Raw genomic sequence first — 112,622 nt, 5'->3', positions numbered from 1 at the left:
ACGGCTGCGCCACCGGCCGAGGAGGTTCGTTGCGCGGCGGGGGTGTCGTTCATCCCGCGAACGGGCGCGCAGTACGAGATCCGGTACACGAGGGATGAGACCGCGCAGCATTGCTCGGCGCGGGTGCTCCGACTGGAGCCAAGGGGGGATGGGGGTGCAAACGTTGCGCCCGAGCCAACGCAACTCGGATTCCGGGCGTTGCGTAGCGAATATCTTTGCGAGGCGCGCTGAGCGGCGCGCCTCGTGCGGCAGCCCGGCGTTTGCCGGACTGCCCGCTGAACTCTCTTACGCCTGTTCGATCAGGAAGCGCTCGGGGCGCTTGCCGAGCCATGCCGGCGCGCGGCCACGGCCTGACCAGGTTTTGCCGGTTTTCGGGTCAAGGTACTTCGGCGGCAGGGACGACGTCTTGCGTGCCACGGTGGCGCCGCTGGCCGGACGACCGCGACGGCGCTTGGGTGCGATGTCCTCGACGGTCAAATCATAATCGGCCATCAATTGGCGAATTTGCTCGATCACGCCAGCCACTTCATTGGCACGAACTTCATTGAGCTTGGCTTCGAGTGCTTCTTTTTCCGCTAGCAACTGCTTGTAGGTCGGCATTTTTGGATCCCCGATAGATTTGTGGCGGAATGTTACAGGACATCGCAACGCACCCGCACAACAAAAATATTACAAAAAATATCTGAAAAAGCACGGGTCAAACGCTAATTTGCGAACGAAAAATTCGCTTTGCATCGCGTCTATTAGACATATGGCGCAGGCAAGTCCGCCCATTATTGTGATTGGGTTGCGCGCTGCGGCGGAGGCGGATAGCCATCGGCGCCGACCGGCATCCTAACCAAAACGCGGCAAGATAGCCACCCGGGATTTTATGGCGCTGTATCCGGGCAATCTGGATAAGCGGCTGAGGGAGGTTGAGTCACCCGGATTTCAATCCACGATTGACGAGTCATCGTGGTCGGCGAATGGCGCCGATGATATTTCTGTCGGGTTTTTGAATGACGCTGCATCGATTCTTCGGAGCTTGCCGATACAGTGCCGACAATAACTAACCGGAGAACGAGAGGAAGAAAAAAGCCTCCGGGGGGAAAGTCCCCGGAGGCTGGCAAATCCACCGGTCATCCCAGGTGGAGGAGACAAGATTCTCGGTGATGGGTGCGATCAGATCGCCCAGCCACCTGCATAGAACGCGGCCAGCGCGACGGCAATCGCGACCGTGCCGATATTGAGCTTGCGCCATTCGCCCGAGACGATGCGGCCGATCACCAGCGTGCAGAAGCCGAGCATGATGCCGGTGACGATGTTGCAGGTCAGCACGATGAACACGGCGCAGACCAGGCCCGAGAGCGCGTCGACCAGGTCATCCATGTGCAGGCGCGACACGCTCGACAGCATCAGCAGACCCACGTACATCAGCGCGGGAGCGGTGGCGTACGACGGCACCAGCCCAGCCAGCGGCGAGAAGAACATCACGGCCAGGAACAGCGCGCCGACGGTCACGGCAGCCAGGCCGGTGCGGGCGCCCGCGGCCACGCCGACGGTCGATTCGATATAGGCCGCAGCCGGGGCGCCGCCGAAGAAGGCCGAGAAGATCGAGCTCACGGAGTCGGCGGTCAGGGCGCGGCCACCGTTGTGGATGCGGCCCGTGGCGTCGAGCTGGTTGGCCTGACCGGCCACCGCGCGGATCGTGCCGGTGGCGTCGAAGACGGCGGTCATCACCAGTGCCAGCACACTCGGCAGCACCGCGGCGGACAGCGCGCCGCGAATATCCATGGCGCCAATCAGCGAGGTGTGACCCGGCGCGGAGAGCGTCGGCAGCGCGAAGATGCCGGTGAACTTGACCGATGGATCGAAAACAAGGCCGAGCGCCGAGATCGCCACGATCACCAGCAGGATGCCACCCGGCACGCGGCGACGCTCAAGGCCGAAGATCGCGGCCAGTCCGAGGATCGACATCATCACCGGGAAGGCGGTGATATTGCCGAGCGAGACGGGCAGTCCGGGTCCGGGGTTCTTGATGACGAGGCCGACTTCGTTTGAAGCGATCAGCAGCAGGAACAGGCCGATACCGATGCCGGCGCCGTGTGCCACGCCTGCGGGCAGGTTGCGCAGGATCCAGGTGCGCACGCCGGTCACCGAGATCGCGGTGAAGACCACGCCCATCAGGAACACGGCGCCCAGCGCCACGGCGGGGGACAGGTGCTGGCCCAGCACCAGGCCAAAGGCCATGAATGCGGTCAGCGAGATCGCGCAACCAATGGCAATCGGCAGCTTGGCCCAGAGGCCCATCAGTAGCGAGCCGAAGGCGGTGGTAAGGCAGACGGCGACAAATACCGCGCTGGTATCGAAGCCGGCCTTGCCGAGCATCCCAGGCACGACGAAAACGGCATACACCATCGCCATGAAGGTGGTGATGCCGGCGACGACCTCGCGGCGCTGCGTGCTGCCGCGCGCGCTGATCTGGAAGTACTGGTCGATTTTGCCTTGGGCAGTGGGGGGCGCGGCATCCGTGTCCGCGACGGACGGATAGGGCTGTTCGATCATGATGTTGTGTCTCCTTGCAGGGGGCGCTGCGCGCGTCCGCGTACGGATCGGGCGTCAGCCTCGTCTCACATGGTTCCGGGTGTGAGGGCGGAGGTCCCGTGGGCATCGGGCAAGGGGTGCGGTCGCTCTTTCCTCGGTGTCCGGCCCTAGGGCCGGGGCCGGTCAGCCACCTCTGATGGGCGGGATCCGGCGAGGCTCAAAGGTAGGCGAGCGTGACGTTGTCTTCATCATCGAGGGAACATGCGGAACATGCCGGGGGCTGAATAACCCCGGGTTTGCAGTGCATTGCGAGGCTCAGGGATTTCCCTTGGTGCGCGTGCGACGGCGTTCGGGGAGCGGTATGCGTCACAAGTGCGCCATGGACGCGTCACTGGTACGTCATTCGAGCGCGGGCACTGCGTCGCGGGTCGTGCCGGAGGCTAAAGGTTGAAGCCTCCCGGCCGTTAGTTCCTCGGCAATACCCGTATTCACCCCATCCAGCGGAGCTAGAGCATGACCAGCGCGATGAGAGACATCGACGAGCGCACCAACCTGACCAACAACAACCAGTTTGAGTTGCTGTTGTTCCGACTGGGTGATGCGGCACACACCGGGCAGTCCGAACTGTTCGGCATCAATGTGTTCAAGGTCCGTGAAATTCTGGTGATGCCGCCGGTGACCAGCGTGGTCGGCGCGGAACCGTCGATCCTGGGCATGGCCGATATCCGTGGGCAGGTGATTCCGGTCATCGACCTGCCGCGCCTGCTGGAATGCAATCCGAAGTCGGGCCTGAACATCATGCTCGTGACCGAATACGCGCGGTCCACGCAGGGCTTCGCGGTGGAAGCGGTCGAGGAAATCGTCCGCCTGGACTGGAACCAGGTGATCTCCGCCGAGACCAGCGTGAAGGGTGGGCTGGTGACCAGCATCGCCAAGCTCGATGCGGGTGGCGAGAATCCGCGGCTGGTGCAGGTGCTGGATGTCGAGCAGATCCTGCGCGACGTGTTGCCTTCGCGCCAGCCGGACGTGGATCCGTCGACCGTCGGCCCAGCGTTGTCGATCCGCCCCGGCAGCAAGATTCTCTGCGCGGACGACTCCGCGCTGGCGCGTGGTCTGATCGAAAACGGCCTCAAGGCAATGGGCGTGCAAGTCGTGATGACCAAGTCCGGTCAGGAAGCCTGGGACATGCTCGGCGAGATCGCCGACCTGACCGCCAGCAAGGGCGCCACGGTCCGCGACGAGATCGCGCTGGTGCTGACCGATCTGGAAATGCCGGAGATGGATGGCTTCACCCTGACGCGCAAGATCAAGGCCGACGCCCGGCTGAAGTCGCTGCCGGTGGTGATCCACTCATCGCTCTCGGGCGAGGCCAGCGAGGAGCACGTGCGCAAGGTTGGCGCCGATGCGTACGTGTCGAAGTTCCTGGCGAAAGATTTGGCCGATACGATTCGGGGTGTACTCGCACGGCATCCGTGATGCCGTGCTGAGTGGCGTTGTTGCCGGTTGATGCGCCACGGGCTGGCGCATCAAGCCCTCGCGCCGGCTTACAGCCCCAGCACGATCTTTCCGCCCTTCGCCGCTCGCGAGCAGCAGGCCATCATCCGGTTGTTCGCATCACGCTCGCCGCGCGTCAGCACGACGTCGCGGTGGTCGATCTCGCCGGCCAGCACGCGCACTTCACACGATCCACACAGGCCTTCCTCGCAATCGCTTTGCACGTCGATGTTCGCGGCGCGCAGGGTGGCGAGCAGCGTCTGGTCCGGAGGAACTTCAAGCGTCAGCCCCGAGTCCTTCAGTTCGACCGCAAACGGCTGTTCCCTGGAGGGATCGAGCGTTCCAAGTTTCGAACTGAAGTGTTCGACGCGCAGCGAATCCTCGGGCCATGTCGCGCACAGGGCTTCCAGCGCCTCGATCATCCGGGCCGGTCCACAAGCGTAGATCTGCGTGTTCGCATCGGGTGCGCCGAGCACTTGCGCGAGATCGGCGCGCTGGCCTTCATCCGCGGCATGAATCCGCACGCGATCACCATGCAGGGCGCGCAGTTCATCGATCATCGCCATGGAGGCACGGCTGCGGCCGCAATAGTGGAAGGTGTAGTCGACGCCCAGTTCTTTCGCACGCCTTGCCATGGCGCTGACCGGAGTCACGCCAATGCCACCGGCGATGAAGATCGCGCGACGGCAGGTCTCGTCGAGCCGGAAGTGATTGCGCGGGCCGCGCACCTTGAGCTTGTCGCCTGCGCGCAGGCTGGCATGAATCCACGCCGATCCACCACGGCTTTCGGGCTCGCGCAGCACCGCGATCTCGAAGGCGCTGGTATCGGCGGGGTCGCCGCACAGCGAATACTGGCGCGAGATGCCGGTGTGGCCGCATTCGATGTCGATATGCGAGCCCGGCGACCAGCGCGGTAGTGCGCGACCATCGGGCGAAACCAGGCGGATCCGCGACACACCCTGCGCGGCCGTCTCGACGCGCTCGACAATGAGCGTGCGGCCGGTGGTGCCGCCAGTCGGTTCGCCGATGCGGACCGCGTCACGTGGCGCCAGCACCGTCGGATCGGTCCGTTCGGGGTTGCGTGCCGGGTCCCATTCGACCCAGAGATGCTCCGGGCCACGGAACGAGGTGTTCGGCACGTAGGTGAAGCGCTGCCCGGCCAGACGCATATGGGGCAGCCGGCTGGTCAGTTCCTCCAGGAAGATCTGCATCTCCATGCGCGCGAGGTTTTTTCCCATGCACTGGTGCGAGCCGTAGCCGAACGTAAGCTGGTCGCTGGCATTGTCACGATGGATGTCGAACAGATCGGCATCGGCGAAATGATGTTCGTCGTGGTTGGCCGACGACGTGACGATCAGCAATTTGCTGCCAGCCGCGAGCGACATGCCGCCCACTTCGGTGTCGCGCGTGACAAGGCGCCGCCAGGCGGCCACCGAGCCGTTGTGCCGCAGGCATTCTTCCACCGCGTTTGGAATCAATGCCGGGTCTTCGCAGATCTCCCGCCAGACATCGGGATGTTGCAGCAGCAGCTTGATCGCGTTGGCCGATGCATTGGCCGTGGTCTCGTGCGCGGCCACGATGCCGGCCATCATCATCGAGTGCAGGTACGAATCGGTGACCACCTCGGGCAACTCGCGCTGCTTGCGCAGGCCGTACTGCATCCAGCCCGGGCCGGACGGATCTTCGCGCATCTTGTCGAGAATGCGGCCGGCCAGTTGCCAGAAGTTGCCCACAGCGTGGGCCACGGCCACCTGCTCCTCGGGCTTCGGGCGGCCCCATGTATTGACCGTATGGGCGATCGAGTACTGGCGTAACAGGTCCATGTCTTCCTCGGGCACGCCGAGGAAATGCAGCGCCACCGTCAGCGGTACCTCCCAGAGCATCTCGTCCACCAGATCCGCGCGGCCGGTGTCGATGAAACGGTCGACGTATTCGCGTGTGAGCTTGCGCACCATCGGTTCGTGATGGGCCAGTTCGGCGGGCGTGAACGGCTCCATCAACGCGCGGCGGCGCGGCATGTGCGCGGGCTCGTCTTCGTTGACGAGCGTGCGATTCATCGCGTAGCCGTACGAGGCCAGCACCGCATTGGCCGCCTCACCCGTGGGCGTGATCTTCTCGAGCGCAATTGACGGGCTGAAGGTGATGTTGTCGCGAAAGATCGCCTTGATGTCGTCGTAGCGCGTCACCACCCAGTAGCCGAGCTTCGGACTGTAGAACACCGGCTCCTGCGCGCGCGACCAACGCACGTACTCGGGCGGGTCCTGCTGATAGCCGTCCTCGAAGGGATCGAACGCCGCCGCCTGGTGGCTGATCGGGCAACCGTTGGGCGCGCGCAAGGCGCTGTGGTCGATCGGGCAGCTTCCACTGCTGGCGGGTGCGTTCGTCTGCGGCATGGTTCAGTCCAGCGAGATTAGTCCAACGAGATTAGTCCAACGTGATCTTCAGATCGTGAATCAGCTTGGTCCAGCGCGTGCTCTCGGCACGCAGCAGGTCGCTGTATTGCGTGGGGGAATTGCCTACCGGCTCCACGCCGAAATCCACCAGCTTCTTGTTGATGGCGGGGTCCTTGATCGATGCCACCACCTGCTTGTTCAGCGTGGCAATCACATCGGGCGGCGTGCCGGCTGGCACGACCATCCCGACCAGCGCGGCGGCCTCCACATTCTTGTAGCCAAGTTCCGCGAACGTCGGCACGTCAGGCAGTTGCGCCAGACGGGTGGGATTCGCCACGGCCAGCGGGCGTACCTTGCCACCCTTGATGAAGCCCGCGCCGGCGGCGAAGTCGACCATCATCGCGGGAATCTGGCCCGCGGCCACGTCGGAGAGAGCGGGGCCGGCGCCGCGATAGGGCGCGTGTGTCATCGTCAGGTGCGCTTCCACCTTGAGCAGTTCCATCGCCAGATGGTGAGGGCTGCCCGCGCCGGCGGAACCATAGTTGATGCCACCGGGCGCGGCCTTGACCTGTGCGATGAATTCCTGCGCTGTCTTCGCGGTGCTACCCGGTCCCACCACCAGGATCATCGGGAAGCGGCCAATCAGCGTCACCGGCGCGAGGTCGCGGGTAGGGTTATAGGACAGCGTCTTGTACAGCACGGGGTTGAATACCAGCGTGCCGTTGTCGGCGGAGAGCACCGTGTAGCCGTCAGCGGGCGAACGTGCGGTTTCCGATGCGCCGATCGCCGTGTTGCCGCCGGGCTTGTTGTCCACCACCACCGGCTGGCCGATCTTTGCCGACAACCCCTGTCCGATCGTGCGTGCCAGGAAATCCGAACCCCCACCGGCTGCATACGGCACGATCCAGCGGATCGGCTTGGTCGGATAGCTATCGGCGGCATGTGCCGCGCTGGCGGCAAATGCCATGGACGTCACAGACACAATGGATGCAGCGAACAGCGCTGCAGGCTGAGAGGGGCGCATCAGGTTGTCTCCTTGGTATTTGGCCGGATGGTATTTGGCCTGTTTTGCGTAAATCATATACGCATTGCGTAATCATTGAATGAGGGTTAACCGCAGACGCCATGCCAAGGACACCCGCCATGCCCGCCATACCTGCCGAATCCACCCCCGCACCGCGCCCGCGAGCGCGACGCCAGCGCGTGCAGGCTGCCGAGACCGGCATGGCCGTGCTCAAGGGGTTGGCCCGTCTGGGCGGCCGCGCCAGCCTGACGGCCATCGCCGCGCAGCTCGACGAAAGTCCGGCCAAAGTGCACCGATATCTGGTGAGCCTGATGGAGGAAGGGTTTGTGGCGCAGGAGGCAGGCACGCAGCAGTACCACCTCGGGATCGAAGCGCTGCAGATCGGGCTGGCCGCGATGCGGCAGGCCGATCCGCTGCGGCTGTCGGAAGCCGCCCTGATCCGCCTGCGCGAGCGGCTGGAAGTGACCTGCTTCGTCGCGGTGATGGGAACCCGCGGGGCGACCATCGTACGCATTGAGGAACCGGGTTTGCCGGTCACGGTGAACGCGCGCGTCGGTTCGGTGATGCCATTGCTGTCTTCGGCCACCGGACGCGTGTTTCTGGGACTGCTCGATGAATCCAGCGTGGAGGCACTGGCGCAGGAGGAACTGGAGATGCTGCCGCCTGACCGAAGGGCGCTGCTCGATGCTGTCGATCCGCTCGGCAAGTTGCGCGAGCCCGTTCGCGCACAAGACTGCGCATCGGTGCGTGATACGAACCTGAAGGGCATCAGCGCCGTGGCGGCGCCGGTGCGCGACTACACGGGCCGTGTATGCGCGGTGCTGACGGCGCTGGGCGCGACCGGTGGGTTCGATCCTTCGATCGACGGACCAGTCGGCCGCGCCGTGCGCGAAGAAGCCGCGGCGATCAGCGCGTTGCTGGGCTACGCCGCGTAATACGCCACGTAATTCGCCTTATCCGGCATGAGTCCGGATCATTCAGGGCGCTTCGGGATATTGACCGCGCGTTGCACGGCCGGGCGGGCCACGAACGCACCGAGCACGCGCGTGACTTCGGGGAAGTCCTGAATGCCGACCAGATCGCCGGCTTCGTAGAAGCCCAGCAGGTTGCGGATCCACGGGAAGGTGGCCATGTCGGCGATCGTGTAGTCGTCGCCCATGATCCATTGGCGCCCCTTCAGGCGTTCGTTCAGCACGTTCAGCAGGCGGCGCGATTCGCTGACATAGCGGTCACGCGGACGCTTGTCCTCGAAGTCCTTGCCGGCGAACCGGTTGAAGAAGCCAACCTGTCCGAACATCGGGCCAATGCCGCCCATCTGGAACATGACCCACTGGATCGTCTCGTAGCGCAGGGCCGGATCGGCGGACATGAACTTGCCGGTCTTTTCGGCCAGGTAGAGCAGGATCGCGCCCGATTCCCACAGTGCCAGCGGCTTGCCACCGGGGCCATTGGGGTCGAGGATGGCCGGAATCTTGTTGTTCGGATTCAGTGACAGGAATTCCGGCGTCATCTGGTCGTTCTTGTCGAAGCGGACCAAATGCGGTTCGTAGGGGAGGCCGGTTTCCTCGAGCATCAACGATACCTTGATGCCGTTGGGGGTATTCAGCGAGTACAACTGCAGGCGATCCGGATGTTGCGCCGGCCATCGCTTGGTAATGGGGAAGGCGGACAGGTCTGCCATGAGATCCTCGTAACGTTGAAGGCTAGACGAGGATGGTAAACGCTTCGGCGGAAGGTTGCCGAAGCGCCCGGTCACTCGGGCGCTTCGGTATGCCGTGCTATTCGGCCGATGCCGGGGCCAGAGGCCGCGTCACGGGTGAATCGTCCTTTTCGATCTCAGGCAGGGCCGGGAATTTCATTTCGGCATACGGCACGAAGCGCGACTTGCGCACGAGCCGGTAGCCGAGCCAGATCAGCAGGAAGATCGGAATGCCCACATAGGTGGCCGTCACGGCCACCCAGTCGATCTTGCCTTCGCTGAAGGCCTGGTAGTTCTGGCCGAGTGTGACGATCATGCACAGCACGAACGCGAAGATCGGCCCGTAAGGAAAGAACGGTGAGCGATAGGGCAGGCGGTTCAGGTCGAGGCTCTGCGCCATGAAGCCCCGGCGAAACCGGTAGTGGCTCACCGCGATGCCCAGCCACGCAATGAAGCCGGTCATGCCCGACAGGTTCAGCAGCCACAGGTAGACCGACTTGCTTTCGAACAGCGACGTCAGGAAGCACAGGCCGCCGACGGCGGTGGTGGCCAGCAGCGCGACCAGGGGCACGCCGTTGCGGGTGAGTTGCGCGAAGATACGCGGCGCGCGGCCCTCGGTGGCCAGGTTGTAGAGCATCCGCGTGGACGCGTACATGCCGGAATTGCCGGCCGAGAGCACGGCAGTCAGGATCACGGCGTTCATCACGCCCGCGGCAAACGCAAGACCCGCATGGCGGAACACCAGCGTGAACGGGCTTACGCCTACGGTTTCCACGTCGGTCTTGAGCAGGCTGGGGTCGGTGTACGGAATCAGGATGCCGATGATCAGGATCGCCAGCACGTAGAACAGCAGGATGCGCCAGAACACCTGACGCACCGCGCGCGGGATGTTCTTGGCCGGCTCGTCGGATTCCCCGGCGGCCACGCCGATCAGTTCGGTGCCCTGGAACGAGAAGCCCGCGATCATCGCCACCCCGATCATGGCGGGCAGGCCGCCGACGAACGGCGCATCGCCGGTGGTGAGGTTGGCCAGTCCGCCTGCGTGGGAGAAATCACCGCGCATGATGCCGAAGATCATCAAGGTACCGATGACGATGAAGGCGATCACCGTGAGGACCTTGATCAGCGCGCACCAGTATTCCGCTTCGCCGAAACCGCGCACGGAGATCGCGTTGAGCGCGAACATGAGGCCAAGGAACAGGGCGCTCCATAGCACGCCTGGCGTGTCGGGGAACCAGTACTGCATGACGAGCTGCGCCGCGGCCAGCTCCACGGCGATCGTGACGGCCCAGTTGTACCAGTAGTTCCAGCCAAGCGCGAAACCGAAGCCCTCGTCGACGTACAGCGCGCCATAGGTGGCAAAGGACCCGGACACGGGCATGTACGCGGCCAGTTCGCCCAGGCTGGTCATCAGGAAGTAGACCATCGCGCCGATCAGGATGTAGGCGGCCAGCGCGCCGCCGGGGCCGGCCTGGGCGATCGTGGCGCCTGAGGCGACGAAGAGTCCGGTGCCAATCGACCCGCCGATGGCGATCATGGTCAGATGGCGCGCGCGCAGTTCGCGGCGCAGGCCGGGAACGGGGACGGCTGGTGTTGTATTGGTATTGGACATAGGCTGCCGGCCATGGAGGTGGGCGGCATCATAAGACAAAAACGCCGGACGGGAAAAGAACAAGGCCACCCGAGGGTGGCCTTGTGACTGCAAAGGCGTGCTTCAGGCGTTTCAGGCCTTCAGCACCTGCCCGATGGCGTTGGCGACGACGCCCACGTTGCGCTCGTTCAGACCGGCCACGCACATGCGGCCCGAGCGCAGCACGTACACGCCGTGCTCGTTCTTCAGGCGGTCGACCTGATCGGCCGACAGACCGGTGTACGTGAACATGCCGCGCTGGGTGATGTAGCGCGAGAGCTTTTCGCCGCTCACATGCTCGCGCAGGTGGTCGTGGATGGCCTGGCGCATACGGGTGATGCGCTGGCACATCGCGGCCAGTTCCTGCTCCCAGTTCGCGCGCAGCGCCGGCGTGGTCAGCACACGGGCCACCACGCGCGCGCCGTGGGTCGGCGGGTTGCTGTAGTTGGCGCGCACGGCGCCGGTAAGCTGGCCCAGCACACGGCTGGCTTCGTCGGCGCTTTGGCAGACCACCGAAAGGCCGCCGCAACGCTCGCCGTACAGCGAGAAGTTCTTCGAGAACGAATTGGCCACCAGGCAGGGCACATTCTGGCGGGCCAGTTCGCGCACGGCGAAGGCGTCATCGTCCAGGCCCGAGCCGAAACCCTGGTAGGCCATGTCGACGAACGGCAGCAGCTTGCGCGCCTTGAGCACGCCGATCACCTGGCGCCACTGGTCCTGGTTCAGGTCGACGCCGGTCGGGTTGTGGCAGCACGCGTGCAGCAGCACGATGTCGCCTTGCGGGATCGCTTCGATCGCGGCAAGCATCGCGTCGAATTTCAGGCCGCCGGTGGCCGGATCGTAGTACGGGTAAGTGTTGACCTTGAAGCCGGCACGCTCGAAGACCACGCGGTGATTCTCCCAGCTCGGATCGCTGATCCACATCTCCGCCTTCGGGAAGTAGCGCTTCAGGAAATCGGCGCCGACGCGCAGCGCGCCCGAGCCGCCCAGCGTCTGCAGCGTGGCGACGCGGCCTTCGGCGCGGGCGGCGCAATCCTCGCCGAACACCAGCGCCTGCACGGCCTGACGATACGCGGCCATGCCGGACATCGGCAGGTACGGGCGCGGACCCATGTCCGACAGCAGCGCGGCCTCGGCTTCCGCCACGGCCTTCATCACCGGCAGGCGGCCTTCGTCGTCGAAGTAGATGCCGATGCTCAGATTGACCTTGTTGGTACGCGGGTCCTGCTGGAAGTCCTCGTTGAGCGAGAGGATCGGGTCACCCGGAAAGGCTTCTATATGTTCGAACATGGGATGCGTCTGGCTGTTTGGTTCAGGAGGGCGGCGGCCCGGAGGCCGCACCGGCAATTACTGGATCTGGGCGCTGGCGGCGGGCATGGCCGAACCGGCCTTTTTCTGCCGGAGGCGATAGCTTACGCCAAGTACGCCAAGCCATACCGGAATCAGGTAGACCGAGATGCGCAGGCCAGGCGTCAGGAACATCACCACGAGGATGCCTGCCAGGAAGGCCAGCGTCACGTAGTTGGTCAGCGGGTAGCCCAGGCTCTGGAAGCGCGTGGTCTTGCCGGCGGCTGCCTTGGCGCGACGGAACATCAGGTGGATGATGCTGATCATCGCCCAGTTGATGATCAGGGCCGAGACCACCAGGCCCATCAGCAGTTCGAAGGCCTCGCCGGGCATGAAGTAGTTGATCACCACGCAGATGCCGGTGGCGATGGCCGAGACGGCCAGCGCGGTCAGCGGAATGCCGCGGCGGTTCACGCGCATCAGCGAGCGCGGGGCGTTGCCTTGCTGCGCCAGGCCCAGCAGCATGCGGCTGTTGCAATAGACGCCGCTGTTGTAGACCGACAGGGCGGCGGTCAGCACCACGATATTGAGCACGGTGGCTACCACGTTGCTGTTCATTGCGTGGAAGATCAGCACGAACGGGCTGCCACCGGTCACGACCTTTTCCCACGGATACAGCGACAGCAGCACGGCCAGCGCGCCGACGTAGAAGATCAGGATGCGGTAGATGACCTGGTTGGTCGCCTTCGGGATGCTCTTCTCGGGGCTGTCTGCTTCCGCAGCGGTGATGCCCACGAGTTCGAGGCCGCCAAACGAGAACATGATCACAGCCATGGCCATCACCAGGCCGCTGAAGCCGTTCGGGAAGAAGCCGCCGTGTTGCCACAGGTTGGCGATGCTGGCGTCGGGGCCCGCGGTGCCGGTGGCCAGCAGGTAGCCGCCGAAACCGATCATGCCGACGATGGCCGCCACCTTGATGATCGAGAACCAGAATTCCATCTCGCCGAACGACTTCACGCTGGCAAGGTTGATCGCGTTGATGATCAGGAAGAAGGCCAGCGCGGAAATCCAGGTCGGAATGCCGGGCCACCAGTACTGGACGTAGATGCCGACGGCCGATAGCTCGGCCATGCTGACGAGGATGTAGAGCACCCAGTAGTTCCAGCCGGACATGAAGCCGGCGAAGTGTCCGCAGTACTTGTTGGCGAAGTAGCTGAACGAGCCGGCGACGGGCTCGTCCACGACCATTTCGCCGAGCTGGCGCATGATGAAGAAGGCGACCACGCCGGCCAGCGCGTAGCCCAGCAGCACCGAGGGGCCGGCCAGCTTGATGGTCTGGGCGATGCCCAGGAACAGGCCGGTGCCGATGGCGCCGCCCAGCGCGATGAGCTGGATGTGACGATTCTTCAGGCCACGCTTGAGCGTGCCTTGATTGTCGGGAGCGTGCATGAGTTGTTTCCTCTACCCATTCTTGTGGAATGTCGGGCGCGTCTCTCTTGAGGCGGACGCTTGTCAATAAAGCGCGCCGGCGTGGGTGACGCCGGGCGCAGGGTGCGCGCCGCCATCCGGGGGGATGCCGGCGCAAATCTGTATCAAGCGGGGAGGCGGGGGCGAAAGCCCCCGGAAGATCAGACCTTCAGCGTGCCGCGTTCGATCTGGTCGCGTTCGAGCGATTCGAAGAGCGCCTTGAAGTTGCCTTCGCCGAAGCCATCGTCGCCGGAGCGCTGGATGTATTCGAAGAACACCGGGCCGAGCACAGTCTTCGAGAAGATCTGCAGCAGCAGGCGCGGCTTGCCGCCTTCTGTCGTGCCGTCCAGCAGGATGCCGCGGGCCTTGAGCTGGTCCACCGGCTGGCCATGGCCCGGCAGACGAGTGTCCAGGGCCTGGTAGTAATAGTCGTTCGGTGCCGTCATCAGTTCGACGCCGGCCATCTGCAGGCTGTCGATGACTTCGATCAGGTTGTCGACGGAGAAGGCGATGTGCTGGATGCCTTCGCCATTGAACGCCATCAGGAATTCCTCGATCTGGCCGGCGCCCTTCGACGACTCTTCATTCAGCGGGATGCGGATCTTGCCGTCCGGCGCGGTCATCGCCTTCGAGGTCAGGCCCGTGTATTCGCCCTGGATGTCGAAGTAACGGATTTCGCGGAAGTTGAACAGGCGCTCGTAGAAGCTCGCCCAGTACGCCATGCGGCCACGGTAGACGTTGTGCGTCAGGTGGTCGATCAGCTTCAGGCCGTGGCCCTTCGGGTGGCGGTCCACGCCCTCGATGAATTCGAAGTCGATGTCATAGATCGACTTGCCGTCTTCGAAACGGTCGATCAGGTAGAGCGGCGCGCCGCCGATGCCCTTGATCGCGGGCAGGCGCAGTTCCATCGGGCCGGTAGCGATTTCCACCGGCTGGGCGCCCAGCATCAGCGCGCGGTTGTAGGCCTGGTGGGAATCCTTGACGCGGAATGCCATGCCACAGGCGCTCGGGCCGTGTTCGGCGGCGAAATAGGCGGCGGGGCTATGCGGCTCGTTGTTGACGATGAAATTGATGTCGCCCTGGCGGTACAGCACGACGTCCTTCGAGCGGTGACGGGCCACCAGGGTGAAGCCCATTTTCTCGAACAGCGGTTCAAGGACGTTGGGCGTGGGCGAGGCGAATTCAACGAACTCGAAGCCCATCAGCTTCATCGGGTTTTCAAAGAGGTCGGCCATGGTCAGTGCTCGGGGGCGGATGCGGGGGTGGAAATAATATTGCGGCGGGGAAACGGATTGGGGGCACCCGGAGGCGCTTCCCACGCTGCTCGACATGCGAAAAGTTTATATGCCGGCCAGCTAAATAGGATTTCCTTAGAGGCGCAGGAAAACCCTCGGATATGAGATAAGATTTCGTCAAACGGCTAGTTTGGGAAACGAAAATGCAACATCCGGAACTTGATCGCACGGATCGCCGCTTGCTGGGCGTGCTGCAGGAAAACGGCCGCGCGTCGAATCTGGAACTGGCGGAGGCCATCAGCCTGTCGCCCGCGCAGACTTTGCGGCGTCACCGCCGCCTGGAGGAGGGCGGCATCATCAAGCGCTACGAGGCGCGGCTGGATAGTTCGGCACTTGGCTTCGGCGTCACGGCGTTTATCCATGTGACGATGGAGCGCGGGCATATCCGCGACCTGTCCAAGTTCAAGGGACTGGTGGCGGAACTGGCGCAAATCCAGGAGTGCTTCTCCGTCACCGGAGACATCGACTATGTGCTGAAGGTGGTGGCCAAGGACCTGAAGTCCTTGTCTGACTTCCTGCTCGACACCTTGATGCGCATCCCGGGTGTGAGCGGGGTGAAGTCGAGCGTGTGCCTTGACGAGATCAAGTGCACGAGTGCAATGCCGCTGGAGATCTAGGCAGGTTTCAGTCCCCAGTCTTCAGCGGCGGGTGTATCTGGGTCCTGCTGCCTTACGGGAGGATGCGCCGCATCGCCGCGGCGATGTCCTTGGCACTTTCCGGCCTTACCAGCCGCGCTACTTCCCTGCCATCCCGAAGGAAAACCAAGGTCGGCCAGAGCTTGACACGGAACGAGCGACCCAGCGGCCGACCGCTCCCATCCTCGACCTTCACGTGATGGATGGCCGGGTAGCCGCCGAACGCTTCCTCGATCAACGGCTGGGCGCGCATGCAGTAGCCGCACCACGGGGCGCCGAACTCCAGCAGCGTGGCGCCCGGCAGGGCATCGATCTCGTCGCGGGTCGGTTCGGTGGCGGCAAAGCTCCTGGTCATGCTCATCGCGGTTTGGCTCCTCGTGTGCTTGCAGATGTGCGTGCAGATGTGCGCCCGGATGCGCACCCCGATGAGTGCGACTGGCGTGGTCATCATTTTGCCAGCACAGGGGCGTCGGTGTGCGGCATCGTTTTTGTGGCTGTTCAGGCATGTCAACGGCTTTGATGGGCTCGTCGGGGTGCTGGTCTGATCTGCATCAAGCGGCCTCGGATTGCGCTCACTACTATTGATGCAATTTAAATGCATCTTTACGGATGCCATACCCAGCCGAAAGGAATTCCATGTCTCAGTCCACTTCCAACCCGCAACTCGACCTCCGCACGATCCCGCCGCGTGACCGCCATCCGCTGATTTTCTCGACGTTTACCGGGCTTGAGGTCGGCCAGGCGCTGGAATTGGTCAATGACCATGATCCGCGTCCGCTTCAGATGCAATTCCAGATCGAGCGTCCTGGCCAGTTTGCCTGGGACTACCTGGAACAAGGCCCCGCCACTTGGCGCGTGGCCATCAAGAAGGTTGCATCGGCCGCCAAGGTTGGTCAGTGCTGCGGCGGTTGCGGCGGCGCCTGATTACGACGGCCGAACCGTTCCCACTCCCCATGTCAGGCGCCCGACCCGGCGCCTGTTTTCCTTTGTTCTGCCGAGTTCATGATGTCTACGTCCGATCGCTCCAGACTCCCTTTGGTCTACGCCTGCTCAGGGTGTTCAAGTGTCGCCCAACTGGCCAATGCCTTTGCCGTCCGGCTGGATCGCAGCGGCCAAGCCGAGATGTCCTGTATCAGTGGGGTAGGAGGCCGCGTGCCCGCGCTGACGCGGATCGCGCAGTCGGGGCGTCCGATTCTGGCGATCGATGGCTGTCAGCTTGCTTGCGTGAAGGCTTGTCTTGAGGGTGTCGGGGTGGTTGCCTCGCGTCACCTGGTGCTGAACAGGATCGGGGCAACCAAGCGCCAGCACGGAGAATGCACCGAGGCCGAAGAGGCGGCGACCTGGCAGAGCATCAAGCTCGCGCTTTCGGAGATCTTGCCGGTCTCCGAGAGCGTGGTGAGCAATTAAAGCTGTTTCAGATTGAAGCGAAGCGGTTCTGGCAAGGCCCCGCACGACGCCAGAATCTTTTTGAAACGGCCTTCTAGGGCCGAGCGGCCTGGGCGAGCATGGTGGCAATCTGCTCGTCCTTTTCTTCCCAGACCTGCCCCAGCCAGCGGTGAAATTCACCGCGGAAGGTTGCATCGCTGTTGTAGTCGCTGGTGCAGAAGTCCGGCGGGATCGGCAGTTCCCGGATATGCACCATTACCCTGCCAGCCTGACCGCTGGCAAGTTGCCAGAATGTGGGTGTGCCATCCGGGTAGGCAATGCTGACATCCAGCAGCGCGTGGAACTGTTCTCCCATCGCGTTGAGCGCCATGGCGAGCGAGCCAGCCTTGGGTTTGAGCAGATGGCGATACGGGGACGATTGCGCCCGATGCTTGACCGGGGTGTAGCGCGTGCCTTCCGCAAAGGTCATCACGCTGGTCGGAATCCGGGCGAACTTGGCGCACGCGCGTCGCGTGGTCTCGCGGTCCTGGTTGCGCAATTCAGGATTCTTGCGCAGCGCGGCTTTCGAATGCCGCCGCATGAACGGGAAATCCAGCGCCCACCAGGCCAGGCCAATAACCGGCACGTAGATGAGCTGCTGCTTCAGGAAGAACTTCAGCAGTGGAATCCGCCGGTTCAATACGCGCTGAAGCACGAAGATGTCGACCCAGGAGCGGTGGTTGCAGTTAACCAGATACCAGCTGTCCGGGCGCAACGAACCGAGACCTTCCACGGCCCAGGGCTCACGCTGGAGCAGGCCGATCCAGACGCCGTTGCAGCTGATCCAGCTTGTCGCGATGCGGTTGAGAATGGGGTCGATCAGCCGTCGCACACCGGCGAACGGCAACAGCAATTTGATCACGGCGAGCACGAACAGCGGTGTGCACCAGAAAATCGTATTCAGGGCGAGCAAGGTCAGACTGAGCGTACCCAGGAGGAAAGCAAGCAAGCGTTTCAACAGCAACTCCGGTGAGTCTCTGCACCTGTTTAGGGCGGAGGGGGCGTTTAGAGACAGGTAGAGACACCATCAAAATGATCCCGGCGTCGTTGCGCGGCCTTGATCGGTCCTGGCGGACTGTCTGCGGCCGCACCCCGAACCGGGGCCGCTCTGCTTCATTCTGCTAGTGTCTCTGCGTCAGGAGTGGGAGGGTAGCGCGGCTCCCCACGTGAAGCCATGCGCTAAATCATAGTTTCACGACCGCATACGGGTCGCCATGCCTTCGGACATCCATGGATGAGACCCGGGCCCGACAATCAGAGCATCCACGTTAGCCATGGGCCCCAGCAGGCTCCGTCCTGCCGCTGTACCAGCCACCATGATAGCGGCCCCGAGGCCGTTGACGTCACTTGTTTTGCGCGCGACCAGCGTGACCCCGTGCGGCCCCCGGGTTGGCAGGCCGGTTCGAGGGTCAAGGATGTGGTGATAGCGCTGGCCATCACGGGCAAAGCAGCGCTCATAGTCGCCCGACGACGCCACGACGCCATCGGTGATCGCCACTACTCCCAGCAATCGCTCCGGCGCAAGCGGGTCGCGCAGGCCGATACGCCAGTCGCGGCCCTGAAGCCTGCCGCTGACCAGCACGTCGCCTCCGCCATTGAGCATCGCATTCGAGATGCCTTGCTGCCGCAGCACGTCCATGCCGGCTTGCAGGATCGGGAGCTTGGCGATGCCGCCCAGATCCAGCTTCATGCCGGGACGCCGTAGATAGGCGCTACCGCGCGTTGAGTCCAGAACGACATCACGGTAGTTCACTAGTGGTCGCTCTTGCGTCAGTTCGGCTTGCCCGGGCACTTGCTCATGGCCCGGATCGAAGTTCCAGCCTTCAAACGCGCCGACCGTAATGTCGAAGGCGCCCTGGCTGCGCGCGGAGACCTCGCTAGCCAACCTGAGCGCCGACATCAACTCGGGCGCGATGGGTACCGGGTGCTTGCCGGCAGCACGTGCCAGGGCACTGACCTGACTGTCCGGACGATAGCGGCTCATGATCCGTTCGAGCCTGCCCATCTCGGCGAACGCCGCGTCGATGGCCTGCGCGGCCGCATCCGCTGGCACGCCGTCGGTCACGATGTCCACCCGCGTGCCGAGCAGCCGGCGTGAGGCGTGCCGGACCGATGAATCGGCCAATGCCGGCAGGACGAACATGCCGAGGGCAAGCAGCGGTGCCGCCGTCAGGTAGCGCCGCCGGGCAAGGCCGGAAGGAGAGAGCGCGTGCATGGCGTCAGCGGGATTGTGCCGTCATGTAGTCCACCGCTGCCTTGACGGCGTCATCCTGCAGCGTTGTCGAGCCACCGCGCGCGGGCATCGATCCCTTGCTGCCGGTGAAGCCTTCCAGTGCGTGCTTGTAAAGCGTGTCGTTGCCCTGGGCAATGCGCGGACCCCAGTCGGCCTTGTCGCCTGGCTTGGGTGCGCCGGCCACGCCTGCCGCGTGGCACATCGAGCAAACCGAGCCATACGTGCGCTTGCCCAGCGCGTTCTCGGGTTCACTGGTGGTGGCCGCAGTAGCCGCGGGCGCAGCGGCCGGTGCTGGTGCCGCGGTGGCCTCGGCCGGCGCAGGTGCGGCGCTTTCCTTTTGTCCGCAGGCCGCCAGAGCAGCGCCGCAAATCAGTGTCAGCAACAGGGTCTTGATACGCATCGTTTTCTCCTTTTAGCGGGGCATCAAAGCTTCGTGAATCAACACGCTCCGCATTGTGGATGTTTTGCTCCTGCAAACATGCATTGCAAATGCCTATTTTGTGATGCACATGACTTATGTCAAGCGCCTACCCCAATCGCAAGCGGAAGATCGCTCTGCCAAGAGAAGCTGAAGAACCGCAGAGGGATCGAGATGTTGAAGAGAGACCGAGAAGGAAAAGACGGCTGGCGCGCTCGCGTCCGGCCATGTGAGATTCGATTCAAGGACCGATGATGACCAAGCAAGATTCGCTAACGACATCGCAGGACAATGCGCCCAGCGTGCTGGGGCGACGTCGCTTCATGAACACGGCGGCACTGGCCGGGCTGGCGACGGTGGTGGCCTGCACGGATAAGGGAACGCCAGCCGCGGGAGCCGCTGCACCGGCTTCGGGTGCTGCGGCGCCGGCTGCATCCGGACACGAAATCGCGGGCCTGCACCCGAAGCCCGGTGAACTGGACACGTACTACGGTCTTTGGAGCGGCGGCCATACCGGCGATATGCGCGTGTTCGGCATGCCGTCAGGTCGCGAAATTCATCGCATCCCGTGCTTCGTGCCGGATGCGCTGGTGGGCTGGGGCATTACCAACGAGTCCAGGAAGGTGATGGGCACCAAGCCGGACGGCACGCTGAAGTACACGGTGGGCGATACCCACCACGTTCACGCCTCCTACAAGGACGGCAACTACGACGGCCGTTACGCGTGGATCAACGACAAGATCAATGCGCGTCTGGCTCGCGTGCGGCTGGACTACTTCATCTGCGACAAGATCACGGAACTGCCGAACGTCCAGGGCTTCCACGGCATCTTTCCGGACAAGCGCGACCCGGTCGACCCGAAGATCAACTACACGACACGTGTGTTCTGCGGCGGTGAGTTCTCGATCCCGCTGCCCAATGTGCCGACGGAAGACGGCAGCAAGTACCACTCGCTTTTCACCTGTGTCGATGCCGAGACCATGGAGGTACGCTGGCAGGTGCTGATCGACGGCAACTGCGATCTGGTAGCGACGTCGTATGACGGCAAGCTCGCCGCCACCAACCAGTACAACACCGAGATGGGCGTGCACTACGAGGACATGATGTCCGCCGAACGCGATGCCTGCCTGTTCTTCAACGTCGCCCGCATCGAGGAGGCCGTCAAGGCCGGCAAGTTCAAGACCATCGGTGATTCCAAGGTTCCGGTCGTGGATGGCACCCGCGCCAGCAACCAGGAGGCGACGAAGGCGCTGACCGCCTACGTGTCGGTGCCGAAGAACCCGCACGGCGTGAATGCAAGCCCGGATCAGAAGTACTTCATCTGCTCCGGCAAGCTCTCGCCTACCGCCACTGTGATCGACGTTTCGCGCGTGCTGGAGTGGTTCGACGGCAAGCTTGCCAAGATCGACGACGCCATCGTGGCCGAGGTCGAACTGGGCCTGGGGCCGCTCCACACGGCATTCGACGGACGCGGCAACGCCTTCACCACGCTGTTCCTCGACAGCCAGATCGTGAAGTGGAACGTCGAAGCGGCCATCAAGTTCCACAATGGCGACAAGAACGCCAAGTACGTGGTGGACAGGCTCGATGTTCAGTATCAACCGGGCCACCTGAATGCGTCGCAATCGGAGACGGTTGCCGCCGACGGCAAGTTCCTGGCGGTTGGCTGCAAATTCTCCAAGGATCGCTTCCTGCCGGTTGGGCCGTTGCACCCCGAGAACGAGCAGTTCATCGACATCTCCGGCGAGAAGATGGTGCTGCTGCAGGATCATCCGGTTCGTCCGGAGCCGCACGACTTCATCATTTTCAAGCGCGAGCTGCTGCACCCGAAGCAGGTCTACGCGCTGGACGATTTCTCGCTGGCCATCAAGGATCCGAAAGAGTCTGGCGTGTTCCGCAACGGCAAGAAGGTGACGGTGAAGATCACGTCTCAGGCGCCTGCGTTCAGTCTGCGCGAGTTCAAGCTCAAGAAGGGCGACGAGGTGACGCTGATCCTTACCAATCTCGACAAGATCGAGGATCTGACGCACGGCTTCGCCATACCGAAGTACAACGTCAACTTCATCGTCAATCCGCAGGAAACCGCGTCGGTAACGTTCGTTGCCGACAAGCCAGGCGTGTTCTGGTGCTACTGCACGCATTTCTGCCATGCACTGCATCTCGAAATGCGCAGTCGCATGATTGTTGAAGCCTGACTCTGACAGGAGGCGCGCGTGTGCCGGATTTCGGCACACGCGACGATGAAGCACGATGCAGTCCGGTAATCAGGAGTTCGCGGCCAAGTTGGCCGCATTTTTTCTGCTGCTGTTCCTGTGCATGCAGACCGCGTTGGCGGATCACGCCGCCTATGAGGCCGCGTTGCCGCCTAATCTGGGCGAGGCCAGGGATATGTGCGCCCTTGTGCCATGCGCCGACGTGTTTCCCGGCGCCGCGCGCTTTTCCGAGCGCAAGGGGCAGCCGCCGTATGTGGAAGCCTACGGTCCCGAGCAGGATGGCAAGGCGCCGTTGCTGGGGTATGTGATGCTGTCCACCGATATCACCGACATCCCGGCGTACTCGGGCAAGCCGGTGGTGACGCTGATCGGCATGGATACGCAGGGGCACTATGTCGGTATCAAGGTACTGAAGCACTCGGAGCCGATCCTGCTGCTGGGGATTCCGGAATCCGCGTTGCTGAATTTCAACAAGCAGTACATCGGGAAGTCGGTCAAGGACAAGATCGAAGTGGGGCAGTCGCGGCCCGACGAGGGCGTGCTTGGGGTTGATGCGATTTCCGGGGCGACCGTGACCGTGATCGCCCAGAACCAGGTGCTGACCACCGCCACGGCAGCCGTGGCGCGCGAGGTCGGCATCCTTGAGCAGACACGACGCGAACCGGCGCGGTACGCCGTGACCGGCAAGCCCATGAGCTGGGCCGATGCCGTCAAGCAAGGCAGCGTGCAGCGGTTGCTGATCCGGCCTGAACAGCTTGGACTGGAACGCGCTTCGGAGCCGTTTATCGAACTCTGGTTTGGCGATCTCAACCATCCTGACCTGGGCGCGAGCCTGCTTGGCCAGTTGGCATGGAACAACCTGCATTCGCAACTCAAGCCTGACGAGCACGCGATCTTCGTGATCCGGACGGCGGGCGCGGCGTCGTTCAAGGGATCGGGGTTCGTGCGCGGCGGCATCTACGATCGCATCCAGATCAAGCAGGGAGCCGACTCGTTCACGTTCCGCGATTCGGACTACCTGAACCTGTATGGACTGGAGGCCCAAGGCGCGCCTGCCTATACCGAATCAGCAATCTTCATCATCCGTTCGCCGGCATTCTCTCCGGCGTATCCGTGGAAGCTGTCGTTCCTGGGCAACAGGGTCGATCGCGCGTCAGGCGTGCGCAGTTTCGTCACGTTCGATGCGCCGTACTGGATGCCCGACAAGCTGCTTCAGGATGGTCGTCCGCGCATCGAGGAACCGGAGGCGCCCTGGCGTCGCATCTGGCGCGCGCGTGCAATCGAGATCGCACTGTTCGTGGCCCTGCTGCTGGTGGTCGGGGTGGTGTATGCCATGCGTGAGCGGTTGACACGCCGTTCGACCCACAAGAACAAATGGCCGGTTAACCTCTTCAAGTACAGCGCGTGGGCCTTGAGCATCGGGTTTGTTGGCTTCGGCGCGATGGCGCAGCCCTCGATCACGCAGGTGCTGACGTGGTTCCACGCGTTGTTGTTCCAGTGGACCTGGTCGTTGTTCCTGACCGACCCGTTCATCTTCTGCTTCTGGATCTTCATCATCCTGACCGTGTTCCTGTTCGGACGGGGCCTGTTCTGCGGCTGGCTGTGCCCATTCGGATCGTTGTCAGAGGCCATCCACAAGATTGGCGGCCGGATCGGCTTCAAACGCTGGCAGCGGCCGTTGCCGCGGGCCTGGCACGACCGGCTGAAGTGGTTGAAGTACGTCATCTTCTTTGGTTTGCTGACGGTGTCGGTGTTCTCCATGGGGCTGGCAGAGAAGCTCGCGGAGGTGGAGCCGTTCAAGACGACGTTCCTTGTGGGTATCAGCAACCGGGCCTGGCCGTACGGGCTGTTCGTCTGCACGTTGCTCGGGCTGTCGCTGTTCATCGAGCGGCCGTACTGCAAGTACATCTGCCCGCTTGGCGCGGCGCTGGCCATGCCGAGTACCTTCCGCTGGTTCGGCCTGCGTCGCAAGCAGGACTGCAATAGCTGCAAGGCATGCGCGGTCGGTTGCGGCTCGCAGGCGATCGACGCGAATGGCCGTATCGATCACCGCGAATGCCTGCATTGCCTGGATTGCATGGTGCTGTACACCGACGTCAAGGGCTGCCCGCCGCTGGCCAAGGAGCGCAAGCGGCGCGAGCGGGACGGCCTGGAAATCACGCCAATCGGCCTGGATGGCTACTACATTCCGATCCAGCCAGTGCCCATGAACCCGCGCGTTGCGCAAGGGCCGGACCCGCGCATGCAGACCGACCGCGTGTCCCCGCAGGGGCGCGATGGGGCTCGTGGTGCGTATTGGCTCCTGCTGGAACTGCGCGACCACCTCTGGCCATGGAGCAGCGACGGCTGGGCATCGGCCCGTGCCTTGCAGATTGCCGGGATCTCGCTCGCGCTGGCGGCCAGTGTGGCGTGGGTGCTGGCCGCCATGGGGCAGTTGTCGTCGGGCGCCATCATCGCATGGTGGTTCGGCTGGAGCGTCTACGAGGTGCTGATTCGCTTGTCCGGCAAGCGGTACGTCAAGGATGGCCCGTGGTGGCGTTCCAACTACCGGCGCGCGACCGTGATGGACATGCTCAGCTACGTCGGATTCAAGAACCTGCTGATTGGCGCCGCGTTGTTCCTGATGCTGAAGGCGCTTGGGTTGCTCCAGGTATGAAGTGGGTCCCGATTCTGATTCTTCTTGCAGGATGGCTGACGGGCGCGCAGGGCGCGACCGTGCGGGTTGCGCCCGGGCGGCCGCTCCAGGCTGCGATCGATGCGGCCCGGCCCGGCGACGTGCTGGAGATCGAACGCGCCACGTACACGGGCAACTTCGTGATCGGCAAGGCCCTGACGCTGCGCGGGGTGGATCGTCCGACGATCAGCGGCGGCCAGCACGGGGACACCTTGCGCGTCACCGCGTCGGACGTCGTTATCGAGGGATTGATCGTGCGCGATTCCGGAGACAGCCTGAAGGACCAGAACGCCGGCATCAATATCCTGCCGGGGGCGCACCGCGCCGTGGTGCGGCATTGCGACCTGACCTACAACCTGTTCGGCCTGTGGATCGAAAAGGCGGATGACGTGCGCGTCGAAGGCAATACCATCACCGGCAAGCGCGACTACAACTCCGCGCAGCGCGGCAATGGCGTACAGCTCTACAACACCAAAGGCGCCCGCATTATCGACAACAACATCAGCTTTGTGCGCGATGCGCTCTACGTCGATGTGTCGCACCACGCGATCTTCAAGGGAAACCGGCTGCACCATAGCCGCTACGGCACGCACTACATGAACTCCTACTACAACCTGTGGGAGGACAATGACAGCTACAACAATCGCGGCGGGCTGGCGTTGATGGAGGTGCGCGACCAGGTCGTGCGCAATAACCGGACCTGGGGCAATGCCGACCACGGCATCATGCTGCGCACGCTGCAGGACTCGCGCGTGGAGAACAACGTCGTCGCCGACAATGACCGTGGGTTCTTTATCTACGACGTCGAATACACGGAGTTGCGCGGCAACCTGGTCATCGGCAATCAGGTCGGCGTCCACCTTTCGGCCGGATCAACGCGCAACGTGGTGCAGGGCAACGACTTCATCGGCAACCGGGAACAGGTGCGCTATCTGGGCGCGCGCGATGAACCCTGGGGCGGGCGCAAACCGTCGGAACGCGATCAGGGCAACTTCTGGAGCGACTACCTCGGCTGGGACCGCGATGGCGATGGCATTGGCGATCTGCCCTATGAGGCCAGCGATGTCCTCGACCGCCTGATCTGGCGTCATCCGGGCGTCCAGTTGCTACTGGCCAGCCCTGCCGTGCAGGCACTGCGCTTCGTGAGCCGGCAGTTCCCCGTTCTGCGCGTGCCGACCGTCGTCGACGCCTACCCGCGGGCGCAGCCCGTCAACAAGAATTGGAGTACCTGGCGTGACAGAGCACATTCACGTTGAAGGGCAGGCCGCCATCGCGCTGCGTGGCGTTTGCAAGGACTATGGCGCTGTCCGGGCCGTCGACGACGTCGATCTGGAAATCGGTTACGGCGAACTGTTCGGGTTGATCGGCCACAACGGCGCGGGCAAGAGCACCTTGTTCAGGATGATGCTGGGCCTGATCGCTGCCAGCGAAGGCGATATTCGCGTCGCCGGGGCATCCGTGGGTGGGGCCGCGTTCAGGGCCGCGCGCCGCCAGATCGGCTATCTGCCGGAGAATCTGGTGCTCTACGACAACCTGAGCGGACTCGAGACGCTGCGTTTCTTCGGCCGGATGAAAGGGGCGCCATTGGCGGATTGCGAGCTGCTGCTCGCGCGCGTAGGGCTGGCTGGCGCGGCGGAGAAGCCGGTGCGGGCCTATTCGAAGGGCATGCGGCAGCGGCTCGGCTTCGCGCAGGCGCTGCTGGGGTCGCCGCGCGTCGTTTTTCTCGACGAGCCCACCAATGGGCTGGATCCGGCGGCCATTCACGACTTCTACGCCATGCTCCAGGCGCTGCGCGAGCAGGGCGTCACCATCGTGATCACTTCCCACATTCTGGCGGAGTTGCAGCAACGGATCGATCGCCTTGCCATCATGGGCAACGGACGCATCCTGGCCGTGGGCAGCGTGGCCGAGTTGCGCCGGCAGCTTGATCTGCCGGTGACGCTGGCATTGCGCGTCGAGCGCGGCGCGCGTGCCGCGTTGTGGCAGCACTTTGCGCCACTGCGCGCGCAGGGCATCGAACTCGAGAACGGGCGCGCCGAGTATGAGCTGATCCTGCGTTGCAGGCGGTCTCTCAAGATGCAGGTCCTGGGGGCGCTGCATCCCATGGGCGGGCGTCTGCTCGATCTGCAGATTCAGGAGCCGACGCTGGAAGACGTGTTCTTCGGATTGAAGGAGGCGGCGTGATGGCTATCGAGTGCAGACAGGTGGTCACCCTCGCGGCCAAGGAGTTGCGCGATCGCCTGCGTAATCGCTGGGTACTGGCGGTGGCCACGGTGTTCGCGGTGTTCTCGCTGGTGATCTGCTACTTCGGCGGCGCCGAGCAAGGGACGCTCGGGCCGCGCTCGCTGGAGTTCGTCATCACCAGCCTGGTCAGCCTGGTCATCTATCTGATCCCGATGATTGCGCTACTACTTGGGTTCGACGCCGTGGTGGGCGAGCGCGAGCGCGGCTCGCTGGACCTGTTGCTGGCCCTGCCGGTGACGCGGTTCGAAGTGTTGCTCGGCAAATACCTTGGGCTGGCGGTGGCGCTTACGCTTTCCACGCTGGCCGGATTCGCGCTGATGGTCGTATTGCTCTGGCAACAGTTTGGTTGGGTCGGGCTGTTCCACGCATTTGGCTTCGTGGTCAGTTCGATACTGCTGGGGCTGGTGTTTCTCAGCCTGTCGCTGCTGATCTCGGTCATCAGCCGAGACCGTGCGCGTGCGTCCGGAGCCGCCATCGGCCTGTGGTTCGGCTTTGTACTGGTGTTCGACCTGCTGATGCTCGGCTTGCTCGTAGCCAGCGGTGGCAGCTTCGGCGGCGAGGCGCTGGCGTACGTGCTGCTCCTCAATCCGACCGATATTTTCCGCATTCTCAACGTGTTCTCGCTGGAGCAATTGCGCGGCCTGCAGGGTCTGGTCAGCATCGTTCCGCCCGCCTTGGACAACCCCTGGGCCATGGGCGGCGCGATGCTGGGGTGGATCGCGGCCCCGCTAGCGCTGGCTGCCTGGAGATTTCGACTATGAACCATGATCGTCGCCGCCTTCTGGCGGTTGCCCTGGCCGGGTCGGCCGGCCTGCTCGCCATGGCTGCGTGCAGCAAGCAAACCGACACCACCATCGCCCCGGTGGAGATCGACGCCGCCGCATCCTGCGACCTCGATGGCATGTTGCTGGGCGACTACCCAGGTCCGAAGGCCCAGCTTTATTACACTGGGGACGCGCGACCACACTGGTGTTGCGACACGGTTGAGATGTTCAACACCTTGCTGCGGCCGGAGCAGGCAAGGCCGATTCGCGCCGTGTTCGTGCAGGATATGGCGAATGCCGACTGGGAGCGCCCCCGCGGCAACTGGTTCGATGCCCGGACGGGCTTCTACGTCCAGGGCAGCAAGCGCCATGGCTCGATGGGCCCGACGCTTGCCAGTTTCCAGCAGGAGGCTGATGCGCGCACCTTCGTGGCGCAATATGGCGGCAAGATGCTGCGGTTCGCGGAAGTCACGCCCGAGATGGTTGACCTCAGCGGCGGGGCACTGCACGACAAGCGGATGTAGCCGTGCGCGTTCTCCGTCTTGCGCTATTGCTGACGTTGGTGCTGGGAGCCATGGGTTGGTACGCCTTCCACGCAAGGGTTCGCGCCAGTTCGCAGGTACCCACGGATATCTGCTTTGTTGCTCCGGCCACGCCCTATGACCCAGCGTCCGGCATCGCACCTGACGCCCCGCGCGTCGTGCCAACCAATGCGCGGTGCCCGGTGTGCGGCGCATTCCCGTCGCGGGTGCCGGAATGGGCCGCGCAGGTGATCTTTTCCGACGGCGATGCCTATTTCTTCGATTCGCCGCTAAGCCTTTTCATCTACCTGCGCAACCTGCCACGATATGCGCCCAGCCGAACCGCCAGCGAGATAGCCGCGAGCTATGTGCGCGCGACCGAGGGTGGTCAATGGATCGCCACCAACGAGGCCGTTTACGTGCAGGGTTCGTCGGTTCCGGGGCCGATGCGTCAGGGCAACTTGCCGGCGTTCGAGGACGTGATGGCAGCCCGGCACTTCATTTCACGCCACGGCGGCACCGTCCTGCATTCGCCTGATATCACCGTGCAACTGTTGCAGGACCTGGCGCCGACCATGCATCGGGCCGACCATGCTTAGCGCGGTCGGTGCCCGGCGAACGCCAAGGTTCATTGGGTTGACCCGGTTGTGGCCGCGAAATTGACGGGCGGAGCGTGAACCAGGCACCTAAGATGAATAGCTATCCGACCTGGAGCGGTGCCGATGGGCCATCTCAAGATCGCGACGTTCAATATCAACGGCATCCACGCGCGGCTGCCGTCGCTGCTGGCATGGCTGGAGCGCGAGCAGCCCGACGTAGCCTGTCTGCAGGAACTCAAGGCCGTGGACGAATCATTTCCGGTGGCAGAGCTCCACGCGGCAGGCTACGGCGCAGTCTGGCAGGGGCAGAAATCATGGAATGGTGTGGCGATCCTCGCAAAAGGGTCGGATCCGGTCGAAGTGCGGCGCGGTCTGCCAGGCGATGCTGCTGATACGCAGAGCCGCTATATCGAGGCGGCCGTTGCAGGCGTGCTGGTGGCGTGCCTCTACCTGCCGAACGGCAATCCCCAGCCAGGGCCGAAGTTCGAATACAAGCTGGCTTGGTTCGAACGGTTGATTCGACACGCAAGCACGCTCTACGCCAGCGGCCACCCGGTGGTACTGGCCGGCGATTTCAACGTGGTGCCGACCGACGACGACATCTACAATCCGCGCTCGTGGCTCAAGGACGCACTGTTGCAGCCGGCGTCTCGCGAATGCTATCGACAGTTGCTTGAGCAGGGATGGACCGATGCGCTACGCACACGCTATCCCGACACCCGGATCTATACGTTCTGGGACTACTTTCGTCAGCACTGGCAGAAGGACTCGGGTTTGCGCATCGATCATCTGCTGCTGAGCCGAAGTCTGGCGCAGCACATGCGTGACGCTGGCGTCGACAAATGGGTGCGTGGCGAGCCGCACGCGAGCGATCATGCGCCGGCGTGGGTGGAAATAGAAATGGGGGCGGAAGCGGAAGCGAGAACGAAAACAACGCCCGCCGCGAGAGCAAGACGGCGGGCGTCGGGCGCGTGATGCGCCGAAAACGGTAATGCCAGGCCTAGGCGGCTACGGCTTCGTGTTCCTCGATGGCGCACATCGAGCCGCCAACGGCGCCAATCAGCATATTCGCTGCGGCGTCGATTCGATCATTCGAGCCGGACATCCGCGCGGTGATCAGTCCGTTCTGGATCGCGCCATAAAGCACCTTGGCCAGTAGCTGGGGCGGCACCGGGTACTGCTGGCCGCGTTCTGCCTCGGCGCGGCGCAGCATGTCGGCGATGAAGTTCTCGTTCGCCTGGAAATGCTCCTGCAGCAGCGCGCGAACCGCTTGCGGCAGGACCATCACCTCTGCGGCCAACATGCCGATCAGACAGATCTGCCCGAGGTCGATGCCATTGCTCAGCGGCAGTACATACTTCCGCGCCTGTTCGATCAGTGGAAGCGAGGTGTCGATCGCCGCGAGGCGGGCCACCGACGTTTGGCGGTACTGACGTACCACTTCCAGCACCAGGTCGTCCTTGGACGGGAAGTAGTAATGAATGCTCGAGGTCTTCACGCCCACCAGCTCCGCGAGGTCGCGATAGCTGAAGCCGTTATAGCCACGCCGTCGCATCAGCACCGAAGCGTGTTCAAGCAGTTGTTCGCGTACGGACGACGTTTTCATGGCGACTGTCCCCAGCTTTCGCTTTCGCGGGGGACCCTCCGATTTTCGCTGTCTCAGATCGACAGCGACTTTGCAACGAGCGAGACAAGGGCGCCGCTGCCAAGGGCCAGCATCACCCATCCACCCAGAATCAGGGCACTGTCACGCAGACTCATGATGACACTCCAGATGTTGGTGTCGGCCACCGGCCCGGCATGTGTATCGCGTCGGTGGCCTGATCTGTATTAGGCGTTTGCGCCTTCGGTGTACGGGTCGAACTTGCCGGTACGGGCACCGTCGTAGTACGGATCAACCTTGCGGGCCGGTTCGCTCGATACGCCGGTGCGATCCAGGCCGGCGACCATGCGTGCGCCATCGGTGTACGGGTCGAACTTGCCGACCTTGGCGCCGTCGAGGTACGGATCAACCTTGCGGGCGGGTTCGCTCGAGACACCGGTGCGGTCCAGGCCGGCGACGATGCGGGCACCGTCGGTGTACGGGTCGAACTTGCCGACCTTGGCGCCGTCGGTGAACGGGTCAGCCTTGCCGACCTTTGCGCCATCGGTGTACGGGTCGGTCTTGCCGACGCGTGCGCCGTCGGTGAAGGCGCTGCGCTGGTCGTTCACGCGATAGCTGTAGCCGTAGACTTCGCCGGCCTTCTGGGCGGCGGGGGCGGCTTGGGCGGCGCCAGTGACGAAAGCGGCGGCGAGTGCGGCGGCGGTCAGGATGGTCTTGGCGTTCATGATTGCTCTCCTTGCGAAGGGCCGGGCGATCTTGGTGTGTGGGTCGCGGGGCCGGTGTTCTGTGCTGCGAATCTCAGGGGTCTTGGTTTGGGCGCTGTTGCTATCTACTGATAGATAGGTAACCAGGGCTAAAAAAAAGACCGCCTCCCGGTACTGACAAACGACTTGGTGTTGCGTGGATCGGCTTGGTGCTGCGGACTGCTTTGCTGCATCGCGTCGTCCATGAGCCAAATATTATCTACTACTAGATAGATAGGCAAGGAGAATTTGGAGAAATTGCTATGCTCGAACTCGAGCAACCGCTCTAGAGTGTTCGTAATTGCATGAATAAAAAGGAAAAACGGCGTTGCTCACGAGAAATGAGCAACGCCGTCTGGCACTACGCGAATGTGATGTCTTAGCGCTTGCCGATGGTGAAAGTGATTTCACCAATACCTTCGACACCGCCGCTGACGACGTCGCCGGGGTTCAGGGCGCCGACACCTGCCGGCGTGCCGGTGAAGATCAGGTCACCCGGTTCCAGTGCAACGGCTTCCGAGATATAGGCAATCACATCGGCAACAGGCCAGATCAGTTCGGTCAGGTCGCCTTCCTGGCGCGTTTCGCCATTGACCTTGAGCCAGATCGCGCCCTTGGACGGATGGCCGATGCTGGATGCCGCATGCAGCGGACCGCACGGGCCTGACGCATCGAAGGCCTTCGACCAGTCCCACGGGCGGCTCATCTTCTTGGCGACGTCCTGCAGGTCACGGCGCGTCATGTCCACGCCCACGGCGTAGCCCCACACCAGGTCGAGTGCCTGCGCCGGGCTGACGTTCGTGCCGCCCTTGCCGATCGCGACAACAAGCTCGATCTCGTGGTGGAGGTTCTCCGTCAACGGCGGATGCGGCACCGTGCCTTCAGCGGCCACGACGGCATCGGCTGGCTTGGTGAAGAAGAACGGCGGTTCGCGATCGGGGTCCTTGCCCATTTCGCGTGCGTGGGCGGCGTAGTTGCGCCCCACGCAGAACACGCGGCGGATAGGGAAACGGGCCTGGCTGCCCGCTACGGCTACGCTGGCCTGCGGGGCAGGCTGGATGACGAATTCGGTCATGTCTCGCTGGATTGTCTTGGGATGGGTGAATCGTGTGGGGTGTTACTTCGCGAATACCTGGCTCATGTCGCCGAACGCCTTGAACTCCAGCGCGTTGCCCGACGGGTCCAGGAAAAACATCGTGGCCTGTTCGCCGACCTGACCCTTGAAGCGCACGTGCGGCTCGATCACGAACCGGGTGCCGGCGGCACGTAGCTTGTCGGCCAGGGCTTCCCATTCGGTCATCGGCAGGATCGCCCCGAAGTGGCGTACGGGCACGTCATCGCCATCCACGGCGCTGGTAGCGCGGTGGCCGCACTCGTCGGGGGACAGGTGCGCCACCACTTGATGGCCGTAGAAGTTGAAATCGATCCAGGCGTCGGAACTGCGGCCTTCCGGGCAGCCAAGCAGTTCGCCATAGAAGTGGCGGGCAGCGGCAAGATCGTGCACGGGAAAGGCCAGGTGGAACAGGGGAATGGCGTTCATGGTGGGGCGTTATCTCCATGGATGCGTGAAGGCGTCGTTGATTGTAATCAGCAGAACTCGTAATATGAAACGAATCATTTTTTGACTGAGCATCGAAAATTTCGATGCTTGAATCCCGCCTTGCTCCGCTATTTCAAGACCTTTCTCGTGGCCGCCGAAACCGGTTCGTTCTCGTCGGCCGGCGCGCGGCTCGGGCTGACGCAGTCGGCGGTCAGCACCCAGATTCGCCGGTTGGAAGAAGATCTCGGCTGCACGTTGTTCGATCGATCGGGCAAATCGGTGACCCTGAGCGAGGAGGGCCGGCAGATGCTGGCGGACGCCTCGCGCATCGTTGCGCTCTACGAGTCGATGAAGGGCGCGCGACTGCAGCGCGATACGGCGCCGCTGGATCTGGGGGCGGTATCGACCGTGCAGGCCAGTCTGTTGCCGCGTGCCATGCAACGTTTTCGCGTCGCGTTTCCTGACACCCACGTCAATATCGTGCCGGGCATGTCGACGCAGTTGCTGACGCAGGTCGATGCCCGCGAGCTGGATATTGCGGTGCTGGTCAAGCCGCGGCTCGGCATTCCACCCGAACTGAAGTGGGTGCCGCTGGTGAAGGAGCGCTTCGTGGCGGTGGCGCCGAAGGGGGCGCCGGCCGACCTGAAGACGCTGCTGTCGACAGTCCCGTTTATCCGATACAACCGCCACTCGACCGGCGGGCAACTCGTGGACCGCTATCTCAAACGGCACCGCCTTTGGGTACGCGAGGGCATGGAGTTGGACGAGCCTGCAGTCATCCTGCAGATGGTTGGCGAGGGGCTCGGTTGCGCGATCATTCCTTGCGAGCTTGTGCCGCTGGCGCAGACCCCGAATGTCGAGCAGGTGCCGATGCCGGGTATGCCGATGTATCGGGAGATCGGCGTGCTGGTCCGGCAATCGGCGTTGAAGCGTGCCAGCGCGGCGGCGCTCATCGACGCGTTCGTGGCGGCCTGCCACGAACGCTAGTGTTGCCTTCCGGCGCGCTCAGGAGCGTTCAGGCGCCAGCCGCTTGCGGCGTGACGCCATCTGCCCGAGGGGCCGGGCGCCGTACCATCAATGCGAGCAGTCCGGCGACGATACATGCGGCACCGGCCACGTAGAGCGCCGGGGAGTAGGTCAGCCAGGCCGTGCGCGACAATCCCGCACCGAATGCCGCCGTTGCCGCGCCGATCTGATGCGCGGCGAAGATCCAGCCGAATACCATCGCAGCGCGCTCTCTCCCAAACGTGGTGCCGGCAAGCTTGATCGTCGGCGGCACCGTGGCCACCCAGTCGAGTCCATAGAACATCGCGAACACCGACAGGCCGTACAGCGTGAACTCCGAGTGCGGCAGCCAGAACAGCGACAGCCCGCGCAGCACGTAGTACCAGAACAGCAGCTTGCGGTTGTCATAGCGGTCCGACAGCCAGCCCGAGAGGATCGTCCCGACGAAGTCGAACGCGCCCATCATGGCCAGTGCCGATGCGGCAGGTACCGGCGACATCCCGAAATCCGCGCATAGCGCGATGAAGTGCGTCTGGATCAGGCCGTTGGTCGACAGCCCGCAGATAAAGAAGGTGCCGGCCAGGATCCAGAACGTTTGTGTGCGCGCCGCGTCGCGCAACACCACGAACGGCCCGCGCCATGTCAGCGGCATGGCCGGTGCCGTGGTGGCGGGCGCCGTGCCGGGCAATTCGCCGAACGGCACCAGGCCGACGTCGGCGGGGCGATTGCGCATGAAGGCGAACACGAGGAGCGCCAGCGTGCCGCAGGCAAACAGCACCGGCAGCACGGCAAAGCGCCAGCCCATGTGTTCGATCAGCCAGGCAGCCGCCGGCAGGAATGCAAGCTGGCCGGTTGCGGAGCTTGCGGTCAACATGCCGATCACCAGCCCGCGCCGCGCCGTGAACCAGCGGTTGGCGACGAGCGCGGCAAGCACCATCGCCGTCATGCCCGACCCGATACCGAGCATCAGCCCCCACGCGATGAACAAATGCCAAAGCTGCGTCGATACCGTGGCCAGTGCCATGGCCCCGGCGATCAACGCCAGCGCCACGCAGACTACGTTGCGGACGCCGAAGCGATCCATCAGTAGCGCCGAGAACGGCGCCATCAAACCAAACAGCGCAAACCGCACCGCTAGGATCGACGAGACCTGATCCGTGCTCCAGCCCATCTCGCTGGTCAGCGGCTTGAGAAAGGCGCCGGGCAGGCCGAGCGCGGCGGCGGTAGTGAGCATCACGCTGAACGTGATGGCCGCGACGATCCACGCATAGTGGATTCCACGCCGGTCGAGCCGGTTCGATAGGGCTTGTGCAAACATGGGTCTCCCCTGGGGGCAATGAGAATGGGTGCGGCCTGCGGTCAGGCGTCCGTGGGTTTGTGGCTGGCCAGCAGGCGGTCTCGGGCTGCGGCGAGGATGTCGTCGGAAAGGGCGTCGCCACGCGTTGCACGCGCGATGGTGATGGCGCCGACCAGTGTGGCGAGATCGACCAGTGCCGAGTCGCCGGCGGCATCGTCGCCATCCGGCGCGGTGGACTGCCAGATGTCGATCAGTGACTTGAGGCCGTGCAGATACGCATCGTGTACAGGCTTGTCGCTGGCCTCGCGTGCCACGTCGCCGGCAAGCGCCGAGGCGGCGCATCCCCGGCCTGCTGCATCCCGATGGGTTGTGCTCAGGTATTGCACGACCAGATTCCGGCGTGCCGCTTTCCGGTCACCTTGCGCCTGATCGATGCGTTGCCGCCAGCGTGTGGCCGACTCCTCGAACGCCAAGGCGCAGGCCCGGGCGACCAGTGCGTCCCGTGAAGGGAAGTGGCCGTAGAACCCGCCATGGGTGAGCCCGGCATCTGCCATGACCTGCGCGACCGACACCCCATGCAGCCCATGTTCCCGGAACAGCCGAGCCGATGCCGCCTCAATGGCTGCCTTGTGCTGCTCTGCAACCGCCCGTGATGCGCGCGCCATATGACGATCTCCTTCATTCCCGATCGTGAATCCTTGCTTGACGCGAGTTTAGATGATGAACATACTTTATTCAATAGATGTCGAGCATCATCCAAATTGCAGGACCGACATCTACCTAACCTGATCAGTTACAGGAGTTCCACTCATGTACAAGCTCTTCGATATGTCCGGCCGCGTCGCGGTCGTCACGGGGTCCACCAAGGGAATGGGTCTGGAAATGGCGCGAGCGCTCGGCGCATCCGGGGCCCGGGTGGTGGTGTCTGGGCGCAACGCGGCGATCAGCGAAAAAGTTGCCGCCGCACTGAAGTCGGAGGGCATCGACGCCACTGGCCTCGCCTGCGACATCGCCGATACCGCCAGCGTGCGGGCCTTTGCCGACCGGGTGCTGGAGACGTTCGGCCGCGTGGACGCATTAGTCCTGAATGCCGCGGGCAGTGGTGTGGCCGGTTCAATCCTGGAGCAGGGGCCTGAGGACTTCGACGCGGTGATGGCGGGCAACGTGCGCGGCAATCTCGTGCTCGTCAACGCACTGGCGCCGCAGATGATTTCCCGCAACGACGGCTCGATCATCTTCATGTCGAGCATCGCGGCACGTCGGGGATCCGCGCTGTTGCCGCTGTACAGCATCTCGAAGGGGGCCGTCGATCTGGCGATGCGCAGCCTCGCTCATACGCTCGGACCGCACAACATCAATGTGAACAGCATCAATCCGGGGCCGGTCCGCACCGATTTCTCGCGTGATGCGCTATGGGGCAACCCCGACCGCGAGAAGGCGTTGTCTGCCTCCATCCCGATGCGGCGCATTGCCGAGGCGCGCGACGTGGCGGGGTTGGCCGTGCTGCTGGCATCGCCCGCTGGACGCTATATCTCCGGGCAGACGATCGGGCTCGACGGCGGCGCTACGGCTTGATCCAGGTACGGCGCACTGTATCGGCGTTTGGCGCACTTGGCGCACTTGGCGTCAGGTTCGGGTCAGTGCCACACCACCGGCGAGACGCTCCGACACGGCTCGGCGGACACCTTCGGGCGCATCCTCCAGAATGCGTGGCCAATCGGCTTGAGCCTGACGCACCGTCTCCCTCGCGATCGACAGCAAACGCGCGCGCCTGAGCAGGCCGGCGGAGCGCACCATGGCGTCGAGGTCGTCGAACGTATAGGCGCGCAAGGTCTTGTCGATCGCGCGATTGATGCCGTAGTCCGTCACGGGAACGTCGTCGAAAAACGCCGTCACGCATACGGGGTCGTAGAGCGGCGAGAGGACAGGCGCCCGGCCATCCGGATAGCGAACTGCCCAATTTTTCAAATGGGCATCGGTGTTGCCCATCAGCAGGAATGCAACGAAACGCTTGATGAACTCCTGGACGTCGGGCGCGGGGCGCGCCGAAAGTCGATCGAGTACGCGAAGCATATTGCCGTAGTCGAGCGCGAGCGCGCGACCGTACTTGTTTCGCGGTGCGTACCCGAGTATCTGCGCGAACTCCTCCATGTGCACGCGATGCCCGCCAGGGGCGCGATCGAAGCGTTTGACGGCCAGAATGCGCTGGAAGGGCACCTGCTCGGGTAGCTCGGCTTCCTCGCGCGAGATGACTGTTGCCTCTGCGCAATCGAGCCCTAGGGCCCTGCATAGCTGGTAACCCGTGAATTCGTTCTCGACCAGATCGGGATGGCGCGTCGATGGCAGTTTGAGGATGAAGTCGCCAGCCTCGCCGTGGCGCTTGACCACGTAACGCCGTCCCTGCTGGATGGCCGAGAATTTCGTGACCACGCCGGGGATGGCCGCGGCGTCTTCCACCGGGTCTTCGACGAAGCCGGGCTCCAGCACATCGAGCCCTAGCGCGGTGTGCCAATTGCGCACGATCTGGGGCACGCCTTCGGCGGGCGGAACGGGTTCGACTTCCACCGCGCCCGGCAAGTCGTGACCGGCCGCCGCCAGCAGTTCGAACTCGTCTTCCGTGCTGCAGCCGCGCTCGCTGGCCAGGCGCTCGCGATTGTGGCCCTCCGGCAGGAGGTTCTGGAAGAACACCGGCCAGTGACCGTCCGTGCGGACCACTCGTACGTCCCGTAGCGCCGTGAGGATCGCCCGCGTAGCCGCCTCTGTCTCGCCGACGTATCCGAGCGACAACGTGGGGCGATTCTCGTCCTCGATGTAATCACGGTCGAAAGAGATCCGGAGGATGTCGCCATACTGGGACAGGTAGCCGATGCCACGGCGCCCGGTAGCCGTATAGAGAAACAGGCGCAGGTAGCGGATCGACGTGGTCATTTCGCGATCAAGGTGTCGACGACCGACGGTGGGGCATCGCCGCCCGGAGGTTGGGCGAGATACTTGCCTCCGGCGCGAACGAAATTCTCGAGATCTGGCCGCAGCACCGTTGGCACAAGCATCACGTCCATGCCCAGGGCGCGCGCCATTTCGATGACGGTGGACAGCCTGGGATCGATTTCGTGGCTTTCCGTGCGCTGGACGGTCATCCGCGACAGGCCTGCGCGTGACGCGAGTTCCTGTTGGCTGACGCCGGCGGCACGACGGGCTGATTCTAGTTCGCTCTGTAAGGCTGTGCTCATTATGCTACTCATTTATGCATGAATGCATAGAAAGAGTAGCAAGTTGCCGCGTGTTCTTCAAGGTGAGATGAGTATCTTAATCATCATTTTGGTCAAAATGATCATTAACTGATCATACGCGCCCAAAATCCTGGACAGGATCAGAGCTGACCTTGCGGGGTGACGGCCGCAGGCGGCTGCTTATCGCGGGTCGCACTGTACGAGAAGTACTTGGCCTTCGCGCCCTTGGCCCAGTAGGCCACGACGAGCGCCTTGCCATCGCGGGCGTAGAGCATTTCGATGCCGCCGTTTGCCGCCGCCCATTCCGCATAGCCATTCTCGGCATTGGCATCGGTCTTGCGTTTCGACTCATACCGCGCATCGAGTTGCCGGACGACATCGTCCATTGCCGACCGGTCGAAGTTCAGGGTGACGAGCGCCACGGTGTCATGCTGGTCGCAGTTGACCGTCGCCTTGGTCAGGCCTGGCAGCTTGAATCGTTCCAGATTCCGGATTTCGATGGTGTCGCCGCCAGCCCAGGGCGAGGTGCCGGTCTTGGTGCGATCAGGGCCCGACGGCATACGCGTGCACGTCGTTTTTCCCAGTTCGACGCCGAGCGGCGCGGCAGCATTGAGGGTTTCAGCGTGGGCCACCGCGCTGGTTAGCAGGGCGGCGCAAAACAAGGCAAGCGTCTTCATCGAGTAGCTGTGGCTTCTGAATTTGAATGGTCAGCCACGATTTTACGGCCAGCTGCTGCGTGCGCTTGAGATATCAGTGTGGATGGCCGTGCCCATGCTGCTTGGCATGGGCGTGTCCACTGGTGGGGCCAAGCAGATCTGTGCTGCAGCTTGGCGACGCTTCGTCGTGCGTATGCGGCTCCAGCGCGCCCGGCACGCGTCGGCTGGACAGGCCGTCGGCACGCAGCCAGGCCACCGTTGCCTCGGCTGCACGCTCGATCAGTTCGCCGCAGCGAGTGTAGTCATAAGGCGAGATATCTAGCGGGCAAAGCGGTGGCACCACTGCGATCTGGGCCTGCTCCGACCAGCGTTCCAGGTCATACACGAGCTGCCGCGCCACTAGCAGCGACAGGGCATTGAAGGCGTGCTCGACGGCCCCGCGTGGCGGCCTGCGTTCGGCGCAGGCAAAGCCGGCTGGCAGCACGATGATGCGGGTCGCGCCCAGCCGGATGGCGGTGGATACAGGAGTATTGTTGGCGACGCCACCATCGATCAGCTTGCGGCCACCGACTTCCACCGGCGGAAAGACACCGGGAATGGCGGCGCTGGCCAACACTGCATCGACGATGTTGCCCGCGGAGAGCACGACTTCGGCACCTGTCTGCATGTCCGTGGCGACCACATAAAGCGGTACGGCGGACTCTTCGAGCCTGGCCGCGCCAAAGTTGCGATTGAGCAGGCGCCGCAAACCGAAGGATTCCACAAGGTGTCCCCGGTTGCCAGCGATCATCCCGAACATGCTGCGCCACGACCATGGCAAGACTTCCGCCCTGGTGATGCTCCGCCACAGTGATTCCAGCCTGGCGGTACCTTCGGCATGGGGGTTGCATGCAAAGTAGGCCCCGTTGATCGCCCCCGCAGATGCGCCGATGACAAGGTCCGGTGCCACACCCCATTTCACCAGTTCCCGCAGCATGCCGACCTCGATGGCGCCCAGGCTGCCACCGCCGGCGAATACGAATGCAGTCTTTTCCATGGATATCGGTATGAAGGGCAGGGCGCCCGTCAATGTTGTCGCGTGATGGTCGTGAGGACAGCATAGGCCACTTCCGGCCAGCTCCAAAGAGAAGGGATGGCACCGGCAATTATGCGACTAGTTCGGTCAATTGCGCGGACGGGGCGATTCGCCGAACGTCGGCCAGGGCGCTCAGAATGGCATCGCGTGCGCAGGGCGCTTCCCGCGTGAACAGCAAGGCAAGTCGGCCCGGCAGGCAGATACCCGTGAGCGCATCGTCGCACCCGTCTGCGCCCAGGCGTTCAACCAGCTCATCCAGATTGAAATGTGCAATTAACGGCCAAGAGGCAGTTCCATCAGCCTATGAATTGGCCAGCAGATAAGGGGGCGGGGCAAGATGTGCAAACATTGCGGTCGTCTGAATGACTTCGTCGCCAAGCACATGCTGTCCAGCCAATTCGTCAGCCGCGTAACCCTGCTTCGGGACAAGGTTCCGGGCTTCGATCGCTATCCCTTCTCGTTGCCAGCCGTGCGCGAGCTGGAGACGCTCGATTTGCACCCTCGCGTGACTTTCCTGGTTGGCGAAAACGGTTCCGGAAAGTCGACGCTGCTGGAAGGGATTGCGGTGGCGCTCGGCTTCAATGCCGAAGGTGGCAGTCGCAACTTCAGTTTCGCCACACGCGCGTCGCATTCGGATCTTCACGAATACCTGCGCATCGCCAAAGGCGTCCGCCGGCCGAGCACGGGCTATTTCCTGCGCGCGGAGAGCTTCTACAACGTTGCGACGGAGATTGAACGGCTTGATGCGGAACCCGGGCTAGGCGCGCCGGTGATCAACTCGTATGGTGGCCACTCATTGCACGAGCAGTCACATGGGGAGGCTTTCCTGACGCTGCTGACCGAGCGTTTCCAGGGGAAGGGGCTCTATATCCTCGACGAGCCCGAGGCTGCGCTATCGCCGGCAAGGCAGTTGGCGGTGATTTCGCGGCTGCACGACTTGGTGCGGGAGGGATCGCAGTTTGTGATCGCCACGCACTCGCCCATCCTGATGGCTTATCCCGACGCATGCATCTACCAGTGCTCGGCGCGCGGCATCGAGCCGATCGCCTATCAGGACACGGAGCACTACCAGATCACGCGTGACTTTCTGGTCGACCCGGAGCGGATGCTCCGGGTGTTGATGGAAGACTGAAGGAAGGGCCCCAGCTTACTTGGCTTAGGCTGCCAGCGCTTCGATGGCGGCCTTGCCAACGTGGCCCTGCGGCTGCATCGTGCCTTGTTCGCGGTAGTTGATATGCCAGGCGAACGCTTCCTCGAGCAGATGAGGCGTCTGGCCTCCACGGAGGCAGGCGCGGCGGAAGTAGTCGAGCAGCCCGTCGCGGTAGGCGGGGTCGGCGCAGTTGTTGATGACCTGCAGCGCTCGCTCGCGCGGTGCCAGTCCGCGCAGGTCGGCCAGCCCGTGTTCCGTGACGAGGATATCGACGTCGTGCTCGCTGTTGTCGACGTGCGAGACCATCGGCACGATGCTGGAGATCTTGCCGTCCTTGGCCACCGATTTGGTGACGAACACCGACAGGTACGCATTGCGCGCGAAATCGCCCGAGCCGCCGATACCGTTCATCATGTGCGTGCCGCCAACGTGCGTCGAGTTCACGTTGCCATAGATGTCGCACTCGAGCGCGGTATTGATCGTGATCAGGCCCAGGCGGCGCAGCACTTCGGGGTGATTGCTGATCTCTTGCGGGCGCAGGATCAGACGCGATTTGTAGCGCTCGATATCATCGAGCACGCGACGATACACGGGTGCCGACAGCGTCATCGACGATGCCGAGGCGAAGCGCAGCTTGCCCGCGTCGATCAGCGCAATGGTGCTGTCCTGCAGGACTTCCGAATACATGGTCAGGTCGTGGAACGGCGAGTCGGCCAGCCCGTGCAGCACGGCGTTGGCGATCGTGCCAATACCGGCCTGCAGCGGCTGCAGCGACGTCGAGAGCCGTCCGGCGCGCACTTCACGATCGAGCAGCGCATTCAGGTGTCCGGCGATCTGGCGCGTTTCGCCATCGGGCGGCAGCGCGTTCGATGGGCTGTCGTCGCGCTGGGTGATCACGATCGCGGCGATGCGCGACGGATCGACGGGGATGTACGGCAGGCCGATGCGTTGCTCGACGGCGATCAATGGAATCGGCTGGCGATATGGGCGTTGTACCGGGAACGCGATGTCATGCAGTCCCTCCAGCCCGGTCGGCATGTTCAGGTTCAGTTCGACGATCACCTTCTTCGCCATCATCGCGAAGCTGGCGGAGTTGCCGACCGACGTGGTGGGCACGATGCCACCCGTCTCGGTGATAGCCGTGGCTTCGATAACCGCGATATCGACGGGTGCGATCTGGCCGCTGCGCAGTTGCTCGACGGTTTCACCCAGATGCTGGTCGATAAACATCACCTCGCCGTCGTTGATCTTGCGGCGCAGCGTGGAGTCGGACTGGAAAGGCAGGCGGCGGGCAAGCACATTGCTCTCCGCCAGGATCTTGTCGGTGTCGTTACCGAGAGATGCGCCCGTGATCAGCGTGATCTGCAGCGGATCGGTGGCAGCGCGGCGCGCCAGCGCCACCGGTACGGCCTTGCAGTCGCCTGCGCGGGTGAACCCGCTCATCCCTACCGTCATGCCATCCTGAATCAGTGCTGCAGCTTGATCGGCCGACATGATCCTGTTCTGCAGGTCTGCCAGGCGAATGCGATCGCGGTACATCTCGTCTCCTTGCTTGCTTGGGGGCTGTCTGGTTCTCCGCCAGCGGACCTTGTGAATCGCGGCGGACGTTGCGTGTCAACAGGCGCGCAGCACAGTGTAGCTACCGCTTAATATTCTCACCATGATTTAAATCACTGGTATCAAGTCGGTTTTTTCATGAAACGGCGGGTTCGACATTTCAACCGCAGGGCAGGTGATCCGTCGGGTCTTTCCTGCCGCCGCTGCCTAAAATCTTCATGTGTACTTGGTGCGAGGCGTGAGGCATGACTACCATCAATCCTTGCGCGGCCGGAGCATCCGGCCACCACACGATTGCAAGGGGGAAGCATGGAGATGACGCGGGCGACATCGGAGACCGATGCCAATCCTGATACCTCGGGTGGCGACGGTGGTCACGAGCCGGTTTCCGGGCTGGAGGCGCCGTATTCGCTACTGGAATCCCGCAGCCACCAGATGTTTCCAACGCTGACGGCGGCCGAAATCGAGCGCATTCACCGTTTCGGCGAAGTTAGATCGTGGCGCGCTGGCGAGATGCTTTTCTCGACGGGCGACGTGGGGCGCGGGATGTACGTCGTCCTGTCCGGCCACACGCGCATCATCCAGCGGGACGGGCTGGGCAACCGCAGCACCATTACCGAGGAAGGGCCCGGCCAGTTTCTGGCGGAAGTCGGGCAACTGACCGGCAAGCCGGCGCTGGTGGACGCCCTGGCCATCGAGGATACCGTCGCACTGGTGATTGCCCCCGAGCGCCTGCGTGCGCTGCTGGTGGCAGAGGCCGATTTGGGCGAGCGCATCATGCGGGCGTTGATTCTGCGCCGGGTCGGCCTGATCGAGCGCGGCAGTGGCCCGGTCCTGGTGGGACGTGGCACGCAGCCCTTGTTGCTGGCGCTGCAGGCGTTCCTGCGTCGCAACGGGCACCCGCACAAGGTGATCGATATCGAGACGGATCACGACTCCACCTGTCTACTCGATCTCAGCAATGCCCCGCAAAGCGATTTCCCGATGGTGATCTGCCCGGATGGCAGCATCCTGCGCGCGCCGGATGAGGGCCAGCTTGCCAGTTGCCTTGGCCTGGTTCCCGAGTTCGACCCCGAGCATGTCTATGACGTGATCGTCGTCGGCGCTGGTCCGGCGGGTCTGGCTACGGCTGTCTATGCGGCGTCCGAAGGGTTGTCCGTGGCCGTGATCGATTGCCGCTCGCCGGGCGGGCAAGCTGGCGCGAGCGCCCGGATCGAGAACTACCTGGGTTTTCCCACCGGCATTTCCGGGCAGGCGCTGGCGGGGCGGGCCTTCGTCCAGGCGCTCAAGTTCGGTGCGCATCTGGCGATTCCACTGGAAGCAAAGGCGTTGCATTGTGGTGAGAATCCGATCCGGATCGAACTGTCGGACGGTCGTCAGATTCCCACGCGTACCGTTGTGATCGCCACCGGCGCGCAGTACCGTCGCGCGGAGATCGACTCGCTCGATCGCTATGAAGGCCGTGGCGTCTACTACTGGGCTTCGCCGGTAGAAGCCAAGCTGTGCAAGGACGAACACGCGATGCTCGTCGGCGGCGGTAACTCGGCCGGCCAGGCAGCGGTGTTCCTGGCGTCCCACGCTAGGGAGGTGCACATCCTCGTGCGCGGCGAAGGGCTAGAGGCAACGATGTCGCGCTACCTGATCGACCGCATCCGCAGCCTCCCCAACGTCACGTTGCACACGCACGCCCAGATCACCGCGCTGGAGGGCGAGGAGTGGCTGTCGATCGTGCGCTATCGGGAGCAAACACAGGGTGCCGACTGCATTTCTGTGCCGATGCGCCACGTATTCCTGTTCATCGGCGCGGCGCCCAACACCGAATGGTTGCGCGCCTGCAATGTGGAGACCGATGCCAAGGGTTTCGTGCTGACCGGATACGAGGCCCATCGCTCCTGCACCGAACGCGCCGACTTCACGCTTGAGACGAGCGTGCCGGGCGTGTTCGCGATCGGAGACGTGCGATCCGGCTCGACCAAGCGCGTGGCCGCCGCCGTGGGTGAGGGCGCGGCGGTCGTTGCGCAGATCCACCGGTATCTGGCGGACCTGCAACCCGTCGCCTTGGCGGTTCGCATGTGATCGGCTGACTCGCCGTATCCCGGAGTCGGGGTATTCCTGCTTGACATACAGATCTGTCTACATACACTGTGTAGACAGATCTGTATCACCACCATCTGATCACACGCAGGAAGGAGTCCCTCGATGTCGAACGTCCCCGAAGTCCGGCCGCCGCTGCCGCCGTTTACCCGTGAAAGCGCCATCGCCAAGGTGCGTGCAGCCGAAGACGGCTGGAATACGCGCGATCCGGCCCGTGTGGCCTTGGCCTATACGATCGACAGCGCCTGGCGCAATCGTGCCGAGTTCGTGCATGGCCGCGAGCAGATTCAGGCCTTTCTTGCCCGCAAGTGGCAGAAGGAACTGGACTACCGGCTGATCAAGGAGCTTTGGGCGTACGAGGGCAATCGCATCGCGGTTCGGTTTGCCTACGAGTGGCACGATGATTCGGGCAACTGGTTCCGCTCGTATGGCAACGAGAATTGGGAATTCGACGAGAACGGCCTGATGCGGCAGCGTCATGCATCCATCAATGACGCACCGATCCGCGAGAGCGATCGCAAGTACCACTGGCCGCTCGGTCGCCGGCCCGATGACCATCCGGGCCTGAGCGACCTGGGCTTCTGAACGCAGTCCTTTAGCGCCCGAGTACCCAGCCAGCCAGTTCGCGCAGGTCGGCGTCGCTGACATCCGCGAACGGCGGCATCGGCACGCTTCCCCATTTGCCGCTGCCTCCGGCGCGGATGCTACGCATCACGGTGCTGACGGCATCGGCCTGGCCGGCGTATTTCGCGGCAACATCGTGGAATGCGGGGCCCACCACCTTCTTGTCCACGGCGTGGCAGGCGAGGCAGTTGTTGGCCGCGAGGAGGCTGCTGGCGTCGTGTGCCTTGGCTGGCGCTGGCTTTGCCGATGCGGCGGGAGCAGGCGATACGGCCGCGGCAGCGGTCGTCTGGCGTTCCGCACCATAGGTCCGGACCAGATAGTCGGCCATCACCGGGATGTCTTCGTCGCGCAGTGGCGCGCCGAAGGCAGTCTTCATCTTCTTGACGGTGGCATCCCAGTAAGCGCGGCCCAGCGACTGCGGCTGAGTCGACACGTACTGCGCCGAATGGCAGGTCATGCAGTTCTGCTGCACCAGCCGATAGCCGGGCAGTTCGCTGGGTTGATAGCTTGCGGTTTCGGGTGGAAGCTGGATTTCCAGCGCGTGCGCGGCGGGCAGGGCGGAGAGCATCAGCGCCAGGCTGATGGCAAGGCGTCGCGCCGGGAAGCGGCTGCAAGGGGTCTTTTGCATGGTGGGCTCCTCAGACTGCCTTGACGCGCGTGGTTTCCACCACGTTGCGCATGTAGCCGGCCGGATTCCACAACGCCGTCATCGGCTGGCTCTGGCCGATACGATTGACCGCGCGCACCCGGAGGTCATAGGCACCCTTGCGTGGCGGGCGGAATGCGGCGCGCCATTCGCGGAACGAGTACTTGCCGAGATCCTGGCCGAGCGTGGCTTCCGTCCAGCTTCGGCCGCCGTCTGCCGAGAATGCGACTTCGGCGATACCGTAGCCGCCGTCGAACGCAATGCCTCTTACCACGGTCTCTCGTCCGGACGGGACCGTCGCGCCTTCGGTCAGGCTGGTGATGAACGAGCGCACGTTGAAGCGCCCGATCGGGCGTGTGCGTGCCGGTGCCGAGCCGGGTTCGACATTGGCCCCGGCGTTGTCGGGAATGCGATAGGCGCTCTGTACCCAGAAACCGTCGAACGGTTTGTCGAGAACGGTGATATCGGACAGGTGTTTCACCCAGTACGTACCGTAGTGGCCCGGCACCACCAGCCGCAGCGGGTAGCCATTGAGCATCGGCAAGTCTTCGCCATTCATGGACCACGCCAGCATGACCTCGCCATCGAGCGCGTGGTCGATATCGAGCGATTTGACGAAGTCGGGGCTGTTGTCGAGTGGTGGCCGGTCGAGGCCATTGAAGCTGACCTGGACAGCGCCGGGTTGCACGCCGGCTCGTTCGAGCACGGCCTTCAGCGGCACGCCGGTCCAGCGCGCGTTGCCCATGGCGCCGTTGGCGAGCTGGCCGCCATTGACGCGCGGAGCAAGAAAGCCACGGCTGTTGCCCGAGCACTGGTTGACGGCGACGACTTCCATCGGCTGCGCGATGGCCTTGATGTCGGCCAGTGATAGCTCGAGCGGCGTTTTCACCTTGCCGCCAATGCGGAGCCGATAGGTCTGTGGGTCGACCGAGGTCGGAATGCCGCTCCAGTGATAACGCACGAAAAACGCGTCGTTAGGCGTCAGAATCCCCTCGTTGAACACGCTAAAGGGGGTTTCCAACTGCGGCGGCCGGCTGGTCAGCAGGATCAGCGGCCGCTTCTGCGGAAACGCCACAAGCTCGCGCGCGCCGTTGTCGAAGGGGAGCTGGACCTGCTTGTCGCCGCTGGCGGCGAGGGCGTTCAGGGCGGTGGTGCCGACGACCGCATTGGCCGTCAACGCGCCAGCCTGCTTGAGAAACCGGCGTCGCCGGACTCGATTCTCCATGGCTTGTCTCCGTCGTTCTTATCTTGGGCCGTGGCCGCGGGGGCGCACACACGGGGGTGAGGACGGGGATAAAGCCTATTCAGTGCTGCAAGCCATGTAAAACAGATTAAATCGATAACAACAAGAGGAATTCCCGCTAAACGACCCGCTACGACTCCGCTAAGCGGACCCTTTGCGGACCCGTTAGCGGACCCGTTTAGCGGGTCGCACCGCTTTGATGTATCCCGGCACGGGCCAGCCGAGCGGCCTTAGAAGCCGTTTCAAAAAGATTCTGGCGTCGTTGCGGGGCCTTGCCGTACGACTTGTACTGTCTGCGGCCCCGCCCTTGCAGGGCGCGCATGTGCTCGCAGGCACATGCCGTTCCGCAGGCGGCTCGCATGCGAGCCGAAACCCCTGCTTCACCCTAGCCAGAACCGCTTCGCTTCAGTTTGAAACGGCCTCTTACTGCATCGATTTCAGATTGCCAACGCGCACGAGCATCTCCGTGAACATCTGCATGTCCAGGTTCAGGTCCGGCACTTCCTTGTACTCCTTCGCGTTGTGCGCGGTGTACTTCTTGCCCGGCATCGCTGGCCCGAAGTTGATCGCGTTCGGCATCAGCTTGGCCGTGGTGCTGCCGGCGGTCGGCACGGGCTTGGCTTCGAGCCCGGTGGTATCACCGTAGATGTTCAGCAATGTGGTTAGCCAGGCGCCCTTGGGGTCCCGGGCCATCCAGTCGCCCTGTTCGTGCTGGATTTCCAGCGCGGTGTGCGTGGTTGCTGCCCAGCCCTGGATGCGCTCGGCGATCTTCGCGCGCAAGGCATCGGGCGTTGCACCGCGCGGCATCCGCACGTTGGCGGTGACTTCGAGCTTGCCGCCGCGCTCGCGGATCAGCGTCGGCGAGATCGTCAACGGACCCATGAAGTCATCGCGATAGGCCACGCCGAGCTTTTCCCCGAGATAGTCGGTGCCATAGAGGTCGGTCAGGTAGCGGATCGCATGGGCGTACTGGTTGTCTGCAAAGGCGACGCCCGACGACTGCAGGAACATCGCGAGACGCGGCACGGGGTTCACGCCTTCCTCGGGGCGGGAGCCATGGGCGGACGTGCCAGTCACCTTCACGACGATGACGTCGCCGTCACGCGCGATGTCGATCGAGAACTTGCCCTGGGCCTCATGCTGGGCGATGAAACCGGCGCGCGCCTTTTCCAGGCCGGCGGCCACGGCTGCCAGGTCACCGCCGCTGATGCGTGCCGTCGCCGTCTGAGGAATCGCGTTGGCCGAGGCGGCGCCGCTCATGGCCACGATGGCCGGCTGCTTGCCGTCCACCGCCTGATCCGCGAAGCGCGCGGTCAGCGCGCCCGAGCCTTTCTCGGCGACCACGGCGGGGTACTTGCTGTCGAGCACGATGTTGTACTCGGGCAGGGCGGTTTTCTCGCGGTAGTACTTCATGCCGTCGCCACCGGTTTCCTCGGTGGTCTCGATCATCAGCCGGATCGAACGCGCCAGCGGCACGCCGCTTTCGCGCACGGTTTTCATCGCGTAGAGGGCGGCGGCAATCGAGCCCTTGTCGTCGATCGTGCCACGTCCATAGAGGTAGTCGCCTACGCGCGTGACCTTGAACGGGTCGAGCTTCGTGCCATCGTCGAGTACCCATTCGTCGGCCACCACGGGCACCACGTCGGCATGGGTAAGGATGCCGAAGGTGTCCTTGCCGGTGCCAGGCAGCGTGACTTCGAACACGCGGTTGTCGATGTTGCGATAGTGCAGGCCGAAGTCCTTGGCCATCCGCTCCACGAGCTTGCCGAACTCGATGATTGCGGGGTTCTCGTGCTGCGGCACCTTGTCGTCGCGCACCGTGCGCAGCGCCACCATCTCGCTGATGCTGTCGAGCACGGCATGCCCGTTATGCACGCGGTTGTAGACACCGAGCAGGCGTCCGATGTTGACGAGGTCGTCGCCCGTGAGCGGGCGCTTTGCCCGATAGGCTCGCACCGAAGGCGCAAGTTTCGGGTCGGCCTTGACCGCGGCGTCGAGGAAGGCATTGAAACTGGCTGGTGGCGTTGTCGTAGCACCGGCCACGAGTTGGTCGAGCTCCGGCTTGGCGATGGTCGCCGCGTTCGCCATGGGTGTCAGCGGGCAGGCGAGCAGGGCGGCGGCCAGCAGGGTTGCTGCTGGCAGTCGTGCAGTCAGACGATTCATCGGGTTTGTCCCTTCGGTTGTCTTGGTTGTCTTTGTTGGGTGGCCGAATGATAGCGGCGCCCGGTGCGGCAAGAAAGCAGGGAGATCACTCGTCGATAGAGAAGATCAATCGCTTCTCTACGATTGATAATAGTAATTATCAATCGGATTGGTTGAAACGATGAATTGTACAAATCACATTGGGATCTTCAGAATCCACTCCATCGCTGCAACACGCGGCGCCAACCTGACCCAGAGGAGTGATCCAGATGCTGCAATCCCGTGAAGGCCAACGCGTTCCCAACGTCACGTTCCGTGTGCGTGCAAACAATGAGTGGAAGGACGTGACCACGGCCGAACTGTTCGACGGCAAGACCGTAGTGTTGTTCTCGCTGCCGGGCGCCTTCACCCCGACGTGCTCGTCCACACACCTGCCGCGCTACAACGAACTGGCGCCGGTGTTCGCCAAGCAAGGCGTCGACGCGATCCTGTGCGTGTCGGTCAACGACACCTTTGTCATGAACGAGTGGGCCAAGGACCAGGAGTCCGAGAACATCGTCATGATCCCTGACGGCAACGGCGAATTCACCGACGGCATGGGCATGCTCGTCGACAAGGCCGACCTCGGTTTCGGCAAGCGTAGCTGGCGCTATTCGATGTTGGTCAAGGACGGTGTGGTGGACAAGATGTTCATCGAGCCGGAAGAGCCGGGCGACCCGTTCAAGGTGTCGGATGCCGACACGATGCTGAACTACATCGCGCCGACCGCCAAGCAGCCGGACCAGGTGGTGGTGTTCTCGAAGATTGGCTGCTCGCACTGCGCCAAGGCCAAGCAACTGCTGTCGGACAACGGCTTCGAGTACATCGACGTGCCGCTCGAGAACAAGATTCGCGGCAAGGTGCTGGGCGCCGTGTCGGGCGAAATGACCGCGCCGCAGGTGTTCATCAACGGCAAGCTGGTCGGTGGCGCAGAAGCGCTCGAACAGTACCTGGCTCGCTGATCTCCCTCGCCCGGGCCCGGTTCCCCCGACCGGTGTCCTGGGCACCCTCTCCCCCCTAGCAAGTCGTCGTATCCGATGGCGCCGCGTATGTGGCGGCGCCATCCCGTACGCCGATTGACGATCGATACAGGAAACGCACATGAACACGAACCAGAATGCCCAGACCGCTCAAACTGTCCAGACCGTCCAGACTGATGTGGCCATCATCGGCGCGGGCACTGCCGGCCTGGCCGCCTACCGCGCGGCCATTGCCGCCGGCAAGCGCGCCGTGATCATCGAGGGCGGGGCGTATGGCACGACCTGCGCCCGCGTGGGCTGCATGCCGTCGAAGCTGCTGATTGCCGCGGCGGAAGCCGCGCACGAAGCGCGTCACACTGCTGCATTTGGCGTGCACGTGGATGGCCCGGTCCGTATCGACGGCAGGGAAGTCATGCAGCGCGTGCGGAGCGAACGCGACCGCTTTGTCGGCTTCGTGGTGCGCGGCGTGGAGAGCATTCCCCAGGACGACCGCCTGATCGGCCGGGCGCGGTTCATCGACAACACGATCCTCCAGGTTGACGACCACACCGTCGTGCGCGCAAGCCGCGTGGTAATCGCCACGGGCTCGCGCCCCGCCGTACCGCCGTCCTTTGGCGTGTTCGGCGATCGCCTGATCGTCAATGACGATGTGTTCTCGTGGGAAGACCTGCCCCAAAGCGTGGCCGTGTTCGGCCCGGGCGTGATTGGTTTGGAACTGGGGCAAGCACTGTCGCGGCTTGGCGTGCGGGTGCGCGTGTTTGGTGTCGGTGGCGGCGTCGGTCCGTTGTCGGACCCCGAGATTCGTGCTTACGCTGCCAAGTCCTTCAACCAGGAATTCTCGCTGTTGGCGGATGCGCGCGTGCTTGAGATGCGCCGCGAGGGCGACGACGCCGTTATCACGTTCGAAGACGCCGACGGCCAGACCGTGACGGAGCGCTTTGCCTACGTGCTGGCCGCCACGGGTCGCCGGCCCAATGTCGATACGCTTGCGCTGGGCAACACCGCGCTGGAACTCGATGGGCGGGGCGTACCGACGTTCGACCCGGTGACGCTCCAGTGCGGTGAATCGCCGATCTTCATCGCTGGCGATGCCAATAACGTCCTGCCGCTGCTGCATGAGGCGGCCGACGAAGGCAAGATTGCTGGCGAAAACGCTGCGCTCTGGCCGAAGGTCGGGCCGCTGACGCGGCGCGCGCCGATCGCGGTGGTGTTCTCCGATCCGCAGATCGCGATGGTCGGCAAGCGTTTTGCCGAACTGACACCGGGCAGCTTCGTGACTGGCGAGGTCAGCTTCGAGGATCAGGGCCGCAGCCGTGTGATGCTCAAGAACCGTGGGCTGATGCACGTCTACGCGGATCGCGCCACAGGCCGCTTTATTGGCGCTGAGTGGATTGGCCCGCGCGCCGAGAATATCGCGCATCTGCTGGCGTGGTCGTACCAACAGGGGCTGACGATCGCCGCGATGCTGGCCATGCCTTTCTACCATCCCGTTGTGGAAGAGGGCTTGCGCACGGCGCTGCGTGATGCGCAAGCCAAGCTGGCGCAATTGCAGGAAGCCGCCTGATCGGACGGCAGCGTGAGCCTGGCTTGATCGGGAGGGCCGGAAGCGAAGTCTCGCTTCCGGCCCTTGTTCATTTGGCGGGATGCATATATAGAGATCGAGACAGATCAAGACAGATCTGTCTCCTATAATGGCGCCTATCCACGCCAACGCCTTACGCTGTCATCCGTCATGCCTACCCCATCCGCGCGCGACCGCATCCTCGATACCGCAGCACGCCTGTTCTACCGCGATGGCTATCGCGGTACTGGGATCGACCGGATCATCGCCGAGTCGGGCGTGGCCAAGATGTCGCTTTACAGGCATTTCCCTTCCAAGAACGACCTGATCGTCGCGTATCTCGAGAGCCGGCATGACTACTGGATGGGCTGGTTCCGCGATGCGGTGACCCGACGACTGGCCGCACGCGGCAACCTGGATATCATGGCCGATGCGCTAGGCGAGTGGTTCGCTACCGAGGATTTTCGTGGCTGCTCCTTCATCAACATGATCGCGGAGGCGGGCGGCGGTGCCGGTGACGACCCACGGCTGCTGGCGCAGGCAGTGGCGCACAAGGCGTCGCTGGAGGACTTCGTCACCGGGATCGCCCACGATCTTGGGCTGTCCAGCCCACGTGAAGTGGCGGAAGAGGCCATGCTCTGCATCGAGGGCATGATCATCCGCTACCAGACCACGCATGCCAGCAGCGTGATCGATGCTGGGCGACGGACGCTTGGCAGGCTGCATGCAGCACATTCGGCAGCGTAATCTACTGAAACACAGTGCGTACACGTTAACCCTGATGCCACGGTAAAATCCGTGGCATAAGACATGGGCCGGAAGCAATTTCGGCCCGTTTGCATTGGGAAGCACGCCTGTGAACGCAGTGAACAACAACCAGCGGCGCACCGAGGTCGACCTGATTCGCGGCATCGCGCTGCTCTTCATCGTGGTCGACCATGTCAACGGCAGCGTGCTGGCCGACTACACGATCCGCAACTTCACGCTCTTCGACGCCGCCGAGGTATTCGTTTTCCTGGCCGGCTATTCGGCGGGCGCCGCCTATCTCGCGATGGAGGCCCGCCAGGGCGCCAGCGCCGCGAGCAAACGCCTGCACCGCCGTAGCTGGGAGATCTACAAGGCCTTCGTGCTGACCGGGGTGCTGATGCTGCTGTTCGGGTTCCTGCTGGCGATGTGCAAGGTGCCCGCGCCAGCCGTGCGCGCGACCGAGGCACCAGCGTTCATGGCCCAACCGATCGAGACGCTGTTCCAGGTGATCGGCCTGGCGCGGCAGCCATTCGTCTCGGATGTACTGCCGATGTATGCGGTGTTTATTGGACTGGCGCCTCTGGCGATCGGCTGGGCGAGAAAGTATCCCTTGGCCTTTGTCTGCGGCAGCGTGGCGCTCTGGCTCATGGCGCCGGCGCTGCTGCCGCTGTTGCCGAGCAGCGAGCCGCGCGGCTGGAGCTTCAACCCGTTCGCATGGCAACTGATGTTCGGCATGGGCCTGCTGGCACGCCTGCGGCCGGACTTCGTGCTGCCGCAACAGAACATCGCGCGCTGGGCCTGCACCATCGGCGCGGTGGTCGTCACGATGGCCTGCATGGCGCTGACGTATCTGTGGATGCGTCCGCACGTGTATGAGGCCTGGCTGCCGGCGTGGTTGCCGTCGATGGTCTTTCCACTGCCGAAGCAGAGCCTGGCGTTCCTGCGCGTGCTCAGCTTCCTTGGGCTGGCATGGCTGGTCTATCTGGCGGCGCGGGCGGGCTGGGTCGAGCGCGTGGCCCGCTTTATGGGGCCGGTGGTGCAGATCGGCCGGCATAGCCTGTTCTGCTTCGTGCTGGGCGCCGTGGTGTCGGTGACGATCGAAGGCTTCACCTATGGCATCGCCGGCGGCCGGCCCACGCGGCCCGTGGCACTGGGCGGCGATCTGGTGGCGGTGGCAATCTTGCTGGTGGTCGGCGGCTGGTATGGCCGCAGGAAGGAAGCGAAGAAGGTGGCAGCGAAGTCGGCGATCGTCACTGCATAGCCATCGTGCGCGTGATCGCCTGTCATGCGCGCCCCCTCCCAAGCAAATCGGAGAGGGGCGCGATCAAGCGGCAAGTCAGCGCGATCAGCCAAGGTCTCCGCCACCCACCGGCACCACAGTCCCCGTCATGTACGACGCCTCGTCCGAGGCCAGGAACAGGATCACACCCACTTGTTCCTCGATCGTCCCGTACCGGTGCATCAGGCTCGACGACACGGTCTGATCGACGATTGCCTGATACCACTTCGATTCCTGTTCCGACTGTTCCGATTGTTGCTGCGTGTTGCGCGGGATCCTGCGCGGCGGCGCCTCGGTGCCGCCCGTAGCCACCGCGTTAATGCGAATGCCATCCGCCGCGTGCTCGAACGCCAGGCTCGCGGTCAGCGCGTTCACGCCGCCTTTGGCCGCCGCGTAGGGCACGCGATGGATGCCGCGCGTCGCAATCGACGACACGTTGACGATGACTCCGGCGCGACGCTCGACCATGCCCGGCAACACCGCGCGGCAACCCCAGAGCGTGGGAAACAGCGACCGGCGGATCTCGGCCTCGATCTCGGCTTCAGCGTAGTGCTCATAGGGCTTGGCCCAGATCGTGCCGCCCACGTTGTTGATCAGGATATCGACATGGCCGAAGGCAGCGGTGGCCGTGGCTACCATCGCCTGCGCCCCCGCATACGTCTCCAGATCAGCATTGACGGACAGTGCCGCGCCGCCCGCAGCCAGAATCCCGGCCGCGACTTCCTCGACCAGCGTGGCGCGGTCCACCAGCACCACATTCGCGCCCTCGGCAGCCGCGGACATTGCCACGCCGCGACCGATACCCTGCGCCGCGCCCGTGACGATCATCGTCCGGCCGGCGAAACGTTGCGTTGTGCGCATCATGCCTCCGCGCTGGCCGAGAACTTCTCGTAGTAGAAATTGGCCGGCGTGATGCCGGCATCCCGCAGCCAGTCGCGCACGGCTTCCACCATGGCCACGGGGCCGCACAGGTAGATGTCGACGTCCCCGTGATTGATCCATGTGGGGTCGACATGCGTGGTCACATAGCCCTTGCGCTCGTGCGTGCTGGCGGCGTCGGCAATGCAGGTGCGGTAGGTGAATCCGTCGATGCTGGCCGCGGCGGCCTCGAGCCGCTCGGTGGCCACCAGGTCGATGTCGTGCGTGACGCCGTAGACCATGCGCACCGGGTGCGTGCTGCCGCTGGCGGCCAGTACGTCGAGCATGGACAGGAACGGCGCGATGCCGGTGCCGCCGGCCAGGAACAAAACGGGCCGCGTGACGGAACGCAGGTAGAAGCTGCCGAACGGGCCGGAGAATGCCATGCGCTGTCCGGTCTGGGCCTCGCCGGCCAGAAAGCCGCTCATGCGGCCCTGTGGCACATTGCGCACGACGAAGGCCGCCTGAGACGCGCCCGGCGGCGAACTGAACGAGTACGCGCGCGTTAGTCCGCTGCCCGGGATTTCCACGTTGACGTACTGCCCGGGCAGGAAGCTGAGCGCGGCCGGGTCATCGAGGTCGATCGAGAAGCCGATGGTCGAATCCGACAGCGGCGCCACGGCGGCGATCGCGCCCTCGAATCGCGTCACGCCAGTCTTGCAGGCCGCGGACGAAGCCGGCACGCGGATCACGCAATCCGAGCGCGGCCGTGTCTTGCAGGCCAGCACGTATCCCTTGGCCGCCTCCTCGGCGGTCAGCGCGTCCTCGATATAGCTCGATTCGGGCAGGTCATAGTGGCCGGATTCGCATAGGCCGCGACAGGTGCCGCACGCGCCGTCGCGGCAGTCGAGCGGAATGTTGATCTGCTGGCGATAGGCGGCGTCCGAGAGCGTCTCGTTGTCGCCGCACGTGATGAAGCGCGTCACGCCATCTTCGAACTGCAGGGCGATCGTATGTTCCATGGCCTTGTCCCTCCGTGATGCTGCCTGATGCGGCGAGCGGATCAGATGTGATAGATGTCGATGACCTGGTGGATGTAGTCGTTCTTGAGCACGACGTACTTGTCCAGGATGCGCGGCGTGCCTTGCGAGAAATCGATCACGTAGCGCGACATGCCGAAGTAGCTGAAATTGGTCTGGTAGCGATGCGCGAGCGTGTGCCAGTTGAAGCGCACCGTGGCTAGTTGTCCGTCGGTCGACTCGATTTCGATATTGCTCAGGTTGTGGCTCGTGCGCGTGTCGGGGATCGTCGCGCTCGACCGCTCGGTCTTGATGCGGAAGATGCGGTCCTCCAGCCCCTGCCGGTTCGGATAGAAGATCAGCGAAATCTCTCGTTCCGGATCGGTGACGAGCTTGCCGTCGTCATCCCAGCAAGGCATCCAGAATCGCGCATCGGGGTGATAGCAGGTCAGCCATTCATCCCATTGCTCGTCGTCGAGCAGGCGGCACTCGCGGTAGAGAAAGGCCGAGACATCGCTCATGGGGATGACGGCGCTCATGCTGCATCTCCCTGTGCCACGGCCCGCTTCATCGTCTCCAGCCAGTAGCGATGCTGTACGGTATAGAGGCCTTCATCCTCGGTACGCAGCCCGCTCATCACCGGATTCAGACCGATGTGCTTCGCTGCGTCGTCGGGCCCGTCGATCCAGTGCGTGGCGCCCCGGCACATATCGTTCCAGGCCAGTGCCTGGCCCGCGTAGCCCTGCTGGCAGGCGCGGAACTCCTCGAGGTCGTCGGGCGTGGCCATGCCGCTGACGTTGAAAAAGTCTTCGTATTGGCGGATGCGGCGTGCGCGGGCCTCGTCCGATTCCCCCTTGGGGGCGATGCAGTAGATCGTGACTTCGGTGCGGTCCACCGACAGCGGGCGCAGCAGGCGGATCTGCGAGCCGAACTGGTCCATCAGGTAGACATTGGGGTACAGGCACAGGTTGCGCGAGTTCTGGATCATCCAGTCGGCGCGCTCCTCGCCACAGCGTTGCGCGAACTCGTCGCGGCGGGCGAAGTTCGGACGATCTTCCGGGTTAGCCCAGCGCGACCACAGCAGCATATGGCCATGATCGAACGCGTAGAAGCCGCCGCCTTGCTGGCCCCACTTGCCCGCATCCATCGCGCGGATCTTGTCCTCGCGTTCGTTCTGCTGCTTGCGGTGGCTTGTGGTGGCGGCGTAGTTCCAGTGCACGGCGGACACATGGTAGCCATCGGCGCCATTCTCGGCCTGCAGTTTCCAGTTGCCGGCGAATGTGTATGTCGACGAGCCACGCAGCACCTCGAGACCATCGGGCGACTGGTCGACAATCATGTCGATGATGCGCGCGGCATCGCCCAGGAACTGCTCGATCGGCGGCACATCGGCGTTGAGGCTGCCGAACAGGAAGCCGCGATAGTTGGAAAAGCGCGCCAGCTTCTTCAGGTCGTGGGACCCCTCCTTGTTGAAGCATTCCGGATAGCCGGCCTGTTCGGGGTCCTTGACCTTGAGTAGCTTGCCGCTGTTGTTGAATGTCCAGCCGTGGAACGGGCAGGTGTATGTGGCCTTGTTGCCGCGCTTGTGCCGGCACAACATTGCGCCGCGATGGCTGCACGCGTTGATGAACGCGTTCAGTTCGCCCTGGCGATTGCGCGCGATCACGATCGGCTGGCGGCCGATATGCGTCGTGTAGTAATCGTTGTTGTTCGGGATCTGGCTTTCGTGCGCCAGGTAGATCCAGTTGCCCTCGAAGATGTGCTGCATCTCGAGTTCGAACAGCGCCTCGTCCGTGAACGCGCTGCGGTGCAGCCGATAGTCGCCGGTGGTCTTGTCTTCGACCAGGAACTGGTCAAGGTTCTCCAGGCGGTTGGGCTGATGCTGGGGACGAGCGGGGCCCGCCCCGGTATCCAGATGGATCGGGATCATGGTGGTCTCCTGCCAGAGCGGCGGGGAAGGGGCCGGGACGCGCGGTGGCGGCGAGTCCCGGCGAATCAGATCGCTTTCTGCGGTCTCAGGCGATCTCACGCAGTCTTGGGCGATGGCCCTTGGCGCTGGCCTCAGGCGGCAGCGCGCAGGCGGTCCACTTCGGCCGCCGGGGCGTCGGTGGCCTCGCGCAGCAGGCGGAAGTCGAAGTCGATCGAGGCGAACGGCTTGCTCACGCCGTGCTTGTCGAGCTGCGCGGCGTCCCCGACGCGCTCGACCGCCGGCACGAGTCCATCGCGGCTGGCAAACGCGAAGTCATCCCACAGGTACTCGTCGCCGTCGATGTTGATCTGCGTGGTCAGCTTGCGATGGCCGGCGGCGGATACGAAGAAGTGAATATGTGCGGGGCGGCGGCCGTGACGGGCCAGCAGGTTCAGCAGGCGCTGCGTCGTGCCCTCGGGCGGGCAGCCATAGCCCATCGGCACGATGCTGCGGAACTGGTAGCGGCCGTTGGCATCGGTGACGATCGTGCGGCGCAGGTTGAAGTGGGACTGGCTCTTGTCGAAGAACGAGTAGTTGCCAAGCAGGTTGGCGTGCCATACCTCGACCTTCGCGCCGGCCAGCGGCTTGCCGTCGGTGTCGTAGACCGTGCCCTGCATGAACAGCACCTCGCCCTTGTCGTCCTCCGTGCCGTCGTCGAGTCGTGCGAAGCCGGTGGATTCGGGCGCGCCGGCCACATACAGCGGGCCTTCGATCGTGCGCGGCGTGCCGCCGGTCAGGCCGGCGCGGGCTTCTGCCTCGTCGGCGCGGATGTCCAGGAATCGTTCCAGACCCAGGCCGGCGGCCAGCAGGCCCAGCTCGTGGGTGGCGCCTGCCTCGGCGAAATACTCGATGCCCTTCCAGACTTCGGTGGCGCTCAAATCCAGATCCTCGATTGCCTTGAACAGATCGGTCGTCAGCCGTACCACGACCTGTTGCGCGCGTGCGTCCGGGGTGCCTTGCGTGGCGGTGTGTACGAGGAACTGCTTTACCAGCGCTTCGATGTCAGCGTGCGTCATGTCTCACTCCGAAATGTCTCTTTGGTGGGGGTCGAATGATCGGTCGGTTAATGCTCTGTGGGTATAAACCCGTATCGAGGATTGCCGTCCGACTTGTTGCGGAGCATAGTTCAGGGGTGTTTGGGCAGTCCAAGACTGATTGAGTATCCGGACGATACCTGTGAGGTATAGCGTTGGAATTGAGACATTTGAGGTACTTCGTGGCCGTGGCCGAGGAGCGCAACTTCACGCGCGCCGCGGAACGGCTGCATATCGCGCAGCCTCCGCTGTCGCGCCAGATCCAGCAACTGGAGGAGTCGCTGGGTGTGTTGCTGTTCGAGCGCAACTCCCGGCCACTCAAGCTGACCGACACCGGGCGCTTCTTCTACACCCACGCCTTGCAACTGCTGGCGCAGACCACCGAACTTGAGGCGATGATGCGCCGGGTTGGCAAGATTGAGCGGGCGATGTCGATCGGCTTCGTGGGCTCCACGCTCTACGGCATGTTGCCGCGCATCATCCGCCGCTTCCGGACCGAACACGCCGAGATCGAACTGACGCTGCACGAGATGTCGACGATGGACCAGATCAAGGCACTCAAGGAAGGGCGCATCGATGTGGGTTTTGGCCGCATCCGGCACGAAGACCCGGCCGTCCGCCGCGTGGTGCTGCGCGAGGAACGCATGATCGTGGCTCTGCCGGTGGGGCATCCGCTGTCGATCGGCAGGAAGATGCTGGCGTTGCCGGATCTGCTCGAAGACACGCTGATCATCTTCCCGAAGGCGCCACGCCCGAGTTTTGCCGATCAGGTGCTGGCGGCGTTTCACGACCGCGCGTTGCGCCCGGGCCGCATCCACGAGGTACGCGAGTTGCAGATCGCGCTGGGGTTGGTGGCGATGGGCGAGGGTATCTCAGTGGTACCCAGCAGCGTCTACGGCCTCAAGCGTGACGATGTGACCTACGTTGAGCTTGATGATGCGAAGCTGGTGTCGCCGATCATCATGAGCATGCGCACACTGGACGAATCCGAGGACCTGCGTGCGATGCTGGACATGATCTACCGGCTCTACGAGGAAATCGGCATGGAGTACATTCCGCCGGCCCAGGAGTGACTACGCTTGCTGCAGGACCCATGCGACCGCGCGGGCCAGGTATGGCGAGGTGTCGCCAGAGCGGTAGCTCATGATCACGGGTGAGACGAAGCCCGGAGCGTTGATCGGCACATAGCGCACATCATCACGATGCAGGCGCTGCACCGAGGACGGCACGAGCGTGATGCCTAGCCCGGCGGCGACGAGGCCGAGCGCGGTCTGCAGTTCGTTGGCCTCCTGCACCACGCGGGGCTGCAACCCTTGGCCGCGGAACAGCGACAGCACATGGTCGGCGTAGCTTGGCCGTGGCCGGGCCGGATAGAGGATCAGCGGCTGTCGGGCCAGCGCGTCGGCATCGAAAGGAGCGGTGGGGGTGGGCGCGGTGCCCGGGATCGCCGCCACCAGCGATTCGGCCATCACCACCTGCTGGACGATCGCCGGGTCGTTGAACGTGAGACGCCCGAAGGCCAGATCGATCCGCCCGGACTTGAGCGCTTCGAGTTGCTGCACCGTGATCATCTCGGTCAGGCCGACCTCCACCTGGCTATCGTCGCCACGCAGTTCGCGGATCAGCTCGGGCAGCACGCCATACAGCACCGACGGCACGAAGCCGATGCCGAACCAGCGCTTTTCATTGCGGCCGATGCGCCGCGTGCTTTCCAGCGTCTCCTCCAGTCGCTGGGTCAGTTGCAGCGACTGCTCGAGCAGGAAACGGCCCGCCTCGGTCAACCTCAGGCCCCGCCCGACACGATCGAACAACGCCACGCCGACTTCTTCCTCGAACTGGCGGATTTGCCGGGAAAGTGGCGGCTGTGCCATATGAAGCTTTTCGGCCGCCCGTGTCACGTTGAGTTCCTGGGCAACCGTCTGGAAGTAGCGGAGGTGGCGGAGTTCCATGGTGATGGCGATCGCGGTGGGTTTTTCCCTCTCCCGCAGCAGGGAGAGGAGGAGAATCCTGGCATACCGAAAAGGTATGAGATGAGACATCTTCGGTCTTGGACGCTTAGCAAGTCAAGGTACATACTCCGTGCACGAGACTAATTTGCATGGAAAAGGTATGACAGCGGGTATGACAGCGACGATTTCTTCCATCGAGGCCATTCTGGTCGACCTGCCCACGATCCGGGCGCATCAGTTGGCCATGGCCACGATGCAGCAGCAGACGCTGGTGATCGTGCGGCTGCGCTGCAGCGACGGGATCGAGGGCATCGGTGAGGCCACTACAATTGGCGGCCTGTCGTACGGCGACGAAAGTCCCGAGGGCATCAAGCTGACGATCGATACCTACCTGGCGCCGGCACTGGTCGGCCAGGACGCCACCAATGTCCACGCCGCGATGGCGCGCCTGAACAAGGTCGCGCGCGGTAACCGGTTCGCCAAGTCGGCGCTGGAATCGGCCATGCTCGACGCGCAGGGCAAGCGTCTGGACGTGCCGCTGGCCACGCTGCTGGGTGGCGCGGTGCGCGACACGCTGCCGGTGCTCTGGACACTGGCCAGCGGTGATACCGCACGCGATATCGAGGAAGCCGAGCGCTTTCTGGAGGAACGCCGCCACAACACGTTCAAGCTCAAGATCGGTCGCCGCAGCGTGCGTGAAGATGTGGCGCATGTCTCGGCGATCAAGCGCGCCCTGGGCGATCGCGCCCGCGTGACGGTAGACGTGAACCAGGCCTGGAACGAAGCCGATGCCGCCACCGGCATCGCCATGCTCGAAGCGGCCGGCATCGACCTGATCGAACAACCGACGCCGCGCGAGCAACGCACGGCGCTGGCGCGTCTGGCCGCCCGTTTCGTGGTGCCGATCATGGCCGATGAAGCCGTGACGGGCCCCGAGGATGCAATGGAACTGGCACGCCTGGGCGCCGCCGATGTGTTCGCGCTGAAGATCGCCAAATCCGGTGGCATCTTCGGCATGTTGCGGACTGCGGCCGTGGGCGATGCAGCAGGTATCGCGCTCTACGGTGGCACGATGCTCGAAGGCAGCGTCGGCACGATCGCCGCGGCGCATGGCTTCTGCACGCTGCCGCAACTGGCGTGGGGCACGGAATTGTTTGGCCCGCTGCTGGTGAAGGACGATATCGTTGTCGAGCGCCCCGTATTCAAGGACTTCTCGCTGCATCTGCCGCAGGGTCCGGGGCTGGGTCTGGCAATCGACGAAGACAAGCTTGCGCACTATCGTCGCAAGTCCGCTTGATTGCCTGATCGACCTACCACCTAATCGCATCCTTCAAGCACAAGGAGACCCCAATGCTGTTTCTCGTCAGGATGGACGTTCAGATTCCGCATGATTTGCCGGCTGCCGAGGCCGATGAGATCAAGGCACGCGAGAAGGCCTACTCACAAGACCTGCAGCGCCAGGGCAAATGGCAGGCGCTGTACCGCGTGGTGGGCGAGTATGCCAACTACAGCCTGTTCGACGTGGAGTCGAACGATGAACTGCACACGCTGCTGTCGGCGCTGCCGCTGTTCCCGTACATGAAGATCCACGTCACGCCACTGGCCAAGCACCCGTCGTCGATCCGCTGATCGGCGCGCTCACAAGAAGGAATGGAGACAATGAAGTCCTTGCTGCAACGGTCGAACGTTCTGTCGGCCGCTCTCGCCGCCACGATGCTGTTCGCGGCCGCCGCCCCCGCACACGCGGCCTATCCCGACCACCCGATCCGCTGGATCGTGCCGTTCCCGGCCGGCGGCGCGATGGACAACATCGCCCGCACGCTGGGCGAAGACATGTCGAAGACGCTTGGTCAGGCGATCGTGGTCGAAAACCGCCCCGGCGCGGGTGGAAACATCGGCGCCGAAATGGTGGCCCGCTCGCCGGCAGACGGCTACACGCTGATCATTGTCGCCAACGGCATGGCCGTGAATCCGGCGCTGTATGGCAAGCTCAGCTACGACCCGGTCAAGGATTTCGCGCCGGTGTCGCTGCTGGCCGTCGTGCCCAACGTGCTGGTGGCCAACAAGGCCAAGACGCCGGTCAAGACCGTGGCCGAAGTCATCGCGAGCGCCAAGGCCAAGCCGGGCAAGTACACGTATGCGTCGGCCGGCAACGGTACGTCGATCCACCTGGCAGGCGAACTGTTCACGTCGATGGCCCATGTGGACATGCTCCATATCCCGTACAAGGGATCGGGCCCGGCGATGACCGATCTGCTCGGTGGCCAGGTGGACTACATGTTCGACAGCATCACCTCGGCCAAGCCGCATATCGACAGCGGCAAGCTGACCGCGATCGCCGTCACCACCAGCAAGCGTTCGTCGGCATTGCCCAATGTGCCGACAGTGGCCGAAGCGGGGCTGCCGGGCTATGAATTGTCGCCGTGGTTCGCGGCATTCGTACCGGCCAAGACGCCGCAGCCCGTCATCGACACGCTTAACAAGGCCATGCTCGATGCCCTGAAGAAGCCGTCCGTGCAGCAGCGCCTGGCAGGCATCGGCGCCGAGCCGATCGGCAGCACGCCAGCCGCGCTGAAGGACCACCTGGCCAAGGAGACCACCAAGTGGGGCACGCTCATCCGCGAGAAGGGCATTCATGCCGACTGAACCGACGCGCAAGCTCCATTACGTGATCGAGGGCGCCGCCGACAAGCCGGTGCTGGTGATGTCCAATTCGCTGGGCACCACGCTCGACATGTGGGGGCCGCAGATGGCCGGGCTGACCGCGCATTACCGGGTGCTGCGCTATGACACGCGCGGCCACGGGCGCTCGGCCCTGCCGTCGTCGTCGTTCGGGATGCGCGAACTGGCCGAAGACGTGATCGCGATCATGGATCATGCCGGTATCGAGCGGGCGCACTTCTGTGGTCTGTCGATGGGTGGCATGACGGGAATGTATCTGGCGCGCTATCACGCGGGGCGTTTCGGACGTTTTGTGCTGGCGAACACCGCCGCGCTGATCGGCCCCGAGTCGGTGTGGAATACCCGGATCGAAACCGTGCGGCGCGATGGCATGGCGGCTATCGTCAACGGTGTGCTGGCTCGCTGGTTCACCGATCACTACGTGCTCACGCGTCGTGACGAGTACGAACCTGTGCGCCGAATGCTGACGGGTACCAGCGCGGAAGGCTATGCCGCCAACTGCGCGGCCGTGCGCGACGCCGATCTGCGTGGATTGTTGCCGGGTATTCAGGCGCCGGTGCTGGTGATTGCCGGCGAGCAGGACCTGGCCACTACCGCGGCCCAGGGCCAGGAGGTCGTCCGGGCGATTCCGGGCGCGGAGTATCTGGAGCTGGCTGCCGCTCACCTGTCCAATTGGGAGTTGCCGGAGGCGTTTGGGAATGCCGTGATCGGATTCCTGCGGCAGAAGTAAACCGTCGCTTTTCGCCCCGCCTCCATTTATGGGAGAGGGGCGAAAGACAGTACCGAAAGACCGTACCCTTACGGAACGATCGTCAGGAACAGATACGCGGCGAAAATCACCATGTGCACCACGCCCTGAAGGATCGTGGTCCGTCCCATGCCCAGCGTCAGCGAGGCGACGATCATGGTCAGGAACAGCAGGACCATTTCCTTGGGGCCAAGCCCGAGTTCAAGCGGCCGGCTGAGCATGATGAACACGGCCGCCACGGTCGGAATCGTCAGGCCGATACTGGCCAGCGCGGAGCCGAGCGCAAGGTTGAGGCTGGTCTGAATCCGGTCCGAACGTGCCGCGCGCAACGCGGCCAGCCCTTCAGGCAGCAGCACCAGCGCCGCAATCACCACACCCACCACGGCAGGAGGCAGCCCGGCACCCAGTACTGCCGCTTCCACCGATGGCGACAGCAGCTTGGCCAGCGCCACCACGGCCACCAGGCAGACCACCAGCAGCACGCCACTGACTACCGCGACGCGCACCGGCGGCGGCGGCGCATGCTCGTTCTCGTCGCTGCTGCCTTCCACCAGGAAGTAGTCGCGATGCCGCACCGTCTGCACGAACACGAAGCTGCCGTAGAGCACCAGTGACATGGCGCCCGCGAAGGCGAGTTGCGACGGGGACAGCATGGGTCCCGGCGTCGAGCTGGTGAAGTTGGGGAGCACCATGGTCAGGCCGAGCAGGGCAACCAGGATGGCCATCGCGGCATTGGCGCCGGGCGCCTGAAACGCCTGTTCGCGGTGATGCAGGCCGCCGACGAACAGGCAGACCCCGACGATCCCGTTGCAGATGATCATGACCGCCGCGAACACCGTGTCGCGGGCGAGACCGGCCTTCTCAGGCCCGGAAGACAGCATCACCGACACAATCAGCGCCACTTCGATTACCGTCACGGCAATCGCAAGCACCAAGGTGCCGAACGGCTCGCCGACCTTATGGGCGACGACCTCGGCATGGTGCACCGCGGAAAATACCGCGCCCGCCAGGGCAGCGGCCATCACCGCGATCATCCACGACTGTCCCGTCAATAGAAGGCCCAGGCCGAACGCTGCCCAGGCAGCCAGCGGGGACCAGACGGTCCAAGCCGGCAGCTTGTTGGAAGTTGCCATCCCTTGTGTTCCTTTCTTTTTGTGGCGTGCAGAGGCACAGCGTGCACGCCAGATGGCGCGCGCGCAAGAGATATTCTGGCAACGAAGGGCGGCCACAGTTCCCGGCCGGGGCGAGTATCAGTCGCGCGGCAGTGGACGGGTGGCGGTGTCGAGTACTTCCGGGCCGGTGGCTGCCGGCTTGTTTCCCGCCGATTTCCTGGGCGGATCGAGGTTGCTGTCCCGCAGGGCAGGATGATGGATATAGATCCAGCGCGCGGCGATGATCACCGCGATGAGGAACGCAAGACCGTAACCGACAAAAGTGACCGAATTCATATTGTTCTGACCTGTTGGACAGCTCTGATGGCTGGTGCGGGCCAGTATGGTCAGGTACCGCTATATCCGACACCCTCACTCAGTAGGGCGCTCGCATCACCCGTTTGGGCGATGGCGTCAGATGGCATCAGGGAACGGAACCCTCGCCAGGGGCACCCAGGTCGTTCGACGCGCGGGCAGTCTTGTCTGTTGCCACTCGCACAACGGGATCTGGCGCGGCTGCCATGCCTTCCGCAGGGTAAAGACGCAGGAAGCTGCGGGCCAGTTCCGGGTTGCGGCAATGCAGCCAGTCGTCCCAGTCGGCCGCCGGGACGATCACGATCGAGCGTTTTTCGGCGCCCGGCCGGTGCATCCGGCGCAACACTGGATGGGTCTCCGCATTGACCGTGAGCATCGTGAAGGACAGGGTCTGGTCGGGCCACGTCCGCCAGAGCCCGGCGATGCCAAAGGCTGGGGCGTCGGGTAGCCAGATCTTCCAGCGCTCCGCCTTGCCCGGGTGCTCGGGCGTGCCGTCCTCGGGGTACGCATATTCGTAGAACGCGCTCGCGGGTACCAGGCAAAGCTGACCGTGCCGCCAGGCAGGCGCGAAGGTGGGCTTCTCGCCGACGGTCTCGCTGCGTGCGTTGGTCGTATCGTAGCGGCGGCCACCGGGTGGGGTACGCTTGCGCGGCATCATGCCGAAGGTGGCCAATGCGCACTGTCGTGGTCCGTCCGGGGCGGCGTGGACGATTGGCGCGGCGTAGTCGGGCCAGGTTTCCTCCGGGTAGATCCCCGGAGGCGGCTCCACACCGAAGATTTCACGCAGGATTCGCTGTTGGACGGGGGCGTAGTTCGTGCACATGCGGGTGCTCCTGAGAGCCGGTCTGCCGCGTATCGTCCACGCTAAGGTGACACTGGTCAATATGTGCGCGCCATACGCGTGGTGATGCGCGGTGATGCGGCGGGGCACTTCCTATAATGCCTAGGCGGACGCGGGGACTTCCGTCGGATGTCCCCGGCCGACGCGCTACACGTGCTTGCAGGCAGGGGCACGCATCCCACCATCTCCACACCAAATGGGGAGATTGACATCATGCAGAGTAGCGAAGCGGTGCTGACGCTGGCACGAGCCGCGTTGGCACATGTGCCATATCAAGGCCACCATCTCCATCCCACCATCAACCTGCGCCTGTCCGACGGCGCGCTGATTCTCGAAGGCGAAGTTGCCGATATTGTCGACAAGACCCGTGCCGCGGCCCAGTTGCGGCGTGTGGATGGCGTCACGATGGTGATCGATCACCTGCGCATTGCCAACGGCGGCACACCGATTGGCGACGGCGAGGTACGCGCGGCGGTCTGCGAGCGACTGCGGAGCGCGATTGATTTCCGGAACTGCAAGATCTGCGCGCGGGTCAAGGGCCAGCTCGAGCCCGTGCGCGAAGCGGTGGGCGAGCGCAGCGGCTGGCTGGAGGTCTCCGTGCATGACGGCGCGGTCACGCTCAATGGGCAGGTGATCAGCCTGTCGCACATGCGGCTGGCCGGCGTGCTGGCCTGGTGGTCACGCGGCTGCCGCTGCGTGATCAATGACATTGTGATTGCGCCGGCCGAAGCCGATAGCGACGAGGAGATCTCCGAGGCATTGCGGCTGGTGCTGGAAACCGACCCGTTCGTCGACGCAGCTCGCATCAGTGTGCGTACGGATCGCCGTGTGGTGACGCTCGATGGCTACGCGTCCAGCGATGGCGCGCGCAGGCAGGTTGAACGGGACGCCTGGTATGTGCACGGCGTGGAAAACGTCATCAATCACATCGCCCTGAGCAGTTAAAGGTTCCGGCGACTCATCGCAGGACACTTCACGCCTGCGGCGCGGCGCGCCCACGTCGCGCTGCCTGGCCTTCTACTCGCCAGTAACGGCGGCGCGTGCGCAACGCAAAGCGCGTGCGGTACTCCGACATCGACATCTGCATGGCGCGCTGAAACAGCCGCCGGAACGCCGCGGCATCGCTGTAGCCGCACGCTTCGGCGATGGCCTGCGTGCCATGCAGCGTGACTTCGAGCAACATGCGCGCGCGCTCCACGCGCAGCCGGTGCAGGTAGTCGAGAGGCGTCTGCCCGGTGACCTGCCGAAAATGGCGCAGCAGTGTCCGTTCGCTGACGGCTGCCGCCTCGGCCACGGCGCCAAGCCGGTATGGCTCGTCGACGTGGGCCTGCAGCCAGCCAATGGCGCGATACACCGGGCTGTCCGTTGTTTTACCGAGCCAGCGCTGCGAAACCAGTTCCGGCACCCATTGCTGGCGTTCCTGTTGATAGAGCAGCAAGCGCGAGACAGTCTGCGCGAGGTCAGGGTCGTGCAGATGCCCCAGCACGCGCAGCATGAATTCGGTCAGCAGCGCCGGGGCGACGCAATGGAACACGCGTTCGTGCAGGCCTATCGGTTCGTCCGAGGACAGGTCGCAACCCGGGAATCGCTGTGCCAGCGAGCTTTGGAACATCCACGGCGCCCCGCATCGCGCGCCGTCGAGCAGGCCCAGCGCCAGCGGGTAAACCATGCCCGAGTAGATGGCCGCCAGCCAGCCGCCTGCGTCCACATGACGCGCGATCGTACGCTGCGTGACGGTATCGTTCGTAACCATCTCGCTCAGATGCGGCGCGCTATGGGCCATCAATCCGGGCACGATCATCAGCGTCCGGCCATGGCGCTGGCCACGCCGGGCGGGTACCGGCTGCAGGCCAGGCAGCGGCGCGGGCAGTGCCCGGCCATTGCCACCGATGATTTCCCACGTCAGCAGGTTCGATTCGCCAGGCCGCTGCAATTGGGCGACGCCGGCCGCCGTGCGCAGCACGTCGAGCGCGCCGAACAGCGTGCCGGGCATCGCATCGGGCAGCCATAGCAACTTGACGTGCAGGGGGTGATTGGACGTGGTAGCGGGATCGGCCATGCGTGGGGGCGAGAAGGGCGAGAAGGACGAGAAGGATGAAATAGGCGAAAGAAGGGGAAAGACGGCGAGCGAACGGGGTGTGGCGGGATCGGCTTTGGGAATGGCGATATTGAGCCTCCCCGCGAGATATCGCAAGGGCTACATTTGAGGCTTCCATCAGAACAGGAGACGTCATGCTGCTTTCCCTTCGCCACCTTGCCATCGCCGCTGCCGCTGCCGTGGTCTGCAATGCCGCCGTGGCTGCCGGCGCCGATACCGGGTTGCTCGATGCCGCGCGGTCCGCACAGCCGGCCGTGGTGCAGTCGCTCAAGGACATGGTGTCGATAGAGTCGGGCAGCGCCAATATCGAAGGGCTCGACCGCATGGCGGACTACACGTCGAAGCGGCTCCAGGCGTTGGGTGCCAAGGTGGAGCGTGTGCCGGCAAGCTCGGGCAAGAGCCCGATCGTCAAGGCGACGCTGACCGGTACGGGCAAGCACAAGATCATGTTGATTGCCCATATGGATACGGTCTATCCGGCCGGTATCCTCAAGACGCAGCCGATCCGCGAGGACGGCAACCGTCTCTATGGTCCCGGCATCGCCGACGACAAGGGCGGCATCGCCGTGATCCTGCATTCGCTGGAAATCCTCAAGGCGCAGGGATGGAAGGACTACGCGCAACTGACCGTGCTGTTCAACGCCGATGAGGAAGTCGGTTCGGGCGGATCGGGCGAAACGATTGCGGCGCTGGCCGATCAGCAGGACGTGGTGTTGTCCTGCGAGCCGAACGTGGCCAAGTCTGTCGCCAAGTCGGAGTCGCTGCTGCTGGGCGCTGCTGGCACGGCGACTGCGACGATGCAGGTCAAGGGCCGCTCGTCGCACGCCGGCGCGGCGCCGGAGCTGGGCCGCAATGCGCTGATCGAACTGGCCTATCAGTTGCAGCAGACGCGTGACGTGGCCAAGTCGGTGCCTGGCTCTCAACTGAACTGGACCATGGCCAAGGGCGGCGACGTAGGCAACCAGATCCCCGAGTTGGCCAGTGCGTATGGCGATGTGCGTGTCACGGCCAACGGCGCCGCGCAGAAGCTGCAGACCGCGCTGCAGGAGAAGGTCAACGCGGGCCACCTGATTCCCGACACGCAGACCACGGTGACGATGGAAGAGGGCCGCCCCGCCTACGTGGCTGACGCCCGCGCGAAGGATCTGGCCAAGCGCGCGCAGCAGGTCTACGCGGAACTCGACGGCCGCTCGCTGCTGCTGATCCCTGGCACGGGTGGCGGCACGGACGCCGGCTATGCGGGGCGGTCGGGCAAGGCGGTTGTGCTGGAGAGCTTCGGCCTGTCTGGCTTCGGCTACCACGCTCGCGACGAATACGTGGAGCTCGATTCGATCGTGCCCCGTCTGTATCTGATGACGCGGATGCTGCAGGAGATCGGAAAGAACTGAACGTATCGAATGCTGCGGCAAGTTTCCCTCTCCCGCGCAAACGGGAGAGGGAACAAGCAGGCGGTGACAACTACGCCGCCACCGCCTGCGGGGCCGCGCCGAAATGCGGATGGCGCGAGAATAGCTCCGCCGCCCAGTTCACGAAGACCCGCACCTTGGCCGACAGGTGCCGGTTCTGCGGGTACATCGCCGAGATCGGCAATTCGTCCGTCTGCCAGTCGCTCATCACCTCGACCAACCGGCCGCTGTTGACATACGGTTCTGCCATCGCGCGCGAGATGCGGGCGATGCCATGGCCTTCGAGCGCGCAGGCCATGTAGACATCGGCATCGTTGGTCGAAATGGCCGATGGCAGCAACACCTCGGTGCGTTCGCCGCCGCGCGACAACGGCCAGGGCATTTCACGGCCGGTGCGGTTGGACAGGAAGTTGACCGCCTTGTGCTGTGCCAGCTCGGTCAGATTCTGCGGCGTGCCAACGCGACGCAGATAGATCGGCGACGCATAGAACGCCAGCTTCAGCTGACCGATGCGTCGCGCCACCATCGACTCGTCGAGCGCGCCCACGCGCAGCACCACGTCCACGCCTTCCTTGAGCAGATCGATCGGCTTGCCATTGATGGTCAGCTCGAGCTTCAGGTCGGGATAAGCCTTGAAGAAGTCGTGCAGGTGCGGCAGCAGCACCATCTGCGCGAGCCCGCTCGTGGTGTCGACGCATAGCGTGCCGCGCGGCGAGTTGTTGTGCCGCGTGAGCGATTGTTCCGCTTCCTCGACGTCGGCCAGGATACGGACGCAGCGTTCGTAATAGGCGGCGCCATCGGTCGTCACGCTGATGCGGCGCGTCGTCCGATGCAGCAGTTTGACGCCCAGATGGGTTTCCAGATTCTGGATCAGGCGGGTGAGCGTGGCCTTTGGCAGGTCTAATGACTCCGCCGCACGCGCAAAGCTGCCGACATCCACCACCCGCGTGAATGCCTGCATGGAAACAAGACGATCCATGATTGAGAAGCTTTCGAAAGAAGTACGAGCTAGCTTGCGTTCAGAAGGATGTCTGGCGGGAATGGGTCCGCTGCATGTCAAGTGCGCGGCCTGGGTTTGCTGCCGGCGGTCCGCCAGTGGAGGCCGGAGCGGGGACGGGTGGAGCCTGGGGGCGTGGTGGACGCGCATGTTTCCCCAAACTGCGCGGCACCAAAGGACCGGAGTGAATCACATTTTGGGTGACCTTGCCAAGCATGTGGTTTCACTTCGACGATTATTCCAACTCAGAAATAGTGCGTTGGCAATAGCTCGCTTTATCCCATCATCGTCAATCACCATAATTCGGTGCATCGCAACACAGTATCGACGACCCATGCCGGTCGCCTGAACGCCATGACCAAGACCACCACAGCCCGTAGTTCCGCCGTGCAACCGGCCGCAGAACAGGGCGAACCGTACGTGGTGCAGCATATGGTCGTCAGTGGCGATCGGGAGATCAAGGTCTGCGTGTGTTACCCCGCAGGTTATTGGCCGTTGAGCGCAGGCTCGGCAACCTTGCCATGGCTGGTGTATCTCCATGCGGGCGGTTTTGTCGAAGGTGACGTCGAGGCAGCCAAGGAACTGGCGCGGGATCTGGCGGAGTCGGTCCCGGCCGTGGTGGTGACGCCGGGATACTCGCTGGCGCCCGAAAATCCGTTCCCGGCCGCGCCCGAAGACGCCGTGGCCACCGTGACGTGGGTACTGAAGCAGGCAAAGAAGCTCAAGGTCGACAAGCTGCGCTTCGCGCTGGTCGGCGAAGAGGCGGGCGGCAACCTGGCAATTGCCACGGCGCAGATGCTGCGGGATCGCGGCCTGCCGCAGCCGGCGGGCCAGTGGCTGATCCGCCCCGTCACGGACCCGTGCCTGTCGGCGATGTCTTCGACGCGTCAGGTGCCGATGGAAATGCTGCGCCGGCTGGCCTGCAACTATCGCGAATATCTGCCGACGCCGGCTGACAGCGTGCATCCATATGCGGCGCCGGCACTGGCATCGCGGATGGCCGGCCTGCCTGCCACGCTGGTGCAGGTAGCGGAACAAGACGCCTTGCGTGCCGAAGGTGAAGCCTTCGCCGCGAAGCTGGCCAAGGCCGGGATATCGGCCAGGGCCCTGATCATGCCCGGCGCCTGTGGCGACGGGGTGGAACAGTCCCATGAGAAGTGTCAGGCATGGGTCGAAGAAGGTGCGCGGTTCCTGCGCGATTGTTTCGCGAAGGCCGACGACGCCTCGTAACCGGTCCGAACACCGGCCGATACCGGGAGCATGACGGTATCGGATTCAACGGCCAGCGCCCTTTGAGGCTGGCAGCAGCAATCCCGTCCTGACCGGACGGGAACACCCCCGTATTCCCGATTTCCGGGCCACTCGGCCCGGCGGGCGGCGTTCGGCCTCGATTTTTTGCTTTTCCAGTTGAAGAAACCCGACGAATCACGGAGTGAAGAAAAATGAATCAACAGTCTCGACGCACGCTGATTGCGATCGCCATCGTGGCGATCCTGGGCACCGGCGTGGCAACCTCGGTTCTGCGTCCCTGGCACGGCGGGGAAGCACAGGCCAATACCCCGCCGCCGGCACCGGCGGTGGAAGTGTCCGCGGCGGTCGGCAAGACCATCACCGAATGGGATGAATTCTCCGGCCGCATTGAAGCCGTGGACCGCGTGGAGATCCGTCCGCGTGTTTCCGGCACGATCGAAACCGTGCATTTCCGCGAGGGCTCGATCGTGAAGAAGGGCGATCCGCTGTTCACGATCGATCCGCGTCCGTATGCAGCCGAAGTGGCACGCGCCGAAGCGGCTTTGGCGGCGGCGCAGGTACGCGCATCGCTTGCGCAGACCGAGAAAGCCCGCGCCCAGCGCCTGCTGGACGACAACGCGATCTCGCGCCGGGAGTTCGACGAGCGGATCAACGCCGCCAGCGAGATGTCGGCCGACGTGCGCGGCGCGCAGGCGGCGCTGGAAGTGGCGAAGCTGAACCTGAGCTACACGCGTATCGTCGCGCCGGTCTCGGGCAAGGTGTCGCGTGCCGAGATCACGGTGGGCAACCTGGTGGCCGCCGGCGCGGCGTCTCCGGCGCTGACCACGGTGGTGTCCGTGTCGCCGGTGTATGCGAGCTTCGACGTCGACGAACAGAGCTACCTGCGCTACACGGCGCCGGGCGCCAGCGGCGGCAAGAATGATCTGCCGGTGTTCCTGGGGCTGGCCAACGAGGACAACACGCCGCACGAAGGCAAGATCCACTCGGTGGACAACCGGCTGGATACGCGCAGCGGCACGATCCGCGTGCGAGCGATCTTCGCCAATGAAGATGGCCGCCTGCTGCCGGGCCTGTACGCGAAGATCAAGCTCGGTGGCGGCACGCCGCATCCGGCCGTGCTGATCAATGATCGCGCCATCGGCACGGACCAGGGCAAGAAGTTCGTGCTCGTGGTGGATCAGGCCAACAAGCTCACGTATCGCGAAGTCGAACTCGGGCCGACGTATGAAGGGCTGCGTGTGATCCGCAAGGGCTTGAAGCCGGGCGAGAGCATCGTCGTCAATGGCCTGATGCGCGTGCGGCCAGGCGACACCGTTGCGCCGAAGCCGGTATCGATGGCCTTCCGCAGCGAGCTCGAGCCGCGAGGCAACGCGCCGGACCGCAAGCAGGCAGCGGAAGAGAAGGCCGAGAAGCCCAACGTGAGCTAAGCAACCCAGTCTAGCCAGACACAGACAATTTCCCCCCTTCGTGGCATCGAATGGCGTCCGCTTGCGAGCGGACCGCCAGGGGGGCTGTTTTCGCCGAGACCAAGATGAATCTCTCGAAATTCTTTATCGACCGCCCCATTTTCGCGGGTGTGCTATCGGTGCTGATCTTCCTGATCGGCGCCATATCGATGTTCAAGTTGCCGATCTCGGAGTACCCGGAAGTGGTGCCGCCGTCGGTGGTGGTGCGCGCGCAGTTCCCGGGCGCCAACCCGAAGGTGATCGCCGAGACCGTGGCCACGCCGCTGGAAGAGCAGATCAACGGCGTCGAGGACATGCTCTACATGAACTCGCAGGCCAACAGCGACGGCACGCTGACGCTGACGGTGACCTTCAAGCTGGGCACGGACCCGGACAAGGCCCAGCAGCTCGTGCAGAACCGCGTCTCGCAGGCCGAGCCGCGTCTGCCCGAGGACGTGCGTCGCCTGGGCATTACCACGGTCAAGAGCTCGCCTGATCTGACCATGGTGGTGCACCTGGTCTCGCCGAACAATCGCTATGACATGACGTATCTGCGCAACTACGCGCTGATCAACGTCAAGGACCGCCTGGCGCGTATCCAGGGCGTCGGTCAGGTGCAGATGTTCGGCTCGGGCGACTACTCGATGCGTGTGTGGCTGAACCCCGACAAGATCGCCGAGCGTCATCTGGCGGCCTCGGACGTGGTCAAGGCCATCCGCGAGCAGAACGTGCAGGTGGCAGCCGGCGTGATCGGACAATCGCCCTCGCTGCCGGGCACCGATCTGCAACTGTCGGTCAACGCGCAGGGCCGTCTGCAGACGGTGGAGGAGTTTGGCGACATCATCGTCAACACCTCGCCGGACGGCGCGGTGACGTACCTCAAGGACATCGCCCGCGTCGAGCTGGGTGCCTCCGAGTACGCACTGCGTTCGCTGCTCGACAACAAGTCCGCCGTGGCGCTGCCGATCTTCCAGGCGCCGGGTTCCAACGCGATCCAGATCTCGGACGATGTGCGCAAGACGATGGCCGAGCTGAAAGCGAACATGCCGGAGGGCGTGGACTACAGCATCGTCTATGACCCGACCCAGTTCGTGCGCCACAGCATCGAGGCCGTGACGCACACGCTGTTCGAGGCCATCGCGCTGGTGGTGCTGGTGGTGATCCTGTTCCTGCAGACCTGGCGCGCGTCGATCATTCCGCTGCTGGCCGTGCCGGTGTCGATCGTCGGCACGTTCGGGCTGATGCACGCGTTCGGGTTCTCGATCAACGCGCTGAGCCTGTTCGGTCTGGTGTTGGCGATCGGTATCGTGGTGGACGATGCGATCGTGGTAGTGGAGAACGTCGAGCGCAATATCGAGGAAGGGTTGTCGCCGAAGGAAGCCACGTACAAGGCCATGCGCGAGGTAAGTGGTCCGATCATCGCCATCGCGCTGACGCTGATCGCCGTGTTCGTGCCGCTGGCATTCATGACTGGCCTGACCGGGCAGTTCTACAAGCAGTTCGCGCTGACGATCTCGATCTCGACGATCATCTCGGCGTTCAACTCGCTGACGCTGTCGCCCGCGCTGTCCGCGCTGCTGCTCAAGAGCCACGACGCGCCGAAGGATTGGCTGACGCGCGCCATGGACAAGGTGCTCGGCAAGTTCTTCGTCCGCTTCAACCAGTTCTTCCGCCGCAGCTCGGACAACTATGGCCGGGGCGTGAAGGGCGTGATTCGCCGCAAGGGCTCGGTGTTCGGCGTGTACGCGCTGATGCTGGTCGCGACCTGGGGCGTGTTCCAGATGGTGCCGAAGGGCTTCGTACCGGCGCAGGACAAGCAGTACCTGGTGAGCTTCGCCAAGCTGCCTGACGGCGCGACGCTGGATCGCACGGAAGACGTGATCCGCCGCATGTCGGATATCGCGCTCAAGCATCCGGGCGTGGAGTCGGCGGTGGCATTCCCGGGCCTGTCGATCAACGGCTTCACCAATAGCCCGAGCGCCGGCATCGTGTTCGTCACGCTCGATCCGTTCGACAAGCGCAAGAGCAAGGAACTGTCTGGCAATGCGATCGCGGCTGATCTGAACAAGCAGTACGGCTCGATCCAGGACGCCTTCATTGCGGTGTTCCCGCCGCCGCCGGTGCAGGGCCTCGGTACGATCGGCGGTTTCAAGATGATGATCGAGGACCGCGCCGCGCTGGGCTATGACGAACTGTTTAACGCGACCAACGCGTTCATGGCCAAGGCGCGCGCCACGCCCGAACTGGCTGGCATCTTCAGCAACTATCAGGTGAACGTGCCGCAGCTAGACGTGAAGCTGGACCGCACCAAGGCCAAGCAACTCGGCGTGCCCGTGACCGATGTGTTCGACACGCTCCAGACCTACCTCGGCTCTGCGTACGTCAACGACTTCAACAAGTTTGGTCGCACGTACCAGGTCAAGGTGCAGGCCGATGCGCAGTTCCGCCAGCATGCGGAGGACATCCTGCAGCTGAAGACGCGCAACGTGAGTGGTGAGATGGTGCCGCTGTCGTCGCTGGTGCAGGTCAAGCAGAGCTTCGGCCCCGACAGCGTGATCCGCTACAACGGCTTCACGGCTGCCGATATGAATGGTGGTCCGGCTCCTGGCTTCTCGTCGGGCCAGGCGCAGGCCGCCGCCGAGCGGATCGCCGCGGAGACGCTGCCCAAGGGTATCGCCTTCGAGTGGACCGAGCTGACGTATCAGGACATCCTGGCCGGCAATGCGGGCGTCTGGATCTTCCCGCTGTGCGTGTTGCTGGTGTTCCTGGTGCTGGCCGCCCAGTACGAAAGCCTGACGCTGCCGCTGGCGGTGATCCTGATCGTGCCGCTGAGCCTGCTGGCCGCCATGACTGGCGTGTGGCTGACCCGTGGCGATAACAACATCTTCACGCAGATCGGTTTCATCGTGCTGGTGGGGTTATCCGCGAAGAACGCGATTCTGATCGTCGAGTTCGCGCGTGAACTGGAACATCACGGCCGTACGGTGGTGCAGGCCGCGATCGAGGCCAGCCGCCTGCGTCTGCGCCCGATCCTGATGACGTCGTTCGCTTTCATCATGGGTGTGGTGCCGCTGGTGGTGTCCACCGGCGCCGGCGCGGAAATGCGCCATGCGATGGGCGTGGCCGTGTTCGCGGGGATGCTGGGGGTGACGTTCTTCGGCCTGTTCCTGACGCCGGTCTTCTATGTGGCGCTGCGTTTGCTGGCCACGCGAGGCCAGCGCCAGAAGGTGGCTGAGCAGCCTGCGTCGGCGTCGCAGGCGGTGGCATCGGCAGAATAAGGGTGAACAACATGAATAACGCAATGAAGCTGGTCCTGCCGAAGCTGGGTATGCTGGCCGCCGCGCTGGTGCTGGCGGGCTGCTCGCTGGCGCCGACTTACAAGGTGCCCGAGACGCCCACCGCGTCGACGTTCAAGGAAGCCGAGGCCGCTGCTGCGGAAGGCGCGCAATGGAAGACCGCGACGCCGGCCGAAGGCCAGCATCGCGGTGAATGGTGGAAGGTCTTCGGCGACGCCGATCTCGATCGTCTGATCGACGCGGCCAACGCCTACAACCAGGACCTCGCTGCCGCCGCGGCGCGTCTGAAGCAGGCACGTGCCTTCACGGGCGCGACCGAGGCGGACCTGTATCCGCAATTGAGCGCGGGGTTCAGCCCGACGCGCGCGCAGCCCTCGGCAGCCTCGCAAGGCTTGCCCGATGGCACGCGGGTGTCGCCGCAGACCGTGTACCAGGCGCGTCTGATCGCCAACTACGAGCTTGATCTCTTCGGCCGCGTGGCCAATAGCGTCAATGCAGCACGCGCCGACGAGCAGGGCGCCGAAGACCTGTATCGTTCGGTGCAGCTCGCGCTGCAGGCCGATACGGCGCAGGCGTACTTCGCGCTGCGCACGCTTGATAGCGACCGCGATCTGCTCAACGCGACGATCAAGCTGCGCGAGGACGCGCTGACGCTGCTGCGCAAGCGCTACGAGGCTGGCGAAACCACCGATCTCGATCCGGCCCGCGCCGAGGCCGAGCTTGGCACCGCCCGCGCCGATCTGGCTGGCATCGAGCGGCGCCGTGCCAACCAGGAGCACGCGCTGGCCGTACTGACCGGGGTGTCGCCGTCGCAGTTCGCGCTGGCGGCGCGACCGTTTGACACGCCGCCGGTTGCGGTTCCCGCCGGCTTGCCGTCGGAACTGCTCGAACGTCGCCCCGATATCGCTGCGGCGGAACGCCAGATGGCGGCCGCCAACGCACGGATCGGTGTGGCAAAGGCGGCGTTCTTCCCACGCATCTCGCTGACAGCGCTGTTCGGCTTCGAGTCGTCGGATATCTCGAACCTGTTCAAGTGGTCGTCGCGCGCATGGTTGCTTGGGCCGCTGGTGGGTTCCACTGTTGCCCAGACCGTGTTTGACGGTGGCCGCAACAGTTCGAACCTGGCCGGCGCGCGCGCGGCGCACGAGGAAAGCGTGGCGCGATATCGCCAGACCGTGCTGGTGGCGTTCCGCGAGGTCGAGGACAGTCTGGCCGACGTACGCTGGTTTAGCCAGCAGGGCGCGGCGCTCGACAGTGCATTGGCCGGCGCGAAGCGCGCGCAGCGCACTTCGCGCAGCCGCTATGACGCGGGCGCGGTGGACTACCTCACCGTGATCGATGCGGACCGTACGGTGCTGCAATCGCAACGCGATGCCAATGCGGTGGCCGGGCTGCGGGCGGCGGCAACGGTGTCGCTCGTGCGTAGCCTTGGTGGCGGTTGGGGCCCTCTGCCGGAGAATGTGGCGAAGAACTGAGAGCCGTACGCCGCAGGTAACATTTGGCGGCAATTTCACGCTGGCGTGGCGTTTCCGGAGCACTACACTGGAAACGTCGCGCCAGCTTTCGTTTGGAGGGCCGATATGCGACATCGAACGAGATCACTTACAGGCACGTATCCGCTTGCGATGGCGGTCACTATTGTCACCGTCGCCATTGCCTTTGGCATGACGGTGTCATGGCCCGCCGACGCGCAGCCGGCGAACACTGGCCCGATCATCGTTGGGGGATCGGCGCGGGTCGAAGGGCCGGCCACCATCATGGGGACGCTCCGCGTTGACGGTAACGTCTTCGCCAACGGTCCGCTCACCGCCGACTGGTTTGCCTCGCCTGGCGGGTATTCCCGCCCTTCCTCCCAGGGCCTGCTCAAGGTGTTCCATGGCCCGCTGACCGTGCAGGGGCCAATGGCGGTGCACGGCGACCTCTACGTCAACGGCCCCCTGACCGTGAATGGCGCCCTGGAGGCCGCCGGCAATATCAACGCGAACGGACCAATGGTCGAACGGCAGGGCGGACGCTAGCGCCGCCGCCCGGATGACAGCACAATGGCGGCTTCGCATATTTCATCGATTCCGCCATGGCTCACTCCGGATCGCCACTGGGGCTCAAGGGTATTGCACTGTTCGAAGCCGCCAAGGGGGCGCTCGTCATCCTGGCCGGTGTCGGCCTGATGGCGCTGCTGCACCATGATGCGCAGGAAATCGCCGAGACCATCATCCGGCGGATACACATCAATCCGGCCAGCCACTATCCCACCATTTTCCTGTCCTTGCTGGCGAATCCCGGCGATGGCCGTCTCTGGGCCATCGGCGGGTCCGCGTTCGTCTACGCGCTGATGCGGTTTGCCGAAGCCTACGGCTTGTGGCGGGGGCTGGCGTGGGGCAACTGGATCGGTGTCTGGTCCGGCGGCATCTATATTCCGGTGGAGCTCTACGAGGCGATCCGGCATCCCACATGGCTGCACGGCGGCCTGGCCATTGCGAATGCGCTGGTGGTCGTTTATCTTGCGCAGGGCTTGGCCCGGCACAAGGTCAGTGGCTGAGCCAGCCATGCGAATCTGCTAAGGTAGACGCCATGCGGCGCACGCCGGCGCCGCGCACCGTATCAGACTCCTGTCGACGAAGAACCTGAGAAGAGACCCATCATGATTCACGAAATCGCCCAGATCACCATCAAGCCCGGCATGGAAGCCCAGTTCGAGGCCGGCGTGGCGCAAGCCAAACCGTTGTTCCTGCGCGCCCGCGGCTGCCACGGCCTGAACCTGCAGCGTTCGATCGAGGAGCCGTCGCGTTACACGCTGGTGGTGGCGTGGGAGACCGTGGAAGACCATATGGTCCATTTCCGCGAATCGGACGACTTCCAGACCTGGCGCAAGCTCGTGGGCGACTGCTTCGTCGCGCCGCCGCAGGTGCATCACGTCAATACCGTCATCTGATCACTGCTTCAACCGGACCGATTCCATGTCGACGCCTCAACCGCGCCCCCGGCATTTCTCGATGCTGCGCGATCTGCAACTGGCCGATTTCTTCACGCTGGCCAACGCGGCGTGCGGCATGGGTTCGGTGTTCTTCGCCATGTTCTTCGTGGCGGAGCCTTCGCTCAGGACCTTCTATATCGCCGCGGCGCTGGCGCCCGCCGCGTTCATCTTCGATGTGCTCGACGGACGCATTGCCCGCTGGCGCCACGCGCATTCCGCGCTTGGCCGCGAGCTCGACTCGCTCTCCGACATCATCTCGTTCGGCGTCGGCCCGGCCACGCTGGCGTTTGCGGCCGGCATGCGCGGCGGTTGGGATCTGGCGGCGCTGATCTACTTCGTCTGCTGCGGTGTGAGCCGCCTTGCCCGATTCAATGTCACTGCCGAGTCGATGGCCGAGGGTACCGGCAAAGTCAAATACTTCGAGGGCACACCGATTCCGACCAGCGTTGTGCTGACCGGTGTGCTGGCCTGGTGCGCGTCCCAGGGCCGGATCGGCGATGCGCTGGTCGGCGGCGCGTGGGAGATTGGTCCCGGCACGCTGCATCCGATGGCGTTGCTATTCGTGCTGTCGGGCTCGCTGATGATCTCGAAGACCCTCCGCATTCCCAAGTTCTGAGCGCTTTTCTCCCGCACGTGTCGTCAGGCCGCTGATGGTGGTGGTAATGATGGCGGTAATGGTGGCGGTAATGGTGGCGGTATCGGCACGCCATCTGGCGGGATAGGCTCTATCTGTCATCCCCCGGTTTGCCTGACCATTGCCGGTGGCTTGCGGCGCGCGAAATTGCCCGCCGCAGCCACGACGACAACAAAGCAAACAGGAGAGAGACAGATGACCCCACGCATTGCGCGCGGCGCGGTCGTGCTTGGCACGGCTACGCTGGCGGCTGCGGCCTTGAGCGGTTGCGCCACTGGCAACGGTAACTGGAGCGAGCAGGGCCTTAGCGCCGAAATCCGCCGCACGTCCTACGGCATTCCCCACATCCGCGCCAACGACTACGCCAGCGTCGCCTTCGGCATGGCGTACGCCTATGCGCAGGACAACGTCTGCCTGATGGCCAGCCAGGTGGTGACGGTCAGCGGCGAGCGTTCGGCGACGTTCGGGCCGGACGGCACCACCGAGGTGTCCTTCAAGCCGATGCGCAATGCGGACGCCGATGCGTTCTTCCGCGCCATTCTCGACGACGATGCCCTGCAGGCCAGCGCGGCAAGGCAATCGCCCGAAGCGCATGAACTGCTGCGTGGCTATATCGCCGGCTACAACCGTTACCTGCGCGATACGCCGCCGTCGAAGCGCCCGGCCGCCTGCCGCGATGCGGCGTGGGTGCGCCCGATCACAGCACTCGACATGGCGCGGCTTGCCGAGGAGAAGAGTATCCAGGCCAGCGCCGGCGCGCTAGCGGCCGGCATCGTCGCGGCTGCGCCGCCACAGGTCACCAAGTCCGCCGCCAAGTCCGCCGCGCTACCCGCACGCATCGATATCGCCGCGATCGATTTCGAGGCGGTGAACCGCGACCTGCAGCTGCTCGATCCGCCGATCGGCAGCAATGGCTGGGCGTTCGGCAAGGCGGCCACGGCAGATGGTTCCGGCCTGCTGCTTGGCAACCCGCACTTCCCCTGGACGACCACCAACCGCTTCTATCAGGCGCACCTGACGGTGCCAGGCAAGCTCGACGTCATGGGCGCGTCGATTGCCTCGTTCCCGATCATCAGCATCGGCTTCAACAAGGACGTGGCCTGGACGCACACCGTTTCCACGGCGCGTCGCTTCACGCTGTTCGAACTGAAGCTGGCCGATGGGGATCCGACCACCTACCTGATCGACGGCAAGCCGCGCAAGATGACCACCAAGACGGTCAGCTATGCGGCAAAGCTGGCCGATGGCCGTACCGAGCAGCGTTCGCATACGTTCTACATGACCGAGTACGGTCCGGTCGTGGCCATGCCGCAGGCAGGGCTGCCGTGGACGGCGCAGAAGGCGTACACGCTGCGGGACGCCAACCAGAACAACACGCGCTCGATCGACACGTGGCTCGATATCGCGCGGGCGCATAACGTGGGCGAGATCCGCACCGCGATCGGCAACCTGGGCATTCCGTGGGTCAACACGATTGCCACCGACCGTTCGGGCCGCGCGATGTTTGCCGACGTCTCGGTCACCCCCAATGTCTCGACCTCGATGCTGGAAAGCTGCGCGCCGGCCGGCGACGGTGCCGTGTTGGCGAAGAAGCTGATGGCCGGCACGGGTATGGTGCTGCTGGACGGCTCGCGCGGTGTCTGCAACTGGACTGTCGATCCGGCGTCGCCGGTGCCTGGTCTGGTCCCGCCATCGGCCATGCCGGTGCTGGAACGCGACGACTTCGTGGCCAACAGCAATGACAGCTCGTGGTTGGCGAATCCCGCGCAGAAGATGGAGGGCTTTTCTCCGGTGCTCGGGCCGCAGGCGGTGCCGCAGCGCTTGCGCACGCGTGTTGGCTTGATGGAGATCGGCAAGCGCCTGAACGGTGTGGACGGCCTGCCGGGCAACCGCTTCGACATCCAGAACCTGCAGACGGTGCTGTTCCGAGATCGCAATCTGGCTGCCGAGCTTGTGCTGGACGACCTGTTGCGGGCCTGCCGCACCAAGGCTGTTCAGGGCGACAGCGATCTGCGTGACGGGTGCACGGCGCTGGGCAAGTGGGATCGCCGCAGCAATCTGGAAAGCCGGGCCGCGCCGCTGTTCCGCGAGTTCTGGATGCGCGCGCACGTCATTCCGAACGTGTACGCCATCGCCTTCAATCCTGCCGATCCGGTTAATACGCCGCGTGGCCTGCGCATGCAGGACGCTACGGTGAACACGGCCGTGCTGAAGGCGCTCAAGGATGCCGTGGGGGCCATGCGCAAGGCTGGCTTCGCGCTGGATGCCCCGCTTGGCGAGGTGCAGGCCGCGAAGTCGCCCAACGGCCTGATTCCGCTGCACGGTGGGGAGGAGTACGAGGGCGTGCTGAACAAGCTCCAGAGCCAGCCGGTGTCGGCCGATGGCCTGAAGGTGTTCTTCGGAACGAGCTATGTGCAGACCGTGGGTTTCGATGCCAATGGGCCGGTGGCGCAGGCGCTGCTGGTCTACGGCCAGTCGATCGACCCGGCTTCGCCCCATGCCTGGGACCAGATGCGGCAGTTCTCGGCCAAGCGCTGGATTTCGCTGCCGTTCTCGGAGCAGGCCATCGCGGCGGATCCGCAACTGAGCGTAACCAAACTGAGCCAGTGACGTAGCAGGATGCCGGCGGCATAAGGTGATATGGGGGCGGCCAGGACCGTATCCCATGCCGCCGGCAGGGTCAGCAGGGTTTTTCAGCGGCGACTACAATCGCCCGGACCAGAACACCCCGCAAGGATGGCCCTCATGCCTCATCTCTTCGATCCGTACCGGATCGGCAATCTCGAGCTTGCCAACCGCATCGCCATCGCGCCGATGTGCCAGTACTCGGCACAGGAAGGCAATGCCACCGACTGGCACATGATTCACCTGGGCCAGATGGCGCTGTCCGGAGCGGGCCTGCTCATCATCGAAGCCACCGCGGTTTCGCCTGAAGGCCGCATCACGCCGACCGACCTTGGCCTGTACAACGATGCCAACGAAGCTGCGCTGGGCCGTGTGCTTGGCGCCGTGCGCAACCATTCGCCCATCGCGGTGACCATCCAGCTTGCCCATGCTGGCCGCAAGGCATCGAGCGAAGCGCCGTGGGATGGCGGCGGCCAGATTCGACCCGACCAGCCGCGAGGCTGGCAGACCTTTGCGCCGTCGGCAGTGCCGCATGCGGCGGGAGAAGTCCCGCCGGCCGCGCTCGACAAGGCCGGTATGAAGAAGATTCGCGACGACTTCGTCGCGGCTGCCAAGCGCGCGGCTCGCCTGGGTATCGAAGGCATCGAAGTGCATGGCGCTCACGGCTATCTGCTGCACCAGTTTCTTTCGCCCATCGCCAATCACCGTACGGACGAATACGGTGGCAGCCTCGAGAACCGGATGCGCTTCCCGCTGGAAGTGTTCGACGCCGTGCGAGAGGCGTTTCCTGCGGAACGTCCGGTCTGGATGCGCGTTTCCGCCACCGACTGGGTGCCGAATGGATGGGACATCGAGGGGACGATCGCGCTATCGCACGAACTGAAGGCGCGTGGCAGTGCGGCGGTGCATGTGAGCACGGGCGGCGTGTCGCCGCAGCAGGCCATCAAGATTGGCCCGGGATACCAGGTGCCTTACGCGCAACGCGTCAAGGCGGAGGTGGGGTTGCCGACGATGGCGGTCGGGCTGATCACCGAAGCCGAACAGGCCGAAGCGATCATCGCCAACAATGAGGCGGACATTATCTCGATCGCCCGCGCCATGCTGTACGACCCGCGCTGGCCGTGGCACGCGGCGGCCAAGCTTGGCGCTAGTGTCAACGCGCCGAAGCAGTATTGGCGCTCGCAGCCGCGCGGGCTGGAAAAGCTGTTCAAGGACGCGCACTTCGGCCAGCGTTGATGGGCGGTCCTTGAGCCGACGGCCTTTGAGTGGGCGGCCTTTGAGCAGCTGGCAGGGAACGTAAAAGCGGGAAGGCAGATACTGCCTTCCCGCTTTGTTCTTTATGGTTTTTGGATCCGAGGTGTCAGATCAATATCAAGGGCGCGTCTTGCGCAGAATGGCGTAGAGCTCGTCCTTGATCCGCAGTTTTTCCTTCTTCAGTCTCTCGATCTCCAGCGGAGTGGCGGGGTCGAGACCCGCCTCCATGTTCAGGATCTTCTGGTCCAGATCGTTGTGCATGTCGAACAGCCGGGCGAAATGGGCGTCATGCACCTTGAGCATGGAAATCTGTTCGCGATATTCCGGAAACATTGGCAACTCTCCTGCGATGGATCAATGGATGGGCAAGGCTACGTTTGATTCTAGGCATGTCGCGACGGATGCTGTTTGATATCGGTCACGCCACACCGGGCGAACTGTCGCCGCTGCGCGCCCGCACAATTCCTCCTTGACTTTTCCCGACGCGGAAAGCGGTGATTCCGGCGCCACGAAGTGCCGCGCCGCAACATCGAAAAATGCCAGAAACGAAGGGATTACCATGATTGTCGCCCCAGGGCGACAAGCGCGACCATGGCCTCAATAGATTGCGTTGGGCAGTAGAGACGGGCTCCCCCCACGTGCAGGCCCGCCTTCACAGAAGTAGTCGAAGAACGAACTCTGGGAGACATCCATGCAAGTCTATGACGGCCTCGTCTTCGTTTGCGCCATGCTGCTGATCTGCATGTACGCCTATCTTGGCGTGCAGTCGCAGAGCATCGCGCTGAAGTATGTTTCGCCGGCGGTGGTCGGCGTGCTCACGGTCGTCTACTCGCTGTTGCCAATGCGGATGATTGGCTGACAGCCGCGTATCTGCGACAAAATCCCCGCCCATGTGAATCGGGCGGGGATGCGTCATGCGCACGCGCTACTTGTGCGCCACTGCGGCGTGCGCTGCTGTGTCAGCGCTCGTCTTATCGCAGCGAAAGCCAGATCGCCTTCGGTTCCGTGAAGTTCTCGATGGCGGCGTCACCGTGCTCACGGCCGAGTCCGGAATCGCCGGCGCCGCCCCAGGGCAGACGCACGTCGGTATAGCCGTACGTGTTGATCCACACTGTTCCCGCCCGTAATTCTCCGGCTACCTTGTGCACGCGCGCGATGTCCGCGCTCCATACCCCTGCGGCCAGGCTGAACGCGGTGCCATTGGCGATGCGCACGGCCTCGGCCTCGTCTTCGAACGGAATCACGCTGGCCACCGGGCCAAAGATCTCTTCCTGCGAGATCCGCATTTCGTGCTCGACGTTCGCGAACACGGTTGGCTCGACGAAGAAGCCGCGCTGGCCGATGCGCGCGCCGCCGGTCACCGCGCTGGCGCCTTCGCGCTTGCCGATTTCCACATAGTCGAGCACGGTTTTCATCTGCGCCGCCGAGACCACGGGGCCCATCGTCGTGTCCGGCGAGGCCGGATCGCCGACCCGTATCGCGCGGGCGCGGGTAGTCAGCCTTTCCACCACTTCGTCGTACACCTTGCGCTGCGCGAGGATGCGTGACCCGGCCGAGCAGACCTGCCCCGAGTTGAAAAAGATTCCGGATGCCGCGGCACGCGTGGCCGCATCGATGTCGGCATCGGCAAAGATCACGTTGGCGGACTTACCGCCCAGTTCCAGTGTGACGCGCTTGAAGTTGCTGGCCGCGCCCTGCATGATGCCGCGTCCGACCCCGGGCGATCCCGTGAACGTCACCTTGTCGATTCCCGGGTGGGCAACCAGCGCATTGCCCACCACGCTGCCCTTGCCGGTGACGACGTTGAAGACGCCCGGCGGCACGCCGGCCTCCAGCGCCAATTCGGCCACGCGCAGGGCCGTCAGTGGCGTAATCTCGGCGGGCTTCACGATCAGCGTGCAACCGCAGGCCAGCGCGGGGGCGATCTTCCACATGCCGATCATCAGCGGGAAATTCCACGGGATGATGGCGGCGACGACGCCGACAGGCTCGCGCACCGTGTAGGTCAGCGCGTCCGGCCGCGTTGGAATCACCGCGCCGTGGATCTTGTCGCACCAGCCCGCGTAATACCGCACAGTGTCGACAACGGCCGGCAGATCCTGTCGACGTACAGCCGCCAGCGGCTTGCCGGCATCCAGGCTCTCCAGCGTGATCAGTTCCTCGGCGTGGGCTTCCAGCAGGTCAGCGAACCGGTTGAGGATGCGGCCGCGATCGGCGGCGCGCATGCCCGCCCAGCTCTTGAGTGCCGCGCGGGCGGCCAGCACGGCGGTGTCGACGTCGGCGGCGCTGCCTTGCGCCACCAGCGCGATGGGTTCTTCGGTGGCGGGGTTGATGTCGGTGGAATACTCACCGCTGCCGGGGGGCAGCCGCTTGCCGTCGATCAGCAGATCGTGCTTCGGCAAGTCGGGGCGTGTGGCGGTCATGGAAGGCTCCTCGCTTGAGTCATGGTTTGAAATGACGTGCGCGTTGGCCGAGGGAATCAGGCCCGCAGTGCCTTGCAGTGTGGTGGGCCGCCAGACCTAAGTCCAATTAATAGGATTGATCTATTCATGCTTTGAATGCATGAATGTGGCTGATGCTTATTGTTGGACCCGATACCATTCGGAGCCCCGGAGCAGGGCGCCAATGGCCGAATGGAGTTCGCCCGGGACCACGGGCTTGTGGAGCAGCGCGGTGCCACCCGCGTGAACGTTGCGAAGCTGATCCGCCGCCGTATCGCCGGTGATGATGATGGCCGGCAGCGCCTGGCTGGTGCGCTCGCGGATCGCCGCAATGGCTTCGTGGCCGTTGCGATGGCCACGCAGCCGGTAGTCGGCCAGGATCAGGTCGGGGGTGAAGGTGCCGAGCAGGCCCAGCGCCTCGTCCTCGGATTCGGCGGGCCGGCAGTCGCAATCCCAGGCCGCCAGCAGTTCGGCCATTGCCTGGCGGATTGCCGGATCGTCGTCGATGACAAGCACGCGCAGGCCATCCAGGCGGATCACGCTGCCTGGGAACGTGACTTCCTCGGGCGCGGCCCAGGCCAGTGGCAGTTGCAGACGGAATACCGAGCCGCGTTCCGGTATCGAATCCAGCGTTACGCGGGTCTGCATCGTGCGCGCCAACCCGTCGACGATAGCCAGACCTAGCCCAAGCCCCTTGCGCTGGTCGCGCTCCGGGTTGCCGAGCTGGTGAAACTCGCGAAAGATCTCGCGGTGCTGCGCGATGGGAATACCGATGCCGGTATCCCAGACCTCGATCGAAGCATGGAAGCGCCGGGGCCGGCAGGCGATCAGCACGCCGCCGGTATGCGTGTAGCGGATCGCGTTGGCGATCAGGTTACGCAGGATCAGTTCGACCAGCGCCGGGTCGCCAAACAGCGTAGCCGTGGTATCGCGGGTGCGATAGACCAGTCCACGCGCATTCGCCTGCGGCGCGAACTCGTTCTCAAGCTTGTGCAGCATCGGCTGCAGCCTGAACGGGCGCGGTCGCGCGGTGATCACACCTGCCTCGAGCTTCGAGAAATCGAGCAGCGTGTTGAGCATCTCCCGCGCCGCGCCGGACGACGCCTCGATGTGGTCCAGCAACTGGCGCTGGTGCGCATCCAGCGGCGTGCGCCCGAGTGACACGAGAAACAGGCCCAGCGCATGGAGGGGCTGGCGCAGGTCATGGCTGGCCGATGCCAGGAACACCGATTTGGCGCGATTTGCGTTCTCGGCCTCGCGCAAAGCCTGTCCGGCGCGCGCGGTCTGGTCGCGTAGCTGCGAGATCAGTTCGACATTCTCGAAGCGCAGCGCAATCGAATGACACGCCACGCGCGAGTAGTTGCGCGCGAAGATCAGCAGCACCACCAGATACAGCGGCGTACCAAAGAACATCGGCAGGTAGGCAATGTCATGCGTGAGCAGGAATACGATCCATACGGGCAGGATCGCGGGAATGAAGAAACCGATGGCCACCGGCAGACAGGCCGAGAAGATCGCCAGCGCCGCCGCGCTCATGCCGGCAATCAGCGACAGCACGCAGATCACCACGGCGGGCGACCGGATATCTAGGTAGAGCCAGGCCACCAGTCCCCACAGGCTGCCGATCAGCACTAGCATGACGGTCATGGCGCGCGCGTAACGTCCCGCGCGCGCCTCGGTCAGACGATCGGGCACGGCCAGCCGGCCGAAATGGGCGATGGCGCAGAGCACGACCATCGCCGCGGCCCATGGCATGGCGCCGGGGTGTCCACCCGTGACCGTCAGGCCGACTGCCAGGATGATCGCCGCAAGCGAGCAGCCAAGCATCGCGATGCCGAAGCTCTGGTCGATCAGCTCCATCTGCGCCGCAAGCAGGCGCGGCTCGTCATAGTGAGGCAGCACGGAGGACCACATGCCGGGCGTGCGTCAGCGTTGTGCCTGCACCAGACCGCGGCGCTGGGCTTCGAGAATGGCTTCCACGCGGCTGACCACGCCGAGGTGGTCGAGAATCGCCGCCACGTGCACGCGTACGGTGTTTTCCGACAGGCCGAGGTGATAGGCGATGACCTTGTTCGAACGCCCCAGATTGAGCTGGTTCAGGACCTCGAGCTGGCGCGGCGTGAGCTGGCTGGGCTTGTAGGCCCGGGTGTGGGGGAGGCGGTCGCCGGGCTGTTCGGTCTGGAAGTACGTGCCGCCCGCCAGGCAGCAGGCAATCGCTTCCTCGATCTCGCGCGGGTCGGCGGATTTCGGCAAGAAACCAGCGACTTCCTTGCGTGCCTCGTCGGGAATCGCGTCGATGCCCGACGTGCCGGAGACGATCACGATCGGGGCGCGGGAGAAATGCCGACGGAGCACCTTGATGCCCTCGATGCCATTCAGCCCAGGCATCTGGATATCCAGCAACAGGATATCGACCGGCTTGTCGCCATGCGCCTCGGTGGCCTCCATGACCGATCCCGCCTCCATGATCGACGCGACGTTCGGGCTGGCGGCCAGCAATAGCTTCAGTCCGGTGCGGAACAGCGTGTGGTCATCGATCAACAGAAGCCGGGCTTGCGACATGAGAAAGTGCGGGGGGCGACAGACAAGGACGATTGGACTCGATTCCAGCGTGCTTGTCCATGATGCTTACCCCCCGGCTGTCTTTCCGGCGTTGCCCCGCATTTGGGGTAGTCCGGAAAGATTATTGGCAACGCGTAAAGTCGCTGCCACGATGCTGACATGGACGAATTCCGCGACTTGTCCATACCACTTTGAGTACCCGCTCCACCCGGCAGCGGGTATTTTTTTGGCCTCGGCGAAATATGCCGATTGGAATCATTCGTCGGCCTTCGCGCCGGAGCGATGCACGATCTCCGCCCACTTCTTGCCCTCGGAGACGTTGTACCGCGCGAAATCCGCCGGCGAGGACCCGACGGGTTCGGCGCCCATGTCGGCGTACTGCTGGCGCACGTCAGGGCGCTTCAGCGCGGCAGCGGCATTCGCCGCCAGCTTTTCGACGATCGGAGCCGGCGTGCCGCGCGGCGCCCACAGGCCATACCACGTGCTGATGTCGAAGCCCGGCAGGCCCGATTCGGCGACGGTGGGCACGTCTGGCAGGGCGCTGGCGCGGTGCGCGGTGGTCACCGCCACGGCACGCAGCTTGCCCGACTTGATAAACGGCATGGCCGACGGCATCGAATCGAACATCAGCTGGATCTGCCCGCCCATCAGGTCGGTCAATGCCGGCGCGCTGCCTTTGTACGGCACATGCTGCATCGGCACCTTGGCCGCCAGCTTGAATGATTCGCCAGCCAGTTGCTGTGCCGATGCATTACCGGCCGAGCCGAAGTTGAGCGCGCCACCCTGGCGCTTGGCGTACGCGATCAGGTCCTGCACGGTCCTGACCGGCGAATCGTTGTTGACCACCAGTACAAGCGGCACCTCGGCCAGTTGCGTGATCGGAACGAAGTCCTTGAACGCGTCGTAGCGCATCTTGGAGTAGATGCTCGGGTTGATCACGTGCAGCGAGGCATTGGCCAGGATCGTGTAGCCATCGGGCGTGGCGCGTGCGACCGCTTCCGCGCCGATCATGCCGCTGGCCCCCGGCTTGTTGTCGACGACGACGCTCTGGCCCATGCTCTCGCCCATCTTGACCGCGACCACCCGCGCGAGCAGGTCGGTCGGTCCGCCGGCGGGGTAGGGCAAGACCATACGCACCGGATGTTGTGGAAACGTCTGCGCGGACCCAACGGCGGGCAGCATGGCGAAGGCCGTTCCCACGACTGCCAGCGCAACATGCAGCCGTGACCAGGCCGGCGTCTTTGTAGATGGATGATTCATGTCTCTGTCTCCTTGATTTTTATTGCCACCTTGCCAACAACCTTGCGGGATTCCAGCGCGGCGAGGGCATCCCCCAGGCCGGTGATCGGATAGACAGCGGACACGGTCGGCTCCAGCTTCCCTTCCGCAGCCCACTGAAACAGGGTGGACATGACCTGCTGCAACGCCGGGGCGTGCTCGGCGCGCTCGTCGGACGGCGTCCAGCCGATGTATCGGCCGAAGAAGAAGCCGTGCAGCGTCAGGTTCTTGACCAGTAGCAGATTGACCGGCGCCTGCGGGATGGACCCGCTGGCAAAGCCGATGCTAAGAATGCGCGCGTTCGGCGCTGCGGCGCGCAGCGCCTGGCCGAACAGGTCGCCGCCGACCGGGTCCACCACCACATCCGCGCCACGGCCACCGGTAAGTGCCTTGACTTGAGCGGCGAGGTCCTGGGGCGCAACCGCGTGCGTGGCCCCGCGGCGCAGCGCGTCGGCGCGTTTTGCCTCGGTGCTGGCGCAGGCAACCACGGTCGCCCCAAGTTGCCGCCCGATCTCCACCGCCGCGAGTCCGACGCCAGCGCCAGCGCCGAGCACCAGCAGGGTGTCCTGCGGCGTCAGCGCGCAACGCCAGACCAGGCCGCAATAGGCGGTGCCGTACGAGAGCGGGATCGGCAGCGCGACCTTCGGCGGCAGCGAGTCGGGGACAGGGTAGACGGTGTACTCAGGTACCGTGAATCGCTCCGCGTAGCAGCCCCAGTCGGCAATGGCTACGACCCGGTCACCTGGGCGCAGCCGTGTGACGGCCTTGCCGCAGGCCACCACGCGTCCCACCGCTTCCGTGCCGGGCACGAATGGCAGCGGCGGGCGGCGCTGATACTGGCCAGCGATCATCAGGCCGGTGGCATGGCTGACGCTGGCGAACTCCACTTCGATCGTGACCGCATGGGGGTCGGCCAGGGCGGGTTCGGACACGGTCGCGAGTTCCACATCCTCGACGCCGCCGAACTGCTTGCATACGAGCGCCTTCATCATGCCATCGCCTTCGCCGACGTGGCCGTTGCCTGTCGCACCACGCCTAGCCGCAGCCATTCGTCGATGGCGTGGCTGCCGAAACCGGCTTCCTGCAGCAACTGCACCGTGTGTTCACCATTCTCGGGGGCTGGCCCGGCGGGCCGCCGCATGGCCCGGGCCGGGATCCCGGCGAAGGGCAGAGCGCCCAGCCCCGGTTGCTCGATCGACTGGAATGTCTGCCGGTGCGCCGCCTGCGGGTGCTGCAGCACATCGGCATAGCCGCGGACCGGGGCGTGAAGCACGTCGTGCCGGCTCAACTGTTCCTGCCACGCACTGGTAGTGCGCGTGACGATGATGTCGCCGACCTGCCGGTTCAGCAGCGCCGCGTGTTCCATGCGACTGGCGTTGTTGACGAAGCGCGGGTCAGCCAGCCAGTCGTCGCGGTCGAGGGCGTGACAGAGCTTGGCGAACTGCGCATCGTTCAGGGCCAGCAGCGTCACACTGCCGTCACGGGTGGCAAAGACCCCGTTGGGCGCGCTGACCGGGCCGGCAACGGCCTGGCCCGCGATGGCGTGCTCGAGGAGATTGTTGGCCTGCAGCGCGCAGCAGGCATCAAACAGATTCAGTTCGACATGACCGCCGCGCCCGGTGCGGTACCGCCGGCACAAGGCAGCGGCGCAGGCCTGGGCCGCGTAGAGGCCGGTGGCGGCGTCCGCCAGCAACATGCCGATGCGGCGGGGTGTTCCGTCGACGCTACGGTTCGCGAACATTAACCCGCTGTCAGCCTGCATCACCGAGTCGGACGCCGGGTAGTCGGCGTAGGGGCCATCCGGACCGTAGCCGCTGATCGAGACATAGACCAGCTCGGGGCGCAGCGCCGCCAGCGCGGCATGGCCCACGCCAAGCCGATCCGCTACCTGCGGGCGAAAGTTCTGCACCACCACGTCGGCCTGCAGCGCCAGCTGGCGCAGGACATCCTTGCCAGCTTCGACCGTGGCGTCCACGCAGATGCTGCGTTTGCCGCCGTTGTACGCAATGCTCAGCGCGCTCGTATCACCGCGCACGACCCCGACCTTGCGCCCCCAGTCTCCGGACGGCGGCTCGACCTTGATGATCTCCGCGCCCTGCTGCCAGAGGATATGCGCGCAGTACGGGCCGGCGATGCCCTGGCTGATGTCCAGCACACGCAGGCCGGCAAAAGGCAGATCGAGCAGGCCGTCATCGGTTGGATGAGTGGAGGCAAGGGCATTCGGCATGGGCGGTTCGGCATGATTTAGCGCGATGCCTATGCTAGGGTTACGCCTCCGCCGTGACAATCCGTCGTTTTGTGCCAGTGGTGTTGACTCATGATTGACAATAGCTTGGATCTCAACCTAGTACGGCTGTTCGTGACGATGGTGGAGTCGCGCACGTTGACGGCGGCTGCCGAGCGCAGTGGCATGACCCGCTCCAATGTGTCCCGCCGTCTGAAGGTGCTCGAACAGCACCTCGGTGCCCAGTTGATGCGCAGGACAACCCGGCACGTCGAGCTGACGGAGGCCGGGCAACTGCTCTATGCCCACGCACTGCGGATGCTCGACGAACTGCAATCGGCCAAGACCGCGATCGACAGCCTCGGCACGGTGGTGCGTGGCGACGTGCGTATCCGTCTGCCGACCGGGCTCGGTCATCTCTACCTGACGCCGCTGCTGCTGGAGTTCGCCCGCATCTACCCACAGATTTCGCTGCGCGTGGTCATCAACGACAACATCGGCGACCTGATTTCCGCCGAGGTCGACATGGCGCTGAAGATCACGTCCCAACCGCCAGATGACCACGTGGCGCGACGCATCTGCGACGTCGGCTGGTGCCTGTGCGCGACGCCGTCTTTCCTGGACAGCCGTGGCCCGATCCTGAGCGTGGCCGACCTGGAGAGCTGCGACATGATCGCGCCCGCATCGCTGGGCCGACGCTTCACGCTCAAGGTGTGGATGGCAGGCACCCCGACGACCTTGCGCGTGTCACCACGTATCCAGTCCGGCGACTATCCGTTTCTGCTGGAATCGATGATTGGAGGTCTTGGCGTGGCACTGCTGCCGCGCTATGCCGTCTGGCGTCAACTCCAGACAGGACAGGTCCGCGAGGTGCTAGCCGAATGCGAGGCGGAGGGCGTGGGGGACAGCGTTTACATGCTGACGGCATCGAATCGCTACCCGACGCTGGCGACCCGCACGCTGATGGATTTCATCCGCGTGCATCTGGAGCGGCAGGCGGAGAGTTGGCGGCGGAGCGGCAATCCGCAGTTGGTGTCGGCGTAGCCGACATGGTGGGAATGGCCGAGCAGATGTGGTGCTCCCTATCCCCCTATCGCCGCTGCGCCAACCAGATCCCAGCCCCGATACAAACAAGCCCCATCCCGTGATACCAATGAGGCGACTCGCCCAGCAGAACGGTGGAAAGCACGGCCGCAAACAGCGGCGTGAGGGTGATGAAGAAAACCGGCAGTTGCGCTCCAGCGCGCGAGATGGCGCGATCCCAGACGAAATACGCCAGCAGCGACGGCACGGTGCCCACATACAGCAGGATCCACGCGACCTTGCCGCTCCACTGCAGGGGTTCCGTCAGCCGGCCGAGTTCCCACGCGGCGACGGGAATGCTGGCGATGACGCCTGCCACGATCTGCGCAAGCAGAAGTACCGGCAGCGGCAGGTCGGGGCGGTGCTTGCGCAGTAGCCAGGTGTAGAAACTCCAGGTGATCGTCGCGGCGAGCATGTACAGGTCGCCGGGCACGAATTCGAGATGGGCCAGCCGCTCGGGCTCGCCGCGCATCAGCACGAACGACACGCCCAGCAGGCAGAGCAGGGCGCCCGCCACCTGCCACGGCCGGAAGCGCTCGTGGAAAAAGCAGGCGCCGATCAGCAGCAGGAAGAGCGGGGTGGATGCGCCGATCAGGGTGACGTTGATCGGCGTGGAGGTGGTGAGCGCCAGATACTGGAACGCGTTATAGCTGGCGATCGACAACAGGCCCATGGTGGCGAGCATGGCGAGATGCTGTCGCAGCGCGGCGCGATGCGTCATGACGCCCCGCCACGCGTAGGGGGCCAGCAGCAATGCCGCGATGATCCAGCGCACGAGATTCAGCGTGATCGGTGGCACGGTGCCCGCGGCGAGGCGTCCGACGATGGCATTTCCGGCCCAGGCCAGCGGCGGGAATGTCAGCAGGAACAAAGTGGTCGCGTCGATGCGGGTGGTCTTCATCTTGTGAGAGAGCGCGGCTGACGGGCCCCGCGAGTGAACGGGACAGTGACGTTGCGGGAGCCGGCAATATACGTCCGATACGGTGATCCGTGTTGTATCGGACGGTAGCCATCATGGGTACTCCCGTTCGGAGAGCGCTGGCCGGGAGGGAGGTTGGGCGGCGCGGTATACTTCCCGCCTTTGTCACGCCACTCAGGATTCCCCATGAGCGCATTGCCCGCCTGCCCGAACTGTCATTCCGAGTACACCTACGAGGATGGCGGCCTCTTTATCTGCCCGGAATGCGCGCATGAATGGTCGGCGCAGGCGTCCGCACCGGCCGAAGCGGAAGTTCGGGTTCATCGTGATTCGGCGGGCAACGTGCTGCAGGACGGGGATACCGTCACCGTTATCAAGGATCTCAAGCTGAAGGGATCCGCCGGCACGATCAAGATGGGTACCAAGGTGAAGAACATCCGCCTGGTCGACGGCGATCACGATATCGACTGCAAGATCGACGGCTTTGGTGCCATGAGCCTGAAATCGGAGTTCGTCCGGAAGGTGTGACGGCCTACTGATTCCGTTCCGGGGCAGCGGCTGAGCGCACGCATCAGCCTCCGGAATGATGCTCCACCTGAGGGCAGCAACACGCCCGTTATCGATCACATGCCGCCAACGCGATATGCGAGGGCCACGATGATTGGCCCAAGCACCGGCAGCATCACGTTGGCGATGGCATACGTCACCGTGTAGCCGAGCAGCGGCACCGAACTCTGGCTGGCGGCCAGCACGGCGCTGATCGCCGGCGTGCTGACGTGCTGCCCCGCGATGGCGCCGACCAGCAGTGGCCCCTGGATTTTCAGGAATTTGTGGCCGATCCAGAGTGACATGCATGCCGGCGTCAGCGACACGGCCAGGCCGACGAGCGGCAACACGGCGCCATGCTCGCGAATCAGCGTGACGGCATCAGGTCCGGCAGACAAGCCGACGCAGGCCACGAACATCGCCAGTCCCAGGTCTTTCAGCAACTGGACCGCGGCGCTTGGCATGTCGCCCACGCCGGGCCGTTTGAAATTGATCCAGCCGAAGACAAGACCGCTGAGCAGCGCGCCGCCGCCGCTGCCGAGCGAGATCGGGATGCCGGCTGCCTTCAGGGTGACGCTGCCGATCAAGAGGCCAATCAGGATGCCCGCGCACAGGAAGACGAGTTCGGTGGTATCGGTGGTGCGTAGATCCCTGCCCAGGTTGCGGGCCGCTGAGGTCAGTGTCGGTTCCACGCCCACCAGGCTTACCCGGTCGCCATGCTGCAGGCGTGTGGCGGGCGTGATCGGCAGGCTCATGCCGGATCGAACGATCTGCTGGACCCAGACGTAGCGAAGATGTTGCTGGGCGGCTTCCCGGCCGAGTTCGGCCAGCGAGCGGCCATTGACAGCGGGATTGTTGACGATCACCTGATGCTCTTCGAGCCGCAGCACGTCGGACTGGCTCAGCGGCAACGACACCTCCTGGCCAATCACCTCGCGAGCCGAGACGAGTTTGTCGCGCACGCCGATCAGCGCCACGATGTCGTCCCGTTTTATGGTCAGATCCGGCACCGACTCCATGAGCTTGCCGTCGCGCACCAGCCCCATCACCAGTGTCCGCCCGCCAAGCGCGGCTTCCAGTTGGCGCACGGTCAGGCCGGCCGCATGTTCCACGCGGTGAGCACGTCCCACCAGGCGGGGCAGCACCGGCTGCGTGGCGACGTCATCGTCGGACGCGGCCTGCAGTTCCTTGGCCAGTTCGCTCGATGCCTCGCGCAGGTTGAAGCGAAGCAGGAAGGGAGCCACCTGGCTGGTGAAGAACACGATGCTGATCAGGCCGACGAGGTAGGTCAGCGTATAGGCCGTGGCGATGTTCGATTGCATCCGGGCCAGTTCTGTCGGGACCAGGTTCAGATGTTTGAGCGCCTCCGCAGCCGTGCCGACCACTGCGGATTCCGTCGCCGCGCCGGCTGCGAGACCCGCCGCCGTGCCAGGGTCCAGATCCAGCATTCGCACGGCCACCAGCACGATTGCCAGTACCACGAACGCTTCGATGAGCGGCAGGACCATGAACCGCAGGCTGGAGCGGTTCAAGTTCGCGAAGAACTGCGGGCCGCCCGAATATCCCATCGCGAAGATGAAGAGCGCGAAGGCAACGTCCTTCAACTCGCCGTGCATCTGGCACCCGGTCTGCCCGACAAGCAGCGCCACGATCAGCGTGCCGCAGACACCGCCGAGCACGATCGGGCCGACGCGAAGCTTGCCAATGGCGTAGCCAAGGCCGACGGTGATGAACAGCACCGCCGTGGGCATCTGGTTGAAGAATCCGATTGAGCATTGCATGGGCGGGAGATCCTGTAGACACGAGGGTCGTGCGCAAACGCCTGCGGATACCGGAGGATCCTGACTCGCGGCCAGGGCTGTGGCTGGCACCCCCTGGCAAGGCCGGACTCTCCCAGTCTCGACAGCATATCAACGCGAGTATCGGCAACCCGGAGGTCGGGCGCCATTGGCACAAAGGGTAATCCCGCTGCCCTAAAGGGCAATCATTCGGTCGCCGACCCACGCCGCAATGCTCAGTGGAGCCCTGCCTCCGCGCTGAAATAGGTCTTCAGCAAGGCGGCTCCGCGCTCGCCCACGCGTGTCTGCCAGACGCCGACCGCGCTCAGCCCGGCGGCTTGCAGGGCCTGTTGCACGGCGGGCGCTGGATTGTCGTCGATGGTCACACCGTTGGCGCGCATTCGGGCGGTGTTCTCGGTCAGGCGGGTATTCAGCCGCGACCATTGTTTGCCTTCGGTCGCTCTGGCGGCGGCGGTCACGGCGTCTCGCTGGGCGGGTGTCAGGGATTGCCAGGCGGCTGCGTTGACGGTCGTAAACGACAACGGCATGGCGTAGCCGATGGCCGTGAAGTAGGGCAGGTAGTCCCAGAGCTTGCGGCCCGCGCCGCCATCGCCCGACGAAAGCACGGCATTGACCGAGCCATCCTTCAGACGCGGCATGGCATCGGCGAACGACAGGTTCTGCGCCTTCGCTCCCGCAGCGCGCATGACGTCGGCGGACGTTTCGTCATAGGCGCGCACGGACAGCGTGCGCAGATCGTCGAGCGTGCCCACGGGTTTGTGTGTCCAGAGGCCCGTTGGCGGCCAGGGTGTGATGTAGAGCAGGTGCTGGCCCTGCTTCTCGAATGCCTGCGCGTAGTCCGCGCGGGCCAGATCGGCCAGGCGATGGGCCTTGTCCACCGACGTCGCTACGAATGGCAGCGACGACAGCAGGAAAATCGGATCGACCTCGCCCAACGCGCCGCCGAAAGCATCGCCGGCCTGCAGTTTGCCGTCGCGGATGGCGGCCGGCATCTGGGCGGACTTGACGCCCGCGCTGGCGTCGAAGGTCGGCTGCGGCGCCAATGTGCCCTGCGTGCGGGTAGCGACTTCCTGGGCAAACGTGGTCAGTCCTTCGCCGGGCATCGACGTGGCCGGGTACTCGGTCGCCATCTGCCAGACGACGGGCGCGGGCTGCGCGTGTGCGTTGGGTGCGAAGGGTGCGATGAGTGCGACTAGGGCGGAGGCTGTGTAGCCGGTGGCAGTGGCAAGCGTCAGCGTGGCCAGGGCAAGACGATGGCGAAGAGGATGCATGGCGGGGCGGAGGGTGGGTGGGCAATGTCGGCATGCCGGGCTCCGCCTCTGCGGGCGATGCCGGGTGCCAGTGCATTATAGGCATCGCCATGGGGGGATGTCGCGTCGTCTCCCCGTCCCCCCGTCCCGTACCGGGCGCACCGATCGGGCAAGCGCGGCCTATCGCTTCAACGATGCCTGAAGACTGAGCAGGTTCTGCGGCAACACACGGATCAGGCCGCCGCGCGGGCTGTCGATATCCGAGATCAGCGCCAGTGACAGCGACACGGTGAACGGAAGCACCAGCATCAGGATGATCTTGGCGTTTTCAGATCGGGCGCCGTAGCCCTGCATCATGCTGCTGAAAAAGGCGATGACGATCATCAGGCCCCAGGCCGAGACCGGAATCCGGTTGATCCACGCGGCCTCGGCGTAGCCCTGGCTGTTGATAACGTCGTTCATGCCGGACACCACCAGGCCCGTGATCGGTGTGGGTTTCGCGCGTGCCGCCGAGCGCATCAGCTTCCACATCTCGTCCTCGATCTGCGAGGTGGCCGCTTCGATTTCCTGCAGTTGAGCGCTGTCGCGCGTGCGGTAGTAGAGAATGCGCTGGTCCAGGTATCGGACCAGAAGCGCCTTGACCTGTTCGGCTTCCGGCCCCTCGATCAGGTCCGCCCGCAGATATTCGGTGCCGATCGCATTCGCTTCTTCTTCCTCGAGGTTCTTGCGTTGATCGTACCGTCCCACGGCCATCGACAGCGTGAATCCGATCAGCAGGGCCAGCAGCGTCAGCGTGGCGCCCTGGACGATGCCGAAGTCGTCCTTGACTTCGGCAGGGAGTGGCCGGATGCGGCGCAGCACCAGCGCGCCAAGTGCGGTGGCCGACGACATGACCACCAGCATGACAACGAAAAGGATGGCTGGATGATTGATGAGCGGGTTCATGGGAATCTCTGCTCGTCGCATCGACGTCGCGCGGTTGCGGGAGCCCTACTTTGGCACGATCCGGGCGTTCTGGCGCGGCTCTTGGTTTTCTTTCATGCGTTTGAATGTGGCATACCGAACGCGGACATGCCCGGCCGCCCCATCAATCAATCAGTTTCCCGTTCGCGTCGAAGAACGGATGCAGCGCGCCATAGTCGCCGCTGGCGGCAAGGTGCGTCACCATTCCGTGCGCGGGATGCCACCAATGCAACAGGTACCCCGGCGGCTCCATGCGGAAGCGTGACGCGGCCTGGGGATCGAGGTCGAGGGCAACCTGATGCGCGGGCCCCGGCGCGGTCATGGCGATGGTGCCACCGAAGCGGCGCGTGATATGGCGGTGCAGATGGCCGCAGACCACGCGTTCCACTTGGGGGTGCCGCGCGATGATCGCCTCGAACGCCGGCGCGTTCTCCAGGCCCTGGTCGTCCATATGGCCAATGCCGGTGTGGAACGGCGGGTGGTGCAGCATCACCAGCGTCGGTTGCTTCGGTGCCGCCGCCAGTGTGGCATCGAGCCAGGCCAGCCCGGCATCTTCGGCCCGGCCCCCCGGTTTGCCCGGGACGGTGCAATCGAAACCGACCAGCCGCAGCGGTCCGGCGTCGATGGCGTAGTGAACCGGGGCGTCGCCATCGCCGTTCGCAAACAGGTAGTCGTGATCGGCGAATACGGCACGCAGCGACGGGCGATGATCGTGATTGCCGGGCAGAAGCCTGACCGGCATCGGCAGGGGCTGCAGGAGATCGCGCAGGAAGCGGTACTCCGATTCGCTGCCGAAATCGACCAGATCGCCGGTGACGATGACGATGTCGGGCTGCTGCGGCGCGGCGAGCAGCGTGTCGATGGCGGTGCGCAACGCGCCGGCGGTATCGACCCGGCGGTACGACAGCTTGCCGCCCGCCTTGATATGGAGATCGGTCAGTTGCGCGACCAGATAGGGAGCGGCGTTCATGGTGTCTGTCCGGGTCCTGCGGGTCATGCCGCTTCGTGAAGCGTGATCAGATGATCCGTGTCGATCCGCAGGCCGACACGTTCACCGGCCTGCCATGCATCGCGGCGGGCGGTTTCGACAACCATCGGCTGGCTGGTCCCCACGTCCACCAGCAGGCGGGTGTGGTTGCCAAGAAAGAGCGCGGTGACGACGGTGCCTTCCACATGGGCTTGATCGGCCTGAACCAGCGCCACGTCCTCGGGGCGGAACATCAGGCGTGCCTGCGCTGAGACCGGGGCATCGTTCGGGGCGGCCATCGGCACCGTACCGCCCGGCACGCGCCAGCGTCTGGCTTCGGCCACGGCGGGCAGATGGTTCATCGTGCCGATGAAGTCGGCCACGAAGGCATTCGCGGGCGAGCGGTAGATCTCCTGCGGCGTGCCGGCCTGCGCAATGCGGCCCTTGTCCATCACGATGATGCGGTCGCCCAGCGCCATGGCTTCGGCCTGATCATGCGTCACATAGACGGCCGTGATGTGCAGGCTGCGTAAAAGCTGGTTGATGTCGGCGCGCAGCGCGTCACGCAGCTTCGCGTCGAGCGCGGTCAGCGGCTCATCCAGCAGCAGCACGCGGGGCTGTACGGCGATGGCGCGTGCCAGCGCCACGCGCTGGCGCTGGCCGCCGGAGAGCTGGTCGACGCGCCGGTCAGCGAATGGCTCCAGGTGCATCATCGCCAGCATGTCATTGACGCGGCGCTTGCGCGTGGCCGAATCAGTACGACGCACCCGCAGGCCGTATGCGATGTTCTCGGCCACGGTCATGTTCGGGAACAGCGCGTAGTTCTGGAACACCATGCCGACGCCGCGCTGTTCGATTGGCTGGTCGGTGACGGCGGTGTCCCCGAACCAGACTTCGCCCCCGGCATCGGGTTGCTCCAGACCGGCGATGATGCGTAGCGTGGTGGTCTTGCCGCAACCCGACGGGCCGAGCAGCACCACGGTTTCCCCCGCGCCGATATCGAGGTCGAGCGGCTGCAGGGCGGTCGTCCCATCGGCAAAGGTCTTGGCGCAGTGGCGCAGGCGGATTGCGGTGGGCTCATGCATGGCGGGTCTCGGCGGATTGGGGTACGGCAGTCATCGGCAGTTCTGCGGTGGCTTCAGGTGGGGGAGCGTGGCGGCGGGCACGCGCGCCCAACGCGCTCAGCGCCTGCATGAACACCAGCAGCGGAATGATCATCACGAAGAAGACGATGGTGTAGGCCGAGCCGATTTCCAGCCGCATGGACGCGTAGCTGTCGGCCAGCCCAACCGGGAGCGTTTGCGTGGTGGGCGTATGGAGCATCCACGTCAGGTTGAATTCGCCCACCGACAACGTCACCACCATCAGCGCGCCGGCCAGGATGCCCTGGCGGCAATTGGGCAGCACCACCGTGAAGAAGCGCTGCAGGCGCGTGGCGCCCAGACTCGCGGCAGCATCCTCGATCGTGCGGATGTCAATGGCGGAGAGAATCGCCAGCACCGATCGGACCATGAACGGCAGCGTGAACAGCACGTGTCCGATCAGGATAAACACCCAGCTCGTCCGCAGTGCCTGCCAGCCGCCGTAAAGCAGGATCAAGCCCAGTGCAGTGGCCAGCCCAGGCACGGCGACGGGCAGCATCAGCAGTTCCTCGATCAGCCGGGTCACGCGGTTGCGCCGCAGCGCCATGTAGTACGCGGCCGGCACGCCGATCACGAGGGTGCAGGCCAGACAGGCCAGCGCGATACCCAGCGAAAGAAAGATCGTGTTGCGGTAGAGCGACCAGACTTCGACCAGCCAGCGGGTAGTCAGGCCGCTCGATAGGCCGACAAAGATGTTGTTGGTCAGGCCGGCCAGCACGGACAGCACCACGGGCACCGTCATGAACGCGCAGACCGCGAGTGTGAGTGTCAGTTGCAGCCAATAGGCGGTGCGGCGGGGTTTTGAAGTCATCGGGCATCCTCGGCAGGCATTGAGGCGCTATCAAGATGCAGCGAAGCGGTGCTGGCTAGACGCGCGGCCGCAGACATTGCAAGTGTTACGGCAAGGCCGCGCAAGGACGCCAGAATCATTTTGATAGGGCCTTCTAGGCGGTAGCGGCGACCGCATCGCCGGAGTACCAGCGGGCCAGCGCCAGCAGCATCCAGGTGACAGCACCAAGCAGGATCGACAGGGCGGCGGCCATGCCGAAGTTCGCGTAGTTGGTGAACTCGTTGTAGATCGTCAGCGGCAGCACGTCGAGCTGGGTGGCCAGCGTGAAGGCCGTGCCGAACGCGCCCATGCTGGTGGCAAAGCAGATTGCGCCGCTCGACAGCATGGCCGGCATCAGCGCAGGCAGCATCACGTCGCGCACCACGTGCCAGCGGCTGGCGCCGAGCGAGCGCGCCGCTTCCTCCAGCGAGGTGTCGAGCTTGTCGACGGCGGCCATCACCGTCAGGATCACGCGCGGAATCGAGAAGTACAGGTAGCCAACGAACAGGCCGGCGAGGCCATAGGCGAAGGTCCAGCGTTCGCCGGTCAGCGCATCGCCAATCGAAGCCAGCAGGCCGTTGCGGCCCCCAAGCATGATGACCATGAAGCCGATCACCACACCTGGGAAGGCCAGCGGAAACGTCAGCATTGCCACCAGCACTGGTTTGCCCGGCACCGGATGGCGTTGCAGGAACGTGCCCGATATGCCGGCGATCACCAGCGTCGCCAGCGTGACCAGCGCCGAGAGCAGCACGGTCACCATCAGGCTGTGCAGGTAGCGGCCGCTGGTCAGCACGGTCCAGTAGACCCCCGCGCCGTCCTTGCCGGTCAGGCTGACTTCGATCAGCCGTGCCATCGGCAGGCAGAAGAACGCCAGGAACACGACGAGCGCGGGCAGCGCGAACAGGAAGAGGGCGGGGGATCGTCTGGTCATGATGGAGTCTGGCGGCGCCTGGATCAGCGGACTTCCTTCAGGTACTGCTCGCTGAAGGCTTTCTGCACCTGAGCCATCTTGCCGAAGTCGACCGGCTTGGCGCGAGCGTACTCGGCGGCGGGCAGGAAGCGCGACTGCACGTCCTTCGGCATCGGCACGTTACGCACCGGGCGAAGGTAGGCGTTGGCCCACAGCGCCTGGCCCTGGTCGGACAGCACGAAATCAAGCACCTTGCGGCCTTCGGTGGCATGGGGCGCGTTGTTGACCAGGCTCATCACGTAGGGCACCACCAGCGTGCCTTCCTTCGGAATCACGAACGCCACGTTGGCGTGATCCTTGTACTTGGCGCGATAGGCGTTGAAGTCATAGTCGAGCAGGATGGGAATCTCGCCAGACAGCACGCGCGCATAGGCGGTCTGCTTCGGCACGATCGGCTGGTTCTTCTGCAACTCGCGGAAGTACTTGAAGGCCGGGCCAAAGTTGTCCAGCGTGCCACCCATTGCCTGATTCACCGCCACGGCGCCCACATAGCCGACGAAGGCGCTGGCCGGGTCGAGGTAGCCGATCAGGCCCTTGTATTCCGGCTTGAGCAAGTCGGCCCATGACTGCGGCACGGGCTTGCCACGCAGTGCGTCGACGTTAACCATGAAACCGAGCGTGCCGGAGTGGATCGCGAACCAGTTGCCCTGCGGGTCCTTGAGACCGTCGGGAATGTCGTTCCAGTTGGCCGGCTTGTACCCTTGCGTCACGCCATCGGCCTTGGCCTGGATGCCGAACGTCACGCCCAAGTAGGTCACGTCGGCCACCGGGCTGGCGCGCTCGGCAACCAGCTGCGCCAGCGACTGGCCGGAGTTCTTGTTGTCGAGTGGCACGGTGATGCCGGTCTTTTCCTTGATCGCGCGGATCTGCGCGGCCCAGTCGGCCCATTCGGGCGGGCAGTTGTAGCAGATGGCGGTTTGCGCGGCCACGCCCTGGCTGAAGGCCGCGGCGGTTGCGGTGATGGCCAGCCAGCGCAGCGGACGGCGCCAGAAGGATTGCGTCGACATGTGAAGCTCCCTGGTTGAAGGTTGAGACGGCAAGTGGTGCGTATGGCGCTTGTAGGCAGGTTTTATCGCGGCGCGCTGACGGTACCGTCAAGGCGCAGCATGTGTGGCAGCAGGAAAGCGCCTTCTGCTGCGTCATCGTGGTTCAGGTTGCGATGCTGGAGCCGTTGCAAAAGCTGGTGAACGGCTTGCGCGCCGATCTCGGCGTTCGGCTGCATGACGGTGGCCAGCGGCGGCTCCACCAGCGCGCCAAGCGCGATGCCGTCATATCCGAGCACGGATACGTCGCCCGGCACGCGGCGGCCCAGCCGCTTGAGATCGGAAATTACGCCGATCGCCAGCAGGTCGTTGGTGCAGAAGAATGCGGTGGGGGCGTCGGCACGCGTCATCAGTTCACGAATCTGCATGGCATTGCTGGCTGTGTGCGAGGGCAGGCAGACCGGGGCGAGCGGCGTCAAATCATGCGCGCGCATCGCGTCCTCATAGCCCGCGAAGCGCTGCCGCGCGCGATCGGAGGCCATGAAGGCGCCGGAGATCACGGCGATGCGCTGGTGGCCCGCGGTGATCAGCGCCTTGACGCCCTCGCATGCACTGGCGCGGTTGTCGACGGACACCGAGTGCCGGCCTGGGAGCGATACCTGGTTATAGGCCAGCACGTAGGGCACCGACTCCTTGTCGAGCTGGTCGAGAACAAGGCTCTGGGCGGCATCCGCAACGGTCAGCACCATGCCGTCGACACGATGACGGAGCAGATATTCGATCCGCTCGCGCTCGCGTTCGGTGTCGTAACCGCTCGTCACAAGCATCAGCGAGTAGCCCGCGACCATCGCCGATTCCTCGATGCCGCGCCAGCATTCGGCGAATACCGCGTTTTCCAGCGTGGGCAGCATGACGCCGAGAATGCGGGTCTGCTGCGCGCGCAGCTTGGCGCCGAGCAGGTTGGGGCGGAACGACAGCCGCTGCGCGGCCTCGTGAACGCGGTTGGCGGTGGTTTCCCTGACGAGCTGCGGATGGCTGAACACACGCGAGGCGGTGGCCAGCGATACCTTCGCCGCGAGGGCGACGTCGGCCAGTGTCACACCATGACCGGGCTCGGCGGAGGCAACGCTTTGCGACAACACGGTTCGGCGGGACGGCGCCATGGGCTTCCTCGTCGGGGGGTGGGGGCATGCAGCGATGAAAACGTTTTCATTGAAGCGCCGAAAAATCAGGCGTCAAGGTTTTCCGTTGCTGCGATGCCGCATCGTCGATGCGATTCGCCCGGGCCCTGCGCCTGTCATGAAGCCGAATTCTCGGATGCGAGTGTGACCGGGCGATGACAGGCCCAGGCGGAAAGCTCTCGTAACAGACTCGGTACCTTTGGCCGTCAACCAACCGCATCGTCCAGGCGTCAAACCGGCATTCCCATCTGTATCTGTCATAGAAGAGGGTGTCCTCATGGTTAACCCCAAATCGAGCGCACGGAAGTGGCAGCGCCTGCTGGCGCTGCTGGCCACGGCAACGTTCCTGGCGGCCTGCGCCCAGACGCCGCCATCGGGGGCGACGCAGCCCGGCAGCCTGTCGTCGGCCGACCTGCGCTGGCTGAACACGGTCAGCTTCGGCGCTGACCAGGCCAGCGTGCAGCGCCTCCAGACGATCGGACGCGAGCGTTATCTGGAAGAGCAGTTGCACACGCCGCTGGCAGACCCGCAACCGGTGGCGGCGGCAATCGCGGCGCTGCCCGTCAGCCAGGGCGATGCCGTACAGCGCCAGCAGGCCGTGCGCGCCGAGCGGGAGCGCATCAACACGCTTACCGACGAATCCGAGAAGCAGCAGGCGCGTCAGGCGATCAACCGCCAGACGCGGGAACTCGTGCTCGACACCGAGCGTCGTCATCTGCTGAGGGCGTTGTACTCGCCCGGCCAGTTGCGCGAGCAGATGACCTGGTTCTGGATGAACCACTTCAGCGTCTATGCGGCCAAGGGGCAGGTCGGGTCGATGCTGCCCGAGTATGAGGAGCGCGCGATCCGTCCGCACGCGCTGGGCAAGTTCCGGGATCTGGTGATGGCGACGGTGACCTCACCGGCCATGCTGGTGTATCTGGACAACGCGCAGAGCGCGGCCAATCGCATCAACGAGAACTACGCGCGCGAGCTGATGGAGTTGCACACGCTGGGCATATCGGGCGGACCCAGCGGCTCGCGCTACACGCAGCAGGACGTGCAGGAACTGGCACGCGTGCTGACCGGGCTGGGTGTGAACCTGCGCGGAGAGCCGCCGAAGCTAGGGCCGGCGCGCGCGGCCATGTATCGCAGCGACGGGCTGTTCGAATTCAATCCGAATCGCCATGATTTCGGTTCCAAGGTGCTGCTGGGCCAGCGCATCGAGCCCACTGGCTACAGCGAGGTGGAGCGGGCCGTGACCATCCTGTCGCGCGATCCGGCCACGGCGCGCTTTATCTCGGCGAAGCTGGCCACGTACTTCGTGTCCGATACCCCGCCGCAGGCATTGGTCGACCGGATGGCCGCCACGTTCACGCGTACCGACGGCGATATCGGCGCGGTGCTGCGGACGATGCTGCTGTCGAAAGAGTTCGACAGTGCCGCGGCCCACGGCGCGCGCAAGTTCAAGGATCCGATGGTTTTTGTGGTCTCGTCGATGCGCCTGGCCTATGACGGACGGCCAGTCACCAATCTGCGTCCGGTAATCAACTGGCTCAATCAGTTGGGCGAGCCGCTGTATGGCCACGTGACGCCGGACGGCTACCCGGCCGCCGAAAGCGCGTGGGCCAGTTCGGGCCAACTGGTGCGGCGCTTCGAGATCGCGCGGACCATCGGCAACGGCCCGGCGGGCCTGTTCACTGGCGAGGATGGCCAACCCACGCAGCGGCGTGGTTTTCCGATGCCGAATAGCCGCATGTTCTACGACACGATCGAAGCCACGCTGGGCCCCGCCACGCGCGGCGCGCTGGCGCAGGCCGGGTCTCAGCAGGAATGGAATGCGGTATTGCTGAGTTCGCCCGAATGGATGCAACGTTGAGTGCGCAAGGAGCATGTCATGAATCGACGTGATTGGCTCAGGACCCTGGGTGGCGCGGGGCTGGCCCTGACGCTGCCGACGATGTCGTCGCGCGTGTTCGCGCTGCCCGCGCAGGCCGATGCGCGCTTCCTGCTGGTGTTCCTGCGCGGTGGCTACGATGCGGCCAACGTTCTGGTGCCGGCGGGCAGCGATTTCTACTATGCGTCGCGGCCGACGATCGCCATCAAGCGTCCGGTGGCCGACGGTGCGTCGCCCGATCCGGCTGCGTCGCTGCCGCTGTCGGCGGACGGTTGGGCGCTGCACCCGGTACTGGGCACGACGATGTTGCCGCTGTGGCAGCGCCAGCAACTGGCGTTCATCCCGTTCGCGGGGACCAGTGACATGTCGCGCAGCCACTTCGAGACGCAGGACGGCATCGAAGCCGGACTGGCGGGTGATGGGCACGGCGGCGGCATGCCACGCGGAAGCGGTTTCCTGAATCGCCTGGCGCAGTCGATGGGTGGTCAGGCGGCTCCGGTGGCGTTTACCGATGGCTTGCCGATGGTGATGTCGGGCGCGCTCAGCGTGCCAAACGTGTCGCTGAAGGGCACCGGGCGTACGCCATTTGACGCGCGCCAGACCCAGATGCTGGCGCAGATGTACAAGGGAACACGTTTCGAGTCGCTGATTGCCGAGGGCTTCGAGTTGCGCCAGACGGTTGCCGAGCAGGCCGAGGCGATGCGCAAGCATGAGGCCGCGATGCGCAGCGCGGAGGGTGAGTCGATGTCGGGCCGCATGGACGAAATGCAGGCGGCCAACCGGCGCGCGCTGAGCGCCCGTGGCTTCGAGCAGGAAGCCCGCCGCATGGCCGGGCTGATGCGCGATAAATTCAATATCGGTTTCATCGATGTGGGCGGCTGGGACACCCACGTCAATCAAGGGGGCGCGCAGGGCCAACTGGCGAACCTGCTCGATAACCTGGGGCGCGGCATTGCCGGATTTGCCGAAGAGATTGGCCCGACCTGGCGCAATACGACGGTGGTGGCGATCTCGGAGTTCGGCCGAACGTTCCGCGAGAACGGCACGCGCGGCACGGACCACGGTCATGGCACGGTGTACTGGGTCGCAGGCGGCAATGTACGTGGTGGCCGCATCGTCGGCGAGCAGGTCGCGGTGACGCAGGCCTCGCTCAATCAGAACCGGGACTATCCCGTGCTGAACGACTACCGCGCTGTGCTGGGGGGTGTCTTCCGTCGTCTGTATGGCCTGGACGATGCGCGTCTGGCGCAGGTGTTTCCGGGGACGCGCTCGCGGGATATCGGTCTGGTGTAGCGCTGAGGGTGTGGTGGCAAATGCGGTGGCAGCCGGGGGCAGGGGGTGCGAAAGTGGGGGGTGATGCCCCCGTCAAGTAGGGTGCGTTGTGGCTCAAGTGGCGGAGGAGTTATGCCGATAGCTGCGGTGGGAGCGGATTCTTCCGATAGCAAGATCCGCATGAACCAACGCCAGTTTGAGTGCAAGCCTTGTCGCCACCATGACGCCAACCATCGCCGATTGCCTCGAACAAAGGTACCTGCGACCGGTTTTCCAGCCGATCGGGTCGCTCGCCACTGGCGACATCCTCGGGTATGAGGCACTGATACGCGGCCCGGTGGGCACGCCGCTGGAGAACCCTGTCGCCCTGTTCGCGGAAGCGGCCAGGGCGGGGGCGCTGGTGCGCATGGAGCGGCTAGCCGCGCGCACCGCGATTGCCGCATTCATGCAGGCGCGCCTGCCCGGCAAGCTATTCCTGAACTACAGCGCGGACTCCCTGCGTGATATCGAGGACACGCGGGAGGATGTGCGCAACTTCCTGCAGCGCGTGGACATGCCTTCGGACCGCATCGTGCTGGAGCTGACCGAGCAGGCACCACTGGGGCCGCTGGAATCGCTGACCAAGGCCGTCTTCTCGATCCGCGCGCGCGGCGCGCAGTTCGCGCTCGACGACTACGGCACCGGCCATGCCAACCTCGGCCAGTGGATCGCGATGAAGCCCGATTACGTGAAGATCGCCCGCGTCGTCATCGACGGCATTGCCACGTCGACGTTCCAGCTCGAAGCCGTGCGCGCGCTGTGCAAGCTGGCGAAGCTCAGTGGCACGAAGCTGGTGGCTGAGGGCATCGAGCGCGTGGACGATCTGCTCGTGTGCCGCGAACTCGGTATCGACTATGCGCAGGGTTACCTGTTGGCACGTCCCGCCGAGGTACCGGCGTTGACATTGTCGGAGGAGGCGCTGCGCGCGTTGCGCGCGGCGCCCTGAATCACTGCCAGCGTCTGTGTGGCTGTGTCAGTGCGCTGTAGCCGGCGCCGCATCCGACTGAGCCGGCTCGCCGGCCACCGAAGGTGCCACTGGCGGTACGGGCGAGACCACCGGCACGGACGGCGCTGATGCCGGGATGGCAGGCGCGGTTGGAGCGGCCGGGGCTGCCGGGGCGCTTGCGGAAGACGACGGTGGCGTGGCTTCCACCACTTCACCCGGGTCGAGTGCCATGCCGCCGTCGGCGATTGCCGCCGATGCGCTGGCCGGTGGCAATGCGTCGTTATCGGTCTCCGGCAGTGCCGGGCGGCGCGGCGCCGGACGTGGAACGGGCGCGGCGTCTTCCTTCTTGCCGGCGCCGAACAGCTTCTGGTACCAGCCCTTGATCTGATCGGTAATCGCGGAGTACCAGGTCTTCTCGTTGGATTCCGCGAAGCGCACGCGCGGGTCGATGATCCTCGCGCGCAGGGCCCGTTGATAGAAGTCACCGACGATCGGCAGCGCGCTATGTGCGCCCTGGCCCCAGTAGTCGCTACGTAGCGTCACGCGGCTGTCGTTGAAGCCGACCCATGCGCCGGCCACGAGCTGGGGATGCATCAGGATAAACCAGCCGTCGGCGTTGTCCTGGGTGGTGCCGGTCTTGCCCGCCACGTCGGCACGGATGCCGAAGCGGGTGCGGATCGCCGTGCCGGTGCCGCGGTCGATCACGTCGCGCATCACGTCGACGAGCGTCTCGTTGGCCGAGGTCGACAACGCGCGTTGCGGTGACGGATCGCGGAACTGCGCCAGCACATTGCCTTGCTGGTCCTCGATCCGCGTGACCATGGTCGGCGCGAGGTATTGCCCGCCATTGGCGATGGTGCCGTAGGCGCTGACCATTTCCTTGAGCGTCACCGGACTCGTGCCCAGCGCCAGCGATGGCACGGCTTCGAGCTTGCTGTCGCGCACGCCCATCGCACGGGCCAGTTGCGCCACGCGGTCCGCGCCAATCGTCTGCACCAGTTGGGCGGTGATCGTGTTCTTCGAGTAGACCAGACCGTCACGCAGGCTCAGCGCGCGGCCCGTGGGCGGCGATTCATCGGTGGGGCGCCAGATTTCGCCACCGGCCAGCTTGATCTCGACCGGCTGGTCGATAAAGGTCTCGTCGGGACTCTGCCCGCGCGCGAACGCGGCGCCATAGACAAAAGGCTTGAACGTGGAACCGGGCTGGCGACGCGCCTGGGCTACGTGGTCGAACGCGTCGACTGTGAAGTCGCGGCTGCCAACCCAGGCCTTGATTTCGCCGGTTGTCGGGTCCATCGCCATGAAGCCCGCCTGCACGCGCGTCTTCTGCTCGCGCAGCGCCTGCATAAAGGGGCGATCGGCCATCAGGCGCTTCAGCGCGTCTTCCTCGCTCTGGCCGCCAGCCACCGCGGCGCGGAACTCCGGCGTTTCGCGCACGAATGCCTGCACCAGACCCCGGCTCTCGGACCATCCCGCGCGCGGTGCCCAGGCAGCGTTGGCGATCGATTGCAGTTGGTTGCCCTGGCGCGTCAGTGCCTGGGTGGCCATGGTCTGCAGACGCGAATCGATCGTCGTATGGATGACCAGGCCGTCGGTATAGAGGTTGTAGTCGTTGCGGTCAGCCCAGGTAATCAGCCATTTGCGCAGTTGCTGGGCGAAGTGGGGTGCGGGGCCGGGTGCCTCGATCTGGCGCTCGAAGTCGATGCGCAGTGGCCGCTTCTTCAGCGTCTCGAAGCGGGCCGGGTCGAGCTTGCCGCGTTTCACCATCTGGGCCAGCACCGTGTTGCGGCGATCCAGCGCGCGCTCGGGGTTCAGCACCGGGTTGTAGTAGCTGTTGCCCTTGAGCATCCCGATCAGCGTCGCGGCTTCCAGCACGTCGAGCTTGTCGGCGGACTTGTCGAAGTACGTGCGCGCGGCCATCTCGATGCCGAACGCGTTGTACAGGAACGGCACCGTGTTGAGGTAGGTCTCGAGGATCTCGTCCTTCGAGTAAAGCGCTTCGATCTTCAGTGCCGTGATCGCTTCCTTGAGCTTGCGCGTCAAAGTGGGCGCGCGGCCGATCTCGTCCGGGTAGCGGTTGCGCGCCAGCTGCTGCGTGAGCGTGGAACCGCCCTGGCGGTCGCCCGAGAACGTATGCAGCGCGGCCGAGGCGGTGCGCCGCCAGTCGAGCCCGTGGTGCTGGTAGAAGCGGTGGTCCTCGGTGGCGATCAGCGCGTCGACCACATTGGGCGAGATCTCGGAAAGCTTGACCCAGTCGCGGTTGGCCCAGCGGTAGACCGCGATTTCCTTGCCGTCGGCCGACAGTACCTGCGCGGGCTGTTCGGACTTGGCCTTGCGGATGTCGCTGATGCCCGGCGTGAACGGGATCAGCAACAGGATATAGAGCAGCACCAGCGCCGGGATGGCGGCCACCGCCAGCACGACCTCGCGCCGCGTGGGACGGCGCAAATGCTGACGGATCAGCGACAGGCGTGAGGCGATGAAGGTCTTGATGGAATCCAGGCGCATTGACACAGGCACCTCGGTCCCGTTGCGCGCTGTCATCGGGGCGTCAAATGCCGTTCTCGGAAAAGTGTGAATGCTACCAAATTGTGGGCAGGGAAAACCCGAATCACGCATCGTCTGAAAGCACAACCCTCTATGAGGGTGGATTCCTGATATGGCAATAACTCTTGTTACGACACAAGAATTTCATACTGAATCGGAATAATTGCGATGCGCCCCTATCGGTCACCGCTCGCCGGCGTTGTGTCGCAAGCACTTTCCGGACGACTGCGGAGCGGGGAAGCATCTCAATGTCTTAAACAAAACAGAGAAATATACAGTGAAGAAAGCTCTATTTGCCTTGGCGGCTGCGGGTACGTGCGCCCTGTCCGGCGTTGCATCGGCACAAACCGCCTCGAACGTGACCCTGTACGGCATCGCCGACGCAGGTATTGAATTCGCTACCCATTCCCCGGGTGGCAACGGTGGTACCGCGGTGCGCGTGAGCTCGGGCAACATGTCCGGTTCGCGCTGGGGCCTGCGTGGCGTGGAAGACCTGGGCGGTGGCCT

General features: G+C 64.4%; 103 protein-coding genes and 1 pseudogene (2 of these 104 only partly in view). 47 read left to right on the top strand and 57 right to left on the bottom strand.

Annotation, left to right across the window (positions count from 1 at the left end; all coding sequences use genetic code 11):
• Nucleotides 1-231, top strand: the end of a protein-coding gene (locus RMET_RS33745; protein ID WP_224444281.1) for a hypothetical protein. Its footprint begins 270 nt before the window's first position; 231 of the gene's 501 nt are visible here — the last part of the coding sequence; its start codon lies off the left edge, out of view; it ends in the stop codon at nt 229-231.
• A 54-nt stretch (nt 232-285) separates the two neighbouring features.
• Here RMET_RS33745 and RMET_RS25320 read toward each other — a convergent pair whose 3' ends face one another.
• Entirely contained in the window at nt 286-600 is a 315-nt protein-coding gene (locus RMET_RS25320; protein WP_008651043.1) for an H-NS histone family protein, read from the bottom strand.
• Nucleotides 601-1,161: 561 nt separating this feature from the next.
• On the bottom strand, nt 1,162-2,544 hold the full coding sequence (locus tag RMET_RS25315; RefSeq protein ID WP_011519356.1) for an NCS2 family permease: 1,383 nt from the start codon (nt 2,542-2,544) through the stop codon (nt 1,162-1,164).
• Between the two features lie 492 nt (nt 2,545-3,036).
• Here RMET_RS25315 and RMET_RS25310 point away from each other — a divergent pair, with 492 nt between their 5' ends.
• Nucleotides 3,037-3,999, top strand: coding sequence for a chemotaxis protein (locus RMET_RS25310; RefSeq protein WP_011519355.1), 963 nt, complete (start codon nt 3,037-3,039; stop codon nt 3,997-3,999).
• 68 nt (nt 4,000-4,067) lie between these two features.
• On the opposite strand, the gene RMET_RS25305 is transcribed toward RMET_RS25310, so the two are convergent.
• Nucleotides 4,068-6,410, bottom strand: coding sequence for a cytochrome P450/oxidoreductase (locus RMET_RS25305; protein WP_011519354.1), 2,343 nt, complete (start codon nt 6,408-6,410; stop codon nt 4,068-4,070).
• Between the two features lie 31 nt (nt 6,411-6,441).
• Nucleotides 6,442-7,377, bottom strand: coding sequence for a Bug family tripartite tricarboxylate transporter substrate binding protein (locus RMET_RS25300; protein WP_409365172.1), 936 nt, complete (start codon nt 7,375-7,377; stop codon nt 6,442-6,444).
• Nucleotides 7,378-7,553: 176 nt separating this feature from the next.
• Here RMET_RS25300 and RMET_RS25295 point away from each other — a divergent pair, with 176 nt between their 5' ends.
• Nucleotides 7,554-8,369, top strand: a complete 816-nt coding sequence (locus RMET_RS25295) for an IclR family transcriptional regulator (RefSeq protein WP_011519352.1) — start codon at nt 7,554-7,556, stop codon at nt 8,367-8,369.
• Between the two features lie 38 nt (nt 8,370-8,407).
• On the opposite strand, the gene RMET_RS25290 is transcribed toward RMET_RS25295, so the two are convergent.
• The 5 genes from RMET_RS25290 to hppD all read right to left on the bottom strand — a co-directional run bounded on the left by RMET_RS25290 (nt 8,408) and on the right by hppD (nt 14,752).
• The gene (locus tag RMET_RS25290) at nt 8,408-9,115 is read right to left on the bottom strand and encodes a glutathione S-transferase N-terminal domain-containing protein (RefSeq protein WP_011519351.1); all 708 of its coding nucleotides are present in this window, start codon (nt 9,113-9,115) and stop codon (nt 8,408-8,410) included.
• 97 nt (nt 9,116-9,212) lie between these two features.
• Nucleotides 9,213-10,745, bottom strand: a complete 1,533-nt coding sequence (locus RMET_RS25285; RefSeq protein ID WP_011519350.1) for an amino acid permease — start codon at nt 10,743-10,745, stop codon at nt 9,213-9,215.
• A 111-nt stretch (nt 10,746-10,856) separates the two neighbouring features.
• Complete coding sequence (locus tag RMET_RS25280) at nt 10,857-12,053, bottom strand: amino acid aminotransferase (RefSeq protein WP_011519349.1); 1,197 nt, start codon at nt 12,051-12,053, stop codon at nt 10,857-10,859.
• A gap of 57 nt (nt 12,054-12,110) precedes the next feature.
• Nucleotides 12,111-13,499: an amino acid permease gene (locus RMET_RS25275; protein ID WP_011519348.1), complete on the bottom strand. Its 1,389-nt coding sequence runs from the start codon at nt 13,497-13,499 to the stop codon at nt 12,111-12,113.
• Between the two features lie 179 nt (nt 13,500-13,678).
• Entirely contained in the window at nt 13,679-14,752 is a 1,074-nt protein-coding gene (hppD, locus tag RMET_RS25270; RefSeq protein ID WP_011519347.1) for a 4-hydroxyphenylpyruvate dioxygenase, read from the bottom strand.
• A gap of 203 nt (nt 14,753-14,955) precedes the next feature.
• Here hppD and RMET_RS25265 point away from each other — a divergent pair, with 203 nt between their 5' ends.
• Nucleotides 14,956-15,429, top strand: coding sequence for an Lrp/AsnC family transcriptional regulator (locus tag RMET_RS25265; RefSeq protein WP_008651063.1), 474 nt, complete (start codon nt 14,956-14,958; stop codon nt 15,427-15,429).
• A gap of 52 nt (nt 15,430-15,481) precedes the next feature.
• Here the strand turns inward: RMET_RS25265 and RMET_RS25260 are convergent, their stop codons facing one another.
• Nucleotides 15,482-15,808: a thioredoxin family protein gene (locus RMET_RS25260; RefSeq protein WP_011519346.1), complete on the bottom strand. Its 327-nt coding sequence runs from the start codon at nt 15,806-15,808 to the stop codon at nt 15,482-15,484.
• Nucleotides 15,809-16,083: 275 nt separating this feature from the next.
• Between RMET_RS25260 and RMET_RS25250 the strand changes: the two genes are divergently transcribed.
• A complete protein-coding gene (locus RMET_RS25250; protein ID WP_011519345.1) occupies nt 16,084-16,371 on the top strand; it encodes a DUF2249 domain-containing protein in 288 nt (95 codons plus the stop codon).
• 81 nt (nt 16,372-16,452) lie between these two features.
• Nucleotides 16,453-16,854 (top strand): putative zinc-binding protein, encoded by a 402-nt coding sequence (locus RMET_RS25245; RefSeq protein WP_035822411.1) that lies wholly within the window; start codon nt 16,453-16,455, stop codon nt 16,852-16,854.
• 73 nt (nt 16,855-16,927) lie between these two features.
• Here the strand turns inward: RMET_RS25245 and RMET_RS25240 are convergent, their stop codons facing one another.
• The 3 genes from RMET_RS25240 to RMET_RS25230 all read right to left on the bottom strand — a co-directional run bounded on the left by RMET_RS25240 (nt 16,928) and on the right by RMET_RS25230 (nt 19,505).
• Nucleotides 16,928-17,830 carry an acyltransferase gene (locus tag RMET_RS25240; protein WP_011519343.1) on the bottom strand — a complete coding sequence of 301 codons (903 nt, stop codon included), beginning with the start codon at nt 17,828-17,830 and terminating at the stop codon, nt 16,928-16,930.
• 234 nt (nt 17,831-18,064) lie between these two features.
• The gene (locus RMET_RS25235) at nt 18,065-19,087 is read right to left on the bottom strand and encodes an FAD:protein FMN transferase (protein WP_011519341.1); all 1,023 of its coding nucleotides are present in this window, start codon (nt 19,085-19,087) and stop codon (nt 18,065-18,067) included.
• Nucleotides 19,088-19,091: 4 nt separating this feature from the next.
• Nucleotides 19,092-19,505: a c-type cytochrome gene (locus RMET_RS25230; protein WP_011519340.1), complete on the bottom strand. Its 414-nt coding sequence runs from the start codon at nt 19,503-19,505 to the stop codon at nt 19,092-19,094.
• Nucleotides 19,506-19,774: 269 nt separating this feature from the next.
• On the opposite strand from RMET_RS25230, the gene nosZ reads away from it, so the two are divergent.
• From nosZ to xth, 8 genes are all read left to right on the top strand, one after another.
• The gene (nosZ, locus tag RMET_RS25225; RefSeq protein ID WP_029310164.1) at nt 19,775-21,718 is read left to right on the top strand and encodes a TAT-dependent nitrous-oxide reductase; all 1,944 of its coding nucleotides are present in this window, start codon (nt 19,775-19,777) and stop codon (nt 21,716-21,718) included.
• Between the two features lie 55 nt (nt 21,719-21,773).
• Nucleotides 21,774-24,392 (top strand): NosR/NirI family protein, encoded by a 2,619-nt coding sequence (locus RMET_RS25220; protein ID WP_011519337.1) that lies wholly within the window; start codon nt 21,774-21,776, stop codon nt 24,390-24,392.
• Nucleotides 24,389-25,666: a nitrous oxide reductase family maturation protein NosD gene (locus tag RMET_RS25215; protein ID WP_011519336.1), complete on the top strand. Its 1,278-nt coding sequence runs from the start codon at nt 24,389-24,391 to the stop codon at nt 25,664-25,666. The genes RMET_RS25220 and RMET_RS25215 overlap by 4 nt, the downstream gene beginning before the upstream one ends.
• The gene (locus RMET_RS25210) at nt 25,644-26,594 is read left to right on the top strand and encodes an ABC transporter ATP-binding protein (RefSeq protein ID WP_011519335.1); all 951 of its coding nucleotides are present in this window, start codon (nt 25,644-25,646) and stop codon (nt 26,592-26,594) included. Before RMET_RS25215 ends, RMET_RS25210 begins: the two co-directional genes overlap by 23 nt.
• Entirely contained in the window at nt 26,594-27,415 is an 822-nt protein-coding gene (locus tag RMET_RS25205; RefSeq protein WP_011519334.1) for an ABC transporter permease, read from the top strand. The genes RMET_RS25210 and RMET_RS25205 overlap by 1 nt, the downstream gene beginning before the upstream one ends.
• Nucleotides 27,412-27,942, top strand: a complete 531-nt coding sequence (locus RMET_RS25200) for a nitrous oxide reductase accessory protein NosL (RefSeq protein ID WP_011519333.1) — start codon at nt 27,412-27,414, stop codon at nt 27,940-27,942. Before RMET_RS25205 ends, RMET_RS25200 begins: the two co-directional genes overlap by 4 nt.
• 50 nt (nt 27,943-27,992) lie before the next feature.
• Nucleotides 27,993-28,538 (top strand): nitrous oxide reductase accessory protein NosL, encoded by a 546-nt coding sequence (locus RMET_RS25195; RefSeq protein WP_011519332.1) that lies wholly within the window; start codon nt 27,993-27,995, stop codon nt 28,536-28,538.
• 123 nt (nt 28,539-28,661) lie between these two features.
• Nucleotides 28,662-29,513 (top strand): exodeoxyribonuclease III, encoded by an 852-nt coding sequence (gene xth, locus RMET_RS25190; protein ID WP_011519331.1) that lies wholly within the window; start codon nt 28,662-28,664, stop codon nt 29,511-29,513.
• Nucleotides 29,514-29,538: 25 nt separating this feature from the next.
• On the opposite strand, the gene RMET_RS25185 is transcribed toward xth, so the two are convergent.
• The 4 genes from RMET_RS25185 to RMET_RS25170 all read right to left on the bottom strand — a co-directional run bounded on the left by RMET_RS25185 (nt 29,539) and on the right by RMET_RS25170 (nt 32,424).
• Nucleotides 29,539-30,144: a TetR/AcrR family transcriptional regulator gene (locus RMET_RS25185; RefSeq protein WP_011519330.1), complete on the bottom strand. Its 606-nt coding sequence runs from the start codon at nt 30,142-30,144 to the stop codon at nt 29,539-29,541.
• Between the two features lie 224 nt (nt 30,145-30,368).
• Nucleotides 30,369-30,866, bottom strand: coding sequence for a hypothetical protein (locus tag RMET_RS25180; RefSeq protein WP_011519329.1), 498 nt, complete (start codon nt 30,864-30,866; stop codon nt 30,369-30,371).
• A 397-nt stretch (nt 30,867-31,263) separates the two neighbouring features.
• Nucleotides 31,264-31,959, bottom strand: a complete 696-nt coding sequence (locus RMET_RS25175) for a fumarylacetoacetate hydrolase family protein (RefSeq protein WP_011519328.1) — start codon at nt 31,957-31,959, stop codon at nt 31,264-31,266.
• 42 nt (nt 31,960-32,001) lie between these two features.
• Nucleotides 32,002-32,424, bottom strand: coding sequence for a VOC family protein (locus tag RMET_RS25170; RefSeq protein WP_008645798.1), 423 nt, complete (start codon nt 32,422-32,424; stop codon nt 32,002-32,004).
• Nucleotides 32,425-32,544: 120 nt separating this feature from the next.
• Between RMET_RS25170 and RMET_RS25165 the strand changes: the two genes are divergently transcribed.
• Nucleotides 32,545-33,411 carry a LysR family transcriptional regulator gene (locus RMET_RS25165; RefSeq protein ID WP_017513109.1) on the top strand — a complete coding sequence of 289 codons (867 nt, stop codon included), beginning with the start codon at nt 32,545-32,547 and terminating at the stop codon, nt 33,409-33,411.
• Nucleotides 33,412-33,439: 28 nt separating this feature from the next.
• Here RMET_RS25165 and RMET_RS25160 read toward each other — a convergent pair whose 3' ends face one another.
• Both RMET_RS25160 and RMET_RS25155 read right to left on the bottom strand, forming a co-directional pair.
• Complete coding sequence (locus tag RMET_RS25160) at nt 33,440-34,747, bottom strand: MFS transporter (RefSeq protein ID WP_011519326.1); 1,308 nt, start codon at nt 34,745-34,747, stop codon at nt 33,440-33,442.
• A 41-nt stretch (nt 34,748-34,788) separates the two neighbouring features.
• Complete coding sequence (locus RMET_RS25155; RefSeq protein WP_011519325.1) at nt 34,789-35,391, bottom strand: TetR/AcrR family transcriptional regulator; 603 nt, start codon at nt 35,389-35,391, stop codon at nt 34,789-34,791.
• Nucleotides 35,392-35,536: 145 nt separating this feature from the next.
• Between RMET_RS25155 and RMET_RS25150 the strand changes: the two genes are divergently transcribed.
• Nucleotides 35,537-36,301: an SDR family NAD(P)-dependent oxidoreductase gene (locus RMET_RS25150; RefSeq protein ID WP_011519324.1), complete on the top strand. Its 765-nt coding sequence runs from the start codon at nt 35,537-35,539 to the stop codon at nt 36,299-36,301.
• A gap of 51 nt (nt 36,302-36,352) precedes the next feature.
• Here RMET_RS25150 and RMET_RS25145 read toward each other — a convergent pair whose 3' ends face one another.
• The 5 genes and pseudogenes from RMET_RS25145 to RMET_RS34265 all read right to left on the bottom strand — a co-directional run.
• The gene (locus RMET_RS25145; protein ID WP_011519323.1) at nt 36,353-37,654 is read right to left on the bottom strand and encodes a type II toxin-antitoxin system HipA family toxin; all 1,302 of its coding nucleotides are present in this window, start codon (nt 37,652-37,654) and stop codon (nt 36,353-36,355) included.
• Nucleotides 37,651-37,956: a helix-turn-helix transcriptional regulator gene (locus RMET_RS25140; protein ID WP_017513114.1), complete on the bottom strand. Its 306-nt coding sequence runs from the start codon at nt 37,954-37,956 to the stop codon at nt 37,651-37,653. The genes RMET_RS25145 and RMET_RS25140 overlap by 4 nt, the downstream gene beginning before the upstream one ends.
• A gap of 140 nt (nt 37,957-38,096) precedes the next feature.
• Complete coding sequence (locus tag RMET_RS25135; protein ID WP_011519321.1) at nt 38,097-38,633, bottom strand: hypothetical protein; 537 nt, start codon at nt 38,631-38,633, stop codon at nt 38,097-38,099.
• 73 nt (nt 38,634-38,706) lie between these two features.
• Nucleotides 38,707-39,648 (bottom strand): patatin-like phospholipase family protein, encoded by a 942-nt coding sequence (locus RMET_RS25130; protein ID WP_011519320.1) that lies wholly within the window; start codon nt 39,646-39,648, stop codon nt 38,707-38,709.
• Nucleotides 39,649-39,769: 121 nt separating this feature from the next.
• Nucleotides 39,770-39,961: pseudogene (locus tag RMET_RS34265) on the bottom strand (DNA-binding protein); the annotation flags it as partial.
• A 108-nt stretch (nt 39,962-40,069) separates the two neighbouring features.
• On the opposite strand from RMET_RS34265, the gene RMET_RS25120 reads away from it, so the two are divergent.
• On the top strand, nt 40,070-40,819 hold the full coding sequence (locus RMET_RS25120) for an AAA family ATPase (RefSeq protein ID WP_029306413.1): 750 nt from the start codon (nt 40,070-40,072) through the stop codon (nt 40,817-40,819).
• A gap of 24 nt (nt 40,820-40,843) precedes the next feature.
• Here the strand turns inward: RMET_RS25120 and RMET_RS25115 are convergent, their stop codons facing one another.
• Nucleotides 40,844-42,376 carry an acetyl-CoA hydrolase/transferase family protein gene (locus RMET_RS25115; protein ID WP_011519317.1) on the bottom strand — a complete coding sequence of 511 codons (1,533 nt, stop codon included), beginning with the start codon at nt 42,374-42,376 and terminating at the stop codon, nt 40,844-40,846.
• A gap of 327 nt (nt 42,377-42,703) precedes the next feature.
• On the opposite strand from RMET_RS25115, the gene RMET_RS25110 reads away from it, so the two are divergent.
• Together RMET_RS25110 and RMET_RS25105 are read left to right on the top strand one after the other, a co-directional pair.
• Entirely contained in the window at nt 42,704-44,470 is a 1,767-nt protein-coding gene (locus tag RMET_RS25110; RefSeq protein WP_011519316.1) for an FAD-dependent oxidoreductase, read from the top strand.
• 123 nt (nt 44,471-44,593) lie between these two features.
• On the top strand, nt 44,594-45,073 hold the full coding sequence (locus RMET_RS25105) for a nuclear transport factor 2 family protein (protein ID WP_011519315.1): 480 nt from the start codon (nt 44,594-44,596) through the stop codon (nt 45,071-45,073).
• A 10-nt stretch (nt 45,074-45,083) separates the two neighbouring features.
• On the opposite strand, the gene sorB is transcribed toward RMET_RS25105, so the two are convergent.
• The 3 genes from sorB to RMET_RS25090 all read right to left on the bottom strand — a co-directional run bounded on the left by sorB (nt 45,084) and on the right by RMET_RS25090 (nt 49,164).
• The gene (gene sorB / locus RMET_RS25100; protein ID WP_011519314.1) at nt 45,084-45,740 is read right to left on the bottom strand and encodes a SorB family sulfite dehydrogenase c-type cytochrome subunit; all 657 of its coding nucleotides are present in this window, start codon (nt 45,738-45,740) and stop codon (nt 45,084-45,086) included.
• 10 nt (nt 45,741-45,750) lie between these two features.
• Nucleotides 45,751-46,983 (bottom strand): SorA family sulfite dehydrogenase catalytic subunit, encoded by a 1,233-nt coding sequence (sorA, locus tag RMET_RS25095; RefSeq protein ID WP_011519313.1) that lies wholly within the window; start codon nt 46,981-46,983, stop codon nt 45,751-45,753.
• A 441-nt stretch (nt 46,984-47,424) separates the two neighbouring features.
• A complete protein-coding gene (locus RMET_RS25090) occupies nt 47,425-49,164 on the bottom strand; it encodes a dipeptidase (protein WP_011519311.1) in 1,740 nt (579 codons plus the stop codon).
• Nucleotides 49,165-49,412: 248 nt separating this feature from the next.
• On the opposite strand from RMET_RS25090, the gene RMET_RS25085 reads away from it, so the two are divergent.
• The 4 genes from RMET_RS25085 (at nt 49,413) to RMET_RS25070 (ending at nt 53,731) form a co-directional block, all read left to right on the top strand.
• Complete coding sequence (locus RMET_RS25085) at nt 49,413-50,144, top strand: glutathione peroxidase (protein ID WP_011519310.1); 732 nt, start codon at nt 49,413-49,415, stop codon at nt 50,142-50,144.
• Nucleotides 50,145-50,283: 139 nt separating this feature from the next.
• Complete coding sequence (locus RMET_RS25080; RefSeq protein ID WP_011519309.1) at nt 50,284-51,726, top strand: dihydrolipoyl dehydrogenase; 1,443 nt, start codon at nt 50,284-50,286, stop codon at nt 51,724-51,726.
• A gap of 168 nt (nt 51,727-51,894) precedes the next feature.
• Nucleotides 51,895-52,470: a TetR/AcrR family transcriptional regulator gene (locus RMET_RS25075; RefSeq protein ID WP_011519308.1), complete on the top strand. Its 576-nt coding sequence runs from the start codon at nt 51,895-51,897 to the stop codon at nt 52,468-52,470.
• A gap of 109 nt (nt 52,471-52,579) precedes the next feature.
• Nucleotides 52,580-53,731 carry an OpgC domain-containing protein gene (locus RMET_RS25070; RefSeq protein WP_011519307.1) on the top strand — a complete coding sequence of 384 codons (1,152 nt, stop codon included), beginning with the start codon at nt 52,580-52,582 and terminating at the stop codon, nt 53,729-53,731.
• 84 nt (nt 53,732-53,815) lie between these two features.
• Here RMET_RS25070 and RMET_RS25065 read toward each other — a convergent pair whose 3' ends face one another.
• The 5 genes from RMET_RS25065 to catA form a co-directional block, all read right to left on the bottom strand.
• Entirely contained in the window at nt 53,816-54,610 is a 795-nt protein-coding gene (locus RMET_RS25065) for a 1,6-dihydroxycyclohexa-2,4-diene-1-carboxylate dehydrogenase (protein WP_011519306.1), read from the bottom strand.
• Entirely contained in the window at nt 54,610-55,629 is a 1,020-nt protein-coding gene (gene benC / locus RMET_RS25060) for a benzoate 1,2-dioxygenase electron transfer component BenC (RefSeq protein WP_011519305.1), read from the bottom strand. Before benC ends, RMET_RS25065 begins: the two co-directional genes overlap by 1 nt.
• A 41-nt stretch (nt 55,630-55,670) precedes the next feature.
• Nucleotides 55,671-56,165, bottom strand: coding sequence for a benzoate 1,2-dioxygenase small subunit (benB, locus tag RMET_RS25055; RefSeq protein ID WP_011519304.1), 495 nt, complete (start codon nt 56,163-56,165; stop codon nt 55,671-55,673).
• A complete protein-coding gene (gene benA, locus RMET_RS25050) occupies nt 56,162-57,556 on the bottom strand; it encodes a benzoate 1,2-dioxygenase large subunit (RefSeq protein ID WP_011519303.1) in 1,395 nt (464 codons plus the stop codon). Before benA ends, benB begins: the two co-directional genes overlap by 4 nt.
• Nucleotides 57,557-57,687: 131 nt before the next feature.
• Entirely contained in the window at nt 57,688-58,611 is a 924-nt protein-coding gene (gene catA, locus RMET_RS25045) for a catechol 1,2-dioxygenase (protein ID WP_011519302.1), read from the bottom strand.
• Nucleotides 58,612-58,784: 173 nt separating this feature from the next.
• Between catA and RMET_RS25040 the strand changes: the two genes are divergently transcribed.
• Entirely contained in the window at nt 58,785-59,702 is a 918-nt protein-coding gene (locus tag RMET_RS25040) for a LysR family transcriptional regulator (protein WP_011519301.1), read from the top strand.
• On the opposite strand, the gene RMET_RS25035 is transcribed toward RMET_RS25040, so the two are convergent.
• Entirely contained in the window at nt 59,703-60,578 is an 876-nt protein-coding gene (locus tag RMET_RS25035; RefSeq protein WP_011519300.1) for a LysR family transcriptional regulator, read from the bottom strand.
• A 172-nt stretch (nt 60,579-60,750) separates the two neighbouring features.
• Here RMET_RS25035 and RMET_RS25030 point away from each other — a divergent pair, with 172 nt between their 5' ends.
• Genes RMET_RS25030 through pcaD form a run of 4 tightly spaced genes read left to right on the top strand, consistent with a single transcriptional unit; the run spans nt 60,751 to nt 63,990 of the window.
• Nucleotides 60,751-61,875 carry a muconate/chloromuconate family cycloisomerase gene (locus RMET_RS25030; protein ID WP_011519299.1) on the top strand — a complete coding sequence of 375 codons (1,125 nt, stop codon included), beginning with the start codon at nt 60,751-60,753 and terminating at the stop codon, nt 61,873-61,875.
• Between the two features lie 53 nt (nt 61,876-61,928).
• Entirely contained in the window at nt 61,929-62,207 is a 279-nt protein-coding gene (gene catC / locus RMET_RS25025; RefSeq protein WP_008641477.1) for a muconolactone Delta-isomerase, read from the top strand.
• A 30-nt stretch (nt 62,208-62,237) separates the two neighbouring features.
• Nucleotides 62,238-63,224, top strand: a complete 987-nt coding sequence (locus tag RMET_RS25020; protein WP_011519298.1) for a tripartite tricarboxylate transporter substrate binding protein — start codon at nt 62,238-62,240, stop codon at nt 63,222-63,224.
• Complete coding sequence (gene pcaD / locus RMET_RS25015) at nt 63,214-63,990, top strand: 3-oxoadipate enol-lactonase (protein ID WP_011519297.1); 777 nt, start codon at nt 63,214-63,216, stop codon at nt 63,988-63,990. Before RMET_RS25020 ends, pcaD begins: the two co-directional genes overlap by 11 nt.
• Nucleotides 63,991-64,058: 68 nt before the next feature.
• On the opposite strand, the gene RMET_RS25010 is transcribed toward pcaD, so the two are convergent.
• The 3 genes from RMET_RS25010 to RMET_RS25000 form a co-directional block, all read right to left on the bottom strand.
• Nucleotides 64,059-65,141 carry a calcium:cation antiporter gene (locus RMET_RS25010; RefSeq protein WP_029310166.1) on the bottom strand — a complete coding sequence of 361 codons (1,083 nt, stop codon included), beginning with the start codon at nt 65,139-65,141 and terminating at the stop codon, nt 64,059-64,061.
• Nucleotides 65,142-65,258: 117 nt separating this feature from the next.
• Nucleotides 65,259-65,456, bottom strand: coding sequence for a hypothetical protein (locus RMET_RS25005; RefSeq protein WP_011519295.1), 198 nt, complete (start codon nt 65,454-65,456; stop codon nt 65,259-65,261).
• Between the two features lie 127 nt (nt 65,457-65,583).
• Nucleotides 65,584-66,297 (bottom strand): SOS response-associated peptidase, encoded by a 714-nt coding sequence (locus RMET_RS25000; protein WP_011519294.1) that lies wholly within the window; start codon nt 66,295-66,297, stop codon nt 65,584-65,586.
• Nucleotides 66,298-66,528: 231 nt separating this feature from the next.
• On the opposite strand from RMET_RS25000, the gene RMET_RS24995 reads away from it, so the two are divergent.
• Entirely contained in the window at nt 66,529-67,260 is a 732-nt protein-coding gene (locus tag RMET_RS24995) for a BON domain-containing protein (protein ID WP_029306396.1), read from the top strand.
• Between the two features lie 28 nt (nt 67,261-67,288).
• Here the strand turns inward: RMET_RS24995 and RMET_RS24990 are convergent, their stop codons facing one another.
• Entirely contained in the window at nt 67,289-68,374 is a 1,086-nt protein-coding gene (locus RMET_RS24990; RefSeq protein WP_011519292.1) for a GlxA family transcriptional regulator, read from the bottom strand.
• Nucleotides 68,375-68,547: 173 nt separating this feature from the next.
• On the opposite strand from RMET_RS24990, the gene RMET_RS24985 reads away from it, so the two are divergent.
• Entirely contained in the window at nt 68,548-69,801 is a 1,254-nt protein-coding gene (locus tag RMET_RS24985; protein ID WP_011519291.1) for a M20/M25/M40 family metallo-hydrolase, read from the top strand.
• Nucleotides 69,802-69,871: 70 nt separating this feature from the next.
• Here RMET_RS24985 and RMET_RS24980 read toward each other — a convergent pair whose 3' ends face one another.
• Complete coding sequence (locus RMET_RS24980) at nt 69,872-70,798, bottom strand: LysR family transcriptional regulator (protein WP_008641456.1); 927 nt, start codon at nt 70,796-70,798, stop codon at nt 69,872-69,874.
• Between the two features lie 372 nt (nt 70,799-71,170).
• On the opposite strand from RMET_RS24980, the gene RMET_RS24975 reads away from it, so the two are divergent.
• The 10 genes from RMET_RS24975 (at nt 71,171) to RMET_RS24930 (ending at nt 84,277) form a co-directional block, all read left to right on the top strand.
• Nucleotides 71,171-72,046 (top strand): alpha/beta hydrolase, encoded by an 876-nt coding sequence (locus RMET_RS24975; RefSeq protein WP_011519290.1) that lies wholly within the window; start codon nt 71,171-71,173, stop codon nt 72,044-72,046.
• Nucleotides 72,047-72,258: 212 nt separating this feature from the next.
• Nucleotides 72,259-73,494 carry an efflux RND transporter periplasmic adaptor subunit gene (locus tag RMET_RS24970; protein WP_011519289.1) on the top strand — a complete coding sequence of 412 codons (1,236 nt, stop codon included), beginning with the start codon at nt 72,259-72,261 and terminating at the stop codon, nt 73,492-73,494.
• A 104-nt stretch (nt 73,495-73,598) separates the two neighbouring features.
• Nucleotides 73,599-76,790, top strand: a complete 3,192-nt coding sequence (locus RMET_RS24965; RefSeq protein WP_029306394.1) for an efflux RND transporter permease subunit — start codon at nt 73,599-73,601, stop codon at nt 76,788-76,790.
• An 11-nt stretch (nt 76,791-76,801) separates the two neighbouring features.
• A complete protein-coding gene (locus tag RMET_RS24960) occupies nt 76,802-78,283 on the top strand; it encodes an efflux transporter outer membrane subunit (protein WP_011519287.1) in 1,482 nt (493 codons plus the stop codon).
• 150 nt (nt 78,284-78,433) lie between these two features.
• The gene (locus RMET_RS24955; RefSeq protein WP_035822421.1) at nt 78,434-78,826 is read left to right on the top strand and encodes a hypothetical protein; all 393 of its coding nucleotides are present in this window, start codon (nt 78,434-78,436) and stop codon (nt 78,824-78,826) included.
• A 56-nt stretch (nt 78,827-78,882) separates the two neighbouring features.
• Nucleotides 78,883-79,347 (top strand): DUF2127 domain-containing protein, encoded by a 465-nt coding sequence (locus tag RMET_RS24950; RefSeq protein ID WP_011519285.1) that lies wholly within the window; start codon nt 78,883-78,885, stop codon nt 79,345-79,347.
• 102 nt (nt 79,348-79,449) lie between these two features.
• Nucleotides 79,450-79,740 carry an antibiotic biosynthesis monooxygenase family protein gene (locus RMET_RS24945; protein WP_008641446.1) on the top strand — a complete coding sequence of 97 codons (291 nt, stop codon included), beginning with the start codon at nt 79,450-79,452 and terminating at the stop codon, nt 79,738-79,740.
• 25 nt (nt 79,741-79,765) lie between these two features.
• Nucleotides 79,766-80,398: a CDP-alcohol phosphatidyltransferase family protein gene (locus RMET_RS24940; protein ID WP_011519284.1), complete on the top strand. Its 633-nt coding sequence runs from the start codon at nt 79,766-79,768 to the stop codon at nt 80,396-80,398.
• Nucleotides 80,399-80,611: 213 nt separating this feature from the next.
• A complete protein-coding gene (locus RMET_RS24935; protein ID WP_011519283.1) occupies nt 80,612-83,026 on the top strand; it encodes an acylase in 2,415 nt (804 codons plus the stop codon).
• Between the two features lie 135 nt (nt 83,027-83,161).
• Nucleotides 83,162-84,277 carry an NADH:flavin oxidoreductase/NADH oxidase gene (locus RMET_RS24930; protein WP_011519282.1) on the top strand — a complete coding sequence of 372 codons (1,116 nt, stop codon included), beginning with the start codon at nt 83,162-83,164 and terminating at the stop codon, nt 84,275-84,277.
• A gap of 135 nt (nt 84,278-84,412) precedes the next feature.
• On the opposite strand, the gene RMET_RS24925 is transcribed toward RMET_RS24930, so the two are convergent.
• Nucleotides 84,413-84,628 (bottom strand): YdcH family protein, encoded by a 216-nt coding sequence (locus RMET_RS24925; protein WP_008641439.1) that lies wholly within the window; start codon nt 84,626-84,628, stop codon nt 84,413-84,415.
• 358 nt (nt 84,629-84,986) lie between these two features.
• On the opposite strand from RMET_RS24925, the gene RMET_RS34020 reads away from it, so the two are divergent.
• On the top strand, nt 84,987-85,154 hold the full coding sequence (locus RMET_RS34020; protein ID WP_008641438.1) for a hypothetical protein: 168 nt from the start codon (nt 84,987-84,989) through the stop codon (nt 85,152-85,154).
• Nucleotides 85,155-85,266: 112 nt separating this feature from the next.
• On the opposite strand, the gene RMET_RS24920 is transcribed toward RMET_RS34020, so the two are convergent.
• The 6 genes from RMET_RS24920 to RMET_RS24895 form a co-directional block, all read right to left on the bottom strand.
• Nucleotides 85,267-86,718: an aldehyde dehydrogenase family protein gene (locus RMET_RS24920; RefSeq protein WP_011519281.1), complete on the bottom strand. Its 1,452-nt coding sequence runs from the start codon at nt 86,716-86,718 to the stop codon at nt 85,267-85,269.
• Between the two features lie 156 nt (nt 86,719-86,874).
• A complete protein-coding gene (locus RMET_RS24915) occupies nt 86,875-88,650 on the bottom strand; it encodes an ATP-binding response regulator (RefSeq protein WP_011519280.1) in 1,776 nt (591 codons plus the stop codon).
• Nucleotides 88,651-88,662: 12 nt separating this feature from the next.
• Entirely contained in the window at nt 88,663-89,298 is a 636-nt protein-coding gene (locus RMET_RS24910; RefSeq protein WP_011519279.1) for a response regulator, read from the bottom strand.
• Between the two features lie 255 nt (nt 89,299-89,553).
• Nucleotides 89,554-90,558, bottom strand: a complete 1,005-nt coding sequence (locus tag RMET_RS24905; protein WP_029306390.1) for a Bug family tripartite tricarboxylate transporter substrate binding protein — start codon at nt 90,556-90,558, stop codon at nt 89,554-89,556.
• Nucleotides 90,555-91,565 carry an NADPH:quinone oxidoreductase family protein gene (locus RMET_RS24900; protein WP_011519277.1) on the bottom strand — a complete coding sequence of 337 codons (1,011 nt, stop codon included), beginning with the start codon at nt 91,563-91,565 and terminating at the stop codon, nt 90,555-90,557. Before RMET_RS24900 ends, RMET_RS24905 begins: the two co-directional genes overlap by 4 nt.
• Entirely contained in the window at nt 91,565-92,803 is a 1,239-nt protein-coding gene (locus tag RMET_RS24895) for a CaiB/BaiF CoA transferase family protein (protein WP_011519276.1), read from the bottom strand. Before RMET_RS24895 ends, RMET_RS24900 begins: the two co-directional genes overlap by 1 nt.
• Before the next feature lie 90 nt (nt 92,804-92,893).
• On the opposite strand from RMET_RS24895, the gene RMET_RS24890 reads away from it, so the two are divergent.
• A complete protein-coding gene (locus RMET_RS24890) occupies nt 92,894-93,844 on the top strand; it encodes a LysR family transcriptional regulator (RefSeq protein WP_011519275.1) in 951 nt (316 codons plus the stop codon).
• Between the two features lie 46 nt (nt 93,845-93,890).
• Here RMET_RS24890 and RMET_RS24885 read toward each other — a convergent pair whose 3' ends face one another.
• Complete coding sequence (locus RMET_RS24885) at nt 93,891-94,784, bottom strand: DMT family transporter (protein WP_011519274.1); 894 nt, start codon at nt 94,782-94,784, stop codon at nt 93,891-93,893.
• A 204-nt stretch (nt 94,785-94,988) separates the two neighbouring features.
• Between RMET_RS24885 and RMET_RS24880 the strand changes: the two genes are divergently transcribed.
• A complete protein-coding gene (locus RMET_RS24880; protein ID WP_008641427.1) occupies nt 94,989-95,330 on the top strand; it encodes a zinc ribbon domain-containing protein YjdM in 342 nt (113 codons plus the stop codon).
• A 95-nt stretch (nt 95,331-95,425) separates the two neighbouring features.
• On the opposite strand, the gene aspT is transcribed toward RMET_RS24880, so the two are convergent.
• The 9 genes from aspT to RMET_RS24835 form a co-directional block, all read right to left on the bottom strand.
• Nucleotides 95,426-97,129: an aspartate-alanine antiporter gene (aspT, locus tag RMET_RS24875; protein ID WP_011519272.1), complete on the bottom strand. Its 1,704-nt coding sequence runs from the start codon at nt 97,127-97,129 to the stop codon at nt 95,426-95,428.
• A gap of 233 nt (nt 97,130-97,362) precedes the next feature.
• Nucleotides 97,363-98,418, bottom strand: a complete 1,056-nt coding sequence (locus tag RMET_RS24870; protein ID WP_011519271.1) for a TRAP transporter substrate-binding protein — start codon at nt 98,416-98,418, stop codon at nt 97,363-97,365.
• Nucleotides 98,419-98,577: 159 nt separating this feature from the next.
• Nucleotides 98,578-99,342 (bottom strand): bestrophin-like domain, encoded by a 765-nt coding sequence (locus RMET_RS24865; protein WP_029310168.1) that lies wholly within the window; start codon nt 99,340-99,342, stop codon nt 98,578-98,580.
• 142 nt (nt 99,343-99,484) lie between these two features.
• Entirely contained in the window at nt 99,485-100,330 is an 846-nt protein-coding gene (locus tag RMET_RS24860; protein ID WP_029306383.1) for a phosphodiesterase, read from the bottom strand.
• A 23-nt stretch (nt 100,331-100,353) separates the two neighbouring features.
• Nucleotides 100,354-101,412: an ABC transporter ATP-binding protein gene (locus RMET_RS24855; protein ID WP_011519268.1), complete on the bottom strand. Its 1,059-nt coding sequence runs from the start codon at nt 101,410-101,412 to the stop codon at nt 100,354-100,356.
• Nucleotides 101,405-102,280: an ABC transporter permease gene (locus tag RMET_RS24850; protein ID WP_011519267.1), complete on the bottom strand. Its 876-nt coding sequence runs from the start codon at nt 102,278-102,280 to the stop codon at nt 101,405-101,407. The genes RMET_RS24855 and RMET_RS24850 overlap by 8 nt, the downstream gene beginning before the upstream one ends.
• 133 nt (nt 102,281-102,413) lie before the next feature.
• A complete protein-coding gene (locus RMET_RS24845; protein WP_008641400.1) occupies nt 102,414-103,232 on the bottom strand; it encodes an ABC transporter permease in 819 nt (272 codons plus the stop codon).
• Between the two features lie 23 nt (nt 103,233-103,255).
• On the bottom strand, nt 103,256-104,278 hold the full coding sequence (locus tag RMET_RS24840) for an ABC transporter substrate-binding protein (RefSeq protein ID WP_011519266.1): 1,023 nt from the start codon (nt 104,276-104,278) through the stop codon (nt 103,256-103,258).
• A 62-nt stretch (nt 104,279-104,340) separates the two neighbouring features.
• Nucleotides 104,341-105,417, bottom strand: coding sequence for a substrate-binding domain-containing protein (locus tag RMET_RS24835; protein ID WP_011519265.1), 1,077 nt, complete (start codon nt 105,415-105,417; stop codon nt 104,341-104,343).
• A 295-nt stretch (nt 105,418-105,712) separates the two neighbouring features.
• Between RMET_RS24835 and RMET_RS24830 the strand changes: the two genes are divergently transcribed.
• The 3 genes from RMET_RS24830 to RMET_RS24820 all read left to right on the top strand — a co-directional run bounded on the left by RMET_RS24830 (nt 105,713) and on the right by RMET_RS24820 (nt 109,568).
• Entirely contained in the window at nt 105,713-107,293 is a 1,581-nt protein-coding gene (locus RMET_RS24830) for a DUF1800 domain-containing protein (RefSeq protein WP_011519264.1), read from the top strand.
• Between the two features lie 18 nt (nt 107,294-107,311).
• Entirely contained in the window at nt 107,312-108,604 is a 1,293-nt protein-coding gene (locus tag RMET_RS24825) for a DUF1501 domain-containing protein (protein WP_011519263.1), read from the top strand.
• 199 nt (nt 108,605-108,803) lie between these two features.
• The gene (locus tag RMET_RS24820; protein WP_011519262.1) at nt 108,804-109,568 is read left to right on the top strand and encodes an EAL domain-containing protein; all 765 of its coding nucleotides are present in this window, start codon (nt 108,804-108,806) and stop codon (nt 109,566-109,568) included.
• A gap of 27 nt (nt 109,569-109,595) precedes the next feature.
• Here RMET_RS24820 and RMET_RS24815 read toward each other — a convergent pair whose 3' ends face one another.
• Nucleotides 109,596-112,076 carry a penicillin-binding protein 1A gene (locus RMET_RS24815; protein WP_011519261.1) on the bottom strand — a complete coding sequence of 827 codons (2,481 nt, stop codon included), beginning with the start codon at nt 112,074-112,076 and terminating at the stop codon, nt 109,596-109,598.
• Between the two features lie 316 nt (nt 112,077-112,392).
• Here RMET_RS24815 and RMET_RS24810 point away from each other — a divergent pair, with 316 nt between their 5' ends.
• Nucleotides 112,393-112,622, top strand: partial view of a porin gene (locus RMET_RS24810; protein WP_011519260.1) — the 5' portion only. It continues 832 nt past the right edge of the window; 230 of the gene's 1,062 nt are visible here — the first part of the coding sequence; it begins with the start codon at nt 112,393-112,395; its stop codon lies off the right edge, out of view.

Source organism: Cupriavidus metallidurans CH34, assembly GCF_000196015.1.
Taxonomy (GTDB): Bacteria; Pseudomonadota; Gammaproteobacteria; order Burkholderiales; family Burkholderiaceae; genus Cupriavidus; species Cupriavidus metallidurans.
This window is presented reverse-complemented; position numbering and strand designations above follow the sequence as displayed.

Excerpts from the sequence above, each read along its gene's own strand:
- RMET_RS25320 (WP_008651043.1), bottom strand. The coding sequence starts at position 600 with ATGCCGACCTACAAGCAGTTGCTAGCGGAAAAAGAAGCACTCGAAGCC.
- RMET_RS25315 (WP_011519356.1), bottom strand. The coding sequence starts at position 2,544 with ATGATCGAACAGCCCTATCCGTCCGTCGCGGACACGGATGCCGCGCCC.
- RMET_RS25310 (WP_011519355.1), top strand. The coding sequence starts at position 3,037 with ATGACCAGCGCGATGAGAGACATCGACGAGCGCACCAACCTGACCAAC.
- RMET_RS25305 (WP_011519354.1), bottom strand. The coding sequence starts at position 6,410 with ATGCCGCAGACGAACGCACCCGCCAGCAGTGGAAGCTGCCCGATCGAC.
- RMET_RS25300 (WP_409365172.1), bottom strand. The coding sequence starts at position 7,377 with ATGGCATTTGCCGCCAGCGCGGCACATGCCGCCGATAGCTATCCGACC.
- RMET_RS25295 (WP_011519352.1), top strand. The coding sequence starts at position 7,554 with ATGCCCGCCATACCTGCCGAATCCACCCCCGCACCGCGCCCGCGAGCG.
- RMET_RS25290 (WP_011519351.1), bottom strand. The coding sequence starts at position 9,115 with ATGGCAGACCTGTCCGCCTTCCCCATTACCAAGCGATGGCCGGCGCAA.
- RMET_RS25285 (WP_011519350.1), bottom strand. The coding sequence starts at position 10,745 with ATGTCCAATACCAATACAACACCAGCCGTCCCCGTTCCCGGCCTGCGC.
- RMET_RS25280 (WP_011519349.1), bottom strand. The coding sequence starts at position 12,053 with ATGTTCGAACATATAGAAGCCTTTCCGGGTGACCCGATCCTCTCGCTC.
- RMET_RS25275 (WP_011519348.1), bottom strand. The coding sequence starts at position 13,499 with ATGCACGCTCCCGACAATCAAGGCACGCTCAAGCGTGGCCTGAAGAAT.
- hppD (WP_011519347.1), bottom strand. The coding sequence starts at position 14,752 with ATGGCCGACCTCTTTGAAAACCCGATGAAGCTGATGGGCTTCGAGTTC.
- RMET_RS25265 (WP_008651063.1), top strand. The coding sequence starts at position 14,956 with ATGCAACATCCGGAACTTGATCGCACGGATCGCCGCTTGCTGGGCGTG.
- RMET_RS25260 (WP_011519346.1), bottom strand. The coding sequence starts at position 15,808 with ATGAGCATGACCAGGAGCTTTGCCGCCACCGAACCGACCCGCGACGAG.
- RMET_RS25250 (WP_011519345.1), top strand. The coding sequence starts at position 16,084 with ATGTCTCAGTCCACTTCCAACCCGCAACTCGACCTCCGCACGATCCCG.
- RMET_RS25245 (WP_035822411.1), top strand. The coding sequence starts at position 16,453 with ATGTCTACGTCCGATCGCTCCAGACTCCCTTTGGTCTACGCCTGCTCA.
- RMET_RS25235 (WP_011519341.1), bottom strand. The coding sequence starts at position 19,087 with ATGCACGCGCTCTCTCCTTCCGGCCTTGCCCGGCGGCGCTACCTGACG.
- RMET_RS25230 (WP_011519340.1), bottom strand. The coding sequence starts at position 19,505 with ATGCGTATCAAGACCCTGTTGCTGACACTGATTTGCGGCGCTGCTCTG.
- nosZ (WP_029310164.1), top strand. The coding sequence starts at position 19,775 with ATGATGACCAAGCAAGATTCGCTAACGACATCGCAGGACAATGCGCCC.
- RMET_RS25220 (WP_011519337.1), top strand. The coding sequence starts at position 21,774 with ATGCAGTCCGGTAATCAGGAGTTCGCGGCCAAGTTGGCCGCATTTTTT.
- RMET_RS25215 (WP_011519336.1), top strand. The coding sequence starts at position 24,389 with ATGAAGTGGGTCCCGATTCTGATTCTTCTTGCAGGATGGCTGACGGGC.
- RMET_RS25205 (WP_011519334.1), top strand. The coding sequence starts at position 26,594 with ATGGCTATCGAGTGCAGACAGGTGGTCACCCTCGCGGCCAAGGAGTTG.
- RMET_RS25200 (WP_011519333.1), top strand. The coding sequence starts at position 27,412 with ATGAACCATGATCGTCGCCGCCTTCTGGCGGTTGCCCTGGCCGGGTCG.
- RMET_RS25195 (WP_011519332.1), top strand. The coding sequence starts at position 27,993 with ATGGGTTGGTACGCCTTCCACGCAAGGGTTCGCGCCAGTTCGCAGGTA.
- xth (WP_011519331.1), top strand. The coding sequence starts at position 28,662 with ATGGGCCATCTCAAGATCGCGACGTTCAATATCAACGGCATCCACGCG.
- RMET_RS25185 (WP_011519330.1), bottom strand. The coding sequence starts at position 30,144 with ATGAAAACGTCGTCCGTACGCGAACAACTGCTTGAACACGCTTCGGTG.
- RMET_RS25180 (WP_011519329.1), bottom strand. The coding sequence starts at position 30,866 with ATGAACGCCAAGACCATCCTGACCGCCGCCGCACTCGCCGCCGCTTTC.
- RMET_RS25175 (WP_011519328.1), bottom strand. The coding sequence starts at position 31,959 with ATGACCGAATTCGTCATCCAGCCTGCCCCGCAGGCCAGCGTAGCCGTA.
- RMET_RS25170 (WP_008645798.1), bottom strand. The coding sequence starts at position 32,424 with ATGAACGCCATTCCCCTGTTCCACCTGGCCTTTCCCGTGCACGATCTT.
- RMET_RS25160 (WP_011519326.1), bottom strand. The coding sequence starts at position 34,747 with ATGTTTGCACAAGCCCTATCGAACCGGCTCGACCGGCGTGGAATCCAC.
- RMET_RS25155 (WP_011519325.1), bottom strand. The coding sequence starts at position 35,391 with ATGGCGCGCGCATCACGGGCGGTTGCAGAGCAGCACAAGGCAGCCATT.
- RMET_RS25150 (WP_011519324.1), top strand. The coding sequence starts at position 35,537 with ATGTACAAGCTCTTCGATATGTCCGGCCGCGTCGCGGTCGTCACGGGG.
- RMET_RS25145 (WP_011519323.1), bottom strand. The coding sequence starts at position 37,654 with ATGACCACGTCGATCCGCTACCTGCGCCTGTTTCTCTATACGGCTACC.
- RMET_RS25140 (WP_017513114.1), bottom strand. The coding sequence starts at position 37,956 with ATGAGCACAGCCTTACAGAGCGAACTAGAATCAGCCCGTCGTGCCGCC.
- RMET_RS25135 (WP_011519321.1), bottom strand. The coding sequence starts at position 38,633 with ATGAAGACGCTTGCCTTGTTTTGCGCCGCCCTGCTAACCAGCGCGGTG.
- RMET_RS25130 (WP_011519320.1), bottom strand. The coding sequence starts at position 39,648 with ATGGAAAAGACTGCATTCGTATTCGCCGGCGGTGGCAGCCTGGGCGCC.
- RMET_RS25120 (WP_029306413.1), top strand. The coding sequence starts at position 40,070 with ATGCTGTCCAGCCAATTCGTCAGCCGCGTAACCCTGCTTCGGGACAAG.
- RMET_RS25115 (WP_011519317.1), bottom strand. The coding sequence starts at position 42,376 with ATGTACCGCGATCGCATTCGCCTGGCAGACCTGCAGAACAGGATCATG.
- RMET_RS25110 (WP_011519316.1), top strand. The coding sequence starts at position 42,704 with ATGGAGATGACGCGGGCGACATCGGAGACCGATGCCAATCCTGATACC.
- RMET_RS25105 (WP_011519315.1), top strand. The coding sequence starts at position 44,594 with ATGTCGAACGTCCCCGAAGTCCGGCCGCCGCTGCCGCCGTTTACCCGT.
- sorB (WP_011519314.1), bottom strand. The coding sequence starts at position 45,740 with ATGCAAAAGACCCCTTGCAGCCGCTTCCCGGCGCGACGCCTTGCCATC.
- sorA (WP_011519313.1), bottom strand. The coding sequence starts at position 46,983 with ATGGAGAATCGAGTCCGGCGACGCCGGTTTCTCAAGCAGGCTGGCGCG.
- RMET_RS25090 (WP_011519311.1), bottom strand. The coding sequence starts at position 49,164 with ATGAATCGTCTGACTGCACGACTGCCAGCAGCAACCCTGCTGGCCGCC.
- RMET_RS25085 (WP_011519310.1), top strand. The coding sequence starts at position 49,413 with ATGCTGCAATCCCGTGAAGGCCAACGCGTTCCCAACGTCACGTTCCGT.
- RMET_RS25080 (WP_011519309.1), top strand. The coding sequence starts at position 50,284 with ATGAACACGAACCAGAATGCCCAGACCGCTCAAACTGTCCAGACCGTC.
- RMET_RS25075 (WP_011519308.1), top strand. The coding sequence starts at position 51,895 with ATGCCTACCCCATCCGCGCGCGACCGCATCCTCGATACCGCAGCACGC.
- RMET_RS25065 (WP_011519306.1), bottom strand. The coding sequence starts at position 54,610 with ATGCGCACAACGCAACGTTTCGCCGGCCGGACGATGATCGTCACGGGC.
- benC (WP_011519305.1), bottom strand. The coding sequence starts at position 55,629 with ATGGAACATACGATCGCCCTGCAGTTCGAAGATGGCGTGACGCGCTTC.
- benB (WP_011519304.1), bottom strand. The coding sequence starts at position 56,165 with ATGAGCGCCGTCATCCCCATGAGCGATGTCTCGGCCTTTCTCTACCGC.
- benA (WP_011519303.1), bottom strand. The coding sequence starts at position 57,556 with ATGATCCCGATCCATCTGGATACCGGGGCGGGCCCCGCTCGTCCCCAG.
- catA (WP_011519302.1), bottom strand. The coding sequence starts at position 58,611 with ATGACGCACGCTGACATCGAAGCGCTGGTAAAGCAGTTCCTCGTACAC.
- RMET_RS25035 (WP_011519300.1), bottom strand. The coding sequence starts at position 60,578 with ATGGAACTCCGCCACCTCCGCTACTTCCAGACGGTTGCCCAGGAACTC.
- RMET_RS25030 (WP_011519299.1), top strand. The coding sequence starts at position 60,751 with ATGACAGCGACGATTTCTTCCATCGAGGCCATTCTGGTCGACCTGCCC.
- catC (WP_008641477.1), top strand. The coding sequence starts at position 61,929 with ATGCTGTTTCTCGTCAGGATGGACGTTCAGATTCCGCATGATTTGCCG.
- RMET_RS25020 (WP_011519298.1), top strand. The coding sequence starts at position 62,238 with ATGAAGTCCTTGCTGCAACGGTCGAACGTTCTGTCGGCCGCTCTCGCC.
- pcaD (WP_011519297.1), top strand. The coding sequence starts at position 63,214 with ATGCCGACTGAACCGACGCGCAAGCTCCATTACGTGATCGAGGGCGCC.
- RMET_RS25010 (WP_029310166.1), bottom strand. The coding sequence starts at position 65,141 with ATGGCAACTTCCAACAAGCTGCCGGCTTGGACCGTCTGGTCCCCGCTG.
- RMET_RS25005 (WP_011519295.1), bottom strand. The coding sequence starts at position 65,456 with ATGAATTCGGTCACTTTTGTCGGTTACGGTCTTGCGTTCCTCATCGCG.
- RMET_RS25000 (WP_011519294.1), bottom strand. The coding sequence starts at position 66,297 with ATGTGCACGAACTACGCCCCCGTCCAACAGCGAATCCTGCGTGAAATC.
- RMET_RS24995 (WP_029306396.1), top strand. The coding sequence starts at position 66,529 with ATGCAGAGTAGCGAAGCGGTGCTGACGCTGGCACGAGCCGCGTTGGCA.
- RMET_RS24990 (WP_011519292.1), bottom strand. The coding sequence starts at position 68,374 with ATGGCCGATCCCGCTACCACGTCCAATCACCCCCTGCACGTCAAGTTG.
- RMET_RS24985 (WP_011519291.1), top strand. The coding sequence starts at position 68,548 with ATGCTGCTTTCCCTTCGCCACCTTGCCATCGCCGCTGCCGCTGCCGTG.
- RMET_RS24980 (WP_008641456.1), bottom strand. The coding sequence starts at position 70,798 with ATGGATCGTCTTGTTTCCATGCAGGCATTCACGCGGGTGGTGGATGTC.
- RMET_RS24975 (WP_011519290.1), top strand. The coding sequence starts at position 71,171 with ATGACCAAGACCACCACAGCCCGTAGTTCCGCCGTGCAACCGGCCGCA.
- RMET_RS24970 (WP_011519289.1), top strand. The coding sequence starts at position 72,259 with ATGAATCAACAGTCTCGACGCACGCTGATTGCGATCGCCATCGTGGCG.
- RMET_RS24965 (WP_029306394.1), top strand. The coding sequence starts at position 73,599 with ATGAATCTCTCGAAATTCTTTATCGACCGCCCCATTTTCGCGGGTGTG.
- RMET_RS24960 (WP_011519287.1), top strand. The coding sequence starts at position 76,802 with ATGAATAACGCAATGAAGCTGGTCCTGCCGAAGCTGGGTATGCTGGCC.
- RMET_RS24955 (WP_035822421.1), top strand. The coding sequence starts at position 78,434 with ATGGCGGTCACTATTGTCACCGTCGCCATTGCCTTTGGCATGACGGTG.
- RMET_RS24950 (WP_011519285.1), top strand. The coding sequence starts at position 78,883 with ATGGCTCACTCCGGATCGCCACTGGGGCTCAAGGGTATTGCACTGTTC.
- RMET_RS24945 (WP_008641446.1), top strand. The coding sequence starts at position 79,450 with ATGATTCACGAAATCGCCCAGATCACCATCAAGCCCGGCATGGAAGCC.
- RMET_RS24940 (WP_011519284.1), top strand. The coding sequence starts at position 79,766 with ATGTCGACGCCTCAACCGCGCCCCCGGCATTTCTCGATGCTGCGCGAT.
- RMET_RS24935 (WP_011519283.1), top strand. The coding sequence starts at position 80,612 with ATGACCCCACGCATTGCGCGCGGCGCGGTCGTGCTTGGCACGGCTACG.
- RMET_RS24930 (WP_011519282.1), top strand. The coding sequence starts at position 83,162 with ATGCCTCATCTCTTCGATCCGTACCGGATCGGCAATCTCGAGCTTGCC.
- RMET_RS24925 (WP_008641439.1), bottom strand. The coding sequence starts at position 84,628 with ATGTTTCCGGAATATCGCGAACAGATTTCCATGCTCAAGGTGCATGAC.
- RMET_RS34020 (WP_008641438.1), top strand. The coding sequence starts at position 84,987 with ATGCAAGTCTATGACGGCCTCGTCTTCGTTTGCGCCATGCTGCTGATC.
- RMET_RS24920 (WP_011519281.1), bottom strand. The coding sequence starts at position 86,718 with ATGACCGCCACACGCCCCGACTTGCCGAAGCACGATCTGCTGATCGAC.
- RMET_RS24915 (WP_011519280.1), bottom strand. The coding sequence starts at position 88,650 with ATGTGGTCCTCCGTGCTGCCTCACTATGACGAGCCGCGCCTGCTTGCG.
- RMET_RS24910 (WP_011519279.1), bottom strand. The coding sequence starts at position 89,298 with ATGTCGCAAGCCCGGCTTCTGTTGATCGATGACCACACGCTGTTCCGC.
- RMET_RS24905 (WP_029306390.1), bottom strand. The coding sequence starts at position 90,558 with ATGAATCATCCATCTACAAAGACGCCGGCCTGGTCACGGCTGCATGTT.
- RMET_RS24900 (WP_011519277.1), bottom strand. The coding sequence starts at position 91,565 with ATGAAGGCGCTCGTATGCAAGCAGTTCGGCGGCGTCGAGGATGTGGAA.
- RMET_RS24895 (WP_011519276.1), bottom strand. The coding sequence starts at position 92,803 with ATGCCGAATGCCCTTGCCTCCACTCATCCAACCGATGACGGCCTGCTC.
- RMET_RS24890 (WP_011519275.1), top strand. The coding sequence starts at position 92,894 with ATGATTGACAATAGCTTGGATCTCAACCTAGTACGGCTGTTCGTGACG.
- RMET_RS24885 (WP_011519274.1), bottom strand. The coding sequence starts at position 94,784 with ATGAAGACCACCCGCATCGACGCGACCACTTTGTTCCTGCTGACATTC.
- RMET_RS24880 (WP_008641427.1), top strand. The coding sequence starts at position 94,989 with ATGAGCGCATTGCCCGCCTGCCCGAACTGTCATTCCGAGTACACCTAC.
- aspT (WP_011519272.1), bottom strand. The coding sequence starts at position 97,129 with ATGCAATGCTCAATCGGATTCTTCAACCAGATGCCCACGGCGGTGCTG.
- RMET_RS24870 (WP_011519271.1), bottom strand. The coding sequence starts at position 98,418 with ATGCATCCTCTTCGCCATCGTCTTGCCCTGGCCACGCTGACGCTTGCC.
- RMET_RS24865 (WP_029310168.1), bottom strand. The coding sequence starts at position 99,342 with ATGAACCCGCTCATCAATCATCCAGCCATCCTTTTCGTTGTCATGCTG.
- RMET_RS24860 (WP_029306383.1), bottom strand. The coding sequence starts at position 100,330 with ATGAACGCCGCTCCCTATCTGGTCGCGCAACTGACCGATCTCCATATC.
- RMET_RS24855 (WP_011519268.1), bottom strand. The coding sequence starts at position 101,412 with ATGCATGAGCCCACCGCAATCCGCCTGCGCCACTGCGCCAAGACCTTT.
- RMET_RS24850 (WP_011519267.1), bottom strand. The coding sequence starts at position 102,280 with ATGACTTCAAAACCCCGCCGCACCGCCTATTGGCTGCAACTGACACTC.
- RMET_RS24845 (WP_008641400.1), bottom strand. The coding sequence starts at position 103,232 with ATGACCAGACGATCCCCCGCCCTCTTCCTGTTCGCGCTGCCCGCGCTC.
- RMET_RS24840 (WP_011519266.1), bottom strand. The coding sequence starts at position 104,278 with ATGTCGACGCAATCCTTCTGGCGCCGTCCGCTGCGCTGGCTGGCCATC.
- RMET_RS24835 (WP_011519265.1), bottom strand. The coding sequence starts at position 105,417 with ATGGCGCCGTCCCGCCGAACCGTGTTGTCGCAAAGCGTTGCCTCCGCC.
- RMET_RS24830 (WP_011519264.1), top strand. The coding sequence starts at position 105,713 with ATGGTTAACCCCAAATCGAGCGCACGGAAGTGGCAGCGCCTGCTGGCG.
- RMET_RS24825 (WP_011519263.1), top strand. The coding sequence starts at position 107,312 with ATGAATCGACGTGATTGGCTCAGGACCCTGGGTGGCGCGGGGCTGGCC.
- RMET_RS24820 (WP_011519262.1), top strand. The coding sequence starts at position 108,804 with ATGACGCCAACCATCGCCGATTGCCTCGAACAAAGGTACCTGCGACCG.
- RMET_RS24815 (WP_011519261.1), bottom strand. The coding sequence starts at position 112,076 with ATGCGCCTGGATTCCATCAAGACCTTCATCGCCTCACGCCTGTCGCTG.